94 protein-coding genes are annotated in these 98,425 nt (G+C 68.2%); 68 read left to right on the forward strand and 26 right to left on the reverse strand.

Annotation, left to right across the window (positions count from 1 at the left end; translation table 11 throughout):
• Positions 1 to 188: 188 nt before the first annotated feature.
• Together NQ204_RS08690 and acs are read right to left on the reverse strand one after the other, a co-directional pair.
• Positions 189 to 854 (reverse strand): response regulator transcription factor, encoded by a 666-nt coding sequence (locus NQ204_RS08690; protein ID WP_006477308.1) that lies wholly within the window; start codon positions 852 to 854, stop codon positions 189 to 191.
• A 152-nt stretch (positions 855 to 1,006) separates the two neighbouring features.
• Complete coding sequence (gene acs / locus NQ204_RS08695; RefSeq protein ID WP_116863087.1) at positions 1,007 to 2,950, reverse strand: acetate--CoA ligase; 1,944 nt, start codon at positions 2,948 to 2,950, stop codon at positions 1,007 to 1,009.
• Between the two features lie 244 nt (positions 2,951 to 3,194).
• Here acs and NQ204_RS08700 point away from each other — a divergent pair, with 244 nt between their 5' ends.
• The 4 genes from NQ204_RS08700 (at position 3,195) to xth (ending at position 8,949) form a co-directional block, all read left to right on the forward strand.
• Positions 3,195 to 4,622, forward strand: a complete 1,428-nt coding sequence (locus tag NQ204_RS08700; RefSeq protein ID WP_256643602.1) for a DcaP family trimeric outer membrane transporter — start codon at positions 3,195 to 3,197, stop codon at positions 4,620 to 4,622.
• Between the two features lie 113 nt (positions 4,623 to 4,735).
• Positions 4,736 to 6,391 (forward strand): MFS transporter, encoded by a 1,656-nt coding sequence (locus NQ204_RS08705; protein WP_256643603.1) that lies wholly within the window; start codon positions 4,736 to 4,738, stop codon positions 6,389 to 6,391.
• A 270-nt stretch (positions 6,392 to 6,661) separates the two neighbouring features.
• A complete protein-coding gene (locus NQ204_RS08710) occupies positions 6,662 to 8,068 on the forward strand; it encodes a coniferyl aldehyde dehydrogenase (RefSeq protein ID WP_256643604.1) in 1,407 nt (468 codons plus the stop codon).
• A 113-nt stretch (positions 8,069 to 8,181) separates the two neighbouring features.
• Positions 8,182 to 8,949, forward strand: coding sequence for an exodeoxyribonuclease III (gene xth, locus NQ204_RS08715; protein WP_116863089.1), 768 nt, complete (start codon positions 8,182 to 8,184; stop codon positions 8,947 to 8,949).
• Positions 8,950 to 9,028: 79 nt separating this feature from the next.
• Here xth and NQ204_RS08720 read toward each other — a convergent pair whose 3' ends face one another.
• Complete coding sequence (locus NQ204_RS08720) at positions 9,029 to 9,280, reverse strand: GlsB/YeaQ/YmgE family stress response membrane protein (protein WP_044571088.1); 252 nt, start codon at positions 9,278 to 9,280, stop codon at positions 9,029 to 9,031.
• A gap of 90 nt (positions 9,281 to 9,370) precedes the next feature.
• Between NQ204_RS08720 and NQ204_RS08725 the strand changes: the two genes are divergently transcribed.
• The 9 genes from NQ204_RS08725 to NQ204_RS08765 all read left to right on the forward strand — a co-directional run bounded on the left by NQ204_RS08725 (position 9,371) and on the right by NQ204_RS08765 (position 17,457).
• Positions 9,371 to 9,970: a 4'-phosphopantetheinyl transferase family protein gene (locus NQ204_RS08725; protein WP_256643605.1), complete on the forward strand. Its 600-nt coding sequence runs from the start codon at positions 9,371 to 9,373 to the stop codon at positions 9,968 to 9,970.
• Positions 9,971 to 10,010: 40 nt separating this feature from the next.
• The gene (gene rsmG / locus NQ204_RS08730) at positions 10,011 to 10,649 is read left to right on the forward strand and encodes a 16S rRNA (guanine(527)-N(7))-methyltransferase RsmG (protein WP_108770494.1); all 639 of its coding nucleotides are present in this window, start codon (positions 10,011 to 10,013) and stop codon (positions 10,647 to 10,649) included.
• 112 nt (positions 10,650 to 10,761) lie between these two features.
• A complete protein-coding gene (locus NQ204_RS08735; protein WP_108770493.1) occupies positions 10,762 to 11,559 on the forward strand; it encodes a ParA family protein in 798 nt (265 codons plus the stop codon).
• Complete coding sequence (locus NQ204_RS08740) at positions 11,559 to 12,479, forward strand: ParB/RepB/Spo0J family partition protein (protein WP_116863091.1); 921 nt, start codon at positions 11,559 to 11,561, stop codon at positions 12,477 to 12,479. Before NQ204_RS08735 ends, NQ204_RS08740 begins: the two co-directional genes overlap by 1 nt.
• A gap of 85 nt (positions 12,480 to 12,564) precedes the next feature.
• On the forward strand, positions 12,565 to 13,290 hold the full coding sequence (locus NQ204_RS08745) for a suppressor of fused domain protein (protein WP_256643606.1): 726 nt from the start codon (positions 12,565 to 12,567) through the stop codon (positions 13,288 to 13,290).
• A 45-nt stretch (positions 13,291 to 13,335) separates the two neighbouring features.
• The gene (locus NQ204_RS08750) at positions 13,336 to 14,301 is read left to right on the forward strand and encodes an NAD-dependent epimerase/dehydratase family protein (protein ID WP_116863092.1); all 966 of its coding nucleotides are present in this window, start codon (positions 13,336 to 13,338) and stop codon (positions 14,299 to 14,301) included.
• Positions 14,302 to 14,391: 90 nt separating this feature from the next.
• Complete coding sequence (locus tag NQ204_RS08755; RefSeq protein WP_116863093.1) at positions 14,392 to 15,114, forward strand: glycosyltransferase family 2 protein; 723 nt, start codon at positions 14,392 to 14,394, stop codon at positions 15,112 to 15,114.
• Positions 15,114 to 15,455: a lipid-A-disaccharide synthase N-terminal domain-containing protein gene (locus NQ204_RS08760; RefSeq protein WP_108760679.1), complete on the forward strand. Its 342-nt coding sequence runs from the start codon at positions 15,114 to 15,116 to the stop codon at positions 15,453 to 15,455. Before NQ204_RS08755 ends, NQ204_RS08760 begins: the two co-directional genes overlap by 1 nt.
• 232 nt (positions 15,456 to 15,687) lie before the next feature.
• Positions 15,688 to 17,457: a DUF885 domain-containing protein gene (locus NQ204_RS08765; protein ID WP_116863094.1), complete on the forward strand. Its 1,770-nt coding sequence runs from the start codon at positions 15,688 to 15,690 to the stop codon at positions 17,455 to 17,457.
• A gap of 101 nt (positions 17,458 to 17,558) precedes the next feature.
• Here NQ204_RS08765 and NQ204_RS08770 read toward each other — a convergent pair whose 3' ends face one another.
• From NQ204_RS08770 to NQ204_RS08785, 4 genes are read right to left on the reverse strand one after another with little or no spacing between them, the layout of a single operon-like run.
• A complete protein-coding gene (locus NQ204_RS08770; protein WP_256643607.1) occupies positions 17,559 to 20,756 on the reverse strand; it encodes an efflux RND transporter permease subunit in 3,198 nt (1,065 codons plus the stop codon).
• Between the two features lie 10 nt (positions 20,757 to 20,766).
• The gene (locus NQ204_RS08775; RefSeq protein WP_343238478.1) at positions 20,767 to 21,939 is read right to left on the reverse strand and encodes an efflux RND transporter periplasmic adaptor subunit; all 1,173 of its coding nucleotides are present in this window, start codon (positions 21,937 to 21,939) and stop codon (positions 20,767 to 20,769) included.
• Positions 21,936 to 23,189 carry a TolC family protein gene (locus NQ204_RS08780; protein WP_116863097.1) on the reverse strand — a complete coding sequence of 418 codons (1,254 nt, stop codon included), beginning with the start codon at positions 23,187 to 23,189 and terminating at the stop codon, positions 21,936 to 21,938. Before NQ204_RS08780 ends, NQ204_RS08775 begins: the two co-directional genes overlap by 4 nt.
• A 56-nt stretch (positions 23,190 to 23,245) precedes the next feature.
• Positions 23,246 to 23,584, reverse strand: coding sequence for a hypothetical protein (locus tag NQ204_RS08785; protein WP_256643609.1), 339 nt, complete (start codon positions 23,582 to 23,584; stop codon positions 23,246 to 23,248).
• A gap of 157 nt (positions 23,585 to 23,741) precedes the next feature.
• Between NQ204_RS08785 and NQ204_RS08790 the strand changes: the two genes are divergently transcribed.
• A complete protein-coding gene (locus tag NQ204_RS08790; protein ID WP_256643610.1) occupies positions 23,742 to 24,074 on the forward strand; it encodes a hypothetical protein in 333 nt (110 codons plus the stop codon).
• A 51-nt stretch (positions 24,075 to 24,125) separates the two neighbouring features.
• Positions 24,126 to 24,428 (forward strand): hypothetical protein, encoded by a 303-nt coding sequence (locus NQ204_RS08795; protein WP_256643611.1) that lies wholly within the window; start codon positions 24,126 to 24,128, stop codon positions 24,426 to 24,428.
• Positions 24,429 to 24,509: 81 nt separating this feature from the next.
• On the opposite strand, the gene NQ204_RS08800 is transcribed toward NQ204_RS08795, so the two are convergent.
• On the reverse strand, positions 24,510 to 24,899 hold the full coding sequence (locus NQ204_RS08800; RefSeq protein WP_116863099.1) for a RidA family protein: 390 nt from the start codon (positions 24,897 to 24,899) through the stop codon (positions 24,510 to 24,512).
• Positions 24,900 to 25,009: 110 nt separating this feature from the next.
• Here NQ204_RS08800 and NQ204_RS08805 point away from each other — a divergent pair, with 110 nt between their 5' ends.
• Positions 25,010 to 25,903, forward strand: coding sequence for a LysR family transcriptional regulator (locus NQ204_RS08805; RefSeq protein ID WP_256643612.1), 894 nt, complete (start codon positions 25,010 to 25,012; stop codon positions 25,901 to 25,903).
• Positions 25,904 to 25,958: 55 nt separating this feature from the next.
• The gene (gene dnaQ / locus NQ204_RS08810) at positions 25,959 to 26,468 is read left to right on the forward strand and encodes a DNA polymerase III subunit epsilon (RefSeq protein ID WP_256643613.1); all 510 of its coding nucleotides are present in this window, start codon (positions 25,959 to 25,961) and stop codon (positions 26,466 to 26,468) included.
• 13 nt (positions 26,469 to 26,481) lie between these two features.
• Here dnaQ and NQ204_RS08815 read toward each other — a convergent pair whose 3' ends face one another.
• Positions 26,482 to 27,696, reverse strand: coding sequence for a glycosyltransferase (locus tag NQ204_RS08815; RefSeq protein ID WP_256643614.1), 1,215 nt, complete (start codon positions 27,694 to 27,696; stop codon positions 26,482 to 26,484).
• Between the two features lie 115 nt (positions 27,697 to 27,811).
• On the opposite strand from NQ204_RS08815, the gene NQ204_RS08820 reads away from it, so the two are divergent.
• Positions 27,812 to 28,531, forward strand: coding sequence for an IclR family transcriptional regulator (locus NQ204_RS08820; RefSeq protein ID WP_256643615.1), 720 nt, complete (start codon positions 27,812 to 27,814; stop codon positions 28,529 to 28,531).
• Between the two features lie 107 nt (positions 28,532 to 28,638).
• Entirely contained in the window at positions 28,639 to 29,928 is a 1,290-nt protein-coding gene (locus NQ204_RS08825; RefSeq protein ID WP_256643616.1) for an MFS transporter, read from the forward strand.
• Between the two features lie 81 nt (positions 29,929 to 30,009).
• On the opposite strand, the gene NQ204_RS08830 is transcribed toward NQ204_RS08825, so the two are convergent.
• Positions 30,010 to 31,179, reverse strand: coding sequence for a mandelate racemase/muconate lactonizing enzyme family protein (locus tag NQ204_RS08830; protein ID WP_256643617.1), 1,170 nt, complete (start codon positions 31,177 to 31,179; stop codon positions 30,010 to 30,012).
• The gene (locus NQ204_RS08835) at positions 31,176 to 32,108 is read right to left on the reverse strand and encodes a dihydrodipicolinate synthase family protein (protein ID WP_116864796.1); all 933 of its coding nucleotides are present in this window, start codon (positions 32,106 to 32,108) and stop codon (positions 31,176 to 31,178) included. The genes NQ204_RS08830 and NQ204_RS08835 overlap by 4 nt, the downstream gene beginning before the upstream one ends.
• Before the next feature lie 350 nt (positions 32,109 to 32,458).
• Between NQ204_RS08835 and NQ204_RS08840 the strand changes: the two genes are divergently transcribed.
• From NQ204_RS08840 to NQ204_RS08890, 11 genes are all read left to right on the forward strand, one after another.
• Positions 32,459 to 35,077, forward strand: a complete 2,619-nt coding sequence (locus NQ204_RS08840) for a TonB-dependent receptor (protein ID WP_256643618.1) — start codon at positions 32,459 to 32,461, stop codon at positions 35,075 to 35,077.
• Between the two features lie 2 nt (positions 35,078 to 35,079).
• Positions 35,080 to 35,826 (forward strand): SDR family NAD(P)-dependent oxidoreductase, encoded by a 747-nt coding sequence (locus NQ204_RS08845; protein ID WP_116864798.1) that lies wholly within the window; start codon positions 35,080 to 35,082, stop codon positions 35,824 to 35,826.
• Complete coding sequence (locus NQ204_RS08850; RefSeq protein WP_256643619.1) at positions 35,823 to 36,755, forward strand: 2-dehydro-3-deoxygalactonokinase; 933 nt, start codon at positions 35,823 to 35,825, stop codon at positions 36,753 to 36,755. The genes NQ204_RS08845 and NQ204_RS08850 overlap by 4 nt, the downstream gene beginning before the upstream one ends.
• Complete coding sequence (locus tag NQ204_RS08855) at positions 36,752 to 38,203, forward strand: 2-dehydro-3-deoxy-6-phosphogalactonate aldolase (protein WP_256643620.1); 1,452 nt, start codon at positions 36,752 to 36,754, stop codon at positions 38,201 to 38,203. Before NQ204_RS08850 ends, NQ204_RS08855 begins: the two co-directional genes overlap by 4 nt.
• A gap of 213 nt (positions 38,204 to 38,416) precedes the next feature.
• Positions 38,417 to 38,653 carry a 50S ribosomal protein L28 gene (gene rpmB, locus NQ204_RS08860; RefSeq protein ID WP_005411638.1) on the forward strand — a complete coding sequence of 79 codons (237 nt, stop codon included), beginning with the start codon at positions 38,417 to 38,419 and terminating at the stop codon, positions 38,651 to 38,653.
• Positions 38,654 to 38,663: 10 nt separating this feature from the next.
• Complete coding sequence (gene rpmG / locus NQ204_RS08865) at positions 38,664 to 38,831, forward strand: 50S ribosomal protein L33 (protein ID WP_170272460.1); 168 nt, start codon at positions 38,664 to 38,666, stop codon at positions 38,829 to 38,831.
• A gap of 177 nt (positions 38,832 to 39,008) precedes the next feature.
• Entirely contained in the window at positions 39,009 to 40,427 is a 1,419-nt protein-coding gene (cls, locus tag NQ204_RS08870; RefSeq protein WP_256643648.1) for a cardiolipin synthase, read from the forward strand.
• A gap of 57 nt (positions 40,428 to 40,484) precedes the next feature.
• On the forward strand, positions 40,485 to 41,906 hold the full coding sequence (locus NQ204_RS08875) for an FAD/NAD(P)-binding protein (protein WP_256643621.1): 1,422 nt from the start codon (positions 40,485 to 40,487) through the stop codon (positions 41,904 to 41,906).
• A 9-nt stretch (positions 41,907 to 41,915) separates the two neighbouring features.
• Complete coding sequence (gene uvrD / locus NQ204_RS08880; RefSeq protein WP_116864802.1) at positions 41,916 to 44,108, forward strand: DNA helicase II; 2,193 nt, start codon at positions 41,916 to 41,918, stop codon at positions 44,106 to 44,108.
• Between the two features lie 108 nt (positions 44,109 to 44,216).
• Entirely contained in the window at positions 44,217 to 44,543 is a 327-nt protein-coding gene (locus NQ204_RS08885; protein ID WP_256643622.1) for a low molecular weight protein tyrosine phosphatase family protein, read from the forward strand.
• A 179-nt stretch (positions 44,544 to 44,722) separates the two neighbouring features.
• Complete coding sequence (locus tag NQ204_RS08890; RefSeq protein WP_256643623.1) at positions 44,723 to 45,277, forward strand: hypothetical protein; 555 nt, start codon at positions 44,723 to 44,725, stop codon at positions 45,275 to 45,277.
• 101 nt (positions 45,278 to 45,378) lie between these two features.
• Here the strand turns inward: NQ204_RS08890 and NQ204_RS08895 are convergent, their stop codons facing one another.
• Both NQ204_RS08895 and NQ204_RS19660 read right to left on the reverse strand, forming a co-directional pair.
• Complete coding sequence (locus NQ204_RS08895; protein WP_165835701.1) at positions 45,379 to 45,525, reverse strand: hypothetical protein; 147 nt, start codon at positions 45,523 to 45,525, stop codon at positions 45,379 to 45,381.
• 75 nt (positions 45,526 to 45,600) lie between these two features.
• Complete coding sequence (locus NQ204_RS19660; protein ID WP_488192352.1) at positions 45,601 to 45,708, reverse strand: hypothetical protein; 108 nt, start codon at positions 45,706 to 45,708, stop codon at positions 45,601 to 45,603.
• On the opposite strand from NQ204_RS19660, the gene NQ204_RS08900 reads away from it, so the two are divergent.
• Positions 45,698 to 45,877 (forward strand): hypothetical protein, encoded by a 180-nt coding sequence (locus tag NQ204_RS08900; RefSeq protein ID WP_256643650.1) that lies wholly within the window; start codon positions 45,698 to 45,700, stop codon positions 45,875 to 45,877. The genes NQ204_RS19660 and NQ204_RS08900 overlap by 11 nt on opposite strands.
• 123 nt (positions 45,878 to 46,000) lie before the next feature.
• Positions 46,001 to 46,447: a universal stress protein gene (locus NQ204_RS08905; protein ID WP_079224261.1), complete on the forward strand. Its 447-nt coding sequence runs from the start codon at positions 46,001 to 46,003 to the stop codon at positions 46,445 to 46,447.
• A gap of 107 nt (positions 46,448 to 46,554) precedes the next feature.
• Here NQ204_RS08905 and NQ204_RS08910 read toward each other — a convergent pair whose 3' ends face one another.
• Positions 46,555 to 46,998: a helix-turn-helix domain-containing protein gene (locus tag NQ204_RS08910; protein ID WP_256643624.1), complete on the reverse strand. Its 444-nt coding sequence runs from the start codon at positions 46,996 to 46,998 to the stop codon at positions 46,555 to 46,557.
• A gap of 128 nt (positions 46,999 to 47,126) precedes the next feature.
• The gene (locus tag NQ204_RS08915) at positions 47,127 to 47,411 is read right to left on the reverse strand and encodes a DUF2782 domain-containing protein (RefSeq protein WP_108770467.1); all 285 of its coding nucleotides are present in this window, start codon (positions 47,409 to 47,411) and stop codon (positions 47,127 to 47,129) included.
• A 97-nt stretch (positions 47,412 to 47,508) separates the two neighbouring features.
• On the opposite strand from NQ204_RS08915, the gene polA reads away from it, so the two are divergent.
• Together polA and NQ204_RS08925 are read left to right on the forward strand one after the other, a co-directional pair.
• Complete coding sequence (gene polA, locus NQ204_RS08920; RefSeq protein WP_256643625.1) at positions 47,509 to 50,283, forward strand: DNA polymerase I; 2,775 nt, start codon at positions 47,509 to 47,511, stop codon at positions 50,281 to 50,283.
• A gap of 314 nt (positions 50,284 to 50,597) precedes the next feature.
• The gene (locus NQ204_RS08925; RefSeq protein ID WP_108770465.1) at positions 50,598 to 51,080 is read left to right on the forward strand and encodes a DUF421 domain-containing protein; all 483 of its coding nucleotides are present in this window, start codon (positions 50,598 to 50,600) and stop codon (positions 51,078 to 51,080) included.
• Between the two features lie 46 nt (positions 51,081 to 51,126).
• Here the strand turns inward: NQ204_RS08925 and hemF are convergent, their stop codons facing one another.
• From hemF to NQ204_RS08945, 4 genes are all read right to left on the reverse strand, one after another.
• Entirely contained in the window at positions 51,127 to 52,023 is an 897-nt protein-coding gene (gene hemF, locus NQ204_RS08930) for an oxygen-dependent coproporphyrinogen oxidase (protein ID WP_256643626.1), read from the reverse strand.
• 61 nt (positions 52,024 to 52,084) lie between these two features.
• On the reverse strand, positions 52,085 to 52,645 hold the full coding sequence (locus NQ204_RS08935; RefSeq protein ID WP_256643627.1) for a hypothetical protein: 561 nt from the start codon (positions 52,643 to 52,645) through the stop codon (positions 52,085 to 52,087).
• Between the two features lie 22 nt (positions 52,646 to 52,667).
• Positions 52,668 to 53,084: an NUDIX hydrolase gene (locus NQ204_RS08940; protein WP_256643628.1), complete on the reverse strand. Its 417-nt coding sequence runs from the start codon at positions 53,082 to 53,084 to the stop codon at positions 52,668 to 52,670.
• The gene (locus NQ204_RS08945) at positions 53,081 to 55,447 is read right to left on the reverse strand and encodes a S9 family peptidase (RefSeq protein WP_256643629.1); all 2,367 of its coding nucleotides are present in this window, start codon (positions 55,445 to 55,447) and stop codon (positions 53,081 to 53,083) included. Before NQ204_RS08945 ends, NQ204_RS08940 begins: the two co-directional genes overlap by 4 nt.
• A 150-nt stretch (positions 55,448 to 55,597) precedes the next feature.
• Between NQ204_RS08945 and NQ204_RS08950 the strand changes: the two genes are divergently transcribed.
• From NQ204_RS08950 to NQ204_RS09075, 26 genes are all read left to right on the forward strand, one after another.
• Complete coding sequence (locus tag NQ204_RS08950; RefSeq protein ID WP_116863537.1) at positions 55,598 to 56,041, forward strand: hypothetical protein; 444 nt, start codon at positions 55,598 to 55,600, stop codon at positions 56,039 to 56,041.
• Between the two features lie 79 nt (positions 56,042 to 56,120).
• Positions 56,121 to 56,450 carry a hypothetical protein gene (locus NQ204_RS08955; RefSeq protein ID WP_116863536.1) on the forward strand — a complete coding sequence of 110 codons (330 nt, stop codon included), beginning with the start codon at positions 56,121 to 56,123 and terminating at the stop codon, positions 56,448 to 56,450.
• Positions 56,451 to 56,487: 37 nt separating this feature from the next.
• Positions 56,488 to 57,126 carry an RNA polymerase sigma factor gene (locus tag NQ204_RS08960; protein ID WP_116863535.1) on the forward strand — a complete coding sequence of 213 codons (639 nt, stop codon included), beginning with the start codon at positions 56,488 to 56,490 and terminating at the stop codon, positions 57,124 to 57,126.
• On the forward strand, positions 57,123 to 57,338 hold the full coding sequence (locus NQ204_RS08965) for a hypothetical protein (protein ID WP_116863534.1): 216 nt from the start codon (positions 57,123 to 57,125) through the stop codon (positions 57,336 to 57,338). The genes NQ204_RS08960 and NQ204_RS08965 overlap by 4 nt, the downstream gene beginning before the upstream one ends.
• A 211-nt stretch (positions 57,339 to 57,549) precedes the next feature.
• Positions 57,550 to 58,947: a cytochrome ubiquinol oxidase subunit I gene (locus NQ204_RS08970; RefSeq protein WP_256643630.1), complete on the forward strand. Its 1,398-nt coding sequence runs from the start codon at positions 57,550 to 57,552 to the stop codon at positions 58,945 to 58,947.
• Between the two features lies 1 nt (position 58,948).
• Positions 58,949 to 59,962, forward strand: coding sequence for a cytochrome d ubiquinol oxidase subunit II (gene cydB, locus NQ204_RS08975; RefSeq protein WP_108770455.1), 1,014 nt, complete (start codon positions 58,949 to 58,951; stop codon positions 59,960 to 59,962).
• Between the two features lie 160 nt (positions 59,963 to 60,122).
• Positions 60,123 to 60,866: a beta-ketoacyl synthase chain length factor gene (locus NQ204_RS08980; protein WP_256643631.1), complete on the forward strand. Its 744-nt coding sequence runs from the start codon at positions 60,123 to 60,125 to the stop codon at positions 60,864 to 60,866.
• On the forward strand, positions 60,859 to 61,653 hold the full coding sequence (locus NQ204_RS08985; protein WP_256643632.1) for a lysophospholipid acyltransferase family protein: 795 nt from the start codon (positions 60,859 to 60,861) through the stop codon (positions 61,651 to 61,653). Before NQ204_RS08980 ends, NQ204_RS08985 begins: the two co-directional genes overlap by 8 nt.
• Positions 61,640 to 61,897 carry a phosphopantetheine-binding protein gene (locus tag NQ204_RS08990; RefSeq protein WP_116863531.1) on the forward strand — a complete coding sequence of 86 codons (258 nt, stop codon included), beginning with the start codon at positions 61,640 to 61,642 and terminating at the stop codon, positions 61,895 to 61,897. Before NQ204_RS08985 ends, NQ204_RS08990 begins: the two co-directional genes overlap by 14 nt.
• A 16-nt stretch (positions 61,898 to 61,913) precedes the next feature.
• Positions 61,914 to 62,171 carry an acyl carrier protein gene (locus NQ204_RS08995; protein ID WP_116863530.1) on the forward strand — a complete coding sequence of 86 codons (258 nt, stop codon included), beginning with the start codon at positions 61,914 to 61,916 and terminating at the stop codon, positions 62,169 to 62,171.
• 19 nt (positions 62,172 to 62,190) lie between these two features.
• Positions 62,191 to 62,742: a COG4648 family protein gene (locus NQ204_RS09000; RefSeq protein WP_116863529.1), complete on the forward strand. Its 552-nt coding sequence runs from the start codon at positions 62,191 to 62,193 to the stop codon at positions 62,740 to 62,742.
• Positions 62,735 to 64,417: an ApeI family dehydratase gene (locus NQ204_RS09005; RefSeq protein WP_256643633.1), complete on the forward strand. Its 1,683-nt coding sequence runs from the start codon at positions 62,735 to 62,737 to the stop codon at positions 64,415 to 64,417. The genes NQ204_RS09000 and NQ204_RS09005 overlap by 8 nt, the downstream gene beginning before the upstream one ends.
• Positions 64,407 to 65,174 carry a glycosyltransferase family 2 protein gene (locus tag NQ204_RS09010; protein ID WP_116863527.1) on the forward strand — a complete coding sequence of 256 codons (768 nt, stop codon included), beginning with the start codon at positions 64,407 to 64,409 and terminating at the stop codon, positions 65,172 to 65,174. Before NQ204_RS09005 ends, NQ204_RS09010 begins: the two co-directional genes overlap by 11 nt.
• Positions 65,175 to 66,116, forward strand: coding sequence for a lysophospholipid acyltransferase family protein (locus NQ204_RS09015; RefSeq protein ID WP_116863526.1), 942 nt, complete (start codon positions 65,175 to 65,177; stop codon positions 66,114 to 66,116). It abuts the gene before it with no gap.
• Entirely contained in the window at positions 66,106 to 67,656 is a 1,551-nt protein-coding gene (locus tag NQ204_RS09020) for an HAL/PAL/TAL family ammonia-lyase (protein ID WP_256643634.1), read from the forward strand. Before NQ204_RS09015 ends, NQ204_RS09020 begins: the two co-directional genes overlap by 11 nt.
• Positions 67,643 to 68,074, forward strand: coding sequence for an acyl-CoA thioesterase (locus NQ204_RS09025; RefSeq protein WP_116863524.1), 432 nt, complete (start codon positions 67,643 to 67,645; stop codon positions 68,072 to 68,074). The genes NQ204_RS09020 and NQ204_RS09025 overlap by 14 nt, the downstream gene beginning before the upstream one ends.
• Positions 68,071 to 68,700, forward strand: a complete 630-nt coding sequence (locus tag NQ204_RS09030; protein ID WP_116863523.1) for an outer membrane lipoprotein carrier protein LolA — start codon at positions 68,071 to 68,073, stop codon at positions 68,698 to 68,700. Before NQ204_RS09025 ends, NQ204_RS09030 begins: the two co-directional genes overlap by 4 nt.
• A gap of 1 nt (position 68,701) precedes the next feature.
• Positions 68,702 to 71,071 (forward strand): MMPL family transporter, encoded by a 2,370-nt coding sequence (locus NQ204_RS09035; protein WP_256643635.1) that lies wholly within the window; start codon positions 68,702 to 68,704, stop codon positions 71,069 to 71,071.
• Between the two features lie 36 nt (positions 71,072 to 71,107).
• A complete protein-coding gene (locus tag NQ204_RS09040) occupies positions 71,108 to 72,376 on the forward strand; it encodes an NAD(P)/FAD-dependent oxidoreductase (protein WP_256643636.1) in 1,269 nt (422 codons plus the stop codon).
• Entirely contained in the window at positions 72,364 to 72,921 is a 558-nt protein-coding gene (locus NQ204_RS09045) for a DUF3261 domain-containing protein (RefSeq protein ID WP_116863520.1), read from the forward strand. Before NQ204_RS09040 ends, NQ204_RS09045 begins: the two co-directional genes overlap by 13 nt.
• Entirely contained in the window at positions 72,918 to 74,108 is a 1,191-nt protein-coding gene (locus NQ204_RS09050) for a beta-ketoacyl-ACP synthase (RefSeq protein WP_116863519.1), read from the forward strand. Before NQ204_RS09045 ends, NQ204_RS09050 begins: the two co-directional genes overlap by 4 nt.
• An 8-nt stretch (positions 74,109 to 74,116) precedes the next feature.
• Positions 74,117 to 74,575, forward strand: coding sequence for a hotdog family protein (locus tag NQ204_RS09055; RefSeq protein WP_116863518.1), 459 nt, complete (start codon positions 74,117 to 74,119; stop codon positions 74,573 to 74,575).
• A complete protein-coding gene (locus NQ204_RS09060; RefSeq protein WP_256643637.1) occupies positions 74,559 to 75,290 on the forward strand; it encodes a 3-ketoacyl-ACP reductase FabG2 in 732 nt (243 codons plus the stop codon). The genes NQ204_RS09055 and NQ204_RS09060 overlap by 17 nt, the downstream gene beginning before the upstream one ends.
• Positions 75,290 to 76,528, forward strand: coding sequence for a beta-ketoacyl-ACP synthase (locus NQ204_RS09065; protein WP_116863516.1), 1,239 nt, complete (start codon positions 75,290 to 75,292; stop codon positions 76,526 to 76,528). The genes NQ204_RS09060 and NQ204_RS09065 overlap by 1 nt, the downstream gene beginning before the upstream one ends.
• Before the next feature lie 174 nt (positions 76,529 to 76,702).
• The gene (locus NQ204_RS09070; RefSeq protein WP_150453741.1) at positions 76,703 to 76,963 is read left to right on the forward strand and encodes a YcgL domain-containing protein; all 261 of its coding nucleotides are present in this window, start codon (positions 76,703 to 76,705) and stop codon (positions 76,961 to 76,963) included.
• On the forward strand, positions 76,956 to 80,294 hold the full coding sequence (locus tag NQ204_RS09075) for an ankyrin repeat domain-containing protein (protein WP_256643638.1): 3,339 nt from the start codon (positions 76,956 to 76,958) through the stop codon (positions 80,292 to 80,294). Before NQ204_RS09070 ends, NQ204_RS09075 begins: the two co-directional genes overlap by 8 nt.
• Positions 80,295 to 80,400: 106 nt before the next feature.
• On the opposite strand, the gene NQ204_RS09080 is transcribed toward NQ204_RS09075, so the two are convergent.
• The gene (locus tag NQ204_RS09080) at positions 80,401 to 82,179 is read right to left on the reverse strand and encodes a monovalent cation:proton antiporter-2 (CPA2) family protein (protein WP_256643639.1); all 1,779 of its coding nucleotides are present in this window, start codon (positions 82,177 to 82,179) and stop codon (positions 80,401 to 80,403) included.
• Positions 82,180 to 82,586: 407 nt separating this feature from the next.
• On the opposite strand from NQ204_RS09080, the gene mgtE reads away from it, so the two are divergent.
• Both mgtE and NQ204_RS09090 read left to right on the forward strand, forming a co-directional pair.
• On the forward strand, positions 82,587 to 83,957 hold the full coding sequence (mgtE, locus tag NQ204_RS09085) for a magnesium transporter (RefSeq protein ID WP_116863512.1): 1,371 nt from the start codon (positions 82,587 to 82,589) through the stop codon (positions 83,955 to 83,957).
• Positions 83,958 to 84,125: 168 nt separating this feature from the next.
• Positions 84,126 to 86,852 carry a bifunctional acetate--CoA ligase family protein/GNAT family N-acetyltransferase gene (locus NQ204_RS09090; RefSeq protein WP_256643640.1) on the forward strand — a complete coding sequence of 909 codons (2,727 nt, stop codon included), beginning with the start codon at positions 84,126 to 84,128 and terminating at the stop codon, positions 86,850 to 86,852.
• Between the two features lie 48 nt (positions 86,853 to 86,900).
• On the opposite strand, the gene NQ204_RS09095 is transcribed toward NQ204_RS09090, so the two are convergent.
• The gene (locus NQ204_RS09095) at positions 86,901 to 87,281 is read right to left on the reverse strand and encodes a YbjQ family protein (RefSeq protein ID WP_108754558.1); all 381 of its coding nucleotides are present in this window, start codon (positions 87,279 to 87,281) and stop codon (positions 86,901 to 86,903) included.
• Between the two features lie 96 nt (positions 87,282 to 87,377).
• On the opposite strand from NQ204_RS09095, the gene NQ204_RS09100 reads away from it, so the two are divergent.
• Positions 87,378 to 88,079: an alpha/beta fold hydrolase gene (locus NQ204_RS09100; protein WP_256643649.1), complete on the forward strand. Its 702-nt coding sequence runs from the start codon at positions 87,378 to 87,380 to the stop codon at positions 88,077 to 88,079.
• A gap of 33 nt (positions 88,080 to 88,112) precedes the next feature.
• On the opposite strand, the gene dkgB is transcribed toward NQ204_RS09100, so the two are convergent.
• Complete coding sequence (gene dkgB, locus NQ204_RS09105) at positions 88,113 to 88,922, reverse strand: 2,5-didehydrogluconate reductase DkgB (protein WP_116865072.1); 810 nt, start codon at positions 88,920 to 88,922, stop codon at positions 88,113 to 88,115.
• A gap of 88 nt (positions 88,923 to 89,010) precedes the next feature.
• Positions 89,011 to 90,225, reverse strand: a complete 1,215-nt coding sequence (locus tag NQ204_RS09110; protein ID WP_343238476.1) for an MFS transporter — start codon at positions 90,223 to 90,225, stop codon at positions 89,011 to 89,013.
• A 105-nt stretch (positions 90,226 to 90,330) separates the two neighbouring features.
• Between NQ204_RS09110 and NQ204_RS09115 the strand changes: the two genes are divergently transcribed.
• Positions 90,331 to 91,233 carry a LysR family transcriptional regulator gene (locus NQ204_RS09115; RefSeq protein WP_116865070.1) on the forward strand — a complete coding sequence of 301 codons (903 nt, stop codon included), beginning with the start codon at positions 90,331 to 90,333 and terminating at the stop codon, positions 91,231 to 91,233.
• Positions 91,234 to 91,336: 103 nt separating this feature from the next.
• Here NQ204_RS09115 and NQ204_RS09120 read toward each other — a convergent pair whose 3' ends face one another.
• Positions 91,337 to 93,457, reverse strand: a complete 2,121-nt coding sequence (locus tag NQ204_RS09120; RefSeq protein WP_116865069.1) for a methyl-accepting chemotaxis protein — start codon at positions 93,455 to 93,457, stop codon at positions 91,337 to 91,339.
• Between the two features lie 183 nt (positions 93,458 to 93,640).
• Between NQ204_RS09120 and NQ204_RS09125 the strand changes: the two genes are divergently transcribed.
• Positions 93,641 to 94,096 carry an Rrf2 family transcriptional regulator gene (locus NQ204_RS09125; protein WP_256643642.1) on the forward strand — a complete coding sequence of 152 codons (456 nt, stop codon included), beginning with the start codon at positions 93,641 to 93,643 and terminating at the stop codon, positions 94,094 to 94,096.
• Positions 94,086 to 94,991 carry an NAD(P)/FAD-dependent oxidoreductase gene (locus tag NQ204_RS09130; protein WP_256643643.1) on the forward strand — a complete coding sequence of 302 codons (906 nt, stop codon included), beginning with the start codon at positions 94,086 to 94,088 and terminating at the stop codon, positions 94,989 to 94,991. The genes NQ204_RS09125 and NQ204_RS09130 overlap by 11 nt, the downstream gene beginning before the upstream one ends.
• A gap of 133 nt (positions 94,992 to 95,124) precedes the next feature.
• Here the strand turns inward: NQ204_RS09130 and NQ204_RS09135 are convergent, their stop codons facing one another.
• The gene (locus NQ204_RS09135) at positions 95,125 to 96,081 is read right to left on the reverse strand and encodes an aldo/keto reductase (RefSeq protein WP_256643644.1); all 957 of its coding nucleotides are present in this window, start codon (positions 96,079 to 96,081) and stop codon (positions 95,125 to 95,127) included.
• Between the two features lie 169 nt (positions 96,082 to 96,250).
• On the opposite strand from NQ204_RS09135, the gene NQ204_RS09140 reads away from it, so the two are divergent.
• Both NQ204_RS09140 and NQ204_RS09145 read left to right on the forward strand, forming a co-directional pair.
• Positions 96,251 to 97,108, forward strand: a complete 858-nt coding sequence (locus NQ204_RS09140; protein WP_256643645.1) for a class I SAM-dependent methyltransferase — start codon at positions 96,251 to 96,253, stop codon at positions 97,106 to 97,108.
• Positions 97,109 to 97,188: 80 nt separating this feature from the next.
• On the forward strand, positions 97,189 to 97,728 hold the full coding sequence (locus NQ204_RS09145; protein WP_256643646.1) for a pseudouridine synthase: 540 nt from the start codon (positions 97,189 to 97,191) through the stop codon (positions 97,726 to 97,728).
• A 109-nt stretch (positions 97,729 to 97,837) separates the two neighbouring features.
• Here NQ204_RS09145 and NQ204_RS09150 read toward each other — a convergent pair whose 3' ends face one another.
• On the reverse strand, positions 97,838 to 98,227 hold the full coding sequence (locus NQ204_RS09150; RefSeq protein WP_256643647.1) for a hypothetical protein: 390 nt from the start codon (positions 98,225 to 98,227) through the stop codon (positions 97,838 to 97,840).
• Between the last annotated feature and the right edge of the window lie 198 nt (positions 98,228 to 98,425).

Here is a 98,425-nt window from a genome sequence, read left to right on the forward strand (position 1 = left end):
GATGCTGGTGATCCTCAACGCCCGCAAGCGGGACGCGGAGGCCCAGATGGCCTCCGCCTAACAAGACAGTTGCTACAAACGCAGGTGCCGCGGAGTCCTGTAGCGCCGAGCCTGCGCTCGGCTCACGCGCGTAGCGCGACCTTCGGGGAACAGCAGCCGAGCATGGGCTCGGCTCTACAACGGAAGGTTCAGTCTTCTTCCGGCGGCAGTACGATGGCGTCGTCGTCGATGGCCAGCTTGCCGGCCATCAGCACGGCCTGGGTGCGGTTGGTCACGCCGAGCTTGCGCAGGATGGCGGTGACGTGGGCCTTGATCGTCGCTTCGGAGACGTTGAGGTCGTAGGCGATCTGCTTGTTCAACCGGCCGGCGCCGAGCATCTGCAGCACGCGGAACTGCTGCGGGGTCAGCTCGCGCAGGCGCTGGCCGACTTCGCGTTCCTCGCTGCCGGTGGGTGGCACGTTGTGCGCTTCCGGCGGCGCCCAGGTCTCACCGTCGAGGATGGTGCCCAGCGCGTGGCCGATCGTGTCCGAGTCGGCCGACTTGGGAATGAAACCCAGTGCGCCGTGGTCGAGCGCGCGACGCATCACCGTGGCTTCTTCGCGTGCGGACACCACCACCACCGGCAGGTGCGGGTGCAGCGAGCGCATGTGCACCAGCGCGTTGAACCCCTGCGCGCCGGGCATGTTGAGGTCCATCAGGACCAGGTCGGCGTCGTTGTGCTGATCGGCCAGCGCGTACAGTGCTTCCACGCTGTCGGCCTCGAACAGTTGTACGCCCGGGATGACCCGCTGCACGGCCCCTCGCAGGGCTTCGCGGAACAACGGGTGGTCATCGGCAATCAGGAGGGTGGTCATGGTCGGGGGGAACCGTGGGGGAAAACAGTGCGGGTCAGATCCCTTTCCGTCAGGAAAGGGCTCTGACCCCTTGGCGGCTGGAGTTCACTGGGGTCAGAGCCCTTTCCTGACGGAAAGGGATCCGACCCCGGGTCCCCTGCCCGGGTAGTACATCAGCGGACCTTGCGCTCGTCCACCAGCGACGCCACCACCGACGGATCGGCCAGGGTCGAGGTGTCGCCAAGCTGGTCCGGCGCGTTCTCGGCGATCTTGCGCAGGATGCGGCGCATGATCTTGCCCGAACGGGTCTTGGGCAGGCCCGGCGCCCACTGCAGGTGGTCCGGCGTGGCGATGGGGCCGATTTCCTTTCGCACCCAGGCGACCAGTTCCTTGTGCAGCTCGTCGCTGGGGGCCTCGTCGGCCACCAGGGTCACGTAGGCGTAGATGCCCTGGCCCTTGACGTCGTGCGGGAAGCCGACGACCGCGGCCTCGGCCACCTTCGGGTGCGACACCAGTGCGCTCTCCACTTCGGCGGTGCCGATGCGGTGGCCGGACACGTTGATTACATCGTCCACGCGACCGGTGATCCAGTAGTAGCCGTCCTCATCGCGGCGGCAACCGTCGCCGGTGAAGTAGCTGCCCGGGTAGGTGCGGAAATACGTATCGATGAAGCGCTGGTGGTCGCCGTACACCGTGCGCATCTGGCCCGGCCAGGAATCACGGATGATCAGGTTGCCCTCGGTCGGGCCGTCCTGCACTTCGCCATCGGCATTGACCAGCGCCGGCTGCACGCCGAAGAAGGGCAGGGTGGCCGAACCCGGCTTGAGGTCCATCGCGCCGGCCAGTGGCGAGATCAGGATGCCGCCGGTTTCGGTCTGCCACCAGGTATCGACGATCGGGCAGCGGCTGTCGCCGACCACTTCGTAGTACCAGCGCCAGGCTTCCGGATTGATCGGCTCGCCGACGCTGCCGAGCAGGCGCAGCGAGGCGCGCGAGGTCTTCTTCACCGGCTCCTCGCCCTCGCGCATCAGTGCGCGGATGGCGGTCGGGGCGGTGTAGAAGATCGTCACCTTGTGCTTGTCGATCACGTTCCAGAAGCGCGAGGTGTCCGGATAGTTCGGCACGCCTTCAAACATCAGCGAGGTCGCGCCGTTGGCCAGCGGGCCGTACACGATGTAGCTGTGGCCGGTGACCCAGCCGACGTCGGCGGTGCACCAGTAGATGTCGTCCTCGCGCAGGTCGAACACCGCTTCATGGGTGTAGGCCGCGTAAAGCAGGTAGCCGCCGGTGGTGTGCAGCACGCCCTTCGGCTTGCCGGTGGAACCGGAGGTGTAGAGGATGAACAGCGGGTCTTCCGCGTTCATGCGTTCGGGCTCGCAGGTGGACGGCTGGCTGTCCACCACGTCGTGGAACCAGCGGTCGCGCGGGGCCTGCATGTCGACCGCGCCGCCGGTGTGGCGCACCACCAGCACGGTCTCAACCGTGTTGGTGCCCGGCAGCTTCAGCGCGGCATCGACGTTGGCCTTCAACGGAATCTTTCGACCACCGCGCAGGCCTTCGTCGGCGGTGATGATCAGCTTGCTCTGGCAGTCGCTGACGCGGTCGGCGATCGAGTTCGGAGCGAAGCCGCCGAACACCACCGAGTGGATCGCGCCGATGCGCGCGCAGGCCAGCATGGCCACGGCCGCATCGACGATCATCGGCAGATAGATGGTGACCCGGTCGCCCTTCTTGACGCCCAGGTTGCGCAGTGCGTTGCCGAGGCGGCAGGTGCGCTCGTACAGCTCGCGGTAGGTCACGTGCTGGGCCGGTGCGTCCGGGCCGTCCGGTTCAAACAGCAGGGCGGTCTTGTCGCCGCGCTTCTCGAGCTGGCGGTCCAGGCAGTTCACGCTGGCGTTGAGCTCACCGTCCTCGAACCACTGGATGTGGAAGTCGGCCAGGTCGTAGCTGACGTTCTTGATCTTCGTCGGCTTGCGCATCCAGTCCAGCCGTTCGGCGGCCTTGCCCCAGAACGCATCCGGGTCGGACACCGAAGCCTGGTACTGCTGCTCGTAAGACGTCTTGTCGATGCGTGCCTTGGCGGCGAACTGCGGATCGACGGGGTAGATATCAGCCATGGCACCCTCACTTGCACGTTGACTTTGTATGTGCGGTCGCAGCATCGCAACGACCCTCCGCCACCAGTTTGCCCCATCCACCCCCGGTCGCGTCACCACGGCGCTTAGACCATGGTCGAAAGTCGGCGCCCAGCAGGCCCGGGTTCGACCAATGGCGAATACCGCTATACATAAACGCCCCGCAGTCTCGGCTCGACCGTGCCCCACGCGCGGCATCACCTTGCCACTTGGGAGAGAGGGCAACATGAGCCACCGTACGTTGAAAGCCGTGCGCAAACCTCTGGCGGCCTGCCTGCTGGTCGCCTTGGTCGCACCGGGCATGGCGTTCGCAGAGACCGCCAAAGAGAAAGCGCTTGAATCACGCGTTGCCGAGCTGGAGCGCCAGGTCCAGGCGCTGTTGTCCTCGCAGCAGCAACAGCAGACCCAGATCGTGCAGACCCAGCAGGCCGTGACCGATGTCCGCGCCGTCCAGGCCGAGCAGAAGCCGCTCGCGCAGGTGCCGGCCGGCAAGCAGCCGATCCAGGTCACCACCATCACCCCGGGCGCCGCGCCGGGCACCACGGTCAAGATCGGCGGCTTCATCAAGGCCGATTTCATGGCCACCCAGACCAGCGATGGCCAGCTGGCCGACGATGCCACCGGCCGCGCGCTGTACCTGCCGGGCCAGACCCCGGTGGCCGGTGCCGGCGGCTCGGGCAAGCGCTCGGATGTGGACTACAACGCCCACGCCAAGTTCTCGCGCTTCAACATCGGCATCGACAACGTCAGCGAATCGGGCAACAAGGCCGGCGCGATGTTCGAGATGGACTTCTTCGGCAACTCGCTGGGCAACCAGACCGCCACCAACACCTACGGCGTGACCCTGCGCCACGCCTACATGTATTGGAACAACTGGCTGGCCGGCCAGACCTGGTCCAACTTCATGGATGCGGCGGCACTGCCGGAAGCGGTCGACTTCGTCGGCCCGACCGATGGCGTGGTGTTCGTGCGCCAGGCCCAGGTGCGCTACACCCAGGGCGGCTTCAGCGTCGCCCTGGAAAACCCGGAAACCACCACCCTTACCGGTACCCGCAATCCGGTCACCGGCGTGTGGACCAACGCCAGCGCCAACTCCGACCGTGGCAGCCTGCCCGACCTGACGATGCGTTATGGCTGGAAGGGTGACTGGGGCACCTTCGGCGTCGGCGGCATCGTCCGCCAGCTGAAGGTCGACAACCAGGCTACCGGCGCCAAGGCCGACAAGGTGGCCGGCGGCCTGACCCTGGGCGGCAAGTGGGTGATGGGCGGCAACGATTCGCTGCACTACCAGCTGACCGGTGGCGAGGGCATCGCCCGCTACATCGGCCTGGGCGTCACTGCGGATACCGCCTATGACATCGCCCGCGACGAACTGAACCCGACCGGCGTGCTGGCCGGCTACGTGGGTTGGCGCCATGCCTTCTCGCCGAAGCTGCGCACCAACCTGATCTACGCCCGCAGCGACTACGACAACGATGGCAGCCTGGGGCCGCTGGTCACCAAGAGCGTGCAGAGCATCCGCGGCAACATCTTCTACACGCCGATGCCCAAGGTCGATATCGGTGCCGAGTACATGTACGGCGTGCGTGAGATCGAAGATGGGCGCAAGGGCGATATCAACCGTCTGCAGTTCACCACGAAGTACAGCTTCTAGATGAGTGCCGACCAACGGTCGGCACCTGCCAGAACACGGATCCGGCCAACGGTCGGCACCTACCGGGATTGCATGCCGACCAACGGTCGGCATCTACAGAGGGAAAACGTCTCATGTCAACAACACCTGCACCGGCGAAAGCCCAACTCACCCAGGGCCACAAGAAGGTCATCTTCGCGTCCAGCCTGGGCACCGTTTTCGAGTGGTATGACTTCTTCCTGTACGGCTCGCTTGCCGCGATCATCGCCAAGCAGTTCTTCAGTGGCGTCAACGAAACCACGGGCATGATCTTCGCCCTGCTGGCCTTCGCCGCCGGCTTCTTCGTGCGTCCGTTCGGCGCGGCCTTCTTCGGCAGCCTCGGCGACCGCATCGGCCGCAAGTACACCTTCCTGGTCACCATCCTCATCATGGGTATCTCGACCTTCCTGGTCGGCGTGCTGCCCAACTACGCCTCGATCGGTTTCGCCGCACCGGTCATCCTGATCGTGCTGCGCCTGGCCCAGGGCCTGGCGATGGGCGGTGAGTACGGTGGCGCTGCGACCTACGTGGCCGAACATGCCCCGGCAGACAAGCGTGGCCTGTACACCAGCTTCATCCAGTGCACGGCCACGCTCGGCCTGTTCATGTCGCTGCTGATCATCCTGGCCTGCCGCTACTTCCTGGGCAACGAAGCCTTCGAAGCCTGGGGCTGGCGCGTTCCGTTCCTGGTCTCGATCCTGCTGCTGGGTGTTTCCGTGTGGATCCGCCTGCAGCTGAGCGAATCGCCGCTGTTCCAGCAGATGAAGGCCGAGGGCAAGGGCTCCAAGACCCCGTTCCGTGACAGCCTGAAGGGCGGCAACCTGAAGCTGATGCTGCTGGTCCTGCTGGGCGCCGCAGCCGGCCAGGCCGTGGTCTGGTACGGTGGCCAGTTCTACGCGCTGTTCTTCCTGAGCAGCATGCTGAAGGTCGACGCCACCACCTCCTACCTGCTGATCGCCGCCGCGCTGGCGCTGGGCGTGCCGTTCTTCATCTTCTTCGGTTGGCTGTCCGACCGTATCGGCCGCAAGAAGATCATCCTGGCCGGCTGCCTGCTGGCCGCCGTCACCTACATTCCGATCTTCAAGGGCCTGACCCACTTCGCGAACCCGGCCATCGAAGAGGCCCGCAGCAACTCACCGGCCCTGGTTGTGGCCGATCCGAACACCTGCTCGTTCCAGTTCGATCCGGTCGCCGTGCGTAAGTTCACCAGCTCCTGCGACATCGCCACTGCCGCGCTGACCAAGGCGGGCGTGCCGTATGACGTGCAGCCGGCCGCTGCCGGTTCGCTGGCCATGGTCAATGTGGGCAGCGCCAGCGTCACCTCGTACGAGGGGGCCGGCCTGACCAAGGAAGAAAGCAAGGCCAAGGCCGATGCCTTCGGTGCCGAACTGAAAACCGCGCTGACCGGTGCGGGTTACCCGGCCAAGGCCGATGGCTCGCGCATCAACATCGCCGGCACGATCTTCATGCTGTGGCTGCTGGTGCTGTACGTGACCATGGTCTACGGCCCGATCGCCGCCTACCTGGTCGAACTGTTCCCGACCCGCATCCGCTACACCTCGATGTCGCTGCCGTACCACATCGGCAACGGCTGGTTCGGTGGCTTCCTGCCGGCGATCTCCTTCGCGCTGGTGGCTGGTACCGGCAACCTGTACTACGGCCTGTGGTACCCCATCATCATCGCGCTGATGTCGGTGATGATCGGCGGCCTGTTCCTGCGTGAAACGAAGAACGTGGACATCACCAAGTAAGAATGATGTTCATTGGGTGAAGGAGAGGCCGTGGTGAAGACCACGGCCTTTTCGTTTCCCTGTAGCGCCGAGCCATGCTCGGCGACCGCGCAACGCGCGGCACAAAACTCCGCAGACGCGAACAGACAGCGCTCAATGCCGTCATCGCGGTTGACAAGCATCCGAAGCGACACGCCCTCTCGCGCCCGGGGTCAGATCCCTTTCGCGCGCGAAAGGGATCTGACCCCATCGAGACCGCCGCCTCACGTGCGCACGCCGTATAGTCGCGGAATGAGCATCTCAGCCGCCGACCTCCCCGCCATCCTGCACACCCTGCGCAGCGCCTGGCAGGCCCAGCGCCCTTCGCTTGACCAGCGCGAAGCCGACCTGCGCCGCTTGCGCGAGGCGCTGCAGGCGCGCATGGATGAAATGGCCCAGGCCATCGCCGAGGACTTCGGCCACCGCGCCCACGTTGAATCGAAGCTGGCCGATGGCATGAGCGTGCTGTCGGCCATCGATCATCTGCGTCGGCACCTGCGGCGCTGGTCGAAGCCGCAGCGGGCATCGGCGGGATGGAAGCTGTGGCCGGCGCGCGCGCAGCTGCGGCCGACGCCACTCGGCGTGGTCGGCGTGATCTCACCTTGGAACTACCCGGTCACGCTGGCGCTGGTGCCGCTGGTCACGGCCATCGCCGCCGGCAACCACGTGCTGCTGAAGCCCTCCGAGCACACCCCGCGCACCAGCGCGTTCCTGGCCGATCTGCTGGCCAGCGTGTTCCCGTTCGACCGGGTAGCAGTGGTGCAGGGCGGGGCGGACGTGGCTGCGGCGGTGTCCTCGCTGCCGCTGGACCATCTGCTGTTTACCGGTTCGACGGCGGTGGGCCGCAAGGTGATGGCCGCCGCGGCCGAGCATCTGGTGCCGCTGACGCTGGAGCTGGGCGGCAAATCCCCGGCGATTGTCTGCCGCGATTTCCCGCTGGAAAAGGCTGCCGCGCGACTGGCCACTGGTAAGTGGTTCAACGCGGGCCAGACCTGCATCGCGCCGGACTACGTGCTGATCGACACGGCGCGCCAGCGTGAGTTCGTGCAGGCGCTGCAGCAGCAGGTGCGCGAGCGTTACGGCGGTTTCAGCGATGCGGGTGACTACACGCGGATCATCAACGAAGGCCAGTACCAGCGCCTGCAGGGCTATCTGGCGCAGGCGCGCGAACGCGGTGTTCCGGTGATTGCGCTGGCGCAGGTGGACCAGGCGCGCGCCGACCGCGAGCGCCTGTTGGTGCCGACGGTAGTGCTGGACCCGCCGGATGATCTGGACCTGATGCGCGAGGAGATCTTCGGGCCGATCCTGCCGGTGCGGGCCTACCCGGACCTGGAAGCCGCGCTGGCCGATGTGCTGTCGCGCGACCGCCCGCTGGCGTTGTATCCCTTCAGCCATGACACGGCCACGGTGGAGCGCATTCTCGGCCAGGTGGTGGCGGGCGGGGTAACGGTCAACGACACGCTGCTGCACTTCGCCGCCGACGGCCTGCCGTTTGGCGGGGTGGGGGCGAGTGGCATGGGCGCGTACCACGGCCGGGCCGGCTTCGATGCCATGAGCAAGCGGCTGCCGGTGCTGTGGCAGTCGCGCTGGGCGGCCAGTGACCGGCTGCAGCCGCCGTATTCGAAGATTGCGGGGTTGTTGCGATTCCTGCTGCGGTGAAGCCACGCATGGCGTGGCTCTGCTGGTAGGTGCCAACCTTGGTTGGCACACGGAGATTCACGCGCCAACCAAGGTTGGCGTCTACCAAAGCAGGGCCGGGTAGAATGCCCCCCATGAAAATCGCCTCGTGGAACGTCAATTCGCTCAATGTCCGCCTGCCGCACCTGGAGCAGTGGCTCAAGGATTTCGGCCCGGACATCGTCGGTATCCAGGAAACCAAGCTGGAGGACCACAAGTTCCCCGATTCGGCGCTGATCGCCGCGGGCTACCGCAGCGTGTTTGCCGGCCAGAAGACCTACAACGGCGTAGCCCTGCTGTCGCGTGAGCCGGCGCAGGACGTGCAGATCGGCATCCCTGGCTTCGAGGACGAGCAGAAGCGCGTCATCGCCGGCACCTTCGGCGACCTGCGGGTAATCAACCTGTACGTGGTGAACGGCCAGGACGTCGGCACCGAAAAGTACGAGTACAAGCTGCGCTGGCTGGAGGCGGTGCATGCCTGGATCGCGCAGGAACTGCAACGCCATCCGAAGCTGATCGTGATGGGTGACTTCAACATCGCCCCGGACGTGCGCGACGTACCCGACCCCGAGGTCTGGAACGAGAACCACATCCTGACCTCCACCGCCGAGCGCGGCGCGTTGCAGAAGCTGCTGCAGCTGGGCTTGCACGATGCGTTCCGCCTGCACAACGACGAGGCCGGCGTGTTCAGCTGGTGGGATTACCGCGCCGCCGGCTTCCGTCGCAACCTGGGCCTGCGTATCGATCTGACCCTGGTCTCCGATGCGCTGAAGGCCAGTGCGGTGGCCTCGGGCATCGACCGCGAGCCGCGTACCTGGGAACGCCCCAGCGACCATGCGCCGGCGTGGGTGGAAGTGGGTTGAGGCGGTAGCGCCGGGCCATGCCCGGCGACCGCAGCGGCGGTAGGGAGACGCCGGGCGTGGCCCGGCGCTACCCCTTGCTTCACCGTATGCTCTTGCGGGTGAACAGGTTGACGATGGCCAGCAGGATTACCGCGCCGATCAGCGAGAACAGGAAGGTGCGCAGGGTGATGGCATCGTTGATGCCGCCGCCGAACAGGAAGCCGGCAATCAGCGCGCCGACGATGCCCACCACGATGTTGAGGATGATGCCCTGCTGGGCGTCGCGACGCATGATGATGCTGGCCAGCCAGCCCACGATGCCGCCAACGATCAGCCAGATGATGATGCCCATGAACGTGACCTCGGGAAGGGGAAGGGACGAGCGCCAGTTGACGCGCAGCGCTGTGAACCCGTCGTGCAATCCCGTGACGGGCGCGTGCGGATGAGCCTGCCTGCCACCCTGGACGGCCCCTGGCGCTTTGGCCCGGTCACGGTCTGGCGCTGCCCGCACGTGCCCGGCCAGCGCGGTGAGCCGCAGGCGCGGCAGGTGCTGGCGCAGGCGCTGGGCGGCGAACCCGATGCCCTGCCGCTGGTGCGCGACGACAAGGGCCGGCCAGAGCTGGCCGGCGCGCTGGCCCACTACGGCACCGGCTGGAGCCACAGCGGCGAGGTGCTGCTGGTGGCACTGGGCGAGGGCGTGAGGCTGGGCGTGGACCTGGAACTGCTGCGCCCGCGCCCGCGGCTGCTGGAAATCATCCATCGCTTCTTCCACCCCGATGAAGTTGCGTGGCTGCACGGGCTGGCCGCCGACGAGCGCGAACACTGGTTCTTCCGCGTGTGGTGCGCCAAGGAAGCGCTGCTCAAGGCGCACGGCCAGGGCATCTCCTTCGGCCTGCACCGCCTGCAGCTGGCACCCGCCGCCGATGGTGCCCTGCACCTGCGCTGGTGCGACGCCGAACTGGGCCAGGCCGAGCGCTGGCACCTGCACGAATGGCAGGCCAGCGGCCAGTTCCGCGCCGCATTGGCCTGGTATCCGCAGTGAAAGCGGCGAACCGGCGGGCAAAACCGGCGATAATGCCGGCATGAGCGAACACGATCTTCCCGCCGGCGTGGTCTCCACGCTGGAACAGGGCCTGGCCAGCATGGGCCTGGCGGCCGCATTGGCGCCGCCGCTGCTGCGCTACCTGGCGCTGCTGCACCGCTGGAACGGCACCTACAACCTCACTGCCATCCGCGATCCGCAGGAAATGGTCACCCGCCACCTGCTCGATTCCCTGGCGATGCAGCCGTTCGTGGCCGATGGCAGCCTGGCCGATCTCGGTACCGGCCCCGGGCTGCCGGGCATCCCGCTGGCCATCGCCTGCCCGGGCCTGCAGGTCACCCTGGTGGAGAGCAACGGCAAGAAGGCGCGCTTCATGCGCGAAGCCGTGCGCCAGCTGGGCCTGACCAACGCGCGCGTGGCCGAATCGCGTGCCGAGGCGCTGGACGAGGCCGGCCGCTACGACCAGCTGACCGCGCGCGCGATGGACACCCTGGCCGGCATCGTCCGCGTCGGTGGCCACCTGCTGCGCCCCGGTGGCGTGCTGCTGGCCATGAAGGGCGTCTACCCGCATGACGAGATCGCGGCCCTGCCGGCAGGCTGGCAGGTGCGCGAGGTGACCCCGCTGAGCGTGCCCGGCCTGGCCGGCGAACGCCATCTGGTTACCGTTACAGGCCCCTGAACCCCGCCGCCCGCCCTTTGCGAAACAACGGGTTGGCGATCCATGATTTCCGCACGGGGCCGGTTGTACGCATAATGACCGGCCCCAGCACACGTCGACGAGGCACACCCGCATGGCCCGCATCATCGCCATCGCCAACCAGAAGGGTGGCGTCGGCAAGACCACGACAGCCGTCAACCTGGCCGCTTCCCTGGCCAACGCACCCAAGCGCGTGCTGTTGGTCGACCTGGATTCACAGGGCAACGCGACCATGGGCAGTGGCGTGGACAAGCGCGAGCTGGTCTCCTCCACCTACGATCTGCTGCTGGGCGAAGCCAAGGCAGCGGACGTGCGCGTGGCCACCGCCGAGGGCTACGACCTGCTGCCGGGCAACATCGACCTGACCGCGGCCGAGATCCAGCTGATGGCGCAGGAAGAGCGCGAGCAGCGCCTGAAGCGCGCGCTGGCGCCGATCCGCGACGAGTACGACTACATCCTGATCGACTGCCCGCCGGCGCTGTCGCTGCTGACGCTCAACGCGCTGGCCGCCGCCGATTCGGTGCTGGTGCCCATGCAGTGCGAGTACTACGCACTGGAAGGCCTGAGCGCGCTGGTGGAAACCATCGAAGCGCTGCGCACCAACCTCAACCCGGTGCTGGAGATCGAGGGCGTGCTGCGCACCATGTTCGACGTGCGCAACAACCTCGCCAACGCGGTGTCGGCCGAACTGACCGAGCACTTCGGTGACCGCGTGTTCCGCACCATCGTGCCGCGCAACGTGCGCCTGGCCGAGGCCCCCAGCCACGGCCAGAGCATCGTCGGCTACGACCGCGCCTCGCGCGGTGGCGTGGCCTACCTGGGCCTGGCCGGCGAGATCATCCGCCGCAACAACGAACGCAACAAGGCCGCCAAGGCCGTGGAGACCGCCTGATGACCAGCAAGCCTGCAGCCAAGAAGCGAGGCCTCGGCCGCGGACTGGACGCCCTGCTGGGCCCCAAGGGCGCAGCCAGCCAGGTGCAGGCCACCACTGCGGTCATCGAGCCCCTGCCGGGTGAAGTGCTGCGCAAGCTGGCCGTGGGCCAGCTGCAGCCGGGCAAGTACCAGCCGCGCCGCGAGATGGACGAGGGCAAGCTCTCCGAGCTGGCCGATTCGATCAAGTCGCAGGGCGTGATCCAGCCGATCCTGGTGCGCCAGCTGCCGGCGGGCAACTACGAAATCGTCGCCGGTGAACGCCGCTGGCGTGCATCGCAGCTGGCCGGGCTGGACGAAGTGCCGGTGGTGGTGCGCGAGCTGGAAGACCGCACCGTCATCGCGATGGCGCTGATCGAGAACATCCAGCGCGAAGACCTCAACCCGCTGGAAGAAGCCGAAGCGCTGCAGCGCCTCATCAGCGAATTCACCCTGACCCACGCCGAGGCCGCCGAGGCCGTCGGCCGCTCGCGCGCGGCGGTGTCCAACCTGCTGCGCCTGCTGGAGCTGCCGGTGGCCATCCGCCTGCTGCTGGAAACCCGCCGCCTGGAAATGGGCCACGCCCGCGCGCTGCTGACCCTGGCCCCGGAACTGGCCGGCAAGCTGGCCCAGGAAGCGGCCGATGAAGGCTGGTCGGTGCGCGAGGTCGAGCGCCGTGCGCAGGCCTTCGCCGCCGGCAAGGTGCCGAGCAACCGCCCGGTGGCCACGCCGAAGGTGCAGCAGGCCGACATCGCCTCGCTGGAAACCGAGCTGTCCGAATCGCTGGGCACCAGGGTGGCCATCAACCATGGCCGCGGCGGCAAGGGCAAGCTGATCATCCATTACACCGATCTGGACACGCTGGACGGCGTGCTGGAAAAGCTGCGCACCCGCCAGGGCTGAGCGCGGCAGCGCTGCAGCAGCGCCAGGCAACAGGACGCGCACGCCGCGGGACGGCTTCGTGCCGCGGCTCATCCACGGAGCAGGAATGAGCATGGACATCGACGACGTCAGCCCGGGCGGCAGCCCGATCCTGGTGCACAGCCGCGAGAAGGACTTCACCCCGGCCCAGGGTGAATCGCACATCGAGGCCATCAGCGCACATATCGAGCGCCACCTGGGGCCGATCTCGGGCGTATTCCACGAAATCATCTCCGACCTCGTGCATATCGACGTGCATGTCGTGCCGGCCAGTGAGCCGTTTCCGTACCTGCGCCTGGTGACCTCAGGCATGAGCGACCTGCCGATGACCCTGCCCGGAGGTGCGCCCGGCTCGGCATACATGGAGCTGATGGTGACCCTGCCGGCCGACTGGCCGATCAGCGCTGATGCCTTCGAGGACGAGCGCAACTACTGGCCGGTGCGGTTGCTGAAGACGCTGGCACGGCTGCCGCACGAGTACGACACCTGGCTCGGCTTCGGCCACACCATTCCCAACGGCCACCCGGCCGAGCCCTACGCCCCGGGCGTGGGTTTCGATGGCGCCATCGTGCTGCCGCCGGTCACCGCCCCCGAGGGCTTCGGCACGCTGCAGCTGGACGACGCCAGGACCATCGAGTTCATGTCCATCGTCCCGCTGTACCCGGAGGAGATGGACCTGAAGCTGAAGAAGGACGCCGAGGCCCTGCTGGATCGCTTCGATGCGAAGAACATCCAGGACGTGATCGTGCCGGGTCGGGTAAACGTCGCCAGAAAGCGCTTCGGTTTCTTCTGAGACCGGTAACATCCACCGTCTGAACTTCGTTACAGAGTCTCTGCCATGACCATCCTGCTCACCGGCGCTGCCGGCTTCATCGGTGCCTACACCGCCCGCGCGCTGCTGGGGGCAGGCCAGGCCGTGGTCGGGCTGGACAACTTCAACGACTACTACGACCCGCAGATCAAGCGCGATCGCGTGGCCGCGCTGTGCCCGGGCCTGGACCTGCGCATCCTGGACCTGACCGACCAGCAGGGCCTGGCCGCGCTGTTCGATGAGGTGCAGCCGACGGCGGTGATTCACCTGGCCGCGCAGGCCGGCGTGCGTTACTCGCTGGAAAATCCTCATGCCTACGTTGACAGCAACCTGACCGGCTTCGTCAACATGCTCGAGCTGTGCCGCCACCGTGGCGTGCAGCACCTGGTGTATGCGTCCAGCAGCTCGGTGTATGGCGATTCGGCCACGCCGCCGTTTTCCGAAGACCAGCGCGTGGACCAGCCGCGCTCGCTGTACGCGGCCACCAAGGCCGCCAACGAGCTGATGGCCTACACCTATGCGCAGCTGTACGGCCTGCATGCCACCGGCCTGCGCTTCTTCACCGTGTATGGCCCGTGGGGCCGGCCGGACATGGCGCCGCTGCTGTTCTCGCGCGCGGTGCTGGCCGGGCGGCCGATCGATGTGTTCAACGAAGGGCGCATGCAGCGCGATTTCACACATGTTTCCGACATCGTATCGGGCATCCTCGGCGCCCTCGCGCACCCCAGTACCGAAACGGTGCCGCACCGGGTGTTCAACCTCGGCAACCATACGCCGGTCGAGCTGGAGCGCTTCATCAGCGTGATCGAGCAGGCCGCCGGGCGCCCCGCGCAGAAGGTCTACAAGCCGATGCAGCCGGGTGACATGGTCCGCACGATGGCCGACACCCGACGCGCCCGTGACGCTTTTGGCTTCGATGCGGTGACCCCGATCGAACAGGGCCTGCCGCCGGTGGTGGCGTGGTGCCGCGACTATTTTGGCGATCGCGCCTGAGGACGGACCCTCACGCAGCCGGATTCATCTTCGGATAACCTCGGCTTCGGAGAATGCGCGGTCTTTGTATCCCTGCTGGCCGAGTGACCCATGAGCCAACCCGAGCTTTCCGTTGTCGTCCCGGTGTTCAACGAACGCGACAATGTCGCGCCCCTGGTCGGTGAGATCGTTGCCGCGCTGCGCGGCCACCTGCCGTTCGAGATCGTCTATGTGGACGACAACTCGCGCGATGACAGCCTGGCCGTGCTGCAGGGCCTGAAGACCAGCACCCCGGAACTGCGCGTGCTGCACCATGTCAGCCAGAGCGGGCAGAGCACCGCCGTCCGCACCGGCGTGCGCAACGCCCGCGCGCCGTGGATCGCCACCCTCGATGGCGACGGCCAGAACGATCCGGCCGATATTCCCAAGCTGCTGGCTGCACGGCAGTCGGCCGACGCGCAGGTGAAGCTGTTCGCCGGCTGGCGCGTCAACCGCCAGGACAGTGGGAGCAAGCGCTGGGCCAGCAAGTGGGCCAACGCGATCCGCGCGCGCATGCTGCGCGACGATACCCCCGACACCGGCTGCGGCATCAAGCTGTTCGAGCGCGAGGCCTTCCTCGACCTGCCGTATTTCGACCACATGCACCGCTACCTGCCGGCTCTGATGCAGCGCGCCGGCTGGAAGACCACCAGCGTGCCGGTCAACCACCGCCACCGCACCGCCGGCGTGTCCAAATACAACAACCTGGGCCGCGCCCTGGTCGGCATCCGCGACCTGCGCGGCGTGGCGTGGCTGATCACCCGCAGCAAGCGCACTGCGGTGGAGGAGCGTTGATGGAGCTGCACTGGCTCGACCAGCCGCTGACCTGGCTGTACTGGACCGGCCTGCACGTCACCGGCTGGAAGCTGATCGGCTACACCGGCGCGCTGATGTTCGGCGGCCGCTGGCTGGTGCAGTTCGTGGCGTCCAAGCGTGCCGGCAAGCCGGTCATCCCGCGCCTGTTCTGGTACATGAGCGTGGTCGGCAGCCTGATGACCCTGAGCTACTTCCTGTTCTCGGCCAAGCAGGACTCGGTGGGCGTGCTGCAGAACCTGTTCCCGGCGTTCACCGCCCTGTACAGCCTGCACCTGGATATCCAGCACCGCGGCTGGAAGCGGGACAAGGCGAGCCACTGAGGCCAGGGGGCGGATCCCTTTCCGCAGGAAAGGGCTCTGACCCCGTCCGGATCCCCGACGCCGCACGTTCGTCGGTAGCGCCGGGCCATGCCCGGCGGATGGATCCGTTGTCCGCGCTGCGCGCTCGCGGGGCATGGCCCCGCGCTACCGGGCGCAGGCAGGACCTTCGTCCCATGCCACAGGCTGTGCACGGTGCGATCATCGGGATCTGCCTTCCCGGGAACCTGTGCTCGTGAAAACCCGCCTTGCCGTAGCTCTGTTGATTGCCCTGTCCGCTCCTGCGGTCGCCCTGGCTGCGCCGCCGGCCGCCGCTCCGGCCAGCATGGCCGCCGAATCGGCCGCCGATGCTGCCTTCCGTGCGCTGTACGAGAAGGAGTGGAAGTGGCGCCAGGATGGCGGTGGCGAAGCCAGCGAGGACGAGGACGCGCCGGCCAACGCCACCCGCATGCCTGATGTCGGCCCGGCCGCGCAGCAGGCCCGCCTGAAGGTCTGGGACGAAACCCTGGCCGACCTGAAGAAGATCGACGTCAAGGCCCTGTCGGCCGACAACCAGGTCAACTACGCGATCTACCGCGACCAGGTCTTCAACCTGGCCGAAGCCACGCGCCTGCGCACCTACGAGATGCCGTTCAATTCGGACTCCTCGTTCTGGTCCAACCTGTCCTTCATGGCCCGGCGCGAGATGAAGACCGCGCAGGACTACCGCAACTACATCGCCCGCCTGAACGACGTGCCGCGCTACTTCGGCCAGCAGACCGACAACATGCGCGCCGGCCTCAAGCGCGGTTTCAGCGTGCCGCGCGCGGTGCTGGACGGCCGCGAGGTCTCCATCGCCACCGTCGCCGAGCTGAAGGACCCGACGACCTCGCCGCTGTACGCGCCCTTCAAGAAGCTGCCCGCCAGCATCCCGGCCGCCGAACAGGCCGCCCTGCGCGAACAGGCCGCGGAGGCCATCAGCGGCAAGGTGGTGCCGGCGTTCCAGCAGCTGCGCACCTTCTTCGTCAGCGAATACGTGCCGCAGGCGCGCACCACCCTGGCCGCCGAGGCCATGCCCGGTGGCAAGGCCTTCTACAGGCAGCAGATCCACGAATACACCACGCTGGACCTGTCGCCCGATGAGATCCACCGCATCGGCCTGGGTGAAGTGGCGCGCATCCAGAAGGAGATGAACGACATCATCCAGCAGGTGCAGTTCAAGGGCAGCTTCGCTGAATTCCTGACTTTCCTGCGCACCGATCCGCAGTTCTACGCCAAGACCCCGGAAGAGCTGCTGTCGCGCGCTGCGTGGATCTCCAAGCGCGCCGATGGTCAGCTCGGCCGGTTCATGACGCTGCCGCGTGCGCGCTTCACCATCGTGCCGGTGCCGCCGGATATCGCCCCGTTCTGGACGGCCGGTCGCGGTGGCATGGGCACCTACTGGGTCAACACCTACGACCTGCCGTCGCGCCCGCTGTACAACCTGCCGGCGCTGACCCTGCATGAGTCCGACCCGGGCCATGCGCTGCAGGGCGCGATCGCCTCCGAGCAGAAGGACCTGCCCGAGTTCCGCCGCAACGCCTACATCTCCGCCTATGGCGAAGGCTGGGCGCTGTACTGCGAGAAGCTGGGCGTGGAAATGGGCATCTATGAAACCCCGTACGAGGATTTCGGCCGCCTGACCTACGAAATGTGGCGTGCCGCGCGCCTGGTCATCGACACCGGCGTGCACAGCAAGGGCTGGACCCGCGCACAGGCCCTGGCCTACCTGCGCGATCACACCGCGCTGAGCGAGCATGAAGTGACCACCGAGGTGGATCGCTACATTTCCTGGCCGGGCCAGGCGCTGAGCTACAAGCTGGGCGAGATCGCCATCGTGCGCCTGCGCGCACAGGCCGAGAAGGAACTGGGCGAGAAGTTCGACATCAAGGGCTTCCACGATGTGATCCTGAAGCAGGGCTCGGTGCCGCTGCCGGTGCTGGAGCAGCAGATCCAGACGTACATCGCCGAGCGGAAGAAGGCCTGAGGGTCAGGTGACCGGGTCGGAGCCCCGCCGTTGGCGGGGATCCGACTCTGATCCGGGGTCGGATCCCTTTCCACCGGAAAGGGCTCCGACCCCAACGCACCTCAGCGCTTTACCAGTCGCCCGGAAAACGTCGGCAGCACCAGCAACGTCAGCAGCGTGGCGGTGATCAGACCACCGATCACCACCGTCGCCAGCGGCTTCTGCACCTCCGCGCCGGCACCACTGGCGATGGCCATCGGTATGAAGCCGACGATGGCCACCAGGGCCGTGGTCAGCACCGCGCGGATGCGGCTGGCGGCACCATTGATGGCCGCCTGCATCGGCAGGTCGCCGCCCTCCAGCCGCTCGCGGATCGCCTGCATCAGCACCAGGCCGTTCAACGTGGCCACGCCGGAGACGGCGATGAAGCCCACTGCGGCCGACACCGAGAACGGCATGCCACGCAGCAGCAGGGCGAGGATGCCGCCGACCAGGGCCAATGGCACGCAGCTGAACACCAGCAGCGCTTCCTTGCCGCTGCGCAGGGCCATGAACAGCAGGCCGCCGATCAGCAGGAACACCACCGGCACCACGGTGGCCAGCCGCTTCTCCGCGCGCTGCAGGTTCTCGAACTGGCCGCCCCAGCGCAGGTAGGCACCGGCCGGCAACGCCACGTCGGCCACCGCCGCCTGGGCTTCGCTGACGAAGCCACCGAGATCGCGGCCGCGCACGTTGGCCTGCACCACCACCCGCCGGCTGCCGTCGCTGCGGCTGATCTGGTTCGGCCCTTCGCTGACGCTGATGCGTGCCAGCGAGGACAACGGCACCACCTGGCCTGCCGGCGTGGCGATCGGCAGCGCGGCCAGCTGGTCCGGATCGTTGCGTGCGGCATCGTCCAGGCGCACCACCACATCGAAGCGTCTGTCGCCTTCGAAGATCCGCCCGGCCGCGGTACCACCGATGCCGGTGGACAACGCATCACTCACGTCCGCCGCGGTCAGCCCATGCTGCGCGGCTGCCACGTGGTCGATCTTGACGTTGAGCGTGGGCAGGCCGGAAATCTGCTCCACCCGCACGTCGGCGGCGCCGTCCACCGCGCGCAGCTTCAACGCCACCTGATCGGCCACCTTCTGCAGTGTGGCGAAATCATCGCCGTACACCATCACCGCCAGGTCCGTGCGCACGCCGGAAATCAGCTCGTTGAAGCGCAGTTCGATCGGCTGGCTGAACTCGAAACTGTTGCCCAGCTGCTGCCCGGCCAGCTGCTCGAAACGCTGCACGAGCGCTTCCTTGTCCAGCGACGGATCGGGCCACTGCGCGCGCGGCCTCAGCACGATCACGCTGTCGGAGATGTTGGTCGGCATCGGGTCGATGGCCGCTTCGGCGGTACCGGTGCGCGAGAACACCGTTTCCACTTCCGGCTGTCCGGCCAGCGCTTCTTCCAGCGCCAGCTGCATCGCCAGCGACTGCTCCAGCGAAGTGGACGGCACGCGCAGGGCCTGCATCGCCACGTTGCCTTCGTCCAGGGTGGGCATGAACTCGCGGCCCAGCAGCGAGAACGAAGCGATGCCGACCACCACCATCATCACCGCACCGGCCAGCACCGTGCGCGGATGCGTGACCGCACGACGGACCACCGGCTCAATACGCGCACGCAGCACGCGGATCAGTTTCGTCTCGTGCTTGCCGTCGCCAGCATACGCGTCGCCGTGCTTCACCGTGGGCTCGCGGACCAGCAGCGCGGCCATCGCCGGCACGAAGGTGAAGGAGAAGATGAAGGCGCCGACCAGGGCCAGCATGAAGGTGGCCGCCATCGGGTGGAACGTCTTGCCTTCTACGCCTTCCAGGGTGAGGATCGGTGCGAACACCAGCAGGATGATCAGCTGGCCAAAGGCTGCAGGCCGCGCCATCTTCATGGCCGAATCGGCAGCCACGCGCAGGCGCTCCATCGCGGTCAACGCACGGCCAAGTTCGGCGCGGCGCTGGCCCAGCATCAGCAGCGTCGATTCGATCACGATCACCGCGCCATCCACCAGGATGCCGAAATCCAGCGCGCCCAGGCTCATCAGGTTGCCGCTGATGCCGAAGCGGTTCATGCCGATCACTGCGAACAGGAACGACAACGGAATCACCAACGCGGTGATCGCCGCTGCGCGCAGGTTGCCCAGCAGCAGGAACAGCACCACCACCACCAGCAGCGCGCCTTCGCTGAGGTTCTTCGCCACGGTCCTGATGGTGGCGTTGACCAGTTCGCTGCGGTCCAGCACCGGCACCGCCACGATGGACGGTGGCAGCGAGGTGTTCACCTGCTGCAGGCGTTCCGCGGCGGCCTGGGCCACGGTGCGGCTGTTGCCGCCGGCAATCATCAGCGCAGTGCCGAGCACGGCTTCGTGGCCGTTGCGGCTGGCCGCACCCAGGCGTGGCGCGCGGCTCAAGGCCACCTCGGCCACATCCGCCACGCGTACCACCACGCCATTGCGCGTGGCTACCGGGGCCTGCGCCAGGTCGTCGGTGGTCAGCGCCAGGCCATCGGCACGCACCACCAGGCCCTCGCCGGCGCGCTGCACGAAGCCGGCGCCGGCCTGCACGTTGGAACGTTGCAGGGCAGTGACCAGGTCGGCCAGGCCCAGGCCATGCGCGGCCAGCCGCGCGCTGTCCGGGTGCACGCCGTATTCCTTGACGTAGCCGCCGACCGTGTCGACACCGGCCAGCCCCGGGCTGGAGCGCATCTGCGGCGCGATGATCCAGTCCTGCACGGTGCGCAGGTAGGTGGCGCGTTCTTCCGGCGTGCGCAGCAGGGTGCCTTCCGGCGTGCGGTAGACCTCGCCGGCCTGCCAGCCGGCCGCACCGGGTTTGGCCAGCTGGGCCGGATCGAACGCGGTGAAATCCACCGTCCACATCAGTACCTCGCCCAGGCCGGTGGTGACCGGCGACAACAGCGGCGACGCACCGTCGGGCAGATCGTCGGCGGCCTCGCGCATGCGCTCGGCCACCTGCTGGCGGGCAAAGTAGATGTCGGTCGCATCGGTGAAGATGGCGGTGACCTGCGAGAAGCCATTGCGTGACAGCGAGCGGGTGGTGGTCAGGCCGGGAATGCCGGCCAGCGCGGTTTCCAGCGGGTAGGTCACCTGCCGCTCGATCTGTTCCGGCGTCAGCGCCGGTGCCACAGTGTTGATCTGCACCTGGCGGTTGGTGATGTCCGGCACCGCGTCGATCGGCAGCTTGCCCAGCTGCAGCAGGCCGACCGCCGCGAGCAGGGCGGCAACCACCACCACCAGCCAGCGGTGGCGGACCGCGGCTTCAATGATCAGCTTGAACATGGTCGTGTCCTCAGTGCCCGTGCTCGGCTTCGCCCTTGGCCAGCTCGGCCTTGAGCAGGAAGGCGTTGGCGCCGACGATGCGTTCGCCGCCGGTCAGCCCACCGAGGATCTCGATGCGGTCACCGGCACGGCGGCCGGCCAGCACCGGCTGCGCCTTGAAGCCGCCGTCGACGGCGACGAACACCGCGCTGCGGCCATCGACGTTCTGCACCGCAGCGGCCGGCACGCTGAGCGCGTCGCCCTGGGCCTCGGTGACCACCACGGCCGACACCGGCGAACCTGTCGGCGGCAGCGCGGCGTTCACCGGCATGGCACGGATCACCGCCACGCCGCCCTGCTGGCGCACATCCGCGGCCGAGCCGGTGACGGTAGCGCTGAAGCTGCCACCCGGCCCGCTCACTTCCAGCGTCATGCCCGGCGTGACCTGTGCGGCCAGCGCCGGTGGCGCGGTGAACACCAGCTCGTTCATCGCCGGATCGGCGACCTCGGCCACCACGCTGCCGGCAGTGACCACACCGCCCGGCGTGACCTGCACATTGCCGACGATGCCGGCCACCGGGCTGGTGATGCGTACGCGGCCGCTGGCATCGGGCGCGCCATTGGCCGCTGCCTGTGCCTGTGCCGCTGCGGCCTGCGCCTGCGCAGCCATGGCACGTGCATGCGAGGTTTCCAGATCCTGGCGCGCGACCACGCCCTGTTCCACCAGCGTCCTGTCGCGACCGTGGGCCAGGCGTGCGGCCTTGGCCTCGGCGGCGGCCGCCAGCGCATTGGCGCGGAACACCGCGGCCTCGCCGCTGAGCACGATGGCCAGCGTCTGGTTCTGCTTCACGACCGTGCCCGGTGCCACCAGCACGCGCTCGACGCGGCCGGTCACGCTGGACGCTACCGAGGCGCGCGCGCCGATCGACGGTTCGACACGGCCGGACAGGCGCGTGGATCCGCCACCGCCACGACCGACGGCGACCACCTCGATGGATGACGCCTTGATCTGTTCCGGCGTCAGCGCGACCACGCCTTCATCGGCTTCGGTCGCGGCGTCGGGCGCGGTTCCAGCGCTGCCCGGGGCATGGCCATGGCCATCGTCGGCAGCAGCAGTCGGGGGCTGTGCAGTGCCAGTGCAGCCGGCCAGCAGCGCGCCCAACACGGCAGCGGCCATCAACGAAAAAGTACGGTGGAACATCAGCGAACCTCCACAAACGGGGGGCGCCCTTCCAGGCGGGCAAGATCGAGTTCTGCCGCCACGCGCGACAGGCGTGCATCCACGGCGCTGCTGCGTGCGGCGATGAGGGCACTGCGCGTGCTGCGCAGTTCCAGCTGCGAGATGCGTCCGGCGTCGAAGCCGATGCGGGCCAGCCGGTAGGCTTCCTCAGCAGCCACGACGCTGTCATCGGCGGCGCGTGTGCGGCTGCCGGCGGCCTTCAGCCCGGCCACGGCCGAGAGGCGTTCGGCCTCGCTGTCGCGGCGCTGCTGGTCCAGCCGTGCTTCGGCCGCACGCTGTTCGGCGCTGGCCGCGCGGATGCCGCCGCGGTTGCGGTCAAACAATGGGATCGAAAGGCTCACGCCCAGCGTATAGGCCTGTTCGCGGTTCTCGCGGAAGCGGGTCTGCGCGGCGGTCACGCTGAGATCGGGCAGGGCACGCTTGCGTTCCACGTCAACCAGACGGGTGCTGGCCTGTGCCTCGGCTTCGGCGATACGTACCGCCAGCGCGGCGTCGGCGGCGCCGCGCGGCAGCGGCGGTGTGCGGTCCAGCAGACTGCTGTCGATCGACTGCACCGGCGTATCCAGCAGGGCCGCACTGGTCAGGCGCGCCAAAGCCGCATCGCGGAAGGCCTGCGCTTCATCCAGTGCTGCCGTGGCATTGGCCACTTCGCTGCGCGCCTGCACCGCGCGCAGCTGCGGTTCGCGGCCCTGCTCCACCAGCGCGTCGACGGCCACAGCATCGTCGCGGGTCAGGGCCAGCGCTTCCTTGGCCAGGGCGTAACGACGCAGCGCGCTCTCGGCCTGCGCGTAGAACGCTGCCAGCTGGCTGGCTACATCACTGCGGCTCTGCGTCCCACGCAGTGTTGCGGCCTGTGCTTCGGCGCGGGCAGCACCTACACGTGCACCACGCTGGCCCCAGATTTCCAGCGGCTGGGACAGGGTGAGCACGCTGTCGGCGCGGCCCATGCCGCCATAGCTGCCGGTACCCCAGGCATTTTCGGTGGTGTAGGAGAGCGATGGGTTGGGCAGGGCGCGGGCCTGCTCGGCGCGTGCCTCGGCAGCGTCGGCCAGGGCCGCGCCAACGCGGGCGCCGGGCAGCTGGTCCAGGCGTTCAAGCAGGGTGTCATAGGAAGGGGCGGCTTGCGCCATCGCCTGCAGTGCCGGGGCGAGGCCCAGCAACACGGCGATGACCCGCCCGGCCGCACGCAGCGACCGAGGTGTCGAGTTCGGCATGAAGGATGTCCGGTAGTGAGTGAAACGGAAGCCCGCGATCGCGGGACGCGCTCAACTCACGCCCGGGGAGGACGCTTCAGTTCATCCTGCGCGACGGCATAGGTCGCGCTGTCACCGTCCGCCATCCAGCGTGCCGGCAGCGGCGCGCCAAAGGCGGCAACGGTGCCGGCCGGCAGGCTCAGGTTGGAATGGTGGCAGTGGTTATGGCTGCAGGCACCGGTATGCGTGCCGTCACTGTCGCCGTCTGCGTCGTCGGCCGCGGCTTCAACATGGGCCGCGACCGTGTCATGCGGCTCGACCGTGCAAGCCAGCACGTCGGCCACCGGCACGACCACGAATGCCGCCATCAGCAGCATCAGCAGGGTCGAACGGAGGTGGCGGGCAATCCAGCGCATGGAGGGCAGGCTAGCAAGCAGTTTCCGGTGGATACAATATCAATGGCCGGGTCGGATCGCCCTGTAGAGCCGAGCCCATGCTCGGCTGCTCCCGTGCGACCGTTGCACCGCCACGCACCATCGTCGAGGATCGGGATTCGTCACCAGGGAAGGAACGATGACCGCACGCATTGCCGCAGCAGGCCTGCTGCTGATACTGGCCAGTCCCGTCGCAGTCGCCGCCGAGGATGTCTACGTGGAATTCCTGTGGGCGCCGACCCCGGCAGATGCCCTCGCACGCTCGCAGACCCAGCTGTTCATTGCCGACGGCCACCGCGATCACCGCATCTGCGTGGCCGCCAATCTCGTCGATACCGACGTGGCGGGCCTGCACATCGACATCCGTGATGCCAAGGGCGTGCAGGTCTCGCGCACGGCCCACGAGGACTACCGGGGCCGCAAGAAGTGCTATGCCGCTGACCTCGGCAGTACCGGCGCGGCCGGAATGTGAACCGTCGATGCCGTGCTGGGGGATGGACGCCGTGGCAGCGCGCAGATCCGCGTGGATCCGACGCTGGAGGCGTCACCCCTGTACCGGCGGCATGACCAGCCCTACGTGGCAGGACGGCCGAACTACGACCCTTCCATTCCACCGGCCGAGTGGGTGGGCAAGCTGGTCTGGGCGATGGACGTGGATGCCGCTGGCAAGGTGACCCATGTCGAGGTGGAGACCGCCGAAGGCGTCGGCGAGCGCCTGCGTGAGCGCGCGCTGGCGGCCGGGTGGCTGACCCGGTTTGGTCCTGACCCGGCGCGTGCGCAGACGCCATTGCGTTGGCGCCGCACGCTGGAATCTGCTTCCGACTGAGGCTGCGGGCTGTAGAACCGAGCCTATGCTCGGCTGGTTTCATGTCATGAGCCGAGCATGGGCTCGGCGCCACAGCAGACGTCAGGGCAGCTTCGCGATCACCTTGATCTCGAACTGGAACCCATACAGCCAGGTCACGCCGATGCCGGTCAGGGTCGGGTGCGGCGCTTCGCCCCAGTACTCGGGCACGATCGCCCAGGCCTTCTCGAAGTTCGTTTCCGGGTCGACCATGAACACGGTCACGTCGATCACGTCACCAAAGCTGCAGCCAGCGGCGGCCAGCACGGCATTGAGGTTGTGGAAGGCGCGGCGCACCTGGGTCTCGAAGTCCGGTTCGGGCGAGCCGTCCTCGCGGCTGCCGACCTGGCCGGAGACGAACAGGAAGCCGTTGGAACGGATGGCCGGCGAGTAGCGGTTGCGCTCGTACAGGGCCTGGCGGCCGGCGGGGAAAACGACATCACGAGGGGTCATTGGGGAGGCTCCAAGGGGAAGGCCTCCATGCTGCTCGCTGGCTCTGTCTGGATAAATAGTGATGATCGGCCTAGATTGATTGCCAATCCCAAACAATCACGGCACGGCCCATGGACCGTTTCGAGGCGATGCGCGCCTTCGCCCGCGTGGTGGAAACCGGCAGCTTCACCCGTGCCGCGCACACCCTGCAGGTCAGCCGCACCACGGTCACCCAGCTGGTGCAGCAGCTGGAAGCGCACCTGCGGCTGCGCCTGCTCAACCGCACCACGCGGCGGGTCAGCGTCACCGCCGATGGCGCGGCCTACTACCCGCGCATCGCGCGCCTGCTGGCCGAGCTGGAAGAGGTGGAGGGCGGCCTCGGCGATGCCGTCAGCCAGCCGCGCGGGCGACTGCGCGTCGACGTGCCCGGTCCGTATGCGCGGCTGCGGCTGGTGCCGGCGCTGCCGGATTTCCATGCGCGCTATCCGGACATCCGGCTGGACATCGGCGTCAGCGACCGCGAGGTCGATGTCATCGCCGACAACGTGGACTGCGTGATCCGCGGCGGTGCGCCCGCCGATCCGGCGCTGGTCGCGCGGCCGCTGGCCAGCCTGTCGATCGGCTTCCATGCCAGCCCCGCCTACCTGCAGCGCGTCGGTGTGCCCGCGCACCCGCGCGTGCTGGAAGGGCCGGACCATCACATGGTCGGCTTCCTCAGCCCGCGCACGGGCCGCGCACGCGTGTTCCTCGCCCAGCGCGGTGATGAGCGCATGGAAGTGCAGGGTCGGCATGCGGTGGGCTTCGATGATGGCAATGCCTACCTGGCCGCTGGCGTGGCGGGCCTGGGCGTGGTCGCGCTGCCGAGCTACATGGCAGATCCACACGTGGCCAGCGGCGAACTGCGGCCGATACTGCAGGACTGGCAGCTGCCGCCGATGCCGATGCACGTGATGTTTCCGCCGAACCGGCACATGAGCCAGCGGCTGCGGGTGTTCATTGACTGGGCGCTGGAGGTGTTGGGGTGACACGCGCCGGGCATGCGAAAATCATCACTGCACGCATCAGGAAACCGCCACACGCATGAGCCGCATCGTCGCACTGGATACCGAAACCACCGGCATTTCCCACCGCATGGGCCATCGGGTCATCGAGATCGGCGCGGTCGAACTGATCGATGGCCGGCTCACAGGCCGTCAGTTCCACACCTACCTGCAGCCGCAGCGCTCGGTAGACTGGGGCGCGCAGCGCGTGCACGGCATCAGCGATGCGATGCTGGTCGGCAAGCCGCTGTTTTCCAGCAAGGCCGCCGAGCTGCTGGAATTCCTGCATGGCAGCGAGATGGTCGCGCACAACGCCACCTTCGATGTGGGCTTCCTCGACAACGAGCTGCGCCTGGCCGGCATGCCTGCCAGCCTGGCCCAGTACTGCCGCATCACCTGCAGCCTGAAGCTGGCGCGCGGGCGTTGGCCCGGCCAAGGCAACAAGCTGGACGATGTGCTGCAGCGCCTGCGCATTCCCGGTAATCGCGGCCTGCACGGCGCGCTGAAGGATGCGCATCTGCTGGCGCAGGTGATTCCGCACCTGCGTTGATGGCGGCGCGGCGTTACGCCGGGTCCAGCCAACGCTCGATCATCGCCACGCCAGTGGCCACGCCATCCTCGCTGGCCATCGCTACGCCCACTGCAGCAGCACGCGCACGCGTCGCGCTGTCCTCGGCGAACGCAATCGCCGCTGCAAGCGAGGCCGCATCCAACCGCTCAGGTGACAGCGCCGCCGGCGCCACACCCAGCGTCTGCAGGCGCCGCGCCCAGAAGAACTGATCGGCGGCGAACGGCATCACCAGCGAAGGAATACCGGCGCGACAGGCCGAATGCGTGGTGCCGCTGCCGCCATGGTGGATGGCCAGCGCGCAGCGTGGGAACAGTGCTTCATGCGGCGTCGGGCCGAGCATGAACACGTTTGCTGGCAATGCACCTGAGGGCAATCCGGCCCAGCCCGGAAACAGCAGCACGCGGCGTGGCGCCAGCGCCTGCAGCAGGGCCGGCAGCACGCGCTCGCGGTCGAAGCCGGTCATGCTGCCGAAGCCAAGATAGACCGGCGCGGGCCCGGTATCGAGGAAGGCCTGCAGGTCGGCGGGTGGCGACCACGGCTGTTCCGGCATCCGCCATTGCCCGCACACCACATGGTCGGCCGGCCAGTCGGCAGGCGGCGGCAGCAGCTGCGGGGAAATGCCGTACAGCATCGGCAGGCCGGTCCACAGCGTACGGCGAGGCGGTTGCCCCAGTGCGGCGCGCGCGGCGTTGATCGGCCCGCGGAAGGTGCGCCACACCGCTTGGTTGACCAGTCCGTAGCTGGCCCGGCGCAGGACGCCCGGCAGCGGCATCGTCGGCAGGAAGGGCGACGCGAAGGCGCGCGTCGGCGTCAGCGGGATCATGCCGGTGCCGATGGCCGGCAGGCCGTGGCGCTCGGCCACGCTGAGGCCGACCAGCGCGGCCAGCCCACCGGTCAAAACGGCATCGCAGCCGGCGGCCGCCGCATCGGCCTGCGCCATCCAGGCCGGCACGTGGCGACCGGCCATCCGCGCCAGGCCGCGCGAGGCGGCGGCCAGGTTGTTGCCGCGCGCCACCAGGGCCACCACTTCGTCGTGGATGTCGCCTTCCAGCGCCGCGTGCGGCACGCCCAGTTCGCGCGCGCTGCCCAGCGTGCCCTGTTCGGCCAGCAGCAGTACCTCGTGGCCGGCCTGGCGCAGCCCATGGCAGAGCATCACCAGCGGCCGGGTGTCGCCTTCGGTTCCATAGGTCAGGGCCAGCAGTCGCATCGGGGGCTTCGCGGGTGGGGCGGCCAGTATGGGCGCCGGTCGCAGAAGGCCGCGCGAATGCAGCCACGTGTTGCTATTGGTGGCATTGCACGGGTCCGGCCAGTACGCTTCCTGCATGCGAACCAAGCCCAACGCCCAGCCCAACCAGAGCCTGATCGACGGCATCGCCACCCTGCAGGCACTGGCGTCGTCGCCCGAGCCGGTGGGCTGCCGTGAACTGGCCCGCCAGCTCGACGCCAACCCGACGCGGGTCAACCGCCTGCTCAAGACCCTGGCCTATCTGGGCATCGCGCGGCAGACCGCCGACCGCAAGTACACCGCCGGCCCGGGCATGCACGTGCTGGCCGCGCAGAGCCTGTTCGCCTCCGGTCTGATCCGCCGCGCGCTGCCGGTGCTGGAAAGCCTGCGCCGCTTCGGCCACACCGTGGCCCTGGGCGTGCTGTGGAACGACAGCGTCAGCTACCTGTTCCATGCGCCGCCGGGCATCGAGGCGGCACGGGGCCTGGGCCGCATCGGCCTGCTGCCGGCCACCACCAGCGGCATCGGCATCGTGCTGCTGGCGCAGCTGAGCGATGACGACGTGCGCGAGATCTACCAGGACAAGCCGATCCCGATGTTCCCCGAGGGCATCGAGCAGCTGCTGGCGACCCTGGCGGTGACCCGTGCGCAGGGCCATGCCCGGGTGCACGTCGCCGACGAACGCGACCACCACATCGTCGCCATCGCCATGGGCGACCCGGTCCACGCCGGCATCGCCATGTCTGGCTGGATTCCCGAATCGGCTACCGCAGAACTGGTGGCGGCCATGCGCACGGCGGCGGCGGAGATCGGCTGAGGCGCCGCGGCAGAGCTGCCGCAGTGCGACTTGACCTGTTGCTACAATAGCAATACGTTGCAGCCTTCCGATGGGGAGGCGTCGTCGATGGCCAAGCGGTGGAACGCGTGAGCGGGTCGGGCAAGACCAGGTGGGTCCTGCTGGGACTGCTGTTCTTTTCCACCGTCATCAACTACCTGGACCGGCAGGCGCTGTCGATCCTGGCCACGACCATCCAGGCCGACCTGGACATGTCCGACATCGAGTACGCGCGGGTGGTGCAGGTATTCCTGTTCGCCTATGCCGCCGCCTACGTCATGGCCGGTCGCATCACCGACTGGCTGGGCGCTCGGGTGGCGCTGCTGCTGTTCGTGGGCTGGTGGTCGCTGGCCAACATCGCTACCGGCTTCGTACGCAGTGCGGTGGAACTGGGCGCGGCGCGATTCGCGCTGGGCCTGGGCGAGCCGGGCAATTACACGGTCGGCACCAAGGTGGTGTCCGAGCAGTTCCCGCCGCGCCAGCGCGGCCTTGCCCTGGGCCTGTACACCGCCGGCGCGATGATCGGCGCCACCTTGGCACCGCCGCTGATCGGCGGCATCGCCATCGCCTACGGCTGGCGTGCGGCGTTCTGGATCACGGGCCTGGCCGGGCTGGTGTGGATGATCGGCTGGTGGTGGGCCTACCCGCGCGGCGCCGGAAAGCAGTCGACCGCAGTGGCCGCCAGCGCTTCGGATGCGTCTCCCCCCGACGAAGCCGTGGCCGCACCCACGCCGCCGAGCATGAAAGGGGTCTGGGGCCGGCTGGCGCGCGACCGCACGGTATGGGCGTTGGTCGCCTCGCGCGCCGTGGCCGACCCGGTCTGGTACTTCTACCTGTTCTGGTTCCCCAAATACCTGGGCGATGCCCGCGGCATGAGCCTGATGGCGGTCGCGTCGCTGGCCTGGATCGTCTACGTGGCGGCCGACATCGGCAGCGTCGGTGGTGGCCTGATTTCCGGCGGCCTGGTGAAGCGTGGCATGGACCCGGTGCAGGCCCGCCTGCGCACGATGATCGGCGCGGCGTGCCTGGCACCGGTCGGTATCTTCGTGGCCCTGCATCCGCCGATTCCCGTGCTGCTGGGGCTGGCCTGTCTGGTCACGTTTGCCCACCTCACCTATCAGATCAACCTGACCACGATGACGGTGGACCTGTTCCCGTCGCGCTACATCGCTTCGGTGGCGGGGCTGGTGGGCTGCGGCAGTGCGCTGGGCGGCATGGTGTCGGCGCAGGTAGTCGGGCACCTGGTGGCCGGTGGCAATTTCGACCGCGCTTTCGTGCTGATGGCGGTGCTGCACCCGATCGCGGTGCTGCTGGCCTGGATCGCACTGCGCCAGGCGCGGCGCTCGCCGATGACCCTGGTGGGGCAGCCGGCAGCGTAACCCCGTGTCACTGTAGCGTCGAGCCATGCTCGACCGCGGAAAAAACAGTCGAGCATGGCTCGACGCTACAAAGGGCTGAGGTCAGGCCACGGCTTCGGCGTGTCGCCAGAACGTCGCGTTGGGAACCGCACCCAGGCCGGGGCCGCTGGGCAGCTGGTAGCCGTCCTGCGTATAGGCCATGTCGGTATCCAGCATCTGCACCGAGCGCGAGAAGATCGAGTGCTGCCACTCGTGTCGCCACAGCCCTTCGACCACCGCCGATGCATGCAGGCTGGCCGCCATGAAGATGCCGCCGCCGATGGTGGCGTGCGGTGCGACCTGCACGCCGTGGGCAGCCGCCAGGCGGGCGATGCGCAGGAACTGGGTGATGCCGGTGTGGCCCATCTCCGGCTGCACGTAGGCCAGGCGTCCACCTTCCACGCGCGGCCTCGCCACGTAATCAGTCGGCCACTCTTCCCCCGCAGCCACGGGAATCGGGCTCCGCTGGCCCAGCGCGACCAGTCCAGGCACGTCTTCCGGCTTCAGCGGTGCCTCGATGAAGGTCAGACCCACCGGCTGCAGCTGGTGGGCCAGCCGTAGCGCGCCCTCCAGGTCGAATTTCCAGTGCAGGTCGACCATCAGCTGGGCGTCTGCACCCAGTGCCTGGCGCAGGGCTGCCATCTCTTCGGCAATGCCGTCGTGGCTGACCACCGCGTGCACCTTGAAGGCGGTATGGCCCTGTAGCTGGAACGTGCGCGCCATGGCCACCTTTTCCTCCAGCGTGGCCGCAGGCAGGCCGGACACATAGCCGGCGATGCGTTCGTGGCGCCGCTCACCCAGCAGCGACCACAGCGGTTGGTCCGCGGCCCGTGCGCGCAGGTCCCACAGCGCGATGTCCAGTGCGGCGATGGCATCGGTGTGGAAGCCGCTGCCACAGCCGCGCACGCGCATCAGACCATACAGGTCGTCCCAGATCGCCTCGACATCTTCCGGCTCGCGGCCCAGCAGTTCCGGCGCCAGCAGATCGTTGATGATCTCGCAGGTCGCACGCGGTGCGCAGATGCCATACGTCTCGCCCCAGCCGACGGCACCGTCGGCGGTAGTCACCCGCACCAGCACCGAGCGGTCCACGGTCGGGTACAGGGTGCCGTTGCCACGGCGCACCAGGTAGCCGCGTGTGTTCACCCGTTCGCCCGCGCCCAGCGGGCCCAGATAGGGCGTGCTGCGTGGCACGGTGAGGATGAAGGTCTCGACGCGGGTGACGGCGCTCATGCTGGGGTCCGTTGTGGGCGGCCGGGCACAACGTCCAGCGGCAGCAGGTCGGCGATGCGGGACAACAGGGTATCCAGTTCGCGGCGATCCCAGGCATCCAGTGCCGGGCCGGGGGCGCGTACGTGGTCGCAATCGATGATGCCCCGTCGCAGCAGCACGGCCTTGGTCAGCCGCCAGCGGAACACCGCCTGCATGCTCAAGAGCGGCAGCGTGCGTTCGAACAGCACGCGCGCGCGTTCGTGGTCACCGGCGGCGTGCGCAGCCAGCATCGCCACGTGCACTTCGGTGATCTCGCAGGCCGGCATCGTGCCCACCGCACCGCGTGCCAGTTCGTCCAGCACGTAGCGCGCGCCGGCACCGCCGAACACCGCCTGCACGGCATCGCCGGCACGCTCGGACAAGGCCGTTATGCGATGGCCCGACGGCATCGTTTCTTCCTTGACGTAGGCGATGGCAGGCACCTGCGTGGCCAGGGCCAGCAGCGCGTCCACGCCCAGGCCCACGCCCATCGGCGGCGGCGCGTTCTGCAGCATGATCGGCACGCCCGATTCGGCGCCCAAGCGGGCGAAGAACGCGGCCATGCTGTCGATGTCACCGGCCAGCGCGTGCGGGGTCAGCACCATCGCCGCCGCCGCGCCGGCTTCGCCGCCGGCACGGGTCAGGCGCACGGCATCGTCCAGCGTCTTCGCACTGCCACCGACGATGAACGGCACGCGGCCGTTGTTCCAGCGGCCGATGCAGGCGGTCAGGTGCAGTCGCTCCTCCACGTCCAGCATGTCGTACTCGCTGGCCAGGCCGGGGAACACCACGCCGGCGGCACCGGCGGCCAGCAGGTACTCGAACACCCCCTGGGTAGCGGTCTCGTCCACCGCGCCCTGGGCGTCGAAGATCGTGGGAAGAATCGGGAAGACACCTTGCAGAGCGGCCATTGCGCCGGATCCTTGTTGGATAGGGTGTGCCATGTGTAGCAACACCATGAAGGGGAGGTTCCCGACAGGACCGCGAAGGAACCGTAATTCTTCGCTGCATTGCAGCGTGCGCGGTCAAAACATATTGCTATATTAGCTACACTGCTGCCAAGTCGCAGTGCAGCAGCAACGACCGGAAAAGCGCTGGATCCAGGTGGCAGTTCGGCAAGCGGGGTGGGGCGGGGCAGCGGACGGAGGGTCCGCGCCGGTCCCGGTCGGTGCCGCCTGGGTCCCAACCTTGGGAGAGGGCCCGATCCATGCATCGTTTTCGACGTTCAACCTTGTTCACCGCTCTGGGGACCTGCCTGCTGATGCCCGTGCTGGCATCGGCGCAGGACACGGCCACGGCCACCACCACCGGCGAGGGCCAGCAGCAGGCGCAGACCTTGGACGCCGTCAGCGTCGTCGGCATCCGCGGCAGCCTGGAAGCCTCGCGTGACCTGAAACGCGACTCGGCACAGATCGTCGATGCGATCGTCGCCGACGACATCGGCAAGCTGCCCGACACCAACGTCGCCGAGTCGCTAGGCCGCGTGGCCGGCGTGCAGCTCGAGCGCGGCATGGGCGAGGGCAGCGACATCCTCGTGCGCGGCCTGAAGGAAAACGTCCTGCTCTACAACGGGCGGCAGATCGTCGATGCCACCGGTCGCGGCGGCAACGGTCTGGACCAGCTGGCCACGTCCACCTACGGCCTGCTCTCGCTGGTGCCGTCGGAGCTGATCTCGCGGCTGGAGGTGACCAAGCTGGCCGGTGCCGACCAGCTCAGCGGCGGCCTTGGTGGCATCGTCGACATCCATACGCGGCAGCCGCTCTCCGGCGACGCCGAGCAGAACGTGGTGAGCGTGGCCGGCACCTACGACGAGATGGCCGATTCGTGGGGCCACAATGCCTTTGGCCTGGTGTCGCGGCGCAGCGACGATGGCCGCTTCGGCGCGCTGGCCTCAGCCACCTACGGCCGCCGCAACGTGGTGCAGCAGGGCCTGGACACGTTCTCCGGCTATGCCCGCTACACCGACCCGGCCAGCCCGGGTACCACCCGCTTCGGCAGCACCGACATGCGCGCGCAGAACATCGACGACGACCGCACCAAGGTCGGCGTCAGCACCGTGCTGCAGTGGCGCCCCAGCGATGGCGTGGAACTGACCTGGGATACGTTCTATTCGCGGCAGAAGGCCGAGCGTGACCGCTACTGGATCGCCTTCAATCCGTCCGCAGGCCTGAGCAACGCGGTCTATTCCCAGCACGGTATCCTGCTGGCCGGCCGCTCCACCGGCACCGTGCTGCTCAACTCCGAAGCGGCCGACATCAATTCGGACACGATCTCCAGCGCGCTGCGCGCCAGCTTCCGCGTCGGCGAACGGCTGGATGGTTCGGTGGAACTGGACTGGGGCCGTTCCACTGCCAAGTACGACCAGCGCTACATGCGCCTGGCGCCGATGGCCGGTCTGACCTCGGTGACCGACTTCGACCTGCGCAACGGCAATTTCGGCAGCTTCAACGTCAGCGGCGTGGACGTGACCGATCCAGCGCAGTGGCGCATGACCATCATGTTCGACAACTACTGGCGGGCCAGGACCGACTCGCGCGCGCTGCGCAGCGACTGGAGTCTGGCCTTCGATGACGGCCCGCTGCGCTCGCTGGATTTCGGCGCCCGCTTCAGCCGCCTGGAGAGTCTGCAGGATCCGCTGCGTGCGGACATCCGCCCGGCCGGTGGCATCCCGGTCACGCAGATGGCGCCGTACATCCGCGTCTACAGCAACAACGATTTCCTGCCCGGTGAATTCAGCGGACTGCCGCGCGACTACCTCGGCGCGTTCCGCAGCACCTTCGGTGGCTGTGAAAGCTTCACCACCGTGCCGCAGATCTCGCAGAACGCGCAGTGCCTGGACCCGCGCAACAACGCACTGGCCTACGCGGCAACCTTCCGCGTGGACGAGGATTTCCTCGAGGCCTACGCCAAGCTCAACTGGGATACCGACGTGGGCGGCATGGCGCTGGGCGGCAATGTCGGCGTGCGCTTCGTCGGTCGTGACATGACCTCGCGCGGCAACCTGATCAGCGGCAACGGCACGCTTACCCCATCCACCTTCGACCGTGACGACCGCGAAGTCCTGCCCTCGACGGTGGCCAAGCTGCAGATCACCGACAGCCTGGTGCTGCGTGGTGGCGCGGCCAAGGTGGTGGCGTTCCCCAACACCGAAGACCTCAACAACGGCGTGACCCTCAACAACAACGCCGTGTTCGATGGCAACGGCGTGCAGACCTCGCCGGGCACCGGCACCGGCGGTGCACCGGACCTGGATCCGTTCAAGGCCACCCAGTACGACCTGTCGCTGGAGTGGTACTACGGCGGCCAGGGCCTTCTCTCGGCCGGCCTGTTCTACAAGGACGTGTCGACCTTCATCGTGCAGCGGCAGAGTGCGGAAACCTACAACAACATCAACTACCTGGTGCTGCGCAAGATCAACGGCGACAAGGCCAAGGTGAAGGGCGTGGAGCTGCTGGCGCAGGTCCCGTTCAGCGGCATGCTCGATGGCTTCGGCGTGGTCGCCACCTACACGTGGATCGACTCGGAAACCCCGATCACCGACGTGAACGGCAATGCGATGACCTTCCCGGGGCTGTCGAAGAACAATGCCAACCTGATCGGCTATTACGAGAACGGACCGTTCGGCATCCGCGTGGCCTACAACTGGCGCGATGAATACCTGGTCGGCCTGTCCAGTGCGGCCACCGGCATCTTCAACGACACCTACAAGGATCTGTCGGCGTCGATGAGCTACGATCTCAGCGACCGCCTGTCGTTGAAGGTGGAAGCCAACAACCTGCTGGACAGCGAGCAGCGCACCTTCGACGGCTATGACGAGGGCCTGCGCACCAACGTGGTGTTCGGTCGCTCGTACAAGGCCAGCCTTACCTACCGGTTCTGAGCATGGGCAACGACGCAATGCAGGGCGAATGGCTGGGCAGGCATGTATGGGTGAGCGGGGCAGCCAGCGGCATCGGCGCGGCGGTACTGGCGCAGCTGCAGGCGCAGGGGGCCAACGTGCTGGCATTGGATCGCGAGCCAGTGCCGGCGGCGACCACGCAGGTACAGGCCGATCTGGCTGATGCCGGCGCGATCGATGCCGCGCTGGCGCCGCACCTGGGCCAGCCGCTGGATGCGCTGATCCACTGCGTGGGCTGGTGCCCGTCGGCCGATACGTGGGCTGACGACGACGCGCTCTGGCAGCAGGTGCATGCGGTGAACGTGCTGGGTGCGCGTCGGCTGATGCGCCATGCATTGGCTGGCCTGCGTGCCAATGGCGGCGGCAGCATCGTGCTGCTGTCCTCGATCAATGCGCGCTATGCCACGCCCGGGCTGGCCGCGTACGCGGCCTCCAAGGCCGCGCTGGAATCGCTGGCACGTACCGCAGCGCTGGAATTGGCTGAAGCGAACATCCGGGTCAACGCGATTGCACCGGCGTCGGTGGATACGCCGATGCTGCAGGGTTCGTTCGCCCGCAGCGATGATCCCGCCATGGCCCGCGCACGCAACGTGCAGCGCCACCCGCTGCAGCGCCTGGGCAGCGCCGCCGATGCGGCGGAGCTCGCACTGTTCCTTGCATCAGCGCGCAGCGGCTGGATGACCGGCGCGGTGGTGCCGCTGGATGGTGGCGCCGGAGTGACGCGCCGATGAGCACGCCCGAAAACGATGCACCGATCATCGGCATCAACTGGGGCAGTAGCAACTTCCGCGCCTTCCTTATTGCCGCCGATGGGCGGGTGCTGGGCAGCGTGGAACAGCCACGCGGCATCGCCGGGCTGGAGCGCATGCAGATGCAGGTCCTGCTGGAACAGACCGTGGCCGCTTGGCCGGGCGCGGCGGCGGTGTATGCCTGTGGCATGGTCGGCTCGAACATCGGCTGGAGCGATGCGGGTTATGCCGATTGCCCGGCCACGCCGCAGCGGCTGGTCGCGCAGCTGCATCACACCCGCATCGGCCAGGTGCCGGTGGCCATCGTGCCCGGGCTGGCCTGCCAGCGTGCGCAGGACGATGCGCCGGACATCATGCGTGGTGAGGAAACCGAGCTGCTCGGTCTGCTGGCCGGGGGCGCATTGCCGCTGGATGGGCTGGTGGCACTGCCTGGCACGCACAGCAAGTGGGTGCAGCTGCAGGGCGGGGCGGTGGTGTCCTTCCTCACCGCGATGTCGGGTGAGATCTTCGACCGCCTTACCGCTGCCGGGCTGCTGGCATCGGTGGTCGATGGCCCTGCCGTGGAAGGCGGGGCCTTCTTCGATGGCCTGCAGCACGGCCATGCGGGCGGGCTGGGATTGGGCAGTCTGCTGTTCGGCGCACGCGCGCGGGTGATCCGTGGCCAGCTGCCGCGCACGGACGGTGCCTCATGGCTGCGCGGTGTGCTGATCGGCGCCGAGCTGGCCGACGTGCGCCGGCTGTGGCCCGCCGCGCTGCAGGTGCCGCTGCCGATGGTTGGTGCCGCGCCGGTCTGTGCGCTGTACGCCGCCGCCGTGCATGCCTTGGGTGGCAGTGCACGCACCCTGCTGTCACACGATGCCGTGACCCGCGGCTTCCTTGCCCTGCACCGGGCCGCACAGGTAACGCCATGAACACCGCACACGCCGCCGCCTTCGACGCGGCCATCGAACAGACGCCGCTGGTGGCCATCCTGCGCGGACTGACCGGTGCCGAGGCGCTGGCCGTCGGCCAGGCCCTGGTGGATGCCGGCGTGCGCCTGGCCGAAGTCCCGCTAAATTCGCCGGACCCGCTGGCCACAATCGCCCTGTTGGCAGCGCATTTCGGCGACCGCCTGTGGGTCGGCGCAGGCACCGTGCTGGAGGTAACCCAGGTCGAAGCCCTGGCCGCCACCGGCTGCCGCTTCTGCGTATCGCCCAACACCAACCCGGAGGTGATCGCCGCAGCACGCGCGCACGACATGGAGCCGATGCCCGGCTTCAGCACCGCCACCGAGGCGTTTGCAGCGCTGGCCGCAGGCGCGCGCTACCTGAAGGCATTTCCGGCGCACGATTCCGCACCGCGGCTTGCGGCACTATCGGCGGTGCTGCCGGCGCAGACGCGGTTGGTGGCCGTGGGCGGGTTCACCACCGATGCACTGCCTGCGCTGTGGCAGGCCGGCGTGCGTGCGGTTGGCATCGGTACCGACCTGTACCGCCCGGGGCGCGCCGCGGATGAGGTGGGTCGACGCGCGCGGCACTGGTTGCAGGCGATTCAGGCGGTACCTGCCAGCGGCGTGCGCCTGGCCTGCGACGCCGGAACGCTGGTGGGGGAGTCGCCGGTGGTGCTGGACGATGGCCGCGTGGCCTGGGTCGAGCCGACCGCACCGGCGCTGCTGCATTGGGATGGCCAGGCCTGCTCGCGCACGCCACTGTCCGAGCCGGTCTGGTCGCTGGCAGTGACGCCGCAGGGCCTGGTCGGCAACGGTGAAACGCACTTCGTGCGGATTGCCGCGGATGGCGGCCTGCAGCCGGGGCCGACCATCGATGTGGGCCCCGGTTGCCGCCTGAATGACATGACCGTGGATGCGCGCGGCGGCTTGTGGACCGGGTCGATGCACCGGGGCCTGCTGGGCGGCCGTGGCGCGCTGTTCCATGCAACAGCGGTGGATGCGCCGGTGCGGCGTGTGGCCGAAGGCCTGGGGGTGGCCAACGGCATGGTGTTCAGCCCGACGGGCGATACCCTGTATGTGATCGATACCCTGGCCCGCACCCTGCTGGCCTACCCAGCGGATGTGGCTGCGGGCACCCTGGGCGAACCCAAGGTGGTCACCGATTTCCTCGGCGAAGCAGGCAAGCCCGACGGGTTGGCGTTGTCGCCGCAGGGCAGCCTGTGGGTGGCGATGTGGGGCGGGGGCTGCGTGCTGGAACTGGCGGCCAATGGCGCGGTGCAGCGGCGGCTGGCGGTGCCGGCACCGCACGTGGGCGCACTGTGTTTCGCTCCGGATGGGCGCCTGTTCATCACCACGGCACGGGCGCGGCTGGGCCCCGACGCCTTGCAGCGGGCGCCCGGCTCGGGCGGGTTGTTCACCGCCACGCCCTGACCCCACCTGTGGGTAACTTGCGCAAGTGCTTGAGCCCGTGCATAATGCGCGGCTCGCTGTGTCCGGTTTTCTACCGGGCGGCGCCCCCGGGAGCACGTCCCCGGCCGCCCAACGCCAGCGTAACCCCTTGATTCTCTTGACGTGTGGTGTGCAACCACCGAGGCCGCCGTCTCCCGGGCTACGGGCTGACACAACTTACTATCGAGGTGCGCAATGTCCCGCGTATGCCAGGTTTCCGGCAAGCGAGTGCAGACGGGTAACAACGTCTCGCACGCCAACAACAAGACCCGTCGTCGTTTCCTGCCGAATCTGCACGAGCGCCGCTTCTGGGTTGCCAGCGAGAACCGCTGGGTGAAGCTTCGTGTTTCCGCGCATGCACTGCGCACCATCGACAAGAACGGTATCGATTCCGTTCTGGCTGAGCTGCGTGCGCGCGGCGAAAAGGTCTGAGGAGTAGACGATCATGGCAGGCAAGCGCGATAAGGTCCGTATGATTTCGACCGCTGGTACCGGTCACTTCTACACGACCGACAAGAACAAGAAGAACACCCCGGGGAAGATGGAATTCTCCAAGTACGATCCGGTCGTGCGCAAGCACGTCCCGTACAAGGAAGGCAAGATCAAGTAATCCGCGAGGATTGCTGGTCGCTTCCAAAAAAACCCGCCCTCGTGGCGGGTTTTTTTGTGCCTCACGCCAGGTAGATGCCAACCTTGGTTGGCACATGGGTTCAAGGCAGTCGAGCATGGCTCGACTCTACAAGGGGGGCTGGGCAGAATGACCCCCACACCTCCGACGGGCGACGCGATGCTGTTCGAGTGGCTGCTGGGTTCCTACCTGCTGTTGATCGACTGGCTCATCCGGCTGGTCGCGCTGTGCTGGATCCCCACCCGCACCACGCCGGGGGCGGCACGCAGCTGGCTGCTGCTGGTCGGCTTCGTGCCGCTGCTGGGCCTGCCCCTGTACCTGCTGTTCGGCCACCCCTGGCTGTCGCGCGAGCGCATCCGCCGCCAGGCCGAGGCGTCGCAGGTCATCCGCGAGGAACAGGCGCTGCAGCACCGCCTGCGCTGGACCCCGACGGCCGACACCGCCATCGCCGAGATCGTGCCGCTGGTGCAGCGCCAGGGTGATTTCATGCCGGTGCACGGCAACGCGGTCGACCTGCTCACCGACTACGACGAATCGCTGCACACCCTCATCGCCGACATCGACCAGGCCGAGGACCGCGTCCACCTGCTGTACTACCTGATGTTCGACGACGCGGTGGGCGAGGCCATCGTCGAAGCGCTGCAGCGTGCCGCCGCGCGCGGCGTGCAGTGCCGCGTGCTGCTGGATGCGGTGGGTGCCAAGCGTGGCCTGCGTGCCTACCGCAAGCGCCTGCAGGCGCGCGACATCGAAGTGCGGGCGATGCTGCCCGGCGGCCTGCGCTGGCGCCGCAGCGGGCGCATGGACCTGCGCAACCACCGCAAGATCGCGGTGATCGACAACGAAGTGGCTTACGTCGGCTCGCAGAACCTGGCCGGTCCGCGTTTCGTGCCCGGCCACCCCAACCGCGAGCTGGTGGCGCGCGTGCGCGGCCCGGCGGTGGCCCACCTGGAGGCGGTGTTCGCCAGCGACTGGTACATGGAAACCGGGCAGCGCCTGGACGTCATCGCTGACGTGCCCGAGTGCGGCGATGACATCGCCACCCAGCTGCTGCCCAGTGGCCCGGCATACCCTTACAGCAACGCGCGCGACGCGGTGGCGGCGCTGATCCACCTGGCACGGCGACGGCTGGTGATGGTCACGCCGTATTTCGTGCCTGACGAAGCGACGCTGAGCGCGCTGCGCATCGCCGCGCTTTCCGGCGTGAAGGTGCAGCTGATCCTGTCGGCCAGCAACAACCAGCGGCTGACCTCGTGGGCGCAGGAGGCTTACTACGAGGAGCTGCTGCGTTGTGGCGTGCAGATCGCGCTGTACGAGCCGCAGTTCCTGCACGCCAAGCACATGAGCGTGGACGAGGACATCGCCGTGCTCGGCTCGATCAACATGGATATCCGTTCTTTTGCGCTGAATGCCGAGATCGGCCTGATCTGCTACGGCCGGCCGCTGGTGCAGCAGCTGTGCGCCATCGAGGACGCCTACCTGCGCCAGTCGCGCATGCTGGACCTGGAGCAGTGGCGCCAGCGCCCGGCCTGGAAGCGCAGCCGCGAAGGCATCGCGCGGTTGGCCGATGCGTTGATGTGACACACCGGCCAATGGGCTGGCAACGGCCCGTTTCGGCACGCCGGGCCGTCACCTGCCATGGCCTACAATCGGTGCATGACTGATTCATCGCGACATGGCGAACTGGAGCTGGCAATCATCGGTGGTGGCGCCGCGGGTGTGATGGTGGCGATCCAGGTGCTGCGCCAGGCCCGGGCGCCGCTGGCGCTGGCCATCTTCGAACCCGCCTCGCGGCTCGCCCAAGGCATCGCCTACGCCACGCCGTGGCCGGAGCACCTGCTGAACGTGCCCGCAGCGAAAATGAGTGCCTTCCCCGACCAGCCCGGCGATTTCCTCGATTACCTGCAGGCCGTCAACGCTTACCCAGGCGAAGCGCGCGAGCTGCTGGGCGAGCGTTACGTGAGCCGCCATCACTTCGCCGCCTACCTGCAGCAGCGCCTGCAGGACGCGGTGGCTACCAGCCCGGCGCAGCTGCAGGTGATCGCGCAGCCGGTGCTGGGCCTGCAGCCGGATGACCACGGCTACCACCTGCAGCTGGGCGATGGCAGCACGCTGCACGCGGCGCAGGCGGTCATCGCCACCGGCAACAGCATGCGTCCGCTGCCGGTGGCCGGCGCCGATGCGCTGCCTGCCGACGACGTGGTCGAGGCCTGGGACTATGACGGCGTGCGCACCATGGCGGGTGCCCATGCACTGGCCATCGTCGGTTCCGGCCTGAGCATGGCCGACACCGTGCTGGCCCTGGTCGCCGCTGGTCATACCGGTCCACTGCACGTGATTTCGCGGCATGGCCTGTTGCCGCTGCCGCATGCGCATGGCGTGCTGCCCGATTTCGACCCGGCCGCGCTGTTGTTGATGACCCTGCGCCAGCGCGTGCGGGCCCTGCGCGCTTTCGCGCGGCAGACGCAGGCCGATGGTCAGCCGTGGCAGGGCGTGATGGATCGCATCCGCCCGCATGGCCAGGCGCTGTGGTGCAGCCTGGACGAGGCCGACCAGCGACGCTTCCTGCGCCATGTGGTGCGCTATTGGGACGTGCACCGCCACCGCATCGCCGAGGACGTCGATGCCCAGCTGCAGGCCCTGCAGGCCTGCGGCCAGCTGCACCTGCACCGTGCCCGCCTGCAGCGCATCTGGCGCGAAGGCGACGCGCTTCACCTGTCCGGCCGTGATGCCGCTGGCGGCGAACAGCAGTGGACGATCGCGGCGGTGGTCAATGCCACCGGCGTCGAGACCCGCGCCAGTGCGCTGCGCAACCCGCTGCTGCAGCGGCTGCAGGCCGACGGCCTGGCCCGCCCCGGGCCGCATGGCCTGGGCCTGGACAGCAGCGTGCCGGGCGACCGCCTGTGCAGCCGCAGCGGTGCAGCGCAGGCGCGTCTGGGCGTGCTCGGCAGCCTGCGCATCGGCAGCCTGTGGGAAAGCCTGGCCGTGCCTGAACTGCGTCAGCAGGCGCAGGCCCTGGCTGCGCAGGTGGTCGCAGGAGCCGCGACGGCGATGCCGTAAAATGGGGGCATGGATGTCTCCCACCTGCTCGATGGCCTGAACCCGGCCCAGCGCGAAGCCGTCTCCGCTCCCCCCGGCCACCACCTGGTGCTGGCCGGTGCCGGTTCCGGCAAGACCCGCGTACTCACCCACCGCATCGCCTGGCTGCATGAAGTCGAAGGCGTGCCGACCCATGGCATTTTCGCGGTGACCTTCACCAACAAGGCCGCCGGCGAGATGCGCCACCGCATCGACGCGCAACTGCCCAACGGCAGCCGCGGCGCGTGGATCGGCACCTTCCACGGCCTGGCCAACCGCCTGCTGCGCCTGCACTGGCAGGACGCCAAGCTGCCCGAAGGTTTCCAGGTCATGGATTCGGACGACCAGCTGCGGCTGGTCAAGCGCGTGGTGCAGGCGCTGGAAATCGACGACAGCAAGCATCCGCCCAAGCAGATCGCGTGGTGGATCAACGAACAGAAGGATGAGGGCCGCCGCCCGCAGCACATCCAGCCCGAGCCGCATGATGCGTGGCTGGAAACCATGCGCCAGGCCTATATCGAATACCAGGCACGCTGCGACCGCGCCGGACTGGTCGACTTCGCCGAGCTGCTGCTGCGCGCGCATGAACTGCTGCGCGACAACCCGCCGCTGCTGGCGCATTACCGCGCGCGTTTCCGCGAAATCCTGGTGGACGAGTTCCAGGATACCAACGCCATCCAGTACGCCTTCGTGCGCGTGCTGGCCGGTCACGAAGGCCATGTGTTCGTGGTCGGCGATGACGATCAGGCCATCTACGGCTGGCGTGGCGCCAAGGTCGAGAACGTGCAGGGCTTCCTGCGCGATTTCCCCGGCGCGCAGACCATCCGCCTGGAACAGAACTACCGTTCCACCGCCAACATCCTCGGCGCGGCCAACGCGGTCATCGCGCACAACCCGGACCGCATCGGCAAGGAACTGTGGACCGACAGCGGCGACGGCGAGCCGATCGACCTGTATGCGGCCTACAACGAGATGGACGAAGCGCGCTACATCGTCGAGCGCGCGCGCCAGTGGGTGCGCGATGGTGGCAGCTACACCGAAGTGGCCGTGCTCTACCGCAGCAACGCGCAGTCGCGCGCGCTGGAAGAGGCGCTGCTGAGCGAACAGGTGCCGTACCGCGTGTATGGCGGCATGCGCTTCTTCGAGCGTGCCGAAATCAAGGACGCGCTGGCCTACCTGCGCCTGCTGTCCAACCGCAACGACGATGCCGCCTTCGAGCGCGCGGTGAACACGCCGACGCGTGGCATCGGCGAGCGCACCCTGGACGAGGTGCGCCGCGAGGCGCGCGCGCAGGGTATCTCGCTGTGGGAGGCCACCATGCTGGTCACCCAGGGCACGGCGCTGGCCGCGCGTGCACGCAATGCGCTGGCCGGCTTCCTGGTGCTGGTCAACGAACTGCAGGCGCAGACCCTGCACATGACCCTCGCCGAGCGCGTGGACCATGTGCTGTCGCGCTCGCAGCTGCGCGAGCACTGGAGCAAGGAAAGCCGCAATTCGCTGGATTCGGAATCGCGTACCGACAACCTCGACGAACTGGTCTCGGTCGCCTCGCGCTTCCTGCGCCGCGCCGACGACATCGAGGAAGTGGGCGAGGACATGGACGAGCTGGTCGCGTTCCTGGCCTATGCCGCGCTGGAGGCCGGTGAAGGCCAGGCGCAGGCGGGCGAGGAAGGCGTGCAGCTGATGACCCTGCACTCTGCCAAGGGCCTGGAATTCCCGCTGGTGTTCCTGGCCGGCATGGAAGACGGCCTGTTCCCGAGCGCGCGTTCGCTGGAAGAAAGCGGCCGCCTGGAAGAAGAGCGCCGGCTGGCCTACGTGGGCATCACCCGCGCGCGGCAGAAGCTGGTGCTGTGCTACGCCGAATCGCGCCGCATCCACGGCCAGGACAACTACAGCCTGCCGTCGCGCTTCCTGCGCGAGATCCCGCGCGAGCTGCTGCACGAAGTGCGCCCGAAGGTGCAGGTCTCGCGGCCGGCCTCGCTGGGCAGCAGCCGGGTGATGGGCCATGCCTCGATCGAGGCGCCGCCGCTGAAGCTGGGCGCGCTGGTGACCCATCCCAAGTTCGGCGAGGGCATGGTGACCGACTACGAAGGCAGCGGTGCCCACGCCCGCGTGCAGGTCGAGTTCGCCGATGCCGGCAGCAAGTGGCTGGTGATGGCCTACGCCAACCTGACGGTGATCTGATCACCGTCGAGGGGTCGCCAGTACACCTGTAGAGCCGAGCCCATGCTCGGCTGCTTTTCACGGCACGAGCAGCCGAGCATGGGCTCGGCTCTACAAGGACAAGTTCCCATGACCCGCAACGTGCTCTTCCTCTGCAGCCAGAACCGCCTGCGCAGCCCGACGGCCGAGCAGGTGTTCGCCGACTGGCCGGGGATTGAAACCGCCTCGGCCGGGTTGCTGGCCGACGCGGATGAAGTGCTCAGCCCCGAGTTGCTGCAGTGGGCGGACCTGGTGTTCGTGATGGAGAAGGCGCACCGCAACCGCCTGTCCAGCCGCTACAAGGCATGGATGAACGGCAAGCGGGTGATCTGCCTGGATATTCCTGATGACTACGACTACATGGACCCGGCGCTGGTGGAGCTGCTGAAGCGCAAGGTTCCGCTGTTCCTGCGCTGAGCGTGGGTGTTGTAGAGCCGAGCCCATGCTCGGCTGCTTCTGGCGGGAAAAACAGCCGAGCATGGCTATGCCGGTCGTCCTGACCGGCACCCTTCGGGCCGTCGCAAGCGACGTTGGCAGCGGCTCCTGCCGCTACCTTCGGCTCTACAATAGAAGCCACATCTTCCAGGAACGCCCCCATGACCGATCCGACCTTCCACGTCACCGTGAAGTTGAATGCGAAGCTGCAGCCGGAGCATCGCCACGAGCTGTTCGAGGATCCGCTCGATGCGCTGCTGCAGGCGGCCCAGCTGGGTGAGCTGACCGGTGGTGGCACGGCGATCTCTGACCTGGGCGAAGTCGAGTACGGCGATATCGAAGTGGCGCTGGTTGATGCGGACGGCGTGCCGAAGCTGATCGACCTGCTGGAGCAGCTGGGTGCGCCGAAGGGTTCGCAGGTGCAGCGCGCGGACGAGGCTGATCGCGCCTTCGGCGTGACCGAGGGCCTGGGCATCTACCTGGATGGCCTGAACCTGCCGGACGAGGTCTACGAACAGTGCGACTCCAACCACGTGTTCGAGCAGCTGTCCGACAACATCGATGGCCTGGGCGAGATCTGCAGCTGGTGGCAGGGGCCGACCGAGACCGCGCTGTACATGTACGGCGAATCGTTCGAGAAGATGCGTGATGCGATCTCGGAGTTCGTGGCCAGCTACCCGCTGTGCCAGAACGCGCGAATCGTGCAGACCGCCTGAGCAGGCGTAACTCGCATGTTCCGGCAGGTGCCAGCCTTGGTTGGCACGATGCTGCTGGTCGCGGAGAGCAGCCGAGCATGGCTCGGCTCTACAGAAGGGCGTCAGCGGCTTGCGGCCTGCTGCGCGTTCTCGCGCAGGGCCAGCTGCTTACCCACCTGGTAGCCGCTGTAGAACAGAACGAACGCGGCGGCCACGGTCAGCAGAATGTTCCGTGGGGTGATCCATGACGTCGGCTTGCGGTCCTGCATGTGCGTGCTCCCCGCGGGCGGCGGCATGCCGCGCCACCAGCATGCGCCACCCTGGGTAACCCGGCAAGCGTGCCCCTACGCGTCGGCCTGGCGGCGAACCAGCTCCCAGTCCAGACGGAATTTCGCCAGGTACTTGCGCAGGCGGTCGGCATCGTTGGTGCTGGCGCGCTGGGTGCGCGACACCGCGAACAGCTCACGGCCCGCCGCTGACAGCGACTTCGAGCGCGCGCAGACCTGCCACGTCATCAGCGACCACCTGGCCAGCAACGCGCGCCTGATCGAGAAGTTCCTGCCGGTGGAGTTCGATTGGCAACCGCACGAGGGGGGCTGGCGGGTGACCGTCGAGGCCTGAACGCGCTGCCGGCATGGCCCGGCGCTACCCGCAGGCACGGATTGATCCTGCTCAAGGCGCGGCCTGCACATCGGGTGTGCAATGGTGGTGTTCCCAACTGGCACCCCGCCAAGGAGGCCCACCATGTACACCCGCATCCTGATCGCCACCGACGGCTCCGAGCTGTCCGACAAGGGCCTGGCCAAGGGCCTGGAGCTGGCGAAGGATCTCAATGCCGAGGTCGATATCGTCACGGTCTCCGAGCCTTGGGCGGTGGGCATGTATGACGCCATGGGCTGGAGCGTGGGCTACATGAACAGCCCGGAGTACAAGGCCGACCGCGAAGAGGGCGCGCAGAAGGTGCTGCAGCCGGCGCTGGCCAAGGCCGCCGAGCAGGGCATCCGTGCCAATCCCATCCATGTACTGGACCGCTACGCCGCCGACGGCATCATCGAGACGGCCGGCGAGCGTAACAGCGATCTGATCGTGATGACCTCGCATGGCCGCCGTGGCGTGACCCGCGTGCTGCTGGGCAGCCAGACCGCCGAAGTGCTGGCGCGCAGCACCCTGCCGGTGCTGGTCATCCGCTGATCGATACCTGCGGGCTCAAGCGTTCCCGGGGAGGGGACCCGGCGCCGGCACGCAGGACGCGTGCCGGCGCCACCTTCCCGCCCCGCCGATGGCGGCAACATGCCCGCTCAGGACAGCAGCGCCCCCCGTGCGCGCTGCCTGCAGGCGAGCCGCCAATCGGCCGGCGACATGCCGAACTGCGCCAGGAACGCGCGCTGGAACTGGCGCTCTGACGCGAATCCGACTTCATACAGCAACCAGGTGAGGCGGCAGCCCGGATCCCGGGCCAGATGGCGGTGCGCCAGCCAGGCCCGGCACTCGCGGATGTAGCGCGCGACCCCGCCGTGGGCCTGGAACAGCCGGTAGACCGTGGAGCGGGACATCCCGAATGCCTCGCAGATCATCTGCTCGCCCAGTTCGCTCTCACCCAGGTGGTCGTCGATGTAATCAAGGATGCGCAGCAGGCGCGGGTCAGCCGTACCGTTGCGGGTGATGCGCGCGCGGGCGTTGCCGCGGCGCAGGTCGGCGGCGAGGGATGCCACCAGCGATGGGGTTGCCGGTTCAAGGTTCATGGCAGCGCGATCCCGGCCCACCTGCGGGGCCTGTCATGGGATCAACCGGAAGATCCGGCGCGGACCTATCACCTGCCTGTGGGGGTCGGCTTCCTCTCCGCGGGAAAGGGCGCCGCCCCGGGGCTGCATCACCAGCTGTACAGCTTCCAGTAGACCGGCGAGACGCCGTCCTTGTCGTTGTCCATGCGGCCATCGCCGTTCTTGTCGTACATGTAGAACGGTGCACCGCGCGACGGGGTCACCTTGACCATGCGCAGCTGGCCGGACACGCGGTACTCCTCGATGACATCGCCGTTGTCCATGGTGCGGCTGGACACTTCGGCGCCCTTCACGTCCACCGGGGGAGCGCCTGCACCACCCATGCTGGCGCAGCCAGCAAGCAGCAGCAGGGAAGCCAGCATCAGGGTCTTCATCGGCAGGGCCTTCGTATCGATCGGAGCCTGATTATGCCCCACGGATGCGTCGCCGCCGTGTCGCCGCGGTGCAGGCAGGGGCGCGTAGAATCGTCGCATGAGCAGATTAGTCCTGATCGACGGGTCCAGTTACCTGTACCGCGCGTTCCACGCGCTGCCGCCCCTGTCCAATGCACAGGGTGAGCCCACCGGCGCGCTGTTCGGCGTGGTCAACATGCTGCGCTCGACGCTGAAGGAGCGACCGGCCTACGTCGCCTTCGTCGTCGACGCACCGGGCAAGACCTTCCGCGACGACCTGTACGACCAGTACAAGGCCAACCGCCCGCCGATGCCCGATGACCTGCGCAGCCAGGTCGAGCCGATGTGCCGCATCGTCGAAGCGCTGGGCATCAGCATCCTGCGCATCCCCGGCGTGGAAGCCGACGATGTGATCGGCACGCTGGCCCTGCAGGGCGTGGCGCAGGACCTGAAGGTGACCATTTCCACCGGTGACAAGGACTTCGCCCAGCTGGTACGTCCGGGCATCGAGCTGGTCAACACCATGACCGGCAGCTGCATGGATTCCGACGCGGCGGTGATGGACAAGTTCGGCGTGCGCGCCGACCAGATCATCGACCTGCTGGCGCTGATGGGCGACACCGTGGACAACGTGCCCGGCGTGGAGAAGTGCGGCCCGAAGACCGCCGCCAAGTGGCTGGCCGAATACCAGCACCTGGATGGCGTCATCGCCGCCGCGCCGACCATGAAGGGCAAGATCGGCGAGAACCTGCGCGCGGCGCTGGAACGCCTGCCACTGAACCGCGAGCTGGTGACCATCCGCACCGATCTCGAGCTGGACGCCTCGCCGACCACCCTGGCCCTGCGCGAGCAGGACGTGCCGGCGCTGACCGAGCTGTACGCGCGCTACGGCTTCACCCAGGCGCTGAAGGAGCTTGGCGGCCCGCTGCCGGCCCCGGCCGTCGCCAGTGACGCCACACCGAGCCTGCGCGGCACCGCCGCCGGCTTCGCCCGTGGCAGCGCCGAAGCGCCGGCCGCCGGTGCTCTGGACCCGGCGCTGTCCGCGCCCGGCGAATACGAAACCGTGCTGACCAGCGAACAGCTGCAGGCGTGGGTCGAGCGTGTGCGGCAGGCCGACCTGATCAGCTTCGATACCGAGACCGATGCGCTGGACGCGATGCGTGCACGCCTGGTCGGCGTCAGCCTGGCGGTGGAGCCGGGCAAGGCGGCCTATATCCCGGTGGGTCACGATTATCCCGGCGCGCCGGCGCAGCTGCCGCTGCAGCAGGTGCTGGATGCGCTGCGCCCGGTGCTGCAGGACCCGGCGAAGAAGAAACTGGGCCAGCACGGCAAGTACGACCTGCATGTGCTGCGCCGCCATGGCGTGGACGTGCAGGGCTACCACGACGACACCATGCTCGAGAGCTTCGTGCTCAATTCCACCGCGACCCGCCACGACATGGATTCGCTGGCCCTGCGTTACCTGGGCTACAACACCATCAAGTTCGAGGACGTAGCCGGCAAGGGCGCCAAGCAGATCCCGTTCTCGCAGGTGGGCATCGACGAAGCCAGCCGCTATGCGGCCGAGGACGCCGACATCACCCTGCGCCTGCACCACGCGCTGCAGCCGCAGCTGCTGGCCGAACCGGCGCTGGACAGCGTGTACCGCGACATCGAGATGCCGCTGGTGCCGGTGCTGACCCGCATCGAAGCCAACGGCGTGCGCATCGACACCGATGAGCTGCGCCGGCAGAGCCACGACCTGTCCTCGCGCATGCTGGCCGCGCAGCAGAAGGCCACCGAGCTGGCCGGGCGCAGCTTCAACCTGGATTCGCCCAAGCAGCTGCAGGCGGTGCTGTTCGACGAGCTGAAGCTGCCGGCGGTGGTGAAGACCCCGAAGGGCCAGCCCAGCACGAATGAAGAGGCGCTGGAGGCGATCGCCGACCAGCACGAGCTGCCGCGGGTGATCCTCGAATACCGCGGGCTGGCCAAGCTGCGCAGCACCTACACCGACAAGCTGCCGGAGATGGTCAACCCGGATACCGGCCGGGTGCACACCAGCTACCATCAGTCCGGCGCGGCCACCGGCCGCCTGTCCTCGTCCGACCCGAACCTGCAGAACATCCCGATCCGTACCGAGGATGGCCGCCGCATCCGCCGCGCCTTCGTGGCGCCGGAAGGCTTCCAGCTGCTGGCGGCCGACTATTCGCAGATCGAGCTGCGGATCATGGCCCACCTGTCCGAGGACCCAGGCCTGGTGCGTGCCTTCGAGCAGGGCGCCGACGTCCACCGGGCCACCGCCGCCGAGGTGTTCGGGCGCACGCTGGAAGAGGTGACGCCCAACGAGCGCCGCGCCGCCAAGGCCATCAACTTCGGCCTGATGTACGGCATGAGCGCCTTCGGCCTGGCCCGCAACCTGGGCATCGACCGTGGCCAGGCGCAGGATTATGTCGCGCTGTATTTCAGCCGTTATCCCGGCGTGCGCGACTTCATGGAGCGGATGCGCCAGCAGGCACGTGACCAGGGCTACGTGGAAACCCTGTTCGGCCGCCGGCTGTATCTGAATGACATCCACGCGCGCAACCAGGGCCTGCGTGCCGGTGCCGAGCGCGCGGCGATCAATGCGCCGATGCAGGGCACCGCGGCGGACATCATCAAGCGGGCGATGGTATCGGTGGACCAGTGGCTGCACGACAGCGGCGCCCCGGCGCGGATGATCCTGCAGGTGCACGATGAACTGGTGTTCGAAAGCGAGGCCGGTTTCACCGAGGAACTGCGTAAAAACGTGATCGAGCGCATGTCGCAGGCGGCCCAATTGCGGGTGCCGCTGGAGGTCGATACCGGCATTGGGGTGAACTGGGACGAGGCGCATTGATTCGTATTCAGGCTAAAAACGGCATGAATCGTTCATTTGTGCGATTTTTCTGACTCGAACATGAATGTTTCCGGCAGATGCCTACAATTAATTGGGCCCCTTCACGAACCGTTAGTGTTCGGGGTGTTTCTATAACTCTCGACAGGCGCAACGCCTGTTGTGGATCTCTCCCATCCCCTGGAGCAGATCTCGGAACGGGGGCTCCTCCCCAAGCGCCCGTTCCCCGGCCCCGTTGACCTCCCCCTGGTCAGCGGGGCTTTTTATTTGTGCGCCGCTGCGCCACGCTGGGCCATCGCTCCGCAGGGGAAACCGCAATGCCCGATCTGTTCGCACTGGCGATGCCGTGGTGGGAATTCGTCCTGCGCGCGGTGGTGGTCTATGTCGTCGTGCTGGGCATGGTCAGGCTGGGCGGCAAGCGCGCGCTGGGGCAGATCACCCCGTTCGATGTGCTGCTGATCGTGCTGCTGGGCAACGCGGTGCAGAACGCACTGCTGGGCACCGACACGTCGCTGGGTGGCGGCCTGCTGCTGGCCGCCACGCTGATCCTGCTGAACTACGGCGTGGGCTGGCTGACCACGCGCAGCCGGCGCATGGAACGCATGATCGAAGGCGAGCCGGTGGTGATCGCCCGCGACGGGCGCCTGCTGGCGGCAGTGTTGCGTCGTGAGCTGGTCAGCACCGCGGACTTCGACGCCGCGCTGCGCCAGCAGGGCTGCCTGCGGGTGGAGGATGTTGAACTGGCGCTGCTGGAAACCACCGGCCACATCACCATCATTCCGCGGCAGAAATCCGCGTAGCGCCGAAAGCAGCCGAGCGTGGGCTCGGCTCTACGCGTGCGTAGGCTCACACCCAGTCGCGCGGTACCAGATAGTCGGCCAGGCGCGCTTCGGCGCTGCCGGCTTCCGGGCTGAACCCATACTCCCAGCGCACCCGCGGCGGCAGGCTCATCAGAATGCTCTCGCTGCGGCCGCCACTCTGCAGGCCGAACAGCGTGCCGCGGTCGTAGACCAGGTTGAATTCCACGTAGCGGCCGCGACGGTACAGCTGGAACTCGCGCTCGCGTTCGCCATGCGCGGTGTCCTTGCGCTGCTGCACGATCGGCAGGTAGGCCTCGAGGAAGCCGTCGCCGACCGCGCGCAGATAGTCGAAGTCGCGCTCGAAATCGCCGTGCAGGTCATCGAAGAACAGGCCGCCGACGCCGCGCGTTTCGTTGCGGTGGCGCAGGAAGAAATACTCGTCGCACCAGCGCTTGTGCGCGGCGTAGCGCTCCTCGCCGAACGGTGCGCACAGGTCATGGGCCACCTGGTGCCAGTGCTGCACGTCCTCATCGAAGGGATAGAACGGGGTCAGGTCGAAGCCACCGCCGAACCAGCTGGCCACCACTTCGCCATCGCGCTGTGCCTGGAAGAAGCGCACGTTGGCGTGGGTGGTCGGCACGTAGGGGTTGAGCGGGTGGAACACCAGCGACACGCCGGTGGCGCGCCAGGAGGCGCCGGCCAGCTCGGGCCGGTTGGCCGAGGCCGACGGCGGCAGGCGGCTGCCGGACACATCGGAAAAGCCGATGCCGGCCTGCTCGAACACCGCACCGTCGCGCAGCACGCGGGTACGCCCGCCACCGCCCTCGGCCCGCTGCCACAGGTCTTCCTTGAAGCGGGCCTGGCCGTCGGCGGCTTCAATGGCCGCACAGATACGGTCCTGCAGGTCGCTGAGGTAGGCGCGTACGCGCTCGAAATCGTTCATGGCGCGTACTTTACCGCAGCGCCCGTGCTGATCCGCAGCACGGCGGCCGCGGCCGCGCAGCTCAGCGGAAGCGCGCGCGGATGTCCGGCCGCAGCAGGCGCCAGGCCAGCCAACCCTGCAGGCCAAGGATCACTATCGAACCACCGAACGTGGTGGCTGACATCAGAAGGCGCTGCACCTGCATCTCGCTGCGGGTAGCAGCATCGTCCACGTGGGCGATCATCTCCGCTACGACGGCGTCCAGCCACCCGGCCAGGACCAGATTGGCCAGCCCGGACAGCACCAGCAGCCAGACGTAGCTCCACAAGCCCCAGCGCCTCTGCCGGTACAGACCCCAACTGGCCAGCGTGGAAGGCACGCAGCCAGCCGACAGCCACAGGCTGGCTGTAACCGGCTCCCGCAGGAGCCACAGTACGCTGGGCGGGAACGTTTTCTCTTCTGCGGCGGCGACCAATATCTGCCATGGTCCGCTGCCGCTCAGTGCCCACAGCGCCAGGGTCTGCAGCAGGCACCAGACAAGCACCAGTGCGCAGACCAGCAGGGAAGCGATCGCCAGCGGACGGACGAAATCGTTGCGTGCGAAGGCGCGGGTCGCGGGCAGTGTGGGGGGAGACGATGACATCCGATGTCCTTGGCGGCGGGTCTCAGAGCGTGCAGAAGCGCGCTACTGCCGGCAGGATATGGTGTTCGCTCAGGGGTGCCAAGCACAGGCCGTGCGGCGGTCGCAGCGGCAGCCAGGCCAGCTCGGCGATCTCGGCGCGTGCAGTGGGTGTGCCCGCCACCTGCACCCACCAGGCCTGTGCCTGCACGCGGTGGCCGGGTTCATTCACCGCCCAGTCCTCGAAACGGCCCAGGGCGACCGCGCTGGCGGCATCGAGCTGCACGCCCAGTTCCTCGTCCAGCTCGCGGCCCAGGGCCTGCAGCGGTGCTTCGCCCGCCTCGGGCTTGCCGCCGGGCTGGATGAAGCGGCTGGCGCCGTGCTTGCGCACCACCAGCGCCCGGCCGCGGTCATCCAGGATGACCGCGGCCACGATCTGGATCGTGGCCGCGGCGTTGCTCACTTCAGGTTCTGCTCGAACAGCTTGAGGATGCGCTTGTACTGGTCCAGCCAGGAATCGGCACGGATGTAGCCGTGGCGTTCCAGCGGGTACGGGGCGATCGACCAGTTGTCCTTGTGCAGCTCGATCAGGCGCTGGGTCAGGTGCACCGAGTCCTGGAAGAACACGTTGTCATCCATCATGCCGTGGGCGATCAGCAGGTTGTCCTGCAGGTTCTGCGCGTACTCGATGGGCGAGGACGTGCGGTACGCCTCCGGGTCGATGTCCGGGGTGTTGAGGATGTTGCTGGTGTAGGCGTGGTTGTAGTTCTGCCAATCCAGCACCGGGCGCAGTGCGGCACCGGCCTTGAACGTGCCCGGCGAACGGAACAGCGCCATGAAGGTCATGAAGCCGCCGTAGGAACCGCCGTAGATGCCGGCGTGGTCGCGGTCACCCTGCTGGGTGTCGACCAGCCAGTCCAGGCCGTCCTTGTAGTCTTCCAGTTCCGGGTGGCCCATGTTGCGGTAGATCGCCGTACGCCAGTCGCGGCCGTAGCCCTCGCTGCCGCGGTAATCCATGTCCAGCACGATGTAGCCCTTTTCCACCAGCAGGTTGTGGAACATCTGCTCGCGGAAGTAGGCCGGGTAGCGCTGGTGCACGTTCTGCAGGTAGCCGGCTCCGTGCACGAACATCACGATCGGGTACTTCCTGCCCGGTTCCTTGTGCTCGGGCTCGTAGTACTTGGCCCAGACCACGCCGGCACCGTGCTTGGACGGCACCGCCACCAGCTTCGGCTGGATCCACTCGCGCGCCTTGTACTCGGCGGTGCGGGTGTCGGTCAGCACGCGTGCCTGGCCACCGGCGCTCGGCACCACGGCCAGCTGGGTCGGCAGGTAGGCGGCCGAATAGCGCACCAGCAGCTGCTGGCCATCGGGCGACAGCGAGAAGTCTTCCACGCCGTTGAGGCTGGTCAGCTCGCGCACCTGGCGGTTGCCGGTGTCGACCGCGCAGACTTCATAGTCGTGCGGCGCCTGCTGGTTGCACAGGAAGTAGAAGCCCTTGCCGTCGGCCGACAGCACCGGCGCGGAGGTTTCCCACTTGCCACTGGTCAGCGCCTGCGGCTTGGCCGAACCGGCCTGGGTGTACAGGTGCGAGAAGCCGGACTCTTCGGACAGCAGCCACAGGGTGCGGCCATCGGCCATCCAGCCGAAATCGTTGAAGCCCCAGTTGATCCAGGCGTTGTCGGTCAGGCGGTGGCGGTTCTGCACGCGGCCGTCGCTGCCGATGCTGACGATCCAGCGGTCCTTGTTGTCGTTGGCGTGCAGCATCACCGCGGCCTGCTGGCCATCGGCGCTCCAGCGCATGCCGCCGCCCATGAAGTCGCTCATCACCTGCACGCTGCGGTCGCCCTTCAGCGGGTCCTTGCCGGCCTTGCGGCGCAGCTCGGCCAGCGGGTCGGTGCCGATGCCCGGCAGGCCCGACAGCGAGAGTTTCTCGGCCTTGCCGGTGCGCACGTCCACGTACCACAGGGTGTGCGGCTCGAAGCCGTTGCGGCCGACGCGGGTGCGGGTGTCTTCGCTTTCCTCGTAGCCGGATTCGGTCACGTACAGCGGCATCTTGCTGGTGCGGCCGTCGTCGAAGTCCTTCGGCTTGGTCACCACGATCAGGTGGCCCAGGTCCGGCGACAGCAGGCTGTCGGCGATCTCCACGTCGGCCCCCAGGTAGATCGGGGCCGCCGCGCGGGTCGGGTCGGCCTGGCGCCAGCGCTGGTCCTGGTCCTTCAGCGCTTCACGCTGGTCGCGGTCGCGGCGCAGGGTTTCCAGGGTACGCAGCTGCTGGTCGCGCAGCAGGTCGTCCTTGGGCTTGCTGGCCGGATCCTTTTCGGCCTTCAGGCTGGCCACCTGCTGCACGCCGCTGGCGGCGGTCCAGTGGAACCAGTTCTGGCCCACGCGCCAGATCACGCCGTTGTCGGCGGCGAAGTTCACGCCGGCGGCGCGCTCGTTGCTGCGGGTCAGCTGGGTCAGCGCGCCGCTGCGCAGGTCGCGCACGAACACATCACCGTTGCGGACGAAGGCGCTGCGGCTGCGGCTGCGGTCGTAGACCGGCTCGGCCACGTCCAGGGTGCCGCGCTGGTCATCGGCCACCTGCGCGGCGGCGCCACCGGCCAGCGGCTGGCGGAAGGTGTCGCGCACCGGGCTGCCGCTGCGCTTGAGCTGGTACTCGACCTGCTGGCTGTTCCAGGACCACCAGGCCTTCTCGACCGGCGGACCGATCCAGTCCGGGTCGGCCATGGCCTGTTCGATGGTGATCGGCGTCGGCGCAGCATGCGCGGCCGGTGCGGCCAGCACGGCCGACAGCAGGAGGGACAGGGGCAGCACTCGGGACATGGGCTCACGGCACCAGATGAGGAAACCGGGCAAGGGTAGCAGCCGCCCGGGCCGGGGGAGGGGGCCACAGGTCATGCAGACCGCTTGGGCAAAGGCGCTGCAGGGCCTCGCGTGGCGCATGATGGGCGCCTGATTCGGACGGAACCGACCATGTACAGCTACGACTACCGCATTTCCCTGGGGGTGCAGCACCCTGTGGTCTCCAGCGCCGACATCTCCGCCCGGCTGGGGTTGGAACGCGGGTTCTTCCGCGATGTGGGCACGGACCTGCGTGGCGCCGATGGCAGGCTGATCCGCGTACATGCATACACCTGGGTGCTGTTCGAGCTGGCCGAGGGCAAGGACGGCTGGCTGATGGACGCCTGGCCGGAGGTCGTCGGCACACTGCAGGCACGGGCGGCCGTGATCGAGGAACTGACCAAGGAAGGGGCCGAAATCGGCCTGCGCATCGGCCTGTTCGGCAAGCAGGCCTGGGCCGGGTTCGTGCTGGACGACGCGCTGGTAAGGCTGATGGCCGACCTGCGCCTGGGCTTCCATGTGGAAACCTATTTCCCCGATCCGCCGGCCGACCCCGGGACCGACGACGACGCCTGAAATCTGCACTGCAACCGGTGGCCGGCCTCGCGCATCCAATCTCCTGAACCCGCATCATTCACCGGACAGGAGCACGACCATGCAGGAACTCATCCCCATCACCTTCTTCATCTGCATCGCCTACGCGATCCATGCCATCGCCGATGCGCGTGCGCGCAGCAAGCTGGTCGCCCCGCACGTGCCCGAGGAAGTGATCCGCTCGTTGGCGGTGCTGGAGGAAGAGCGCCGCCGCCAGGGCGCCCTGCGCTGGGGCATCAGCCTGGTCAGCCTGGCCGTGGCGCTTGGCCTGCTGGAAGCGATGGGCGCGCGCGATCTGACCTTCGGCGCCGCTGCCGCCATGGCCGGCAGTGCCGGTCTGGGCCAGCTGCTGGCATGGTTCCTCACCCGCCCCGCCGTGCGCAAGGGCTGAGCGGCGGCATGCCTGCGGCACAGGGAGCGCGCCACGCATGAGCCTGCTGGGGGGAGCACTGGCCGCACTGCGCGGGCGTCAACGCGACGCCCCCGCCGAGCCCGCAGCGGACGACGACCGTGCCTTGGTCCGGGCCATCATCGATGGCTCGCAACCGGCCTTCGCACAGCTGGTGCAGGCCCATCAACGCACCTGCGCGCACGTGATCGGGCGCATGGTCAATGACCGCGACCAGGTAGCCGACCTGCTGCAGGAAACCTTCCTGGCGGTGTTCCGCCAGCTGCATCGGTTCCGTTTCGAATCCTCGCTGCGCACCTGGGTTTCGCGGGTGGCCTATACGACGGCGCTGCAGCATCTGCGCCGCAAGCGGCTGGAAATGCAGTGGATGGTGGCGGTGGAGGTGCCGGAGGAACTGGGCATCGGCGATGAAGGCCCGGGCCCGGCCGAACTGAGCGAGGCGCTGCAGGCCGGCCGCCAGCTGGGCGCGGCGCTGGAGCGGCTCACCCCGCCGCAGCGCCTGATCGTGGGCCTGCACTACCTGGAGGATTTCGATCTGGTCGAGATTGAACAGGTGACCGGGCTGGCGCGCGGTACCATCAAGAGCCACCTGTTCCGCGCGCGGCAGATCCTGAAGCAGGAGCTGACCCGACGCGCCACCGCCGGAGAGCTGCTGTGAGCGAAGCCAACGACCCCCGCGATGCCGATGCGCGCGCGCTGTCGCAGGCGCTGCGCGAGCAGGAACAGCAGGCGCCGGCGCCGGATGTGAGCGACGCGCTTCAGCAGCGGCTGCAGGCGGAAACGCGCGACAGTGGCGCGCTGTATGTGGTGGTGCAGGTGCTGTTGTTTGGCGCGCTGCTGGCTGCGGCAGCCTGGTATTTCTGGCACTGACACCTCCCGCCGGGCATGGGGCGCGCCAATCGCTGTTGGTAGATGCCGACCTCGGTCGGCGCCTGGACGCGTGCCAACCAAGGTTGGCAGCTACCAGAGCGGTTGACCCCTGCGACATAGTGAAGCAGCGCGTCACCCGGTCGCATCCCGGCTTAACCAAATCCTCCTAAAGTGGTCCGGTATCCCACCCGTACCCGGCAGGAGGCGTCCCTTGGACGCGTTGTTGTTGTCGCGGATCCAGTTCGGATTCGTCATCAGTTTCCACGTGCTGTTCCCCGCCTTCACCATCGGCACGGCCAGCTGGCTGGCCTTCATCGAATGGCGCTGGCTGCGCACGAAACTGCCCGTGTGGCGCGACCTGTATTTCTTCTGGCAGAAGATCTTCGCCGTGTCCTTCGGCATGGGCGTGGTCAGCGGCATCGTCATGGCCTTCCAGTTCGGCACCAACTGGCCGCGGCTGAGCGAGGTGGCCGGTACGGTCATCGGCCCGCTGCTGACCTATGAGGTGCTCACTGCGTTCTTCCTGGAAGCCAGCTTCCTCGGCGTGATGATGTTCGGCTGGGGCCGGGTGTCGCCGCGCCTGCATTTCCTGTCCACCTGCATGGTGGCGCTGGGCACGCTGTTTTCCACGTTCTGGATCCTGTCGTCCAACAGCTGGCTGCATACGCCGGCCGGCTACGAAATGATCAACGGCATCGTGCACCCGGTGGACTGGTGGCAGGTGGTGTTCAACCCGTCCTTCCCGTATCGGCTGGCGCACATGGCGCTGGGTTCGTTCATCACCACCTGTTTCGTGATCGGTGGCGTCGGCGCGTGGTACCTGCGCAAGGGCACGCACGTCGAAGCGGGCCGGCGCATGCTGGTCGCGGCGGTGGCGTTTGCCGCGCTGACCGTGCCGGTGCAGATCTTCGTCGGCGACATGCATGGCCTGAACACGCTGGAGCACCAGCCGATGAAGATCGCGGCGGTGGAAGCGCACTGGCATGAAAGCAAGGAAGGCGAGGGCGTGCCGCTGGTGGTGTTCGCCCTGCCCAACGAAAAAGAACAGCGCAACGATTTCGAAGTGGCCATCCCGAAGCTGGGCAGCGTGATCCTCACCCATTCGCTGGACGGCACCTTCGATCCGCTCACCTCGGTGCCGGCCAGCGAACGGCCACCGGTGACGCCGGTGTTCTTTGCCTTCCGCATCATGGTCGGGCTGGGCACGCTGATGCTGCTGCTGGCCTGGGTCTCGGCGGTGCAGCTGTGGCGGAAGAAGCTGCTCGATTCGCCGTGGCTGCTGCGGGGCTGGAACTGGATGCTGCCCAGCGGCTTCATCGCGCTGGTGTCCGGCTGGTTCGTCACCGAGATGGGGCGCCAGCCATGGGTGGTCTACGGCGTGCTGCGCACCGCCGATGCGGTGGGCCCGCAGAGTGCGTGGATGACCGCGCTGTCGCTGGCGGTGTACGTGGTCGGCTACGCCTTCGTGTTCGGCTGGGGCATCTGGTACCTGGTGAAGATCCTGCGCCACGGCCCGCAGCCGTATGAAGAGGGGCCCTCGCTGGACCATGGCAGCCACACCCCGGCGCGGCCGCTGTCGGCCGCCGACGAACCGCTGGAGGAGCGCTGACATGGACCTGATGACCTGGCTGCCGGTGGCGTGGTTCGCGGTGATCGGTTTCGGCGTGCTGATGTACGTGGTGCTGGACGGCTTCGTGCTCGGCATCGGCATCCTCGCCCCGTTCGCCGAGGACGAGGAACAGCTGGACCTGATGATGAACACCGCCGCGCCCATCTGGGACGGCAACGAGACGTGGCTGGTGCTGGGCGGTGCCGGCCTGCTGGCGGCGTTCCCCAAGGCGTATGCGGTGCTGCTGTCGGCGCTGTACCTGCCGGTGCTGCTGCTGGTGGTGGCGCTGGTGTTCCGTGGCGTGGCCTTCGAATTCCGCTTCAAGGCGCACCGCTCGCGCCGGCTGTGGAGCGTGGCCTTCGGCCTGGGCTCGCTGCTGGCGACCTTCGCCCAAGGCGTCATCCTGGGCACGCTGGTGCAGGGCATCCCGCTGGTCGATGGCCGCTTCAGCGGCGGCGCGTTCACCTGGTTCAGCCCGTTCGCGATGCTGACCGGTGCGGCGCTGGTGGCCGGTTATGCGCTGCTGGGCAGCACCTGGCTGATCCTGAAGACCGAGGGCCGCGTGCAGGCGCTGGCGCGGCAGATGACCCGGCCGCTGGTGGCGGCGGTGATCGCGGCGATGGGCCTGGTCAGCAGCTGGCTGCCGTTCCTCGATTCGCGGCTGATGGATCGCTGGTTCAGTGACGGCAACTTCTGGTGGCTGTCGCCGGTGCCGCTATTGACCCTGGCGGTGGCCGCAGCGCTGTGGCGCAGCGCCACCCATCCGCGTCGCGACCTGCCGCCGTTCCTGCTCAGCCTGGCCCTGTTCGTGCTCGGCTTCGCCGGGCTGGTGCTGGGCATGTGGCCCTACCTGCTGCCGCCGTCGATGACACTGTGGCAGGCCGCGGCACCGGCCTCGTCGCTGGGCTTCACCTTGGTGGGCCTGGTGGTGCTGCTGCCGGTCATCCTTGGCTACACCGCGTGGTCGTACCGGGTGTTCCGCGGCAAGGTGCGCGCCGACGCCGGCTACCACTGACCTGGGCGCCGGCGGGCCAGCAGGGGCCCGCGCCCCGCTCGACAGGCATGCTTCGCAGCGCTGGACGTGGTAGCGTTCGGACCTTCCGGCCGGCCGGAGCGCTGCCTGTGACCGCCGCGCAGGTCCGCGCCGCCGCTCGCCCCTGCAGATGTACTAGCTGATGATTGAACTGTCCATTGTCGACTGGGCCGCCTGGGCACCAGGGCTGACAGAGCGCAGCCACTGGCAGGCCTGGGCTGCGCTGCCCGTTTTGCCGCAGGGTGATGGCGCGCCTGCCCTAGTGGAAATTCCGGCCATGCAGCGTCGGCGGATCGAGCGACTCGGCCGGATGGCCATCCAGGTCGCGTGCTGGTGCGAAGAAGCGGGCGGCGTCGACAGCGAGGTTCCGCTGGTCTTCGCCAGCCGGCACGGGGACGTGGCGAGGTCCATGGAACTGCTCAACATGCTGACCGCCGATGAGCCGCTTTCGCCAACCGGCTTTGGGCTGTCCGTGCACAACGCCATCGGCGCGCTGTATTCCATCGCGCGCGGCCATCGCGGCAACTACCTGGCGCTGGCCGCGCGGCAATCCACCGTGGAAGCCGCGTGGCTGGAGGCTGCCGCGCTGCTGGCCGATGGCGCGCGTGAAGTGCGGGTAGTGATGTACGAGTCACCGATGCCGGCCGTTTTCAGCGAATTTGCCGATGAACCGGCCCCCTTTTTCGCTTGGTGCTGGCGTCTTGCCGCGCCGGGCTCCCGGGGTGCCAGCCTGCAACTGGCCTGGGAGCCGGCCGACGCCGCGGCCGACACCCCGGCGGGCGTGCTGCCGCATACGCTGGACCTGCACCGGTTCCTGTTGTCTGACGTAGCGGTGCTGGAACACGTGGCCGACGGCATGCGCTGGCGCTGGAGCCGGTGTGGTTGACCCGGTGCGCGGCCGGGACCGCCTGTGGCGGGTTGCCGCGACCGGCCTGTGCTTTGCTGTTTTTGGGCTGGGCGGCCTGCTGCTGGGCCTGTGCCTGCTGCCGCTGCTGCTGATGCGGGATGCTGCCGCCCGCCAGCAAAGTGCGCGGCGGCTGGTGCAGCGCGGTTTTGCCCTGCACCTGTGGCTGATGCAACGGCTCGGGGTCATGACTCTGCAGGTGGAAGGGCGGGAGCGGCTCCAGCGGGACGGCCTGCTGGTCCTGGCCAATCATCCCACTCTGATCGATGTGGTGTGCCTGGTAGCACTGCTGCCCAACGCTGACTGCGTCGTCAAACACGCGGTTGCGCGCAATCCGTTCATGCGCGGGCCGGTGCGCGTGGCCGGCTACCTCTCCAACCAGGAGGGCGCGGCGCTGATCGACGACTGCGTGGCAGCGATACGGGCGGGCGGCTGCCTGGTGATTTTTCCTGAAGGAACCCGTACCGTGCCGGGCCAGCGGCTGCGTCTTCAGCGAGGCGCCGCCAATATTGCCGTCAGGGGGCGGGTGGACATCACACCGGTCCGCATCACCTGCTCACCGCCCACTTTGGGCAAGGGCCAGAAGTGGTATCGTGTGCCCTCACGTCGTTTCCACGTTCGGCTGCAGGTAGGCGAGGATATCGCCATTGCACCGTTTCTCGTCGAAAATGATGCGCTGATCGGGGATGCCCTGGCAGCCCGTCGCGTGACCGACCATCTCACCCGCTATTTCGACCCGTCTGGAGACCCGACCCGTGCAAGCGCTTGAGCACGAGATCAAGGAGCTGATCATTTCCTCGCTCTCACTCGAGGACATCACCCCTGACGACATTGATCCGACCGCGCCGCTGTTCGTGGAAGGCCTGGGGCTGGATTCGATCGACGCACTGGAACTGGGCCTGGCGCTGCAGAAGAAGTACGGGGTCAGCCTGTCGGCTGATTCGGAAGAAACCCGTCGTCATTTTTCCAGCGTGCGCGCCCTCGGCGAATTCGTCGCTGCCCGCCGGTCTTGAGGCGCCAGGAACTGTCATGACCAAGAACGAACTGCTCGAGCGCATCACCAGCATCCTCAACGACAGTTTCGATATCGATCCTGCGGGCATCCGTCCGGAGTCCCGCCTGTATGAAGACCTGGATATCGACAGCATCGATGCCGTCGATCTGATCGTCCAGCTCAAGCCGCTGCTGGGCCGAAACCTTCAGCCGGAAGCCTTCAAGTCGGTACGCACCGTCCAGGACATCGTCGACGTCGTGCACGCACTTCTGCCGGGCCAGGCAGCCGCCTGACCGCAGGCCCGCCTCGACCATGGCAAAGGCCCGTGATATCGGGGTAGGGGTGGTGTCGCTGGCCTACCCGGTGCTGGTCTACCTGGCCATGGGCCGATTCGAGCCACGCTGGCTCTCGCTGCTGCTGTTCGGGCTGGCCCTGCTGCGCGCACTGGGTTCGCGGCAGCCGCTCTGGTGGTGTGCGGCCGCAGGCGCAGGCCTGCTGGCCGGGCTGGCCACGGTGCTCAACCAGGCGTTGCCGCTCAAGCTTTACCCGGCGTTGGTGAACGCAGTCATGCTGGCGGTCTTTGCCACCAGCCTGCGCTTCGGCCCGCCCCTGGTAGAGCGCCTGGCACGGCTGCAGGAGCCTGATCTGCCTGCATTCGGGGTAGCCTATACCCGCCGTGTCACCCAGGTGTGGTGCGGCTTTTTCGTTCTCAACGGAGGCCTGGCCCTGTACACCGCCCTGTACGCGTCCGACCGGGCCTGGATGGTCTACAACGGTGTCATTGCCTACATCATGATGGGTACCCTGTTTGCGGCTGAATGGGTGGTCCGCCGCCATGTCAAGGCGGCCCACGGCCATGGGTGACTGGATGGCACTGCCTGGCCTGCTGGTCACCGCACGGCCTGGACGCCCTGTGGGCGCCTGCCACGGCATCGCGCTGGACCACGCTGCCTTCCGTCAGCGTGCGGTGGCCTGGCGCGATGCGTTCGCCGCTGCGGAGGGCCGTGACTGGGCGCTGTACTTCGACGATGCCATCGCCTTCGCTGCAGCCCTGTTCGGTGCCTGGCACGCCGGCAAGCGCGTGTTCCTGGCTGCTGACAACCTGCCGGCCACGCTGCAGGCGCTGCAGTCGCAGGTCAGTGGCTTTGCGGGCGACGTTCCCGCCCATTACCTGCCGTTGGGGCCGGCTGCAGCGGCCGACGGCACGCTGCAGGAACTGGATGAGCGCGCCTGTGAGCTCTGTGTGTTCACCTCCGGCAGCACCGGCCGGCCCAGCGCGATCATCAAGCGCATGGAGCAGCTGGCACGCGAAGTCGACGCACTGCAGGCCGCCTTTGGTGTCCAGCTCGATGGCGCCCAGGTGCATGGCACCGTGTCGCACCAGCACATCTATGGCTTGCTGTTCCGGGTGCTGTGGCCGCTGGCAGCCGGTCGTGCGATCCAGCCCAGGCGTTTTTTCCATGAAGACCTGGTAGGCACCCTGGCTGCCGCCGACAGCGTGCTGGTGGCAACGCCGGCACACCTGAAGCGCCTGCCCGAGCAGCTTGACTGGGCCAGTCTGCATGGTCGCCTGCGTGCGGTGTTCTCCTCTGGCGGGCCGTTGCCGGAGGAAGCGGCGCAGCAGGTGCGGCAGTTGCTGAGCGTGCCGCCGACCGAAATATACGGCAGCAGCGAAACCGGCGGCGTGGCATGGCGGCGCTGGGAGAGCGGGACACCGTCGTGGGAGCCCTTGCCGGGTGTGCGCTGGCGCATCGAGGAGGGATGCCTGTCGGTTGCCTCGCCCCACCTGCAGAGCGAGGGCTGGTGGCGTACCCAGGACCGGGTGGAGTCTCTGCCTGGCGGGCGCTTCCGACTGCTGGGCCGTGCCGATCGCATCGTCAAGATCGAAGAGCGCCGTGTGTCGCTTGATGCGCTGGAGCGGGCGCTGCGGTCACTTTCCGACGTCGAGGACGCACGCGTGCTGGTGCTTGCCGGAGCGCGCGAACAGCTGGCTGCGGTCGTGGTACCGGCGGACGCTGCGCGGCTGGCCCACGGCGAGACCGCACGCCGCGCCTTCACCCGGCAGCTTGCTGCTGCGCTGGCGCATGGCCACGATGCGGTAACCCGCCCACGACGATGGAGGCTGGTGCAGCATCTGCCAGTGAACGCGCAGGGCAAGGTGACCGAGGCGGGCCTGGCGGCACTCTTCAAGCCCGCCATGCCTGCAGCGCGTTGGCAGCAGCGCGATGCCGCGACGGCCGTGCTGCACCTGACCCTGGACCCGGCGCTGCGGCCGTTCCAGGGGCATTTCGTACAGGCAGCCGTGTTGCCGGGCGTGGCCCAGGTCGACTGGGCCATGCGCTTTGCCCGTCAGGTGTTTGCCATGCCTGCAGGCTTCAGCCGGATGGACGCAGTGAAATTCCAGCAGCTGGCACGGCCCGGTGATGAACTGACGCTGCGGCTGGACTGGGATGCCGTGCGCAGCATCCTCAGCTTCCGTTTCACCTCCGGGCTTGGCACCCATTCCAGCGGCAGGATGGTCCTGACCGATGCGCCCTGACATGGCCTCCAGCGTGAGCTTCGTGCCTTGGGTGGTCATCCCGGTCTACGACCACGGGCACGCCATTACCGCCGTTGTCGACGGCGTGCAGGCCGCCGCGCTGCCATGCCTGCTGGTGGACGATGGCTCCGGGGCGTCCTGTGCCGGCGTCCTGCGCGGCCTCGCTGAACGCGAAGGCGTGCACCTGCTGCGCCTGGAAACGAACCAGGGAAAGGGCGGGGCGATGCTGGCCGGCTTTGCAGACGTGCATCGCCGCGGTGGCAGCCACGTGCTGCAGATCGATGCGGATGGCCAGCATGACACGGCCGACCTGCCACGCTTTGTCGCGGCCGCGCGGGCACATCCGCAGGCCATCATCTGCGGCATTCCTGTCTACGACGACAGTGTGCCGAAGATCAGGCTGTATGGGCGTTACGCCACCCATGTCTGGGTCTGGATCAACACGCTGTCGCTGCACCTGCGCGACACGATGTGCGGGTTCCGCCTGTACCCGCTGGCCCCGGTGCTGGAACTGATGCAGCAGGAGACGATCGGCCGGCGCATGGATTTCGATACCGAGGTGATCGTGCGCCTGTACTGGCGCGGCGTGCCCGTAGAGCACCTGCCCACGGCGGTGACCTACCCCAGCGATGGCGTATCCCACTTCGATGTGTGGTGGGACAATGTCCGCATTACCGGCATGCACGCCCGCTTGTTCTTCGGCATGTTGCGGCGCGCGCCGCGGCTGCTGTGGCATCGGCTGCAGGGGCGCGGCTGAGTGGCGCGCGCGCAGGATGTTCCGCACTGGGCGGACATCGGGGAATCGACATCGGTCGCCGGTGTCCTGTTCCTGTGCTGGGTGCACCGCTGGTTCGGGCGCTGGCCGTTCCGGGCGTGCGTATGGCCGGTAGTGCTCTGCCACTGGCTGGGCAATGGCGTCGGCCGCCGCGCATCGTTGGAGTACCTGCAGCGTCTGCAGGCACACACCGGCGTGCTGGGCCGTGTTCCACGCTGGCGCGACAGCCTGCGCCATTTCTTCATGTTCGCCGACACGATGCTGGACAAGCTGCTGGCCTTGGGCGGCCGCTACCCGGCGTCGCGCATCACCCTGCAGCGGGACATCGTGCTCGAGCGCATCGCCCGACGCGAGGGCGGCCTCATCCTGACCGCCCACATCGGCTGCCTGGAGCTTTGCCAGGTGCTGGCCGAGCGGGTTCCCGGGTTCCGCGTCACCGTGCTGGTACACACGGCCCATGCACAGCGGTTCAACCGCCTGCTGCAGCGGTTGGATCCGCTTGCTGCCGTGGAACTGGTGCAGGTGACCGAGATGGGCCCGGCCACCGCCATGCGCCTGGCTGACAAGGTCGCCGCCGGTGGTTTCATCGCCATCGTCGGCGATCGGGTGCCCGTCAACCATGGGCGCAGCCTGATGGCCGATTTCCTTGGCCACCGCGCGCCGTTCCCCATTGGTGCCTACGTCCTGGCCGCTGCCCTTGGGTGCCCGGTGTATACCATGTCCTGCCTGCATTACAGGCACGGCTACCGGGTGGCGTTTGACCAGTTCGCCGAACGCCTTGTGCTGCCGCGCGGCGGCCGTGAGGCCGCTCTGTCAACACTGGTCCAGCGCTACGCGCACTGGCTGGAAGCGCAGATGATCCAGTCCCCGCTGGACTGGTTCAATTTCTTCCCCTTCTGGGATCAGGCTCCTCATGAAGATTGACGCCGTACCCGTGCGCCGTTTCGGCGATGCACCGCTGACCATCGAAGACGTGGTGGCCCTGGCCCAGCGCCAGTGCGACGCCGCCCTGAGTGAGGCCCCGGCCTTCCGCGCGCACATCCAGCGCGGCGCTGATTTCCTCGACCGCCTGCTGCGCGAGGACGGGGTGATCTATGGCGTGACCACCGGCTATGGCGATTCGTGCACGGTGAACATTCCGCCGGCGCTGGTGGCCGAGCTGCCGCACCACCTCTACACCTACCATGGCTGCGGCCTGGGCCGTTACCTGGACCCGGCCGAGACCCGCGCGGTGCTGGCCGCGCGCCTGGCCTCGCTGGTGCGCGGCATGTCCGGCGTCAGCGTGCAGCTGCTGGAAGGCCTGGCCACCCTGCTGCAGCACGACGTGCTGCCGCTGATCCCGGCCGAAGGCTCGGTGGGCGCCAGTGGTGACCTGACCCCGCTGTCCTACGTGGCCGCCGTGCTGTGTGGCGAACGCGAGGTGCTGTTCGAAGGCCAGGTGCAGCCGGCCGGCCCGGTGCTGGCGAAGATCGGCATGGTCCCGCTGAAGCTGCGGCCGAAGGAAGGCCTGGCGATCATGAACGGCACCGCGGTGATGACCGGCCTGGCCTGCCTGGCCTGGCAGCGTGCTGATTATCTGGCCCGCATGGCCACCCGCCTGACCGCGTTCAACGTGCTGTCCAGCGATGGCAACGCGCACCACTTCGACGAGACCCTGTTCGCCGCCAAGCCGCACCCGGGCCAGGGCCGCATCGCCGCGCGCCTGCGCAGCGACCTGCACAGCGAGCGCCCGCCGCGCAACGAACAGCGCCTGCAGGACCGCTACTCGCTGCGCTGCGCACCGCACGTGATCGGCGTGCTCGAAGACAGCCTGCCGTTCCTGCGCCAGCTGATCGAAACCGAACTGAACAGCGCCAACGACAACCCGCTGATCGATGCCGACGGCGAGCGCATCCTGCATGGCGGCCACTTCTACGGCGGCCACATCGCACTGGCGATGGACACGCTGAAGAACACCGTGGCCAACGTCGCCGACCTGCTCGACCGGCAGCTGGCGCTGGTGGTCGATGCCCGCTACAACCACGGCCTGCCGGCCAACCTGTCGGCGGCTACCGGCCCGCGCGCGGCCATCAACCATGGCCTGAAGGCGCTGCAGATCAGCGTCTCCGCCTGGACCGCCGAGGCGCTGAAGCAGACCATGCCGGCCAGCGTGTTCTCGCGTTCAACCGAATGCCACAACCAGGACAAGGTCAGCATGGGCACCATCGCCGCGCGCGACTGCCTGCGCGTGATCGAGCTGACCGAACAGGTGGTGGCCGCGATGCTGATCGCCGCACGCCAGGGCCTGGCCCTGCGCGAGCGGGTTGGCCTGAACGCGCAGCTGCATGGCAGTCTGGCCGACATGTACGCCGACCTGGGGCAGCGCATCGCCTTGGTTGAAGAAGACCGCGCGCTGGATCGCGAACTGCGGGAACTGCTGGTGGAGATCCGCGCACAACGCTGGGAGCTGTATGTCGGTGAATGAGGCAATCGAACTGGTCGGCGAGATTTCGCTGTCCCCGGCCTTCCATGACTGCGATCCGATGAACGTGGTCTGGCATGGCAACTACTTCAAGTACTTCGAGATCGCACGCTGCGCGCTGCTCGGCCGCTATGACTACGACTACCCGCAGATGCTCGAATCGGGCTACCTGTGGCCGGTGGTCGACGCGCGGGTGAAGTACGTGCGGCCGCTGCTGTTCAACCAGGCGCTGCGCGTGGTCTCGCGCATCGTCGAATGGGAGAACCGGCTGAAGATCGAATACGAGATCATCGATGCGGAAAGCGGCCAGGTGCTGACCCGTGCGATGACCATCCAGGTCGCGGTGGACGCGGCCAGCAAGGAAATGCTGTACCAGTGCCCGCCGGTGCTGTGGCAGCGTCTTGGAGTGCCTGCCCCGTGAATGCTTTCGTCCCGTCTCTGCGCGTGCTGCTGTGCGCGCTGCTGATTGCCGCTGCGCCGCTGGTGCAGGCTGCCGATGCCGCCGTCGATGCGATCACCCAGGCGGTGGCGCGGCCCGATGTGCTGCGCGGCCAGTTCACCCAGCAAAAGCAGGTCAGCGGCTTCAAGAACCCGCTGCGCTCGCAGGGCCAGTTCGTGGTCGCACGCCAGCATGGCGTGATCTGGACCACGCTCAAGCCCTTCCCGTCCGAAGTGGTGATCACCGCCGACCGCATCCTCAGCCGCCAGCGTGATGGCAGCACCCGCGTCGAACTGGATGCGCGGCAGCAGCCGGCGATGCGCTCGGTCAACGCCATCATGTTCGCGCTGATGAGCGGCGACGTGCAGGTGCTGTCCAGCCAGTTCAACGTGCAGGCCAGCCGCGAAGGGCAGGGCTGGCGGCTGAAGCTGACCCCGAAATCGGCGATGCTGGCCAAGGCCTTCGAGTCGCTGACTCTGCAGGGCGACCGCTACGTGCGCCAGGTGGAGATCGTGGAGGCCAACAAGGACCGCACGCAGATCCAGTTCAGCGCGCTGACCGAAGCGCCGGCCAGCCTGTCCGCCGACGAGGCACGCCGTTTTGACTGATATGTCGACTGGCACCGCAGGGAAGGGGCCGGAGCGCCTGCGCCGCTGGTGGCATTGGCTGGGCATTGCCTGGCTGCTGGTGCTGCTGGTGATGGGCATGCAGCAATGGCGCCTGTGGAGCCAGCAATCTCGAATCGACACCGACATCCTGGCCCTGCTGCCGCAGGATGCGCACGACCGCCTGCTGAGTGATGTCACCCGGCGCATCGCCGATGGCAGCTCGCGCCAGGTGGTGGTGCTGCTTGGCAGTACCGATGGCACCGCCGCCAAGCGCGCGCAGGCCGCCTTCGCCAAGGCCATGGCCAGCGATGCCGACAGCGGGCTGCTGGTGCCCAGCGGTTCGATCGAAGGCTGGTTCGATGAAGCGCGCGCGTTCTACGCGCCATACCGCGACCGCCTGCTGACCCCGGCCCAGCGCGAACAGCTGCAGCAGGCCGAACCGGGTGCCCTGGCCGAACAGGCGCTGGGCGCGCTGTATGGCCCGATGGGCGCACCGCGGCTGACCGAGTGGCGGCAGGATCCTTTGTCGCTGTGGCCGCAATGGTGGCAGCAGCAGGCCCGAGGCTCCGGCCTGCGCCTGGGCGATGACGGCCTGCTCGAAGCCGAGGGCAAGCACTGGGCCGCGCTGCAGTTCGATACGCCCGGCTCGGCCTTCCAGCTCGACGGCGAGCGCCATATCGATGGCCTGCTGGAGCGTGCCGGCCAGGCAGCCATCGCCGTTGCCCCCGATCTGGAGATCCTCCACGCCGGCGTCCCGCTGCATGCCGAAGCAGCCGCCGTGCAGGCCAGCCGCGAGATCAACACGATCGGCTGGGGATCGATGGCAGCGGTACTGCTGCTGGTGTGGCTGGCTTTCCGTTCACTGCGGCCGATCCTGCTGGTGGCCGCGTCGCTGCTGATCGGCTGCGGCGTCGCGCTGGCGGTGACGGTACTGGTGTTTGGCAAGGTGCACGTGCTGACGCTGGTGTTCGGTGCCTCACTGGTGGGCGTGGCCGAGGACTATGGCATCCACTGGTTCGCTTCGCGCCAGGGCGAGCCGGCGAACCGCCGCTGGCATCTGCTGCGGCATCTACTGCCAGGCCTGTGGCTGGCGTTGCTGACCAGTGCGCTGGCGTATCTTGCGCTCGGCCTGACGCCGTTCCCCGGCCTGCAGCAGATGGCGCTTTTCTCGGTCACCGGCCTGGCCGCCGCCTTCCTGACAGTAATCTTCTGGTTTCCGTGGCTGGACGGAGGGGAGATCCGCCCCACCCGCTTCTCGCGGTGGCTGGGCGGAACGCTCGATCATTTTCCCCGCCTGCACGGGGCGCGGTCGGTGGGCATCTTCCTGGCGGCGACGCTGCTGCTGGCGGCGCTGGGCATCGCGCGCCTGCACAGTGATGACGATCTGCGCAGCCTGCAGTCTTCCCCGCCGGCGCTGATGGAACAGCAGATCCGGCTGAGCCGCCTGCTGGGCATGCCCAGTCCAGCACAGTTCTATCTGGTGCAGGGGGCCGATGCGGAACAGCTGCTGCAGCGCGAGGAGACCTTGACTGAGCGCCTGCGCGCTCTGGCCCGCGACAGGCGTATAGGCGGCTATCGTGCCATCACCGACTGGTTGCCCTCGGTGGCGCGCCAGCGGGCAGATGCCGCGCTCACTGCCAGGGTGGAGCCCGGTGTGCTCGAGGCGGTGTCCTCCGCCGTGGGTGAAGCCCTGCCGCGGCCTGCGTTCGCGGCAACGCCACTGACCATCGACGCATTCCTCGCCGCCCCAGCATCGCAGCCGTTCCGCTACCTGTGGGCCGGGCGCGTCAACGGGCAGATGATCAGCGTGGTGATGGTGGACGACCTGTCGCGGGCCGATGCACTGGCGACCCTGCAGGGCGCGGCCGACGGGCTGCCCGGCGTGCGCTGGGTCGATCGCACGGCTGATTTCTCGCAGCTGCTTGGCCACTATCGCAAGCTGATGGGTGGGCTGCTGCTGGTCGGCATCGTGCTGGTATTCGGTGTGCTGTGGGTGCGCTACCGTCGCCAGGCCTGGCGCGTATTTGCCCCGACCCTCATTGCGGGCGCGCTGACCCTTGGCCTGCTGGGCCTGTTCGGCCAGCCCCTGCAGCTGTTCAACGTGCTGGCGCTGATGCTGCTGCTGGGCATGGGCATTGATTACGGCATCTTCCTGATCGAACACCGCGGCGATGCCAGTGCCTGGTTGGCCGTGTGCGTGGGTGCGGCCAGTACCTGGCTTTCGTTCGGCCTGCTGGGGCTGTCGCAGACACCCGCGCTGCGCGCTTTCGGGCTTACCCTGCTGTTCGGCATCGGCCTGGTCTGGCTCATTTCGCCGCTGTTCCGGCCGCCACCGCATGACGGCCCGGCGCCTGACGGCCCGACCACCTGACCCTCCCGCCCTACCGGCATCACCAAGGACGCACCGATGAATACTGCTGTGGACGCACCCGGTATCGCCCCGGCCTGTGAGCGCACCGAGATCCTGATAATCGGTGCGGGCCCCGCCGGTTCGGTAGCGGCGGCCATGCTGCGCCAGCAGGGCCGCCAGGTCCTGATGCTGGAACGCCAGCCGTTCCCGCGCTTCTCCATCGGCGAGAGCCTGCTGCCGCAGAGCATGGAGTACATCGAGGCCGCCGGCCTGCTGCAGGACGTGGTGGAAGCGGGCTTCCAGCACAAGAACGGTGCGGCCTTCGTGCACGGCCAAGCGCGTACTGCGTTTGATTTCCGGAAGAAATTCTCCCCCGGCTGGGGCACCACCTACCAGGTGCAGCGTGCCGACTTCGACGATGTTCTTGCGCGTGGTGCCCAGCGCATGGGCGCCACCCTGCGCTTTGGCGACGAGGTGCTGGCGGTCGAGCCAGGGCAACACCCATCCGTCGACGTACGCCGCGCGGACGGCAGCGAGTACCGCATTGAGGCCGATTTCATCCTCGATGCCTCCGGCTTCGCGCGCCTGCTGCCACGCCTGTTGGACCTGGAATCGCCCTCCAACTTCCCGGTGCGCGGCGCGATCTTCTGCCACGTGCGCGACCACATTCCCGCCGACGCCGAGTTTGACCGCAACAAGATCCTCATCACCACTCACCCCGAGCACATCGACGTCTGGTACTGGACCATCCCGTTCTCCAACGGCTGCTGCTCGCTGGGGGTGGTGGCCGAGCCCTCGTTCTTCGAACGCTACGAGGGCGACGATCTGGAGAAGCTGCAGGCCATCGTCGGCGAGGACTCCAATCTGAGCCACCTGCTGGCCAATGCCGAATGGGCGGTGCTGCCGGTGCGCCGCATCACCGGTTATTCGGCCAACGTCCGCTCGCTGTGGGGGCCGGGTTATGCGCTGCTGGGCAATGCCGGTGAATTCCTCGACCCGGTGTTCTCTTCCGGCGTGACCATCGCCTTCAAGTCGGCGCAGCTGGCCAGCGAGTGCCTGCGCCGCCACTACGCCGGCGGAACCGTCGATTGGGAAGCAGACTTCTCCGTGCCGCTGCGTGCGGGGGTGAAGACCTTCCGCCGTTTCGTCGAGAGCTGGTACCAGGGCGGTTTCCAGAAGATCATCTTCCACCCCCGGCAACCGACGGACATCCGCAACATGATCTGCTCCATCCTCGCAGGCTATGCCTGGGATACTGACAACCCGTACGTGGCCGACGGCAATGGCCGCCGCATGCGGGTCCTGGAGGAACTGTGCAGCGGCTGACCATCCGTCTGAGTGCAGTGCTGCTGTGCTTGCTGCTGGCCGCCTGTGCGGGCCGCGTACCGCGCGCCCTGGTTGAACTGCCGCCGCTGCGCCTGGCGCCGGCCAGTCTGCCCACACCGCTGGCGCTGCAGCAGCAGCTGCATTTCCGCTTCGGCCGTCATGAGCGCGATCTGGAGGCATTGCTGGAAGCGGATGCACAGCAGGTGCAGCTGGCCGTGCAGGCGATGGGCCAGACCGGCGTGCGCCTGCAGTGGGACGGCCGCCAGCTGAGCCAGCAGCGCGCCCCTTGGCTGCCGCAGCAGGTGCGTGCCGAACGCGTGCTGGACGATCTGCAGTTCGCGCTGTGGCCGACCCAGGCCATCGCCGCCGTACTGCCGGCGGGCTGGCAGGTCACCGATGATGGCCATCTGCGCAGCCTCTCCCGTGATGGCCAGGTCTGGCTGCAGCTGCAGCGCAGGGAAGGTGGCAGCCTGGAGCTGGACAACCGCGCTGAGGGCTACAGCCTGCGCATCGAGTCGATTACCGCCGACGGCCCGACCCCATGAGCGATGAGATCTATCTCAACGATCTGGGTGTGGTGTGCGCACTGGGCGAGGGCCGGGCGGCAATGGCCGCAGCGCTGTTTGCCCAGACGCCCGGCGGGCTCAGCGAGAACCACACGCTTCTGCCTGGGCAGACCCTGGCATTGGGCGAAGTGCGCACGCCGCTGTCGACGCTGGAGGACCTTCCGGTGGCCCTGCGCGGGCGCAACAACGCACTGCTGGAGGTAGCGCTTGGCCAGATCGCGCCGACGGTACAGGCCGTCATTGCCCGGCACGGCGCGCACCGGGTCGCCGTCGTGCTGGGCACCAGTACCTCCGGCATCGGTGAATCAGAACATGCCCTGCGCGCCCACGCCGAAACAGGGGCGTGGCCGGCAGGCTTCGCGTACGCGCAACAGGAGATGGGCACCGCAGCGCACTTCGTGCGCGAACGCAGCGGCGCCCGTGGTCCTGCCTGGAGCCTGTCCACGGCCTGCTCGTCCAGCGCCAAGGCGCTGGCGTCGGCAGCGCGCCTGCTGCGTGCCGGCATCGCCGACGCCGTCATCGCCGGTGGCGCCGACTCACTCTGCCGCTTCACCGTTGCCGGGTTCAGCGCACTGGAGTCGGTCTCAGCGACGCGCTGCAACCCGTTTTCGCGCAACCGGTGCGGCATCAACATCGGTGAAGGCGCTGCGCTGTTCGTGCTCAGCCGCGACGCAGGCCCGGTCAGGCTCGCTGGCTGGGGCGAATCGTCCGATGCCCACCACATGTCCGCGCCGGAACCGGCGGGCCGGGGCGCCATCGACGCTCTGCGGCAGGCACTGCAGCGTGCGCGCTGGAGCGCAGGTGAGGTGGACTACGTCAACCTGCACGGCACCGCGACCGCTCACAACGATGCGATGGAAAGCCTCGCTGTCGCGCAGGTCCTGGGCACCACCGTAGCGGCCAGTTCGACCAAGCCGTTGACCGGCCACACGCTGGGCGCCTCTGGTGCGATCGAGGCCGCTGTGTGCTGGATCGTGCTGGCTGAAAACCCGGCGCAGCAGCTGCCACCGCACTGGTGGGATGGCGAGGCTGATCCAGCCCTGCCCGCACTTTCGCTGGTTGCGCCGGGTGACAACCTCGGGCGCATGCCCGCCCGCGCGCTGAGCAATTCGTTTGCCTTCGGCGGCAGCAACGCTGTACTGGCGATGGAAGGGGTACGGCGGTGAGTGCACCCATGCCTGCGGTAGAGGATGTGGTGCCGCACCGCTTCGACATGTGCCTGCTGGATCGCATCGTCCGGTGGGACGACACCACGGTCGAGGCTGAACTGGTGGTTCCGGCAGACGGCGTATTCGTGGAAGGGAACGCCATCCCGGCATGGATCGGCATCGAGTACATGGCGCAGGCCATCGCGGCATGGGCCGGTTGCCGGGCGCGGCAGGCCGGCACCCCGGTGCAGCTGGGGTTTCTGCTGGGTACTCGGCGCTACACCGCCGCCCGCAGCGGGTTCCCGGTCGGCACGCGGCTGCGGGTGCAGGCGCGCTGCGAACTGACCGGCGACAACGGTCTGGGAATGTTCGCCTGTCGCATCCTGGCAGGCGATGAAGAATGGGCCAACGCCAACGTATCGGTCTTCGAGCCCACCGACGCAAAGGCATATCTGGAGAGTGGAAAGCATGACAGCAGACCGTAGCGTGCTGGTGACCGGCGCCAGCCGGGGCATCGGTCGGGCCATCGCGCTGCGCATCGCGCGCGACGGCTTCGACGTAGCGGTGCACTGCCGCAGCCGCGTGGACGAAGCACAGGCCGTGGCGGCCGAGATCCAGGCACTGGGCCAGCAGGCCCGCGTGCTGGTTTTCGACGTGGCCGACCGGGCAGCCGCGCGTGCGGTACTGGACGCGGACGTGGAAGCGCACGGTGCCTACTACGGCGTGGTCTGCAACGCTGGCATCGCCCGCGACGGCGCCTTCCCGGCGCTGTCCGAGGACGACTGGGACCAGGTCATCCACACCAACCTGGATGGCTTCTACAACGTGCTGCACCCGCTGATCATGCCGATGGTGCGGCGGCGCAAGCCGGGCCGCATCGTCACCCTGTCTTCGGTGTCCGGCGTGGCCGGCAACCGCGGCCAGGTCAACTACAGTGCCGCCAAGGCCGGCATCATCGGTGCCACCAAGGCGCTGGCGCTGGAACTGGCCAGCCGCCAGATCACCGTCAACTGCGTGGCCCCCGGCCTGATCGAGACCGACATGCTGAACGAAGAAGTGGTCGACCATGCGCTGAAGCTGATCCCCGCCGGCCGTGTCGGCCGTCCGGAGGAAGTGGCCGCCACCGTCGCGTTCCTGCTGTCCGAGCCGGCCGGCTACATCACCCGCCAGGTGATCTCGGTGAACGGGGGCATGATCTGATGGCCGCCGATCGACGCGTGGTGGTCACCGGCGCCGCCGCCATCAGTCCGCTTGGCCATGACTGGCCGACCATCGAGGCGCACCTGCGCAGCTGCCGCAACGCGGTGCGCACCATGCCGGAGTGGGACGTCTACGACGGTCTCAACACACGCCTGGCAGCGCCCGCAGACGCATTCGAGCTGCCCGCCCACTACAACCGCAAGACCACGCGGTCGATGGGCCGGGTCGCGCTGATGTCGGTACGCGCCACCGAGCTGGCGCTGGCCGCCTCAGGACTGCTGCAGCACGAAGTACTGCGCAGCGGTCGCACCGGGGTCGCCTATGGTTCATCGTCGGGCAGTCATGAAGCAACGGGTGACTTCAGCCGCATGCTGCACGACTTCAGCACGGCCGGCATCAGTGCCACGACCTACCTAAAGATGATGAGCCATACCGCCCCGGTCAACATCGGTGTGTTCTTCGGCCTGAGCGGCCGGGTCTACACCACCTCCAGTGCCTGCACGTCGGGCAGCCAGGGCGTGGGTGCCGGCTATGAAGCGATCCGCAGCGGCAAGCAGACGGTGATGGTGACCGGCGGTGCGGAGCAGCTGGACGCGACTGCCGCTGCAGTGTTCGACACCCTGTATGCCACCAGCACACGCAACGATGCGCCGCAGTCCACCCCGCGCCCGTTCGATGCCGGCCGCGATGGCCTGGTGCTGGGCGAGGGGGCGTGCACGCTGATCCTGGAAGACCTGGAACATGCGCAGGCGCGCGGCGCCCCCATCCTTGCCGAGGTCGTCGGCTACGGCACCAACAGCGACGGGCAGCATGTCACCCAGCCCAGCGCAGGCACGATGGCCCACGCCATGCGCCTTGCGCTCGAGGACGCCGGGCTGGGCGCCGACCGCATCGACTACGTCAATGCCCACGGCACCGCGACCGACCAGGGTGACATCGCTGAAGCGGAGGCAACGGCCCAGGTGTTCGGCAGCCGCATGCCGGTCAGCTCGCTGAAAAGTTATGTCGGCCACATGCTGGGCGCCTGCGGCGCGTTCGAGGCGTGGGTGACGATCGAGATGATGCGTGCGGGCTGGTTTGCGCCCACGCTCAATCTGGAGCATGCCGACCCCCGTTGCGCGGCGCTCGATCACATCACCGGGGCAGGGCGCCGGCTGCAGGCGACCCACGTCATGAGCAACAACTTCGCCTTCGGCGGTATCAATACGTCGCTCATCTTCAGAAAGTGGGGCGGGTAGGCTCGCGCGGCCAAGGCCGGTTTCCAACCGCATGCCACGTGAACGCCATGGCCACATTGCTGAACCCCGTCGGGGAAACGCCGCTGATCGCGGCGTCATCGTCGCGCGACGGCTTTCCCCGGTGTCGCCTTTCCGACACAATCAATGCTCTTCCCGGGTTATCGTCCCGCGGACATGCACGCCTACGTCTATAAAAGCCAACTCAAGCCGGACACCTACGTCTATCTCGCCCGTCGTGATGATTTCAGCGCGCTGCCTGCGCCGCTGGTCACCTCGCTGGGTGCGCTGTCGTTCGTCCTCGAAGTGACCCTGGATGCGCAGCGCCGTCTGGCCCAGGCCGACCCGGACAAGGTCCGCAGCGAGCTGACCGAGCGCGGTTTCTACCTGCAGGTGCCGCCGTCGGTGACCAGCATGATGCGGCGCCACTATGACTGAGCTGTCGCGCCCACGCGCACTGTCGATTGCCTTCGTCCTCGGCGCTGTCCTGGCGCTGGCCTCGGTCGTGGGTGGGCTGCCCGGTGCCGTGTTTGCCGCACTGGCGCAGCCGGCGTTCGCGCTGGGCGTGTCGTGGTGGCGGCGCAGCCGCACGCTGCAGGCTCCGAAACTGATCGCGCGGCAGGAGCTGCCGGCGCTGGCGGTGTTGTGGGCCGCGGCCCCGGCAGGCCTGGCGCTGCTGCTGGCGTGGCCGCTGGCGGCGCTGCGCGACAGCGGCAGCCTGGCCGCCGTGCTTGGCCTGAGCGTGCTGGTCAGTGCCGGCCTGCTGGCCGCGTGGCGCACCTGGCCGTTGTGGAACGATGTCGAACGCCTCGATGGCAGCCTCGCCCAGCATTGGCATGCCCTGGCCGGGCGTGACCTGACCGCCTGGCGTGGCCTGCTGGTGGCGGCGATCGTGGTCGCACTGGCCGCGCTGATCGTGCTGCCGGCCTGGCCGGGCCTGTTGCCGGAAGGCGCCGGTTGGCCCGCCGCACTGGCCACGCTGGTGCTGTCGCCGGTCCTGCACCTGCTGCTTCAGTGGGTGGCACCGGCACCGATGGTCAGCCTGCGCAGCACCGCCCAGGACCTGCCCAGCGGCGATGCCGAAGCCCTGTTCAACGCTGCCGCCGAAAGCACGCCGCTGGAAGCGATGGCACCGCAGGAACTGACCCCGGCGCTGTACGAAGCTGCGCGCCACGGTCGCATCGACCGCGCGCTGCAGCTGCTGCAGGCCGGTGCCGATCCGCACGCGCTGCCGGACCCGAACTGGCGCGACCAGCGCAGCTTGGCCGTGCTCGCCGCCGTGCTGCCCGACCTGCGCCTGCTGCGCGAGCTGATCGGTCGCGGCGTTGACGTGAATGCCCCGCACCGTGGCATGACCCCGCTGCTGGCCGCCACCCGCGACAGCTGGCATGGCCGCCCCGAAGCGGTGATGACCCTGCTGGCCAACGGCGCCGATTCGCGCGCCATGGACAGCGATGGCAACACCCCGCTGCATCACGCCGCGCGCAGTTCCGACCCGGGCGTGGCCGCGCTGCTGCGCGATGCCGCCGCCGAGGTGGATGCGCTCAACACTGAAGGCTGGTCGCCGCTGGCGGTGGCCTGCCAGGTCGGCAACTGGCGCCTGGCCCGCTTCCTGCTCGAACGCGGTGCGCGCAGCGAACCCAGCGAAGGCACCCCGGTGCTGCTGGCCGCTGCCGCGACCGAGGACGACGATCCGGCCGGCGTGCAGCTGCTGCTCAAGCACAAGGCGCGCGCCGATGCGCGCGACCGCCAGCGCCGCAGCGCACTGCACGAAGCTGCCCTGGCCGGCCATGTCGAGATCATCGGCGTACTGCTGGGTGCTGGCGCCAACCTCGAAGCGCGCGATGCGCTGGGCCGCACGCCGTGGCTGGAAGCGGCCCGTGCCGGTCGCGCCGCCGTCATCGAACACCTGCTGCCGCACAAGCCGGACCTGGTGGCGGTCGATGGCGAAGGCCGCAACGCCGTGCTGCTGGCCGCCATGGCCGAGGATGTGTCGCCGCTGCTGGTCAAGCGCCTCGTCGATCTCGGTATCGCCGCCGATGCCAGCGATCCGCTCGGCCGTCGTGCGGTGGACTACGCCGCCGAAGCGGGGCGCTGGGCGATCGTGGCCCTGCTGGACCCGTCCTATCCGTTGCCGGCCGCGGTCAGCGATGGCCTGGCCGAACGCGGCGAAGCCGCCAGCGCCAGCGGCCTGCTGCCCGACCGTCCGCCGCTGACCCTGCTGCGCGAAGCGCTGGGCTTCGGCAATACCGAAGGCATGGCCGCGCTGGCCAAGCTGTGCCAGCCGGAAGAGCTGGGCGGCCTGCTGCTGGACCCGGAACTGGCGCTGGAACCGCGCGCGGTCGACTGGCTGCTGGGCCATGGCGCCGACCCGTACGTGCGCGATGCCTGCGCCGATACCCCCATGTTCGCCCTGCTGTCGCGTGGCATCGACGCGGTGCCGGCGCTGCAGGTGATGCTGCAGCGTGGCCTGTCGCCGGCCGGCCGCGGTGGCCTGGCGCGCTTCCTTGCCGCCTGCGCGCAGCACGACCAGGCCGCGCGCGGCCTGGAACAGCTGGCGCTGGAACTGCTTGAACGCGGCGCCGATCCATTCGCCGCTTCGCCGGCCGGTGATCCGCCGCTGTCGCTGGCGGTGCGCCTGGGCTGGCTGCGCCTGCAGCAGGCCCTGCTCAATGCCGGTGTCGATCGCGAAGCCCGCGACAGCCACGGCATGACCGCCCTGCACCTGGCCACCGCGCTGGCCCGCGAAGGCGCGCTTAAGCTGCTGGTGCAGCACGGCGCATCGCCGGAAGCGCGCGCCGCCGATGGCCAGACTCCGCTGGGCGTGGCGCTGTCGATCGGCCGCCGCGACTTGGCCGACTGGCTGGATTGGCGGGTGTGGCCGCTGCCGCGCCGCACCCTGCGCGAAAGCGACCTGCCGGCTGCGGCCATGGCCGGCGATGTCGATGCCGTGCGCCGCTTGAACGACCTCGGCTTTGCCATCGACGCCGTCGATGCGCAGGGCTGCACCGCGCTGCTGCGTGCGGCCGGTGGTGGCCACCTGGCGGTGGTCGACCTGCTGCTGGCGCGTGGCGCCGATCCGCAGCATGGCGCCGCCAGTGGCGCGACCCCGCTGTCGGCGGCGGTCAGCATGCGCCAGGTGGATATTGTCTCGGCCCTGCTCGATGCCGGCGCCCAGCTGGAACACCGCCTGCCGGGCGGCGTGACCGTGCTGATGCTGGCCTCGGCGCTGGGCCTGCCGGACATTGCCGCTCGCCTGCTCACCGCCGGTGCCGACGTGCATGCCGGCGATGCGCAGCAGCTGGGCCCGCTGCACTGCGCGGCGCTGTATGGCTTCAGCGCCCGTGATCGTTCGCGCCTGCTGGCCCTGCTGGATACGCTGCTGCTGGCCGGCGCCGAGCCCGACCTGGCCGCAGCCGGTTCGGTCACGCCGTTGCTGCTGCTGCTGGGTGCACGCGCCGAGCCAGGCACCGCCTGCGACGAGCAGGTTGTGATGGCTGCAGTGGAGCGCCTGCTGGATGAGGACGTGAGCCTGGACGTGCGTGACCCGCGCGGCTTCGGCCCGCTGCACCTGGCCGCCCTGCACGGGCTGCCGCTGCTGGTGCAGCGCCTGCTGCGCGCCGGTGCCGATCCGGAAGTACGCGACAGCCTCAACCGCAGCCCGCGCGAGATCGCGGTCATGCGCGGCTTCATCGACGTGGCCGGCGAATTCGAACCGCGCGTGCCCGGCGTATCCTCGATGGCCCGGTTCCTGCGCGACAACGGTTGAGAGCCGCCGGGCATGGCCCGGCGCTACCCCTGCGGGTGGCTATGTCCGGTAGCGCCGGGCCATGCCCGGCGGCCTGAAGGTGGATGCCGACCGTTGGTCGGCACGCCTACTTCTCGTCGCTTTCCGCGTCGGCCTCGAACAGATGCATCAGGTCGTTGCGCGCATCGCGCGAAGTCTGGATCACCGCGGCTTCGTCGTCGTAGACCAGGTACTGGTCGCGCAGCAGCTGTTCGTCATGCTCGCGGAAGCGCTGCACGTGGCGCTGCGCCACGTCCGCCGCCACGCCCAGCGCGGTCAGCACGCGCCCGCTCATTTCGAGGCTGGTGCCGAACACTTCGCGGAACGGCTCGGCCGACATGTCCATCAACCGCCACGCGTGCTGGCGGTTGCGCGCACGTGCCAGCACCTTCGCATCCGGGTACAGGCGGCGCACCATGCGCACCGCGCGCAGGTTGGTTTCCGGGTCGTCCACGGTGATCACGAACACGTCGATATGCTCGCCGCCCGCAGCGCGCAGCATCTCCGGCCGGGTCGGGTCGCCGTAGTAGAGCTGGTTGCCGAAGCGGCGCAGGTCGGCCACGGTGTCCGGGTTCGCCTCCAGTGCCACGAACGGCACCTTCTGCGCGGTCAGCAGGCGCGCGATCACCTGGCCGAAGCGGCCCATGCCGGCGATCAGCACCTTGGGCTGGTTGTCCGGCGCCACTTTGTCGGCCGGTGCGGCATCGCGCGGCGCCGGCTTTTCCCGGCCCAGCAGCTTCAGCAGCACCAGCATCAGCAGCGGCGTGATCGCCATCGACAGGCCGACGATGGCCACCAGCCGGTCATGGTTGGCGTCGCCCAGCAGGTGCGCGCGCTGTGCTTCAGTGAACACCACGAAGGCGAACTCGCCGCCCAGCCACAGCACGCTGCCCAGCAGCAGCGACTGCCGCGACCCCAGCTTGGCGATGCGGCCGATCAGGTACAGCAGGCTGAACTTCACCACCAGCAACGCGGCCACGCCGGTGGCGATCAGCCACGGCTCGGCGGTGATGCGGTCGAGGTCGATGCCCATGCCCACGGCGATGAAGAACAGGCCCAGCAGCAGGCCCTTGAACGGCTCGATCTGCGCTTCCAGTTCGTGGCGGAATTCCGAGTCGGACAACAGCACGCCGGCCAGGAACGCGCCCAGGCTGGGGCTGAGGCCGGCCTCCTGCATGAACCACGCAGTGCCCAGCACCACCAGCAGCGCGGTGGCGGTGAACACTTCCGGGCTGCGGGTACGGGCGATGATGCCGAACACCTTGCGCAGTACCGGGCGCCCGCACAGGATCACCACCGCCAACGCACCCAGCGCCACGGCCGCGTCTTCCCAGCGCAGCGTCTCGTTCTTCGCCCCGCCCAGCAGCGGGATGGCGGCCAGCAGGGGGATCGCGATCAGGTCCTGGAACAGCAGGATGGCAAAGCCCAGCCGGCCGTGGTCGCTGTTGATCGCCTTATGCTCGGACAGCAGCTGCAGGCCCACCGCGGTGGAGGACAGGGCCAGCGCGATGCCGACCACCAGCGCACTCTTCCACTGAAAATGGTCGAGCAGCAGCAGGCCACCCAGCAGCAGGCCGGACAACGCCACCTGCGCCGCACCCGCGCCGAACACCGAGCGCCGCATCACCTTCAGGCGGGCGGGCGACAGTTCCAGACCGATGACGAACAGCAGCATCACCACGCCGATCTCGGCCGCGCCGAGGATACGGTCGGCATCCTGCACGAAGCCCAGCCCGTCCGGACCCAGCACCACGCCAGCGGCGAGGTAGCCCAGCACCGCGCCGAAGCCGAACTTCTTGAACACCGGCACCGCGATCACCGCGGCCAGCAGCAGCACCAGCGCCAGTTCCAGACCACCGCTATGCATGGGAATTCCTGGTCATCGCGGAGGCCTGTGCTGCGCGGGTTCGGCGGGGGGAGCGCGGCCGTGCAGGCCACCCCGTCATTATGCGCGCCCGCCTGTGCACGGACGACAACGGCCACGGAAGGCCGGGTCAGATCCCTTCGCGCCGCAAAGGGCTCTGACCCCAGTGACACCTGACTACCCGCCCAAGCCAGGGTTGACCGGGCGTGCCGGCAGGTCCAGACTGCCCGCCGCTGCCACTCCCGCCGTTGTCGAGCGTGTCAGGCAGTACACCCATCCGGAGTCCCCAACCCATGTCCAGCGACAGTAGAAGTCGACCTCGTTCGACGCCAGCGATGGCTACCGCCTGATATCGGGTCGGTTTGCCTGCGTTGGCGTTGCGCGAGGTCGCATCCCCACAAGGCAAGCCCATGAACCAGAAGCAACTGCTGCGCCCGGTGGCCGACGCCGCTGCCCTCGCCGCACCCCTGGCCAACTACAACACCGCCGATGCGGTGGAATTCCTCAACACGCTCGATCTGGAGCGCGCCGCCGAAACGCTGGCCGCGCTGTCGCTGCCGCGTGCGGTGAAGATGCTCGAAGCGCCCGAACTGCACCGCAGTGGCGAGCTGGTGGCCGCGCTGCCGCCCGCCCGCGCCGCCGCGCTGCTGGGGTTGATGGCCGATGACCGCGCCACCGACATCGTCCACGAGCTGGACGAGGAAGAACGCGCGCGGCTGATCCCGCTGCTGGGCAGCGATGCCCGCCAGGCCATCCAGACGCTGCTGAGCTACCCGGCAAACACCGCCGGCGCGCTGATGACCACCGAGTTCGTCGCCGTGCCCGCCACGTGGACGGTGGCCCAGACCCTGCAGCACATCCGCCAGGTCGAGCGCACCCGCGAGACCGTGTACGCGATCTACGTGCTCGATCCGGCCAGCCAGCAGCTGCAGCAGGTGGTGACCATGCGCCGGCTGATCACGGGCCTGCCGGAGGAATCGATCCTCGACGTGGCCCAGGTCAATCCGCCGGTCACCGTCGATGCCCTGCTGGACCAGGAAGAAGTGGCGCGGCTGATCCGCCGCCACGACCTGCTGGCCATTCCGGTGGTGGACGCGCAGCAGCACCTGCTGGGCATCGTCACCGTCGACGACGTGCTCGATGCGCTCATCGAGGAATCGACCGAGGACGCGCACAAGTTCGGCGGCATGGAAGCGCTGGACAAGCCGTACATGCAGATCGGATTCTTCGAGATGCTGCGCAAGCGCGCCGGCTGGCTGAGCGTGCTGTTCCTCGGCGAGATGCTCACCGCCAGCGCGATGCAGCACTACGAGGACGAACTGGCGCGCGCGGTGGTGCTGACCCTGTTCATTCCGCTCATCATGAGTTCTGGCGGCAACTCCGGTTCTCAGGCCACCTCGCTGCTGATCCGCAGCCTGGCCCTGCGCGAGCTGCGGTTGAGCGACTGGTGGAAGGTGGCGCTGCGCGAAGTGCCGACCGGCATGGTGCTGGGCGCCATCCTCGGCTGCCTGGCCATCGTGCGCATCGTCATCTGGCAGCTGGGTGGCCTGCACGACTACGGCGAGCACTGGATCCTGCTGGCCATCACCATCGGCGCGGCCCTGGTGGGCATCGTCACGTTCGGCTCGCTGTCCGGCTCGATGCTGCCCTTCATCCTCAAGCGCCTGGGCTTCGACCCGGCCAGCGCCTCGGCCCCGTTCGTGGCCACCCTCGTGGACGTGACCGGCCTGGTGATCTACTTCAGCATCGCCGCCCTCATCCTGCACGGCACCCTGCTGTAACAAAAACGTGTGGCCTGGGATCGGATCCCCGTGGTCTGCTAGGTGCCCACCTTGGTGGGCACGCAAGGGTCATGCGGGGGTCATGCAGGGGTCAGAGCCCTTTCCTGCGGAAAGGGATCCGACCCCGTCCTCAACCCCATCGCCACGGAATTTGGGTACCGTAGGCGCATGAGTACCTACCACCTGCAGTCCGTGTTCCGTCCGCAGTCGGTCGCGGTGATCGGCGGCAGCCCGCGTGAGCGCTCCGCCGGCCGTGCGGTGATGCGCAACCTGCGTGGCACCGGCTTTCCCGGCAAGGTGGCGTGGATCAACCCGCGCCACGCCGAGATCGATGGCATCCGCACGGTCAAGCGACTGAAGGATCTCGACTGGGTCCCCGACCTGGTGGTCATCACCGCCCCCGCAGCGATCGTGCCGCAGGTGGTGCGTACCGCCGCCGAGCGCGGCGTGCAGGCGGCGATCATCCTCACCGCGCACCTCGGCGAAGGCCCGGGGTCGCTGTCCGAACAGGTGGAAACGGTGGCGCGCAAGCGCGGCCTGCGCATCCTCGGCCCGCACTGCCTGGGCGTCATCGCGCCGCATGCGCGGCTCAATGCCAGCATCGCCGCACACTTTCCACAGGCCGGTGACCTCGCGCTGGTCTCCGAATCCTCGGCGATTGCCGCCGCGCTGGTAGAGTGGGGCGTGGCACGTTCGGTGGGTTTTTCCGCCGTGGTTTCGCTGGGCGACACCATGGACGTCGACTTCGGTGACCTGCTCGATTACTTCGCCACCGACTACCGCACCCGCGCCATCCTGCTCTACGTCGAACACATCAAGGACGCGCGCAAGTTCATGTCGGCCGCGCGTGCCGCCGCGCGCGCCAAGCCCGTGGTAGTGGTCAAATCCGGCCGCGCCGAGCGCGTGCAGCCCGGCAGCGCCGACACCCACGTGCAGGCGCTGGCCCGCGCCGATGATGTCTACGGCGCCGCCTTCAACCGTGCTGGCCTGCTGCGCGTGAATGCACTGGACGAGCTGTTCACCGCAGCGGAGACGTTGGGCCGCTTGGGCACCTTCCCCGGCCGCCGCCTGGCCGTGCTCAGCAACGGAGGTGGCGTCGGCCGCCTGGCGGTGGACCAGCTGGTGGTGCTGCGCGGCACCCTGGCGCAGCTGTCCGACAGCACGGTGGAAACGCTGGACAAGGTGCTGCCGCAGGGCTGGTCGCGCAGCAACCCGGTCGACATCGTGGTCGACGCCGATGGTGATCGCTATGCAGCTGCCATCGAGGCGCTGCTGGCCGACAACGAGAACGATGCGGTGATGGTGGTCAACGTGCCCACCGCGTTCACCTCATCGGCCGATGCCGCGCAGGCCCTGACCCGCACGCTGGGCCTGCGCCCGCGCCACCACCGCGACAAGCCGGTGTTCGCGGTCTGGCTGGGCAACGATGACCAGGCCACCGCCACGCTCAACGCCGCGCGGGTGCCGACCTATCCGACCGAGGCCGAAGCCGTGCGCGGCTTCCAGCATCTGGTGCGTTACCGCGAAGCGCAGAACGCGCTGATGGAAACGCCGCCCAGCCTGCCGCAGGATTTCAGCGTGGATACCGCCCGTGCGCGTGCGCTGGTCGACGCCGCACTGGCCAATGGCCAGCAGTGGTTGGACCCGCTGGCCACCCACGATCTGCTCAAGGCCTACGGCATTCCGTCGGCGCCGGTGATGCATGCGCGTGATGCACACGAAGCGATGGACCTGGCGCAGCCGCTGCTGGAGCGCGGTGCCACGGTCGCGCTGAAGATCCTGTCGCCGGACATCCCGCACAAATCCGAAGTGGACGGCGTGCGCCTGAACCTGGCGACGCTGCCGGCGGTGCAGAGCGCGGCCAACGCCATCCTCGAACGCGCCCGCCAGCTACGCCCGGATGCGCGCATCGACGGCCTGCTGGTGCAGCCGACCATCATCCGCCCGAAGGCGCGCGAGATCATCGTCGGCATCGCCGATGACGCCACGTTCGGCCCGGTCATCGTGGTCGGCCGCGGCGGCACCGCGGTGGAAGTGATCAACGACAAGGCGCTGGCGCTGCCGCCGCTGGATCTGCGCCTGGCCCACGAACTGATCGGCCAGACCCGTGCCTCGCGCATCCTCAAGGCCTACGGTGATGTGCCGGCCGCCGATGAGCGCGCGCTGGCGCTGGCGCTGGTGAAGCTGGCGCAGCTGGCGGCCGACATTCCCGAGGTGCGCACGCTGGACATCAACCCGCTGCTGGTGGACGGCAAGGGCATCCTCGCCCTCGACGCACGCGTGGCCATCGCGCCGTCGCGCATCCTGCACAAGGGCCGCGGCCATCCGCGCTTCTCGGTGTTCCCGTACCCGAAGGAGTGGGAGCGCACCCTCGAGCTGTCCGATGGCGGCCGCGCCTTCGTGCGCCCGGTGCGGCCGGAGGACGATGCGCTGTTCCGCGCGTTCTTCGCCCGCGTCAGCGATGAAGACCTGCGCCTGCGTTTCTTCCAGTCGGTGAAGCACTTCAGCCACGAGTTCATCGCGCGGCTGACCCAGCTCGACTACGCGCGCTCGATCGCGCTGGTGGCGATCGACCCGCGCAACGGCGACATGCTCGGTGCGGTGCGCCTGCATGCCGACGCCGACTACCATCGCGGCGAGTACGGCATCCTCATCCGCTCCGACCTGAAGGGCCACGGCATCGGCTGGCGCCTGATGGCGATCATGATCGAGTACGCCAAGTGGCTGGGGCTGGACGTGGTGGAAGGCCAGGTGCTGCGCGAGAACAGCACCATGCTGGCGATGTGCCAGAGCCTGGGCTTCAAGACCCGGCTGGATCCGGACGACCCGACGGTGATGATGGTGACCCTGCCGGTGCAGCAGGTCGAAGTGCCTGCACCCCCGCCGGTGGCATGACCGTCACCACCTCGGTAGCGCCGGGCCATGCCCGGCGGAACGTCGGATTCAGCGCAGCGGCTCCACCACCACCGCCGTGCCATAGCACAGCACTTCGGTCAGCCCGGTCATCACATCGGTGGCGTCGTAGCGCATGCCGATGATGGCGTTCGCCCCCAGCTGCCGCGCGTGCTTGACCATGTCGCGGTAGGTTTCCTCGCGGGCCTGTTCGCACAGCTCGGTGTAGATGGTGATGTTGCCGCCGAAGATCGTCTGGATGCCGCCGAGGAAGTTGCCGACGATCGAGCGCGAGCGCACGGTGATGCCGCGCACCACGCCCAGGTTGCGGGCCACGCGGTAGCCGGGCAGCTCGAAGGCGGTGGTGACCAGGGAATCCTCGAAGCGCAGGGCCGGAGGGGAGGGGATGCCGCTGTTATAGGGGTCTGCCATGCTGCTGCCTTCTGTAGAGTCGAGCAGGCTCGACTCTACCGCGCAATCGCCCGTTACGGCATGGCCGGACCCACCCCGCCGCGCGACAATACCTCCATGATCGAACGCATTCCCTTGCTGCTGCTCCCCGGCCTGCTCAACGATGCGGAGCTCTGGCGCGCGCAGCTGGCCGACCTGGCCGACATCGCCGACTGCACCGTGGGCGACCAGACCCGTGGCGAGACCCTGCAGGCGGTGGCCGACGACGTGCTGGCGCAGGCCCCCGAGCGCTTCGCTCTGGCCGGTTTCTCGCTGGGCGGCTTCGTCGCCCAGCAGATCCTGCGCACCGCGCCCGAGCGCGTGCTTCAGCTGGCGCTGGTCGACACCTCGATACACGCCGATTCACCCGAGCGCGCCGAGCAGCGCCGCAGCCAGCGCGCCAGCGTTCGCCTGCCCGGCAAGTTCCACGGTTTCGGTGATGCGTTGATGCGCAGCTACATCGATGCGTCGCGGCTGGACGACTACGTGCTGGTGCAGCGCGTGCGGGACATGACCGCACGCTTGGGTGCGGAAGTATTCATGCGGCAGAGCGGGCTGGAACGCCGCGATGGGCACGAGGTGCTGGCCGCGTACCGCGATCCGCTGCTGATCGTCTGCGGTGCGAACGACCGCATCACGACGCTGGCGGTCAGCGAGGAAATGCACGCGCTGGTGCCGCATTCGCAGCTGGTGGTGGTGCCCGACTGCGGGCACCTGGCCCCGATGGAGAAGCCGGACGAAGTGAGCGCGGCGATGCGCGGCTGGCTGTTGCAGGGCTGATGGATCCGCCGGGCCATGCCCGGCGGCCGTTCCTCAATCCCAGGCCGGGGCGATGCCTTCCGGGTTGGCCAGGCGCTGGCCACGATCGAGCTTGGCGATCTGCGCCATGTCGTCGTCGGTCAGGCGGATCGCCGCCGCTTCCAGGTTGCCGGCCAGGTTCTCGCGCTTGGTCGACGACGGGATGACCGCAAAGCCCTGCTGCAGTGCCCAGGCCAGTGCGACCTGTGCCGGGGTGGCCTGGTGGCGGCCGGCGATGGCCTGGATCACCGGGTCCTTCAGCACTTCGCCGTAGGCCAGGCTCATGTAGGCGGTGATGCGGATGCCGTTGTCCTGCAGGAACTTCACCAGCAGGCGGTTCTGCAGGTACGGGTGGATCTCGATCTGGTTGGTGGCGATGGCATCGGCACCGAGGATCTCGATCGCCTTGCGGGTCTGCGCGATGGTGAAGTTGGAGATGCCGATCTCACGGGTCAGGCCCTGTGCCTTGGCCTCGGCCAGCGCCGGCAGGTATTCCTCCATCGGCACGTCCACCTGGTCATTCGGCGAGGGCCAGTGGATCAGGGTCAGCTCGACGTGGTCGGTGCGCAGCTTTTCCAGGCTGGTGCGCAGGCTGGCCAGCAGCGCATCGCGCTTGAACTCGGTGATCCACACCTTGGTGGTCAGGTAGATGTCGTCGCGCGGCACGCCGGATTCGGCGATGGCCTGGCCGACCTCGGCTTCGTTGCCGTAGATCTGCGCGGTATCGATGGCGCGGTAACCAACGTCCAGCGCATTGCGGACGGAATCGATCACGGTCTGGTCTTTCAGGCGGAAGGTGCCAAGACCAAAGGCGGGGACAGTCATGGGAAGCTCCAACGGGGGGAAAAGGAGTGAACAGGAAGGGTAGGTCAGGGACCGTGTGCATGCCGGCAACGGTGCATTGCGTTGCCGGTCAGTGCGCGGTGACGGCGATGCCGTCGGCACGGTGGTCGACGCCATCGCGGCGGTCCAGGCGGCCGCTGAGGACGGTCAGTGCGTAGGCCAGCACCACCACCAGCGCGCCCAGCCACGGCGTGTGCATCAGGCCGATGTGCTCCACCACCAAGCCGCCCAGCGAGGCGCCCAGGGCGATGCCGATGTTGAACGCAGCGATGTTCAGGCCCGAGGCCACATCAGTGGCCTGCGGCGCGTAACGCTGCGCCTGCTTGACCACATACACCTGCAGGCCCGGCACGTTGCCGAACGCCACCGCGCCCAGGGCCAGCACGGTCAGCAGCATCAGCCAGGTGTTGTAGGCGGTGAAGGTCAGCACGAACAGCACGATGGCCAGCAGCGCGAAGATGCGCTTCAGTGCCGGCACCGGGCCAAGGCGGTCGGCCAGGCGGCCGCCCCACAGGTTGCCGATCGCCACCGACACGCCGTACACCAGCAGCACCAGGCTGACCGCGTTGGCCGAGAAGCCGGTGACGTCCTGCAGGATCGGCGCCAGGTAGGTGAAGGCCAGGAACGTACCGCCATAGCCCAGTGCGGTCATCGCATAGACCAGCAGCAGGCGCGGCTGGGCCAGCACGCCCAGCTGCTGGCGGAAGCTGGCCGGCGCGCTCTGCGGCACGTTGCGCGGTACGAACAGCAGCGCGCCCAGCAGGGCAACCACGCCCAGCCCGGCCACCGCCAGGAAGGTCGCGCGCCAGCCCAGGTGCTGGCCGATGAAGGTGCCCAGCGGCACGCCGGTCACCAGCGCCACCGTCAGGCCGGTGAACATGATGGCGATCGCGCTGGCGGCCTTCTCCTTCGGCACCACTGCGGTGGCGATGATCGAGCCGATGGAGAAGAACACGCCATGGGCCAGACCGGTGAGGATGCGGGCGACGATCAGCGAGGTGTAGCCCGGCGCCATCCAGGCGATGACGTTGCCGAGGGTGAACATCAGCATCAGCGCGACCAGCAGCTGCTTGCGCGGCACCCGGCCGGTCAGTGCGGTCAGCACCGGCGCGCCGATGGCCACGCCCAGGGCATACAACGAGACCAGCAGGCCGGCCGAGGGCAGGCTGACGTGCAGGTCGGCGGCGATGGTCGGAATGAGGCCGACGATGACGAACTCGGTGGTGCCGATGGCGAAGGCGCCGAGGGTCAGCGCCAGCAGCGCGAGGGGAATGCCACGGGTCATGGCAGGCTCCTGAGGGAAGGAAGGCGCGCAGTGTGCGCGGCGGACCTTTGCCGAAAAACTGGTCTTCACGCCAATCACTCTTGCCTGCTGGTCAATAATGGCGCCATGAAGACCACCCTCGACGAAATGCAGGCCTTCCTGGCGGTGATCGACAGCGGCTCGATCAGTGCCGCCGCCGAGCAGCTGGGGCAGACCCCCTCGGGCGTCAGCCGCGCGCTGGGCCGGCTGGAAGAGAAGCTGGGCACCACCCTGCTGACCCGCACCACCCGCCGCCTGCACCTGACCGCCGAGGGCGAGGCCTACCTGCGCCATGCGCGGGCGATCATCGATGCGGTGGAATCGGCCGAGGAACAAATGGCGGCCCGCCGCGAGCGCCCGGCCGGGCGACTACGCGTGGATGCGGCCATGCCCTTTGTGCTGCACGTGATCGCGCCGCTGGTGGCCAGCTACCGCGCGCGCTACCCGGAGGTGCAGCTGGAACTGAACAGTTCCGAGCGCTACATCGACCTGCTCGAGCGGCGCACCGACCTGGCCATCCGCATCGGCCCGCTGGCCGATTCCACCCTGCACGCGCGCTCGCTGGGACGCTGCCGGCTGCAGCTGGTGGCCAGCCCGGCCTATCTGGTCGCACACGGCGAACCGGCCAGCGTGGCCGCGCTGGGCCAGCACACGCTGTTGAGCTTCAACGAACCGGAATCACTGAACCGCTGGCCGCTGCCGGGCGATGCCGACGGGCAGCTGCTGGTGCGCCCGGATATCGCCGTCTCCAGCGGCGAGACCCTGCGCCGGCTGGCGGTGGAAGGCGTGGGCATCACCTGCCTGTCCGACTTCGTCACCGACCGCGACCGCGCCGCTGGCACCCTGGTGCCGGTGCTGGCCGCGCAGACGCTGGATGTGTACCAGCCGATCCACGCGGTGTACTACCGCAACACTGCAGTGTCGGCGCGCATCAGCTCGTTCCTCGACCACCTGGGCGAGGGGATGGCACAGGGCGATTACGTGCGCTGAGGCTGCTGTGGGTATTGGTGGGTGCGGACCGTTGGTCCGCACGGCTGCGCGCCACTTCGCGTCGTCGCCCGACCAACGGTCGGGCGCTGCCCATGCAACACCGTCACGCCGCGTGCGCGAGGGCATCCTTCGTCGTCGCCGCACTCGACAGATCAAACACATCCACCGCTTCGATCAAGCGGTCGGCCTGCTGTTCCAGGCTGCGCGCGGCGGCACTTGCTTCTTCCACCAGCGCAGCGTTCTGCTGGGTGGTGCCATCCATCTGGATCACGGTCTGGCTGACCTGCTCGATACCCGCGCTCTGTTCCTGCGAGGCAGCGGAAATCTCGGCCATGATGTCGGTCACCCGCTGCACCGAGGCCACGATCTCGGCCATCGTGTCACCGGCCTGGCGCACGCGCTGCGCGCCGTGGCCGACCTGCTCCACCGACGCTTCGATCAGCGTCTTGATCTCCTTGGCCGCGGCCGCCGAACGCTGCGCCAGCGTACGCACCTCACTGGCGACCACTGCGAAGCCACGACCCTGTTCGCCGGCACGCGCCGCTTCCACCGCCGCATTCAACGCGAGGATGTTGGTCTGGAAGGCGATGCCATCGATGACGCTGATGATCGCGGCGATCTGCCGCGACGACGTCTCGATCGCGCCCATGGTCGCCACCACCTGGCCGACCACTTCGCCGCCCTGCGAGGCCACGCCATGCGCGCCGATCGCCAGCTGGTTGGCCTGGCGCGCGTGCTCGGCGTTCTGGCGCACGGTGGAGGTCAGTTCCTCCATCGACGCGGCGGTCTCTTCCAGATTCGCGGCCTGCTGTTCGGTACGGCGTGACAGGTCGTTGTTGCCGGCCGCAATCTCGGCCGCGGCCGAATGGATGCTGTCCGAGGTGTGCTTGATGTCGGTGACGATCGTCGCCAGCTGCGCCGCCGTGGTGTTGGCATCGCCGGCGATGCGCGCGAACACACCCTGGAAATCACCGTGCATGCGTGCGCCCAAGCGGCCATCGGCAATCGCCCGCAGCATCGTCGAGACCTCGGCCAGATTGTGGTCGGCAGCGTGCATGAGCCGATTCAACCCATCGACCATCGCGCGGAAGTCATGCTCGAAGTTCGCGCTGTCGCCGCGTTGGCTGAAGTCGCCCGCCGCCGCGGCCGTGGCCAAGCGGCGAATCTCGCCGTTGATGGCGCCCAGGTTCTGCTTGGCGGTATGCAGCGTGTCGGTAATGATCGCCTTTTCGCCCGGCAGCGCCTCCATATCCTCGCTCAGGTCGCCCACAGCGTAGCGGCCGATGATGCTGACCGCACGCATCTTTACTTGGATGTGCGCGTCGACCAGCGCATTGGTGTCGGCCACCATGCGCCCGTACGCGCCGGGGAAGGCGCTGGCCTGCATGCGGTGGCTGATGGTGCCGGCGTCGTGTGCCTGCGCCATCGCCGCCTGCGCGGCGAGCACGTCGCGCAGGGTGCCCTGCACGGCCTGCATGGCCTGCGCCAGGCGGCCGATCTCATCGCGGCTGCGTACCTGCACCACATGGTCCAGATCGCCGGCGGCCACCGCGCGTGCTGCGGCTTCCACCGCCAGCACCGGCTGCACCACCGCGCGCCGCAGCCACCAGCCGAGGCCAGCCAGCAGCAGCACGGCCGCCGCGATGGTCAGCGCGGCGGACAGCACCAGCGTGCGCCGTGCCTGCTGCGAACGTGCGCTCACTGCGGCCTCGGCCACCTGGGCGGTTTGCGTGCCCAGTGCATCCAGCGCGGCGGCCACGGGCCGATCCTTGCCGCGCACCAGGGTGTCGCCGGCGGCCGGGTCGTAGCCAGCATCGGCGAATGCCTGCAGGGCGGCGTGGTAGTCCTTCTGCAGCTGCGCATGCAGGCCACTGAACGCCTGTGCCATGTCGCGCGTGCGGGCATCGGGGCTGTTGGCCAGGCCGGCGGCCAGCGTCTCCACCAGCTTCCCTTCGTCATCGAAGGCCTGCAGGTGGCGCTGGCGCAGCGCCTCATCGTGGCCGCGCAGCAGCACGTTCTTCCATTCCTGCACCTGGCCGCGGAACTCGCGCTGCAGGCGTTCGGCGTCGCGGCTGTGGGCGACTTCCGCGGGCACGTCGGTGGATAGCTTCAGCCACGCAGAAGCGAGGCCGGCCAGGGCGCATAGCAGGACGATGGCCAGGCCAACGGAAACAGCACCCAGCAGCTTCGACTGCAGCCGCGGCGCACGGGAAGAGGCGTTCATGGGATGGACTCTTGGAAGGGGTGCGATGCGGTATCGACCGCGCTTGAGGGCTCTGAAGTGCAAAGCCCGTCACATTACTGTTGCGTTTAGAGAGGTGAAGGGAATGTTTAATAGGACGAATGTGTCCAGATGTAACGAAAGCAGACCCTCGACAGGTGGTTTAAATGTAACTATCGTAGTTACATGAGATCCGCTGACCCGCTCTCCGACGCCCTGCACGTGATGGCCCACCTGGTCGGCCAGGAAGGCCCGCGTACCTCCGAACAACTGGCCACCTGCCTGCCGACCCACCCGGTGGTGATCCGCCGCCTGCTGGCGCAGATGCACAAGGCCGGGCTGGTGCGCAGCACGCGCGGCCACGGCGGCGGCAGCCAGCTGGCACGCGATGCAGCGCAGATCAGCCTGCACGACATCTACCTGGCGGTCGGTGCGCCGCCGCTGGTGCAGCTCGGCCAGCGCGACAACGGCGGTGGCTGCCCGATCCAGCAGCTGGTCAACCAGGCCCTGCAGGACGGCGCGCGGGAGGCCCAGCGCCTGCTCGAAGCGCGCCTGCAGGCCAGCACCCTGGACCAGCTGGGCGCCGACTTCGCCCGCCATCTTGCCCATCACCGTTCCCTGGAAGGTCCCCATGAATCCTGATGTCCTCATCGTCGGCGGCAGCTATGCAGGCATTGCCGCCGGCCTGATACTGGCCCGCGCGCGCCGTCCGGTCACGATCATCGACAGCGGCCTGCCGCGTAACCGTGCCGCCAGCCACTCGCATGGCGTGCCTGGCCAGGACGGCATCAGCGGCGCCGAGCTGCTGAAGAATGCACGCCAGCAGCTGCTCGATTACCCCACCGTGCGCTGGCTGCAGGGCGAGGTGGTGCACGCGCAGTCCACGGCCGAGGGCGTGGAGCTGCGTACCGCCGATGGCCAGGTGCTGGCTGCGCGCAAGCTGCTGCTGGCCACTGGCATCGCCGACCAGCTGCCCGAGCTGCCGGGCCTGGCCGAACGCTGGGGCAGCACCGTGCTGCACTGCCCGTACTGCCATGGCTACGAAGTCGGCGGCGGTGCCATCGGCCTGCTCGGTGGCCATCCGATGTCGGCGGCCAAGGCGACGCTGTTCGCCGACTGGGGCAATGTCACTTTCTTCGGCCAGGGCTTGCCGATCAGCGATGAAGAGCAGGCCGCCATGCAGCAGCGCGGCGTGCAGATCGAGACCACCCCGGTGGTGGGCGTGCAGGGCGAACAGCCGACGTGGCTGGAAGTGGAACTGGCCGATGGCCGCCGCATCGCCCAGCGTGCGCTGTTCGTGCCGGCCATGCAGCAGATGGCCACGCCGTTGGTGCAGCAGCTCGGCTGTGCGCTGGTGGAAAGCCCGCTGGGCGTGCTGGTCGAGGTCGACATGATGAAGCAGACCTCGGTGGCGAACGTGTACGCCGCGGGCGACGCGACCACGGTCGGCAACATCACCCTGGCGATGGCCGAAGGCGTGCGTGCCGGCATCGGCGTGCACCACGCGCTGGTGGGCGAGGACAGCGTGCCGCGCTGAGTGCGGCGGGGTCGGATCCCTTTCGTGGAAAGGGATCCGACCCCTGACTCGCCTTGACGCCGAACTTGGTCCGCGCCGTTGGGGTCAGAGCCCTTTCTGCGAAAGGGATCCGACCCCGGCGTGGATGGTCCAATCAACCCTCGGCGCTGGCCGCGTCCAGCTGTGCGATGTCCTGCACGCTCAGGCCGACATTGGCGGCCGCCAGCAGGTCGTGCAGCTGCTCGACGCTGGTGGCGCTGACGATCGGCGCGGTGATCGACGGCCGTGCGATCTGCCACGCCAGCGCGATCTGCGCGGCACTGGCGTTGTGCTTGCTGGCCACATCATCCAGTGCCTGCAGGATGCGCAGGCCCCGCGGGTTCAGGTAGCGCTTGACCACGTTCTCGCCGCGCGCCGGGCTCTTGCTGGCATCGGCCGGGGTGCGGTACTTGCCGCTGAGGAAGCCGCTGGCCAGTGCGTAGTAACCGATCACGCCGATCTGCTCGCGCTGCACCAGCGGTTCCAGTTCGTTCTCGTAACCAGCACGGTCGTACAGGTTGTACTCCGGCTGCAGGGTTTCATAACGCGGCAGCTTGTAATCGGTGGACACCTTCAGCGCATCGGCCAGGCGCGTGGCGCTGTAGTTGGAAGCGCCGATGGCGCGCACCTTGCCCGCTTCGATCAACCGACCGAATGCGGCCAGGGTGGCTTCCAGCGGCGTCGATTCGTCATCCTCGTGGGCCTGGTACAGGTCGATCACATCCGTCTGCAGGCGGCGCAGCGAATCTTCCACCGCAGCGTTGATGTTGTCCGGGGTCAGGCCGGGGCGCTCGGCCCACTTGGCCACCTTGGTCGCCAGCACCACCTTGTCGCGCTTGCCGCTGCGCGCGAACCACTTGCCGATCAGGGTTTCCGATTCGCCGCCTTCGTTGCCCGGCACCCAGGCCGAATAGACATCAGCGGTGTCGACCAGGTTGAAGCCGGCATCGACGAAGGCATCGAGCAGGGCGAAGCTGGCCTTCTCATCGGCGCTCCAGCCAAACACGTTGCCACCGAAGGCGAGCGGACGTACATGCAGGCCGGAACGGCCCAGTTCGCGGGTTGCCGTCATGGGCACGGACTCCTTGGGGGTAGTCCTGCAGCATAGAACGCGCCGTGTGACCGCGCTGCGGCGTCGAACACAAAACAGTGTTCCGTCGCGGGCGCGTGGCTAACGTTCTGTGAACACCTTGCACGCGGCGGCTGCTAGTCTCGCCGCATCTTCCGCTGGAATCGCCCCGATGATCGCTGCCTCGTCCCTGCGTAGCTGCCGCCTGCTGCTTGCCTCGGCCCTGCTCGTTGCTGTTCCCGCATTCGCTGCACCGGCCACGGTGGCACCGGCGAAGATCCAGGTCTCGCCGGCCATCGATGCCGCAGTGAAGGCATCGACCCGCGACCCCGCCAATGTGAAACGCGACAACTACCGCCATCCGGCGCAGTCGCTGGCCTTCTTCAAGGTCGCACCGGAAAAGACCGTCATCGAGATCACCCCCGGCAACGGCTGGTACTCGGAAATCCTGGCGCCGCTGCTGCGTGACAAGGGCCACTACATCGCCGCCGTGGTCGATCCGGCCGCCGTGCCCGAAGGCCGTGGACGCGATTACCAGCAGCGCAGCCGCGATGGCCTGGAAAAGAAGTTCACCGGCGCACCGGCCCAGTTCGACAAGGCCGCCGTGGTCGGCTACGACCCGGCCAAGCCGGTGTTCGGCCCGGCCAATTCGGCCGATGTCGTGCTGACCTTCCGCAACGTGCACAACTGGCGCAAGGCCGGCCAGGCGCAGGGCATGTTCCAGGGCTTCTTCAACGTGCTGAAGCCGGGCGGCGTGCTGGGCGTGGTCGAGCATCGCGCCAAGGCCGACGTCGCCGATGACGACGACACCGGCTATGTCGGCCAGCAGCAGGTGATCGCCATGGCCGAGGCCGCGGGTTTCAAGCTGGACGCGCGCAGCGAGGTCAATGCCAACCCGCGTGACACCAAGGACCACGCGAACGGTGTCTGGACCCTGCCGCCGACCAACCAGCACGACAAGGCCGACGACGCCAGGTACCAGGCCATCGGCGAAAGCGACCGCATGACCCTGCGCTTCGTGAAGCCGTAAGCCGGTAGCGCCGGGCCCGCCCGGCGAGCGCGCAGCGCGGCGTGGGACAATGCATCACCCCGCCGCCTGCCGCTTCCGCAATGCTGATCGCCTTCAACAAGCCCTTCAACGTGCTCTGCCAGTTCACCGACCGCAGCGTGCCGCCGCGGCCGACGCTGGCCGGCTTCGGCCTGCCGCCACGCGTGTATGCCGCTGGCCGGCTCGACCATGACAGCGAGGGTCTGCTGCTGCTGACCGACAACGGCACGCTGGCGCACAAGCTGACCGACCCGAAGCACAAGGCCGACAAGACCTATTGGGTGCAGGTGGAAGGCACGCCCAGCGACGAGCAGCTGCGGCAGCTGCGCGACGGCGTGGCCCTGAACGATGGGCCGACTTTACCGGCGAAGATCGAGCGCCTCGATCCGGCGCCGGAGCTGTGGCAGCGGGATCCGCCGGTGCGTTTCCGCAAGACCGTGCCGGACAGCTGGCTGGCCATCACGATCCGCGAAGGACGCAACCGCCAGGTGCGGCGGATGACCGCGGCGGTGAGCCTGCCAACCCTGCGCCTGGTGCGCGTGTCGATGGGGCCATACCGGCTGGATGACCTGCAGCCGGGGCAGTGGCGGCAGATCGGCTGAGCCGGACTGCAGAAACAAAAAGGGTCGGAGCCCTTCCTGCGGAAGGGATCCGACCCTGGATCGGGGTCAGCCCCCTTCCGCAGGAAGGGCCCTGACCCGCAGGCCGACCTCAGGCATCGCTGCCGATGTCGCTGTGCTCGTCCACCACGGTGTGGTTGCGGCGGTCACGCGCGTTGATACGCTTGGCCTGCCCGTCCACCACCTGGCCGTTGGCGGCCTTCTTCTTCTGCTGCTTGCGGTACAGCGCGTAGCCAAGCAGGCCCACGCCCACGGCAGCGGCGGTGATGGCCACGGCCGGGTTGCGGCGCACGAACTTGGTGGCGACCTTGCCGCCGGTCTTCACCGCACCCACGGCGGCGCCGGTCTTGATCCAGTCACTGGCCTGCGGGCCGAGGTGGCGCAGGCTGCCGCCAGCGCTCTTCAGGCCATCACCCGCGGTGTGCGCCAGTTCCAGGGCGCGCTCCAGGGCGCGGTCGGTGATAACGGTCAGCTTGCTCATGCGGGGGGTCCTTTGCCTCGGGTCGAAGTCCAGTGTGTCGTGCTGCCTGTAAACGGTATGTCAGTCAGGGCGATCGATGAGGTGACGCTATCCGGTCCATTCAGGATCAGGCAGGAAACCACGGTGGGGGGGGGGGGGGGGGGGGGGGGGGGGGGGGGGGGGGGGGGGGGGGGGGGGGGGGGGGGGGGGGGGGGGGGG

Origin of the sequence: Stenotrophomonas testudinis (assembly GCF_024499815.1) — a bacterium.
Taxonomy (GTDB): domain Bacteria; phylum Pseudomonadota; class Gammaproteobacteria; order Xanthomonadales; family Xanthomonadaceae; genus Stenotrophomonas.

Excerpts from the sequence above, each read along its gene's own strand:
- NQ204_RS08690 (WP_006477308.1), bottom strand. The coding sequence starts at position 854 with ATGACCACCCTCCTGATTGCCGATGACCACCCGTTGTTCCGCGAAGCC.
- acs (WP_116863087.1), bottom strand. The coding sequence starts at position 2,950 with ATGGCTGATATCTACCCCGTCGATCCGCAGTTCGCCGCCAAGGCACGC.
- NQ204_RS08700 (WP_256643602.1), top strand. The coding sequence starts at position 3,195 with ATGAGCCACCGTACGTTGAAAGCCGTGCGCAAACCTCTGGCGGCCTGC.
- NQ204_RS08705 (WP_256643603.1), top strand. The coding sequence starts at position 4,736 with ATGTCAACAACACCTGCACCGGCGAAAGCCCAACTCACCCAGGGCCAC.
- NQ204_RS08710 (WP_256643604.1), top strand. The coding sequence starts at position 6,662 with ATGAGCATCTCAGCCGCCGACCTCCCCGCCATCCTGCACACCCTGCGC.
- xth (WP_116863089.1), top strand. The coding sequence starts at position 8,182 with ATGAAAATCGCCTCGTGGAACGTCAATTCGCTCAATGTCCGCCTGCCG.
- NQ204_RS08720 (WP_044571088.1), bottom strand. The coding sequence starts at position 9,280 with ATGGGCATCATCATCTGGCTGATCGTTGGCGGCATCGTGGGCTGGCTG.
- NQ204_RS08725 (WP_256643605.1), top strand. The coding sequence starts at position 9,371 with ATGAGCCTGCCTGCCACCCTGGACGGCCCCTGGCGCTTTGGCCCGGTC.
- rsmG (WP_108770494.1), top strand. The coding sequence starts at position 10,011 with ATGAGCGAACACGATCTTCCCGCCGGCGTGGTCTCCACGCTGGAACAG.
- NQ204_RS08735 (WP_108770493.1), top strand. The coding sequence starts at position 10,762 with ATGGCCCGCATCATCGCCATCGCCAACCAGAAGGGTGGCGTCGGCAAG.
- NQ204_RS08740 (WP_116863091.1), top strand. The coding sequence starts at position 11,559 with ATGACCAGCAAGCCTGCAGCCAAGAAGCGAGGCCTCGGCCGCGGACTG.
- NQ204_RS08745 (WP_256643606.1), top strand. The coding sequence starts at position 12,565 with ATGAGCATGGACATCGACGACGTCAGCCCGGGCGGCAGCCCGATCCTG.
- NQ204_RS08750 (WP_116863092.1), top strand. The coding sequence starts at position 13,336 with ATGACCATCCTGCTCACCGGCGCTGCCGGCTTCATCGGTGCCTACACC.
- NQ204_RS08755 (WP_116863093.1), top strand. The coding sequence starts at position 14,392 with ATGAGCCAACCCGAGCTTTCCGTTGTCGTCCCGGTGTTCAACGAACGC.
- NQ204_RS08760 (WP_108760679.1), top strand. The coding sequence starts at position 15,114 with ATGGAGCTGCACTGGCTCGACCAGCCGCTGACCTGGCTGTACTGGACC.
- NQ204_RS08770 (WP_256643607.1), bottom strand. The coding sequence starts at position 20,756 with ATGTTCAAGCTGATCATTGAAGCCGCGGTCCGCCACCGCTGGCTGGTG.
- NQ204_RS08780 (WP_116863097.1), bottom strand. The coding sequence starts at position 23,189 with ATGCCGAACTCGACACCTCGGTCGCTGCGTGCGGCCGGGCGGGTCATC.
- NQ204_RS08785 (WP_256643609.1), bottom strand. The coding sequence starts at position 23,584 with ATGCGCTGGATTGCCCGCCACCTCCGTTCGACCCTGCTGATGCTGCTG.
- NQ204_RS08790 (WP_256643610.1), top strand. The coding sequence starts at position 23,742 with ATGACCGCACGCATTGCCGCAGCAGGCCTGCTGCTGATACTGGCCAGT.
- NQ204_RS08800 (WP_116863099.1), bottom strand. The coding sequence starts at position 24,899 with ATGACCCCTCGTGATGTCGTTTTCCCCGCCGGCCGCCAGGCCCTGTAC.
- NQ204_RS08805 (WP_256643612.1), top strand. The coding sequence starts at position 25,010 with ATGGACCGTTTCGAGGCGATGCGCGCCTTCGCCCGCGTGGTGGAAACC.
- dnaQ (WP_256643613.1), top strand. The coding sequence starts at position 25,959 with ATGAGCCGCATCGTCGCACTGGATACCGAAACCACCGGCATTTCCCAC.
- NQ204_RS08815 (WP_256643614.1), bottom strand. The coding sequence starts at position 27,696 with ATGCGACTGCTGGCCCTGACCTATGGAACCGAAGGCGACACCCGGCCG.
- NQ204_RS08820 (WP_256643615.1), top strand. The coding sequence starts at position 27,812 with ATGCGAACCAAGCCCAACGCCCAGCCCAACCAGAGCCTGATCGACGGC.
- NQ204_RS08830 (WP_256643617.1), bottom strand. The coding sequence starts at position 31,179 with ATGAGCGCCGTCACCCGCGTCGAGACCTTCATCCTCACCGTGCCACGC.
- NQ204_RS08835 (WP_116864796.1), bottom strand. The coding sequence starts at position 32,108 with ATGGCCGCTCTGCAAGGTGTCTTCCCGATTCTTCCCACGATCTTCGAC.
- NQ204_RS08840 (WP_256643618.1), top strand. The coding sequence starts at position 32,459 with ATGCCCGTGCTGGCATCGGCGCAGGACACGGCCACGGCCACCACCACC.
- NQ204_RS08845 (WP_116864798.1), top strand. The coding sequence starts at position 35,080 with ATGGGCAACGACGCAATGCAGGGCGAATGGCTGGGCAGGCATGTATGG.
- NQ204_RS08850 (WP_256643619.1), top strand. The coding sequence starts at position 35,823 with ATGAGCACGCCCGAAAACGATGCACCGATCATCGGCATCAACTGGGGC.
- NQ204_RS08855 (WP_256643620.1), top strand. The coding sequence starts at position 36,752 with ATGAACACCGCACACGCCGCCGCCTTCGACGCGGCCATCGAACAGACG.
- rpmB (WP_005411638.1), top strand. The coding sequence starts at position 38,417 with ATGTCCCGCGTATGCCAGGTTTCCGGCAAGCGAGTGCAGACGGGTAAC.
- cls (WP_256643648.1), top strand. The coding sequence starts at position 39,009 with ATGCTGTTCGAGTGGCTGCTGGGTTCCTACCTGCTGTTGATCGACTGG.
- NQ204_RS08875 (WP_256643621.1), top strand. The coding sequence starts at position 40,485 with ATGGCCTACAATCGGTGCATGACTGATTCATCGCGACATGGCGAACTG.
- uvrD (WP_116864802.1), top strand. The coding sequence starts at position 41,916 with ATGGATGTCTCCCACCTGCTCGATGGCCTGAACCCGGCCCAGCGCGAA.
- NQ204_RS08885 (WP_256643622.1), top strand. The coding sequence starts at position 44,217 with ATGACCCGCAACGTGCTCTTCCTCTGCAGCCAGAACCGCCTGCGCAGC.
- NQ204_RS08890 (WP_256643623.1), top strand. The coding sequence starts at position 44,723 with ATGACCGATCCGACCTTCCACGTCACCGTGAAGTTGAATGCGAAGCTG.
- NQ204_RS08895 (WP_165835701.1), bottom strand. The coding sequence starts at position 45,525 with ATGCAGGACCGCAAGCCGACGTCATGGATCACCCCACGGAACATTCTG.
- NQ204_RS08905 (WP_079224261.1), top strand. The coding sequence starts at position 46,001 with ATGTACACCCGCATCCTGATCGCCACCGACGGCTCCGAGCTGTCCGAC.
- NQ204_RS08910 (WP_256643624.1), bottom strand. The coding sequence starts at position 46,998 with ATGAACCTTGAACCGGCAACCCCATCGCTGGTGGCATCCCTCGCCGCC.
- NQ204_RS08915 (WP_108770467.1), bottom strand. The coding sequence starts at position 47,411 with ATGAAGACCCTGATGCTGGCTTCCCTGCTGCTGCTTGCTGGCTGCGCC.
- polA (WP_256643625.1), top strand. The coding sequence starts at position 47,509 with ATGAGCAGATTAGTCCTGATCGACGGGTCCAGTTACCTGTACCGCGCG.
- NQ204_RS08925 (WP_108770465.1), top strand. The coding sequence starts at position 50,598 with ATGCCCGATCTGTTCGCACTGGCGATGCCGTGGTGGGAATTCGTCCTG.
- hemF (WP_256643626.1), bottom strand. The coding sequence starts at position 52,023 with ATGAACGATTTCGAGCGCGTACGCGCCTACCTCAGCGACCTGCAGGAC.
- NQ204_RS08935 (WP_256643627.1), bottom strand. The coding sequence starts at position 52,645 with ATGTCATCGTCTCCCCCCACACTGCCCGCGACCCGCGCCTTCGCACGC.
- NQ204_RS08945 (WP_256643629.1), bottom strand. The coding sequence starts at position 55,447 with ATGTCCCGAGTGCTGCCCCTGTCCCTCCTGCTGTCGGCCGTGCTGGCC.
- NQ204_RS08950 (WP_116863537.1), top strand. The coding sequence starts at position 55,598 with ATGTACAGCTACGACTACCGCATTTCCCTGGGGGTGCAGCACCCTGTG.
- NQ204_RS08955 (WP_116863536.1), top strand. The coding sequence starts at position 56,121 with ATGCAGGAACTCATCCCCATCACCTTCTTCATCTGCATCGCCTACGCG.
- NQ204_RS08960 (WP_116863535.1), top strand. The coding sequence starts at position 56,488 with ATGAGCCTGCTGGGGGGAGCACTGGCCGCACTGCGCGGGCGTCAACGC.
- cydB (WP_108770455.1), top strand. The coding sequence starts at position 58,949 with ATGGACCTGATGACCTGGCTGCCGGTGGCGTGGTTCGCGGTGATCGGT.
- NQ204_RS08980 (WP_256643631.1), top strand. The coding sequence starts at position 60,123 with ATGATTGAACTGTCCATTGTCGACTGGGCCGCCTGGGCACCAGGGCTG.
- NQ204_RS08995 (WP_116863530.1), top strand. The coding sequence starts at position 61,914 with ATGACCAAGAACGAACTGCTCGAGCGCATCACCAGCATCCTCAACGAC.
- NQ204_RS09000 (WP_116863529.1), top strand. The coding sequence starts at position 62,191 with ATGGCAAAGGCCCGTGATATCGGGGTAGGGGTGGTGTCGCTGGCCTAC.
- NQ204_RS09005 (WP_256643633.1), top strand. The coding sequence starts at position 62,735 with ATGGGTGACTGGATGGCACTGCCTGGCCTGCTGGTCACCGCACGGCCT.
- NQ204_RS09010 (WP_116863527.1), top strand. The coding sequence starts at position 64,407 with ATGCGCCCTGACATGGCCTCCAGCGTGAGCTTCGTGCCTTGGGTGGTC.
- NQ204_RS09020 (WP_256643634.1), top strand. The coding sequence starts at position 66,106 with ATGAAGATTGACGCCGTACCCGTGCGCCGTTTCGGCGATGCACCGCTG.
- NQ204_RS09025 (WP_116863524.1), top strand. The coding sequence starts at position 67,643 with ATGTCGGTGAATGAGGCAATCGAACTGGTCGGCGAGATTTCGCTGTCC.
- NQ204_RS09035 (WP_256643635.1), top strand. The coding sequence starts at position 68,702 with ATGTCGACTGGCACCGCAGGGAAGGGGCCGGAGCGCCTGCGCCGCTGG.
- NQ204_RS09040 (WP_256643636.1), top strand. The coding sequence starts at position 71,108 with ATGAATACTGCTGTGGACGCACCCGGTATCGCCCCGGCCTGTGAGCGC.
- NQ204_RS09050 (WP_116863519.1), top strand. The coding sequence starts at position 72,918 with ATGAGCGATGAGATCTATCTCAACGATCTGGGTGTGGTGTGCGCACTG.
- NQ204_RS09055 (WP_116863518.1), top strand. The coding sequence starts at position 74,117 with ATGCCTGCGGTAGAGGATGTGGTGCCGCACCGCTTCGACATGTGCCTG.
- NQ204_RS09060 (WP_256643637.1), top strand. The coding sequence starts at position 74,559 with ATGACAGCAGACCGTAGCGTGCTGGTGACCGGCGCCAGCCGGGGCATC.
- NQ204_RS09065 (WP_116863516.1), top strand. The coding sequence starts at position 75,290 with ATGGCCGCCGATCGACGCGTGGTGGTCACCGGCGCCGCCGCCATCAGT.
- NQ204_RS09070 (WP_150453741.1), top strand. The coding sequence starts at position 76,703 with ATGCACGCCTACGTCTATAAAAGCCAACTCAAGCCGGACACCTACGTC.
- NQ204_RS09075 (WP_256643638.1), top strand. The coding sequence starts at position 76,956 with ATGACTGAGCTGTCGCGCCCACGCGCACTGTCGATTGCCTTCGTCCTC.
- NQ204_RS09080 (WP_256643639.1), bottom strand. The coding sequence starts at position 82,179 with ATGCATAGCGGTGGTCTGGAACTGGCGCTGGTGCTGCTGCTGGCCGCG.
- mgtE (WP_116863512.1), top strand. The coding sequence starts at position 82,587 with ATGAACCAGAAGCAACTGCTGCGCCCGGTGGCCGACGCCGCTGCCCTC.
- NQ204_RS09090 (WP_256643640.1), top strand. The coding sequence starts at position 84,126 with ATGAGTACCTACCACCTGCAGTCCGTGTTCCGTCCGCAGTCGGTCGCG.
- NQ204_RS09095 (WP_108754558.1), bottom strand. The coding sequence starts at position 87,281 with ATGGCAGACCCCTATAACAGCGGCATCCCCTCCCCTCCGGCCCTGCGC.
- NQ204_RS09100 (WP_256643649.1), top strand. The coding sequence starts at position 87,378 with ATGATCGAACGCATTCCCTTGCTGCTGCTCCCCGGCCTGCTCAACGAT.
- dkgB (WP_116865072.1), bottom strand. The coding sequence starts at position 88,922 with ATGACTGTCCCCGCCTTTGGTCTTGGCACCTTCCGCCTGAAAGACCAG.
- NQ204_RS09110 (WP_343238476.1), bottom strand. The coding sequence starts at position 90,225 with ATGACCCGTGGCATTCCCCTCGCGCTGCTGGCGCTGACCCTCGGCGCC.
- NQ204_RS09115 (WP_116865070.1), top strand. The coding sequence starts at position 90,331 with ATGAAGACCACCCTCGACGAAATGCAGGCCTTCCTGGCGGTGATCGAC.
- NQ204_RS09120 (WP_116865069.1), bottom strand. The coding sequence starts at position 93,457 with ATGAACGCCTCTTCCCGTGCGCCGCGGCTGCAGTCGAAGCTGCTGGGT.
- NQ204_RS09125 (WP_256643642.1), top strand. The coding sequence starts at position 93,641 with ATGAGATCCGCTGACCCGCTCTCCGACGCCCTGCACGTGATGGCCCAC.
- NQ204_RS09130 (WP_256643643.1), top strand. The coding sequence starts at position 94,086 with ATGAATCCTGATGTCCTCATCGTCGGCGGCAGCTATGCAGGCATTGCC.
- NQ204_RS09135 (WP_256643644.1), bottom strand. The coding sequence starts at position 96,081 with ATGACGGCAACCCGCGAACTGGGCCGTTCCGGCCTGCATGTACGTCCG.
- NQ204_RS09140 (WP_256643645.1), top strand. The coding sequence starts at position 96,251 with ATGATCGCTGCCTCGTCCCTGCGTAGCTGCCGCCTGCTGCTTGCCTCG.
- NQ204_RS09145 (WP_256643646.1), top strand. The coding sequence starts at position 97,189 with ATGCTGATCGCCTTCAACAAGCCCTTCAACGTGCTCTGCCAGTTCACC.
- NQ204_RS09150 (WP_256643647.1), bottom strand. The coding sequence starts at position 98,227 with ATGAGCAAGCTGACCGTTATCACCGACCGCGCCCTGGAGCGCGCCCTG.